This window comes from Paenibacillus sp. MSJ-34 (assembly GCF_018918005.1).
In the GTDB taxonomy this organism is placed as follows: domain Bacteria; phylum Bacillota; class Bacilli; order Paenibacillales; family Paenibacillaceae; genus MSJ-34.
The window spans coordinates 1-115,343 of record NZ_JAHLPR010000010.1; the positions used below are offsets into that span (position 1 = coordinate 1).

At 51.3% G+C, this 115,343-nt stretch carries 116 protein-coding genes (1 of these 116 running past the window's edge); 112 read left to right on the forward strand and 4 right to left on the reverse strand.

Annotation, left to right across the window (positions count from 1 at the left end):
* Positions 1-185 precede the first annotated feature (185 nt).
* From KQI79_RS06790 to KQI79_RS06845, 12 genes are all read left to right on the forward strand, one after another.
* Positions 186-947: an SHOCT domain-containing protein gene (locus tag KQI79_RS06790; RefSeq protein ID WP_216537475.1), complete on the forward strand. Its 762-nt coding sequence runs from the start codon at positions 186-188 to the stop codon at positions 945-947.
* Between the two features lie 77 nt (positions 948-1,024).
* Positions 1,025-1,375, forward strand: coding sequence for a hypothetical protein (locus KQI79_RS06795; RefSeq protein WP_216537476.1), 351 nt, complete (start codon positions 1,025-1,027; stop codon positions 1,373-1,375).
* Between the two features lie 19 nt (positions 1,376-1,394).
* Complete coding sequence (locus KQI79_RS06800) at positions 1,395-2,318, forward strand: hypothetical protein (RefSeq protein WP_216537477.1); 924 nt, start codon at positions 1,395-1,397, stop codon at positions 2,316-2,318.
* Positions 2,319-2,956: 638 nt separating this feature from the next.
* The gene (locus tag KQI79_RS28165) at positions 2,957-3,157 is read left to right on the forward strand and encodes a WCX domain-containing protein (RefSeq protein ID WP_367398146.1); all 201 of its coding nucleotides are present in this window, start codon (positions 2,957-2,959) and stop codon (positions 3,155-3,157) included.
* A 123-nt stretch (positions 3,158-3,280) separates the two neighbouring features.
* Positions 3,281-4,150: a DUF4097 family beta strand repeat-containing protein gene (locus KQI79_RS06810; RefSeq protein WP_216537479.1), complete on the forward strand. Its 870-nt coding sequence runs from the start codon at positions 3,281-3,283 to the stop codon at positions 4,148-4,150.
* Between the two features lie 99 nt (positions 4,151-4,249).
* On the forward strand, positions 4,250-4,612 hold the full coding sequence (locus KQI79_RS06815) for a hypothetical protein (protein WP_216537480.1): 363 nt from the start codon (positions 4,250-4,252) through the stop codon (positions 4,610-4,612).
* Positions 4,613-4,691: 79 nt separating this feature from the next.
* The gene (locus tag KQI79_RS06820) at positions 4,692-5,195 is read left to right on the forward strand and encodes a GNAT family N-acetyltransferase (protein ID WP_216537481.1); all 504 of its coding nucleotides are present in this window, start codon (positions 4,692-4,694) and stop codon (positions 5,193-5,195) included.
* Between the two features lie 258 nt (positions 5,196-5,453).
* A complete protein-coding gene (gene rplS, locus KQI79_RS06825) occupies positions 5,454-5,795 on the forward strand; it encodes a 50S ribosomal protein L19 (RefSeq protein ID WP_216537482.1) in 342 nt (113 codons plus the stop codon).
* Positions 5,796-5,889: 94 nt separating this feature from the next.
* On the forward strand, positions 5,890-6,504 hold the full coding sequence (lepB, locus tag KQI79_RS06830; RefSeq protein ID WP_216537483.1) for a signal peptidase I: 615 nt from the start codon (positions 5,890-5,892) through the stop codon (positions 6,502-6,504).
* Positions 6,505-6,525: 21 nt separating this feature from the next.
* Positions 6,526-7,401 carry a ribosome biogenesis GTPase YlqF gene (ylqF, locus tag KQI79_RS06835; protein WP_216537484.1) on the forward strand — a complete coding sequence of 292 codons (876 nt, stop codon included), beginning with the start codon at positions 6,526-6,528 and terminating at the stop codon, positions 7,399-7,401.
* Between the two features lie 174 nt (positions 7,402-7,575).
* Positions 7,576-8,502: an AEC family transporter gene (locus tag KQI79_RS06840; protein ID WP_216537485.1), complete on the forward strand. Its 927-nt coding sequence runs from the start codon at positions 7,576-7,578 to the stop codon at positions 8,500-8,502.
* A gap of 100 nt (positions 8,503-8,602) precedes the next feature.
* Positions 8,603-9,022, forward strand: a complete 420-nt coding sequence (locus KQI79_RS06845; protein WP_216537486.1) for an Hsp20/alpha crystallin family protein — start codon at positions 8,603-8,605, stop codon at positions 9,020-9,022.
* Positions 9,023-9,058: 36 nt separating this feature from the next.
* On the opposite strand, the gene KQI79_RS06850 is transcribed toward KQI79_RS06845, so the two are convergent.
* Genes KQI79_RS06850 through KQI79_RS06860 form a run of 3 tightly spaced genes read right to left on the reverse strand, consistent with a single transcriptional unit; the run spans position 9,059 to position 11,036 of the window.
* A complete protein-coding gene (locus tag KQI79_RS06850) occupies positions 9,059-9,784 on the reverse strand; it encodes a TIGR03943 family putative permease subunit (RefSeq protein ID WP_216537589.1) in 726 nt (241 codons plus the stop codon).
* Positions 9,697-10,047 carry a DUF1980 domain-containing protein gene (locus tag KQI79_RS28170; protein WP_367398147.1) on the reverse strand — a complete coding sequence of 117 codons (351 nt, stop codon included), beginning with the start codon at positions 10,045-10,047 and terminating at the stop codon, positions 9,697-9,699. Before KQI79_RS28170 ends, KQI79_RS06850 begins: the two co-directional genes overlap by 88 nt.
* Positions 10,029-11,036, reverse strand: coding sequence for a permease (locus KQI79_RS06860; RefSeq protein ID WP_216537590.1), 1,008 nt, complete (start codon positions 11,034-11,036; stop codon positions 10,029-10,031). Before KQI79_RS06860 ends, KQI79_RS28170 begins: the two co-directional genes overlap by 19 nt.
* A gap of 180 nt (positions 11,037-11,216) precedes the next feature.
* Here KQI79_RS06860 and KQI79_RS06865 point away from each other — a divergent pair, with 180 nt between their 5' ends.
* The 5 genes from KQI79_RS06865 to KQI79_RS06885 all read left to right on the forward strand — a co-directional run bounded on the left by KQI79_RS06865 (position 11,217) and on the right by KQI79_RS06885 (position 15,186).
* Complete coding sequence (locus KQI79_RS06865; RefSeq protein ID WP_483311371.1) at positions 11,217-11,852, forward strand: ribonuclease HII; 636 nt, start codon at positions 11,217-11,219, stop codon at positions 11,850-11,852.
* Positions 11,853-12,281: 429 nt separating this feature from the next.
* Positions 12,282-14,144 carry a hypothetical protein gene (locus tag KQI79_RS06870; protein WP_216537489.1) on the forward strand — a complete coding sequence of 621 codons (1,863 nt, stop codon included), beginning with the start codon at positions 12,282-12,284 and terminating at the stop codon, positions 14,142-14,144.
* A complete protein-coding gene (locus tag KQI79_RS06875; protein ID WP_216537490.1) occupies positions 14,141-14,455 on the forward strand; it encodes an EscU/YscU/HrcU family type III secretion system export apparatus switch protein in 315 nt (104 codons plus the stop codon). The genes KQI79_RS06870 and KQI79_RS06875 overlap by 4 nt, the downstream gene beginning before the upstream one ends.
* On the forward strand, positions 14,448-14,807 hold the full coding sequence (locus KQI79_RS06880; RefSeq protein WP_216537491.1) for a YraN family protein: 360 nt from the start codon (positions 14,448-14,450) through the stop codon (positions 14,805-14,807). The genes KQI79_RS06875 and KQI79_RS06880 overlap by 8 nt, the downstream gene beginning before the upstream one ends.
* Positions 14,808-14,925: 118 nt before the next feature.
* Positions 14,926-15,186, forward strand: a complete 261-nt coding sequence (locus KQI79_RS06885) for a YqkE family protein (RefSeq protein ID WP_216537492.1) — start codon at positions 14,926-14,928, stop codon at positions 15,184-15,186.
* A 1,132-nt stretch (positions 15,187-16,318) separates the two neighbouring features.
* Here the strand turns inward: KQI79_RS06885 and KQI79_RS06890 are convergent.
* On the reverse strand, positions 16,319-17,893 hold the full coding sequence (locus tag KQI79_RS06890) for a YifB family Mg chelatase-like AAA ATPase (RefSeq protein ID WP_216537493.1): 1,575 nt from the start codon (positions 17,891-17,893) through the stop codon (positions 16,319-16,321).
* 373 nt (positions 17,894-18,266) lie between these two features.
* Between KQI79_RS06890 and sucC the strand changes: the two genes are divergently transcribed.
* The 95 genes from sucC to KQI79_RS07365 form a co-directional block, all read left to right on the forward strand.
* Entirely contained in the window at positions 18,267-19,427 is a 1,161-nt protein-coding gene (gene sucC, locus KQI79_RS06895; protein WP_216537494.1) for an ADP-forming succinate--CoA ligase subunit beta, read from the forward strand.
* A gap of 57 nt (positions 19,428-19,484) precedes the next feature.
* Complete coding sequence (gene sucD, locus KQI79_RS06900) at positions 19,485-20,420, forward strand: succinate--CoA ligase subunit alpha (RefSeq protein WP_216537495.1); 936 nt, start codon at positions 19,485-19,487, stop codon at positions 20,418-20,420.
* A 228-nt stretch (positions 20,421-20,648) separates the two neighbouring features.
* On the forward strand, positions 20,649-21,746 hold the full coding sequence (gene dprA, locus KQI79_RS06905) for a DNA-processing protein DprA (RefSeq protein WP_216537496.1): 1,098 nt from the start codon (positions 20,649-20,651) through the stop codon (positions 21,744-21,746).
* Positions 21,747-21,784: 38 nt separating this feature from the next.
* Positions 21,785-23,872, forward strand: coding sequence for a type I DNA topoisomerase (gene topA, locus KQI79_RS06910; protein WP_216537497.1), 2,088 nt, complete (start codon positions 21,785-21,787; stop codon positions 23,870-23,872).
* Between the two features lie 131 nt (positions 23,873-24,003).
* Positions 24,004-25,344, forward strand: a complete 1,341-nt coding sequence (trmFO, locus tag KQI79_RS06915) for an FADH(2)-oxidizing methylenetetrahydrofolate--tRNA-(uracil(54)-C(5))-methyltransferase TrmFO (RefSeq protein WP_253297993.1) — start codon at positions 24,004-24,006, stop codon at positions 25,342-25,344.
* 109 nt (positions 25,345-25,453) lie between these two features.
* Complete coding sequence (gene hslV, locus KQI79_RS06920; protein WP_216537499.1) at positions 25,454-25,996, forward strand: ATP-dependent protease subunit HslV; 543 nt, start codon at positions 25,454-25,456, stop codon at positions 25,994-25,996.
* A 14-nt stretch (positions 25,997-26,010) separates the two neighbouring features.
* On the forward strand, positions 26,011-27,414 hold the full coding sequence (gene hslU / locus KQI79_RS06925; protein WP_216537500.1) for an ATP-dependent protease ATPase subunit HslU: 1,404 nt from the start codon (positions 26,011-26,013) through the stop codon (positions 27,412-27,414).
* Between the two features lie 31 nt (positions 27,415-27,445).
* On the forward strand, positions 27,446-28,216 hold the full coding sequence (gene codY / locus KQI79_RS06930) for a GTP-sensing pleiotropic transcriptional regulator CodY (protein ID WP_216537501.1): 771 nt from the start codon (positions 27,446-27,448) through the stop codon (positions 28,214-28,216).
* Positions 28,217-28,454: 238 nt separating this feature from the next.
* Positions 28,455-28,865, forward strand: a complete 411-nt coding sequence (flgB, locus tag KQI79_RS06935) for a flagellar basal body rod protein FlgB (protein WP_216537502.1) — start codon at positions 28,455-28,457, stop codon at positions 28,863-28,865.
* A gap of 2 nt (positions 28,866-28,867) precedes the next feature.
* Complete coding sequence (gene flgC / locus KQI79_RS06940; protein WP_216537503.1) at positions 28,868-29,329, forward strand: flagellar basal body rod protein FlgC; 462 nt, start codon at positions 28,868-28,870, stop codon at positions 29,327-29,329.
* A 41-nt stretch (positions 29,330-29,370) separates the two neighbouring features.
* Positions 29,371-29,676, forward strand: coding sequence for a flagellar hook-basal body complex protein FliE (fliE, locus tag KQI79_RS06945; RefSeq protein WP_216537504.1), 306 nt, complete (start codon positions 29,371-29,373; stop codon positions 29,674-29,676).
* Between the two features lie 55 nt (positions 29,677-29,731).
* A complete protein-coding gene (gene fliF / locus KQI79_RS06950) occupies positions 29,732-31,318 on the forward strand; it encodes a flagellar basal-body MS-ring/collar protein FliF (RefSeq protein ID WP_216537505.1) in 1,587 nt (528 codons plus the stop codon).
* A gap of 5 nt (positions 31,319-31,323) precedes the next feature.
* A complete protein-coding gene (gene fliG, locus KQI79_RS06955) occupies positions 31,324-32,346 on the forward strand; it encodes a flagellar motor switch protein FliG (protein ID WP_216537506.1) in 1,023 nt (340 codons plus the stop codon).
* A complete protein-coding gene (locus tag KQI79_RS06960; protein WP_216537507.1) occupies positions 32,339-33,181 on the forward strand; it encodes a FliH/SctL family protein in 843 nt (280 codons plus the stop codon). Before fliG ends, KQI79_RS06960 begins: the two co-directional genes overlap by 8 nt.
* Positions 33,168-34,490, forward strand: a complete 1,323-nt coding sequence (fliI, locus tag KQI79_RS06965) for a flagellar protein export ATPase FliI (RefSeq protein ID WP_216537508.1) — start codon at positions 33,168-33,170, stop codon at positions 34,488-34,490. Before KQI79_RS06960 ends, fliI begins: the two co-directional genes overlap by 14 nt.
* Before the next feature lie 43 nt (positions 34,491-34,533).
* On the forward strand, positions 34,534-34,977 hold the full coding sequence (gene fliJ, locus KQI79_RS06970) for a flagellar export protein FliJ (protein ID WP_216537591.1): 444 nt from the start codon (positions 34,534-34,536) through the stop codon (positions 34,975-34,977).
* Positions 34,978-35,029: 52 nt separating this feature from the next.
* Positions 35,030-35,941: a MotE family protein gene (locus KQI79_RS06975; protein ID WP_230191767.1), complete on the forward strand. Its 912-nt coding sequence runs from the start codon at positions 35,030-35,032 to the stop codon at positions 35,939-35,941.
* A gap of 37 nt (positions 35,942-35,978) precedes the next feature.
* Positions 35,979-37,370 carry a flagellar hook-length control protein FliK gene (locus KQI79_RS06980; protein WP_216537509.1) on the forward strand — a complete coding sequence of 464 codons (1,392 nt, stop codon included), beginning with the start codon at positions 35,979-35,981 and terminating at the stop codon, positions 37,368-37,370.
* Positions 37,371-37,392: 22 nt separating this feature from the next.
* Positions 37,393-37,929, forward strand: a complete 537-nt coding sequence (locus KQI79_RS06985) for a flagellar hook capping FlgD N-terminal domain-containing protein (protein WP_216537510.1) — start codon at positions 37,393-37,395, stop codon at positions 37,927-37,929.
* Entirely contained in the window at positions 37,926-38,309 is a 384-nt protein-coding gene (locus tag KQI79_RS06990) for a TIGR02530 family flagellar biosynthesis protein (protein WP_216537511.1), read from the forward strand. The genes KQI79_RS06985 and KQI79_RS06990 overlap by 4 nt, the downstream gene beginning before the upstream one ends.
* An 87-nt stretch (positions 38,310-38,396) precedes the next feature.
* Positions 38,397-39,215: a flagellar basal body rod protein FlgG gene (gene flgG / locus KQI79_RS06995; RefSeq protein ID WP_216537512.1), complete on the forward strand. Its 819-nt coding sequence runs from the start codon at positions 38,397-38,399 to the stop codon at positions 39,213-39,215.
* 139 nt (positions 39,216-39,354) lie between these two features.
* Positions 39,355-39,579, forward strand: a complete 225-nt coding sequence (locus tag KQI79_RS07000) for a flagellar FlbD family protein (RefSeq protein WP_216537513.1) — start codon at positions 39,355-39,357, stop codon at positions 39,577-39,579.
* On the forward strand, positions 39,576-40,046 hold the full coding sequence (locus KQI79_RS07005) for a flagellar basal body-associated FliL family protein (RefSeq protein ID WP_216537514.1): 471 nt from the start codon (positions 39,576-39,578) through the stop codon (positions 40,044-40,046). Before KQI79_RS07000 ends, KQI79_RS07005 begins: the two co-directional genes overlap by 4 nt.
* A gap of 40 nt (positions 40,047-40,086) precedes the next feature.
* On the forward strand, positions 40,087-41,085 hold the full coding sequence (gene fliM / locus KQI79_RS07010; RefSeq protein ID WP_216537515.1) for a flagellar motor switch protein FliM: 999 nt from the start codon (positions 40,087-40,089) through the stop codon (positions 41,083-41,085).
* Positions 41,075-42,253: a flagellar motor switch phosphatase FliY gene (fliY, locus tag KQI79_RS07015; RefSeq protein WP_216537516.1), complete on the forward strand. Its 1,179-nt coding sequence runs from the start codon at positions 41,075-41,077 to the stop codon at positions 42,251-42,253. Before fliM ends, fliY begins: the two co-directional genes overlap by 11 nt.
* Before the next feature lie 21 nt (positions 42,254-42,274).
* Positions 42,275-42,640, forward strand: a complete 366-nt coding sequence (locus tag KQI79_RS07020; protein ID WP_216537517.1) for a response regulator — start codon at positions 42,275-42,277, stop codon at positions 42,638-42,640.
* Positions 42,641-42,643: 3 nt separating this feature from the next.
* Positions 42,644-43,204 carry a flagellar biosynthetic protein FliO gene (locus KQI79_RS07025; protein ID WP_216537518.1) on the forward strand — a complete coding sequence of 187 codons (561 nt, stop codon included), beginning with the start codon at positions 42,644-42,646 and terminating at the stop codon, positions 43,202-43,204.
* Positions 43,201-43,953, forward strand: coding sequence for a flagellar type III secretion system pore protein FliP (fliP, locus tag KQI79_RS07030; protein ID WP_216537519.1), 753 nt, complete (start codon positions 43,201-43,203; stop codon positions 43,951-43,953). The genes KQI79_RS07025 and fliP overlap by 4 nt, the downstream gene beginning before the upstream one ends.
* 27 nt (positions 43,954-43,980) lie before the next feature.
* The gene (gene fliQ, locus KQI79_RS07035; RefSeq protein ID WP_216537520.1) at positions 43,981-44,250 is read left to right on the forward strand and encodes a flagellar biosynthesis protein FliQ; all 270 of its coding nucleotides are present in this window, start codon (positions 43,981-43,983) and stop codon (positions 44,248-44,250) included.
* 11 nt (positions 44,251-44,261) lie between these two features.
* Positions 44,262-45,044, forward strand: coding sequence for a flagellar biosynthetic protein FliR (gene fliR, locus KQI79_RS07040; protein WP_216537521.1), 783 nt, complete (start codon positions 44,262-44,264; stop codon positions 45,042-45,044).
* 39 nt (positions 45,045-45,083) lie between these two features.
* Entirely contained in the window at positions 45,084-46,172 is a 1,089-nt protein-coding gene (gene flhB, locus KQI79_RS07045; protein ID WP_216537522.1) for a flagellar biosynthesis protein FlhB, read from the forward strand.
* Between the two features lie 24 nt (positions 46,173-46,196).
* Positions 46,197-48,230 carry a flagellar biosynthesis protein FlhA gene (gene flhA, locus KQI79_RS07050; protein WP_216537523.1) on the forward strand — a complete coding sequence of 678 codons (2,034 nt, stop codon included), beginning with the start codon at positions 46,197-46,199 and terminating at the stop codon, positions 48,228-48,230.
* Positions 48,227-49,525, forward strand: coding sequence for a flagellar biosynthesis GTPase FlhF (flhF, locus tag KQI79_RS07055; protein WP_216537524.1), 1,299 nt, complete (start codon positions 48,227-48,229; stop codon positions 49,523-49,525). Before flhA ends, flhF begins: the two co-directional genes overlap by 4 nt.
* Before the next feature lie 4 nt (positions 49,526-49,529).
* A complete protein-coding gene (locus KQI79_RS07060) occupies positions 49,530-50,408 on the forward strand; it encodes a MinD/ParA family protein (protein ID WP_216537525.1) in 879 nt (292 codons plus the stop codon).
* 7 nt (positions 50,409-50,415) lie between these two features.
* Positions 50,416-51,573 carry a protein-glutamate methylesterase/protein-glutamine glutaminase gene (locus tag KQI79_RS07065; protein ID WP_216537526.1) on the forward strand — a complete coding sequence of 386 codons (1,158 nt, stop codon included), beginning with the start codon at positions 50,416-50,418 and terminating at the stop codon, positions 51,571-51,573.
* Positions 51,574-51,606: 33 nt separating this feature from the next.
* Complete coding sequence (locus KQI79_RS07070; RefSeq protein ID WP_216537527.1) at positions 51,607-53,637, forward strand: chemotaxis protein CheA; 2,031 nt, start codon at positions 51,607-51,609, stop codon at positions 53,635-53,637.
* Between the two features lie 33 nt (positions 53,638-53,670).
* Positions 53,671-54,132 carry a chemotaxis protein CheW gene (locus tag KQI79_RS07075; protein WP_216537528.1) on the forward strand — a complete coding sequence of 154 codons (462 nt, stop codon included), beginning with the start codon at positions 53,671-53,673 and terminating at the stop codon, positions 54,130-54,132.
* Between the two features lie 9 nt (positions 54,133-54,141).
* Positions 54,142-54,756 carry a chemotaxis protein CheC gene (locus KQI79_RS07080; RefSeq protein WP_216537529.1) on the forward strand — a complete coding sequence of 205 codons (615 nt, stop codon included), beginning with the start codon at positions 54,142-54,144 and terminating at the stop codon, positions 54,754-54,756.
* Positions 54,753-55,250, forward strand: a complete 498-nt coding sequence (locus KQI79_RS07085) for a chemotaxis protein CheD (RefSeq protein ID WP_216537530.1) — start codon at positions 54,753-54,755, stop codon at positions 55,248-55,250. Before KQI79_RS07080 ends, KQI79_RS07085 begins: the two co-directional genes overlap by 4 nt.
* Positions 55,251-55,252: 2 nt before the next feature.
* Entirely contained in the window at positions 55,253-55,672 is a 420-nt protein-coding gene (locus KQI79_RS07090; RefSeq protein ID WP_216537531.1) for a hypothetical protein, read from the forward strand.
* Positions 55,673-55,687: 15 nt separating this feature from the next.
* On the forward strand, positions 55,688-56,473 hold the full coding sequence (locus KQI79_RS07095; protein WP_216537532.1) for a FliA/WhiG family RNA polymerase sigma factor: 786 nt from the start codon (positions 55,688-55,690) through the stop codon (positions 56,471-56,473).
* 26 nt (positions 56,474-56,499) lie between these two features.
* Positions 56,500-57,906 (forward strand): flagellar assembly protein A, encoded by a 1,407-nt coding sequence (locus KQI79_RS07100; protein WP_216537533.1) that lies wholly within the window; start codon positions 56,500-56,502, stop codon positions 57,904-57,906.
* Positions 57,907-57,955: 49 nt separating this feature from the next.
* Positions 57,956-58,270: a hypothetical protein gene (locus KQI79_RS07105; RefSeq protein WP_216537534.1), complete on the forward strand. Its 315-nt coding sequence runs from the start codon at positions 57,956-57,958 to the stop codon at positions 58,268-58,270.
* Between the two features lie 81 nt (positions 58,271-58,351).
* Positions 58,352-58,927: a DUF6115 domain-containing protein gene (locus tag KQI79_RS07110; RefSeq protein ID WP_216537535.1), complete on the forward strand. Its 576-nt coding sequence runs from the start codon at positions 58,352-58,354 to the stop codon at positions 58,925-58,927.
* Positions 58,920-59,564: an MltG/YceG/YrrL family protein gene (locus tag KQI79_RS07115; protein WP_216537536.1), complete on the forward strand. Its 645-nt coding sequence runs from the start codon at positions 58,920-58,922 to the stop codon at positions 59,562-59,564. The genes KQI79_RS07110 and KQI79_RS07115 overlap by 8 nt, the downstream gene beginning before the upstream one ends.
* A gap of 219 nt (positions 59,565-59,783) precedes the next feature.
* On the forward strand, positions 59,784-60,482 hold the full coding sequence (gene rpsB, locus KQI79_RS07120; RefSeq protein ID WP_216537537.1) for a 30S ribosomal protein S2: 699 nt from the start codon (positions 59,784-59,786) through the stop codon (positions 60,480-60,482).
* A gap of 98 nt (positions 60,483-60,580) precedes the next feature.
* Complete coding sequence (gene tsf, locus KQI79_RS07125) at positions 60,581-61,231, forward strand: translation elongation factor Ts (protein ID WP_216537538.1); 651 nt, start codon at positions 60,581-60,583, stop codon at positions 61,229-61,231.
* Between the two features lie 166 nt (positions 61,232-61,397).
* Positions 61,398-62,126, forward strand: a complete 729-nt coding sequence (pyrH, locus tag KQI79_RS07130) for a UMP kinase (protein ID WP_216537539.1) — start codon at positions 61,398-61,400, stop codon at positions 62,124-62,126.
* Positions 62,126-62,680: a ribosome recycling factor gene (gene frr, locus KQI79_RS07135; RefSeq protein WP_216537540.1), complete on the forward strand. Its 555-nt coding sequence runs from the start codon at positions 62,126-62,128 to the stop codon at positions 62,678-62,680. Before pyrH ends, frr begins: the two co-directional genes overlap by 1 nt.
* A 66-nt stretch (positions 62,681-62,746) precedes the next feature.
* Positions 62,747-63,505 carry an undecaprenyl pyrophosphate synthase gene (locus KQI79_RS07140; RefSeq protein WP_216537541.1) on the forward strand — a complete coding sequence of 253 codons (759 nt, stop codon included), beginning with the start codon at positions 62,747-62,749 and terminating at the stop codon, positions 63,503-63,505.
* Between the two features lie 20 nt (positions 63,506-63,525).
* Positions 63,526-64,326, forward strand: a complete 801-nt coding sequence (locus KQI79_RS07145) for a phosphatidate cytidylyltransferase (protein WP_216537542.1) — start codon at positions 63,526-63,528, stop codon at positions 64,324-64,326.
* A gap of 16 nt (positions 64,327-64,342) precedes the next feature.
* A complete protein-coding gene (locus tag KQI79_RS07150; protein ID WP_216537543.1) occupies positions 64,343-65,482 on the forward strand; it encodes a 1-deoxy-D-xylulose-5-phosphate reductoisomerase in 1,140 nt (379 codons plus the stop codon).
* A gap of 149 nt (positions 65,483-65,631) precedes the next feature.
* Positions 65,632-66,906, forward strand: a complete 1,275-nt coding sequence (rseP, locus tag KQI79_RS07155) for an RIP metalloprotease RseP (protein ID WP_216537544.1) — start codon at positions 65,632-65,634, stop codon at positions 66,904-66,906.
* Between the two features lie 90 nt (positions 66,907-66,996).
* Positions 66,997-68,445: a proline--tRNA ligase gene (gene proS / locus KQI79_RS07160; RefSeq protein ID WP_216537545.1), complete on the forward strand. Its 1,449-nt coding sequence runs from the start codon at positions 66,997-66,999 to the stop codon at positions 68,443-68,445.
* A gap of 127 nt (positions 68,446-68,572) precedes the next feature.
* Entirely contained in the window at positions 68,573-72,886 is a 4,314-nt protein-coding gene (locus KQI79_RS07165) for a PolC-type DNA polymerase III (RefSeq protein ID WP_216537546.1), read from the forward strand.
* 183 nt (positions 72,887-73,069) lie between these two features.
* Positions 73,070-73,531, forward strand: a complete 462-nt coding sequence (gene rimP, locus KQI79_RS07170; protein WP_216537547.1) for a ribosome maturation factor RimP — start codon at positions 73,070-73,072, stop codon at positions 73,529-73,531.
* Positions 73,532-73,569: 38 nt separating this feature from the next.
* Complete coding sequence (gene nusA, locus KQI79_RS07175) at positions 73,570-74,667, forward strand: transcription termination factor NusA (RefSeq protein WP_216537548.1); 1,098 nt, start codon at positions 73,570-73,572, stop codon at positions 74,665-74,667.
* A gap of 23 nt (positions 74,668-74,690) precedes the next feature.
* On the forward strand, positions 74,691-75,002 hold the full coding sequence (gene rnpM / locus KQI79_RS07180) for an RNase P modulator RnpM (protein WP_216537549.1): 312 nt from the start codon (positions 74,691-74,693) through the stop codon (positions 75,000-75,002).
* Positions 74,999-75,322: a L7Ae/L30e/S12e/Gadd45 family ribosomal protein gene (locus KQI79_RS07185; RefSeq protein ID WP_216537550.1), complete on the forward strand. Its 324-nt coding sequence runs from the start codon at positions 74,999-75,001 to the stop codon at positions 75,320-75,322. Before rnpM ends, KQI79_RS07185 begins: the two co-directional genes overlap by 4 nt.
* Positions 75,315-77,921 (forward strand): translation initiation factor IF-2, encoded by a 2,607-nt coding sequence (infB, locus tag KQI79_RS07190; RefSeq protein ID WP_216537551.1) that lies wholly within the window; start codon positions 75,315-75,317, stop codon positions 77,919-77,921. Before KQI79_RS07185 ends, infB begins: the two co-directional genes overlap by 8 nt.
* A gap of 17 nt (positions 77,922-77,938) precedes the next feature.
* Entirely contained in the window at positions 77,939-78,286 is a 348-nt protein-coding gene (rbfA, locus tag KQI79_RS07195; protein ID WP_216537552.1) for a 30S ribosome-binding factor RbfA, read from the forward strand.
* Between the two features lie 25 nt (positions 78,287-78,311).
* The gene (locus KQI79_RS07200) at positions 78,312-79,289 is read left to right on the forward strand and encodes a DHH family phosphoesterase (RefSeq protein ID WP_216537593.1); all 978 of its coding nucleotides are present in this window, start codon (positions 78,312-78,314) and stop codon (positions 79,287-79,289) included.
* Positions 79,286-80,251, forward strand: a complete 966-nt coding sequence (truB, locus tag KQI79_RS07205; RefSeq protein WP_216537553.1) for a tRNA pseudouridine(55) synthase TruB — start codon at positions 79,286-79,288, stop codon at positions 80,249-80,251. The genes KQI79_RS07200 and truB overlap by 4 nt, the downstream gene beginning before the upstream one ends.
* Before the next feature lie 31 nt (positions 80,252-80,282).
* Positions 80,283-81,236: a bifunctional riboflavin kinase/FAD synthetase gene (locus KQI79_RS07210; RefSeq protein ID WP_216537554.1), complete on the forward strand. Its 954-nt coding sequence runs from the start codon at positions 80,283-80,285 to the stop codon at positions 81,234-81,236.
* Between the two features lie 147 nt (positions 81,237-81,383).
* Positions 81,384-81,653 carry a 30S ribosomal protein S15 gene (gene rpsO, locus KQI79_RS07215; RefSeq protein ID WP_216537555.1) on the forward strand — a complete coding sequence of 90 codons (270 nt, stop codon included), beginning with the start codon at positions 81,384-81,386 and terminating at the stop codon, positions 81,651-81,653.
* A gap of 179 nt (positions 81,654-81,832) precedes the next feature.
* Positions 81,833-83,935 carry a polyribonucleotide nucleotidyltransferase gene (gene pnp, locus KQI79_RS07220; RefSeq protein WP_216537556.1) on the forward strand — a complete coding sequence of 701 codons (2,103 nt, stop codon included), beginning with the start codon at positions 81,833-81,835 and terminating at the stop codon, positions 83,933-83,935.
* A gap of 161 nt (positions 83,936-84,096) precedes the next feature.
* On the forward strand, positions 84,097-85,131 hold the full coding sequence (locus KQI79_RS07225) for a polysaccharide deacetylase family protein (RefSeq protein ID WP_230191786.1): 1,035 nt from the start codon (positions 84,097-84,099) through the stop codon (positions 85,129-85,131).
* Between the two features lie 81 nt (positions 85,132-85,212).
* On the forward strand, positions 85,213-86,460 hold the full coding sequence (locus KQI79_RS07230; RefSeq protein WP_216537557.1) for a M16 family metallopeptidase: 1,248 nt from the start codon (positions 85,213-85,215) through the stop codon (positions 86,458-86,460).
* Positions 86,461-86,510: 50 nt separating this feature from the next.
* Positions 86,511-86,960 carry a dUTP diphosphatase gene (gene dut, locus KQI79_RS07235; protein WP_216537558.1) on the forward strand — a complete coding sequence of 150 codons (450 nt, stop codon included), beginning with the start codon at positions 86,511-86,513 and terminating at the stop codon, positions 86,958-86,960.
* Between the two features lie 169 nt (positions 86,961-87,129).
* Entirely contained in the window at positions 87,130-88,029 is a 900-nt protein-coding gene (dpsA, locus tag KQI79_RS07240) for a dipicolinate synthase subunit DpsA (RefSeq protein ID WP_216537559.1), read from the forward strand.
* Positions 88,026-88,622, forward strand: a complete 597-nt coding sequence (locus KQI79_RS07245) for a dipicolinate synthase subunit B (RefSeq protein WP_216537560.1) — start codon at positions 88,026-88,028, stop codon at positions 88,620-88,622. Before dpsA ends, KQI79_RS07245 begins: the two co-directional genes overlap by 4 nt.
* 23 nt (positions 88,623-88,645) lie before the next feature.
* On the forward strand, positions 88,646-89,683 hold the full coding sequence (locus KQI79_RS07250; RefSeq protein ID WP_216537561.1) for an aspartate-semialdehyde dehydrogenase: 1,038 nt from the start codon (positions 88,646-88,648) through the stop codon (positions 89,681-89,683).
* A gap of 48 nt (positions 89,684-89,731) precedes the next feature.
* A complete protein-coding gene (gene dapG / locus KQI79_RS07255) occupies positions 89,732-90,982 on the forward strand; it encodes an aspartate kinase (protein ID WP_216537562.1) in 1,251 nt (416 codons plus the stop codon).
* 12 nt (positions 90,983-90,994) lie between these two features.
* Positions 90,995-91,870, forward strand: a complete 876-nt coding sequence (gene dapA, locus KQI79_RS07260) for a 4-hydroxy-tetrahydrodipicolinate synthase (RefSeq protein WP_216537563.1) — start codon at positions 90,995-90,997, stop codon at positions 91,868-91,870.
* Positions 91,871-92,073: 203 nt separating this feature from the next.
* Positions 92,074-93,750 carry a ribonuclease J gene (locus KQI79_RS07265; RefSeq protein ID WP_216537564.1) on the forward strand — a complete coding sequence of 559 codons (1,677 nt, stop codon included), beginning with the start codon at positions 92,074-92,076 and terminating at the stop codon, positions 93,748-93,750.
* A 127-nt stretch (positions 93,751-93,877) separates the two neighbouring features.
* The gene (locus KQI79_RS07270; RefSeq protein WP_216537565.1) at positions 93,878-94,642 is read left to right on the forward strand and encodes a ClpP family protease; all 765 of its coding nucleotides are present in this window, start codon (positions 93,878-93,880) and stop codon (positions 94,640-94,642) included.
* A 24-nt stretch (positions 94,643-94,666) separates the two neighbouring features.
* A complete protein-coding gene (locus KQI79_RS07275) occupies positions 94,667-94,903 on the forward strand; it encodes a YlzJ-like family protein (RefSeq protein ID WP_216537566.1) in 237 nt (78 codons plus the stop codon).
* Between the two features lie 101 nt (positions 94,904-95,004).
* Entirely contained in the window at positions 95,005-97,629 is a 2,625-nt protein-coding gene (locus tag KQI79_RS07280; protein ID WP_253297989.1) for an FtsK/SpoIIIE family DNA translocase, read from the forward strand.
* 160 nt (positions 97,630-97,789) lie between these two features.
* A complete protein-coding gene (sleB, locus tag KQI79_RS07285; protein ID WP_253297990.1) occupies positions 97,790-98,590 on the forward strand; it encodes a spore cortex-lytic enzyme in 801 nt (266 codons plus the stop codon).
* A gap of 204 nt (positions 98,591-98,794) precedes the next feature.
* Entirely contained in the window at positions 98,795-100,072 is a 1,278-nt protein-coding gene (yfmF, locus tag KQI79_RS07290) for an EF-P 5-aminopentanol modification-associated protein YfmF (protein WP_216537567.1), read from the forward strand.
* 3 nt (positions 100,073-100,075) lie between these two features.
* Positions 100,076-101,356 (forward strand): EF-P 5-aminopentanol modification-associated protein YfmH, encoded by a 1,281-nt coding sequence (yfmH, locus tag KQI79_RS07295; protein WP_216537568.1) that lies wholly within the window; start codon positions 100,076-100,078, stop codon positions 101,354-101,356.
* A gap of 24 nt (positions 101,357-101,380) precedes the next feature.
* On the forward strand, positions 101,381-102,127 hold the full coding sequence (gene ymfI / locus KQI79_RS07300; RefSeq protein WP_216537569.1) for an elongation factor P 5-aminopentanone reductase: 747 nt from the start codon (positions 101,381-101,383) through the stop codon (positions 102,125-102,127).
* A gap of 95 nt (positions 102,128-102,222) precedes the next feature.
* Positions 102,223-102,471 carry a DUF3243 domain-containing protein gene (locus KQI79_RS07305; RefSeq protein WP_216537570.1) on the forward strand — a complete coding sequence of 83 codons (249 nt, stop codon included), beginning with the start codon at positions 102,223-102,225 and terminating at the stop codon, positions 102,469-102,471.
* A 316-nt stretch (positions 102,472-102,787) separates the two neighbouring features.
* Positions 102,788-103,657, forward strand: coding sequence for a helix-turn-helix domain-containing protein (locus tag KQI79_RS07310; RefSeq protein ID WP_216537571.1), 870 nt, complete (start codon positions 102,788-102,790; stop codon positions 103,655-103,657).
* Positions 103,658-103,700: 43 nt separating this feature from the next.
* A complete protein-coding gene (locus tag KQI79_RS07315; protein WP_216537572.1) occupies positions 103,701-104,192 on the forward strand; it encodes a YajQ family cyclic di-GMP-binding protein in 492 nt (163 codons plus the stop codon).
* A 146-nt stretch (positions 104,193-104,338) separates the two neighbouring features.
* Complete coding sequence (gene rimO / locus KQI79_RS07320; RefSeq protein ID WP_216537573.1) at positions 104,339-105,667, forward strand: 30S ribosomal protein S12 methylthiotransferase RimO; 1,329 nt, start codon at positions 104,339-104,341, stop codon at positions 105,665-105,667.
* Positions 105,664-106,245 (forward strand): CDP-diacylglycerol--glycerol-3-phosphate 3-phosphatidyltransferase, encoded by a 582-nt coding sequence (pgsA, locus tag KQI79_RS07325; RefSeq protein ID WP_216537574.1) that lies wholly within the window; start codon positions 105,664-105,666, stop codon positions 106,243-106,245. The genes rimO and pgsA overlap by 4 nt, the downstream gene beginning before the upstream one ends.
* A gap of 120 nt (positions 106,246-106,365) precedes the next feature.
* Positions 106,366-107,613, forward strand: a complete 1,248-nt coding sequence (locus tag KQI79_RS07330; RefSeq protein ID WP_216537575.1) for a competence/damage-inducible protein A — start codon at positions 106,366-106,368, stop codon at positions 107,611-107,613.
* 599 nt (positions 107,614-108,212) lie between these two features.
* Complete coding sequence (gene recA, locus KQI79_RS07335) at positions 108,213-109,268, forward strand: recombinase RecA (protein WP_216537576.1); 1,056 nt, start codon at positions 108,213-108,215, stop codon at positions 109,266-109,268.
* A 79-nt stretch (positions 109,269-109,347) separates the two neighbouring features.
* On the forward strand, positions 109,348-110,085 hold the full coding sequence (locus KQI79_RS07340) for a regulatory protein RecX (RefSeq protein ID WP_216537577.1): 738 nt from the start codon (positions 109,348-109,350) through the stop codon (positions 110,083-110,085).
* Between the two features lie 358 nt (positions 110,086-110,443).
* Positions 110,444-111,988, forward strand: a complete 1,545-nt coding sequence (gene rny, locus KQI79_RS07345; protein ID WP_216537578.1) for a ribonuclease Y — start codon at positions 110,444-110,446, stop codon at positions 111,986-111,988.
* 90 nt (positions 111,989-112,078) lie between these two features.
* Positions 112,079-112,873 (forward strand): TIGR00282 family metallophosphoesterase, encoded by a 795-nt coding sequence (locus KQI79_RS07350; protein ID WP_216537597.1) that lies wholly within the window; start codon positions 112,079-112,081, stop codon positions 112,871-112,873.
* A gap of 90 nt (positions 112,874-112,963) precedes the next feature.
* Positions 112,964-113,224 carry a stage V sporulation protein S gene (locus tag KQI79_RS07355; RefSeq protein WP_006286829.1) on the forward strand — a complete coding sequence of 87 codons (261 nt, stop codon included), beginning with the start codon at positions 112,964-112,966 and terminating at the stop codon, positions 113,222-113,224.
* A 97-nt stretch (positions 113,225-113,321) separates the two neighbouring features.
* On the forward strand, positions 113,322-114,290 hold the full coding sequence (locus KQI79_RS07360; protein ID WP_216537579.1) for a dipeptidase: 969 nt from the start codon (positions 113,322-113,324) through the stop codon (positions 114,288-114,290).
* A 194-nt stretch (positions 114,291-114,484) separates the two neighbouring features.
* Positions 114,485-115,343 carry the 5' end (the start) of a 2-oxoacid:acceptor oxidoreductase subunit alpha gene (locus tag KQI79_RS07365; protein ID WP_216537580.1) on the forward strand. 875 nt of this gene lie beyond the right edge of the window, so 859 of the gene's 1,734 nt are visible here — the first part of the coding sequence; it begins with the start codon at positions 114,485-114,487; the stop codon falls past the right edge of the window.

A 115,343-nucleotide genomic window follows, 5' to 3' on the forward strand; every position in this document is an offset into this window, starting at 1 on the left:
GTAGACTTCACCTAAAAGGTGCTCCTCTCTTTGGGTGTAGTGTTCTCGACAAACACCATTCTACCAAAGATTTGGGCACTTTTTTATGTTTTCAATGAACGGTACTTTCGAAATTTAGGTTGATACTATTTCTTTTGTTTATTGTTTGGCTCTTTTCAGTATCAACTGCTCTAGGATGGATTTTTTTGATTGGTTTTATAGGGTTTGGTGTTTACATATTATTTAAAGATAACCAAAAAAGAGAACAAGAAAAAGAAAATAAGGTAAAGAAATTCAATGAAAAAATAACAACACTCTGGGATATTGAAGGATTTGATGTGACACAGCGGTTCATCAGTGCAGATTTTGATACTGGATTAGTATTAGATGAACAAACAAATAGACTATGTATTATATATTCGCAGTTTAATGAAATTAAAATACTTAAATATAGAGATATATTGGCGGTTGAAGTTATTGAAGATAATGAATCAGTGAATAAAACTTCAAGATCTAGTCAAATCGGCGGTGCCCTTATCGGCTCAGTAGTTGCAGGTGGAGTCGGAGCAATTATTGGCGGGCTATCAGGTAAATCCATTTCTTCAACAAAAATAAAAAAGTTAGACTTAAAGATAGTTGTTAATGACATTAGCCAACCAGTATATATTCTTAATTTTATGAATTGCATTAGTGAAACAACCGGTGAGGAGTTAAGCGGAGTAAGTAAGGATGACCCGAAATATAAGGATGCCCTCAAAAACGTGACTCATTGGCATAGTTTGATTAGTGTATTAATTAAACGTGCAGATGAAGAAGACAAGGAAAAAGAAAGGCAAGATCGAAATGACATTGAAAATATTTCTAAACCTAACTCTGTTGACGAACTGTTTAAACTATCTCAATTATTAAAAGAAGGTTTTATAACACAAGAAGAGTATGAAAAGCAAAAGGCGAAAATATTAGCTTAAATTTGATACTTATATTATCTCACCGCCAATTTTAGGCGGTTTTTCTTTTTCCAATAATAACAAAGGAGCGAATTTACATGACAAACATCGAACGCCTTAAAATTGAAACCAAAGGTATTAATTATCCAGATGATGAACTTTCTATCTACCTTCAAGAAAATGGACTTCATTCAAATGACGTATATAATCCACAATCTAATTCCAATAAAAAGGCAATCTATGTTACAGCGTTAGCTTTGCTGGAATCCCTTGCCAACCAACCGCAACTATTTAAATCGTACAAATTGGACGATATAACCGTTTATGATTTTGCAGACAATTTACAAAAAAGAATAACCCAGCTTGACCGCAAGCTCAGAATGATGGCTAGCAGTGATGACAATAACGGGAATGGTAACGGTAGTGTGTTTATGTTGTTTGATGCCTAATTTGAAAGGAGAATCATAATTGACATTTAATCTATTAGATATAGACGTTACAGGCGACTATAAGTATCTACTTTCGACACTAGGGCAAGATGTTTTAATTAACGACAACCCCATAAGAGCATTGATTACCAATACAAATCTATCAAAGGGTTACAACGATAAAAAAATCTCTTCCCTCTCTCCTCTCCAACGTGGGGACTTAGTTTTATACGAGGGAAAACAGTTTATGATTATTTCCGAACAAACAGGCGAACGTTACATTAAACATAAGGCGATCATGCGCCTGCTTCCATTAACAATAAAAGTAAACCATAATTGCAATTTTGTTGATGTGCCTTGCTTTATAGATTCCCCTTCATTTGAAGTCTTCGACGGAAAATTTATGTCTATGGCAGCAGGTGAGATAAATGTCCATACACAGGATAATGAGCAGACAAGACAAATTGCCATTAATGATCGATTTATAAAATTTGGGCAAGCATTTAAGGTTACTGGAGTTGATCCCCTGTCTGAGCCGGGGATTATCATACTGACATGCAAAAAAGATCAAATTAACCCTGCTATTGATGATACACAAAATGATTTAGCGGGATTTTTTGCTTGTAATCAGCCAGAACCAGAGCCAGAGCCGAAAGACTTGTATATTGTCATAAAATCAACTTCGGATAAACCTAATGAGATAATTATTGATCGACAAAAAACATATTCTGCAGATGTATTTTTAGAGGATAGTTTAGTTGACGGTGAATCTGTAAGTTGGCAATTGTTCGCGGATGATAAAATAAATCCAACCACTTTAGCGAGTATTATCGAGCAAACAGATAAGCAATGCACAGTTAAAAATAATGGTGTAACAAATGGATACGTGCAATTGAGGGCGGTTTTAGACAGTGATGAGACGGTGGAAAGTTGGATAAGGATTCGAATGCGTCCGTTGTTTTGAGACCACTACCTACAAAAATATTAACAGACTACTTTACATAAATATAGATAACAACTATAATAGTTAATATAAATCTTGTTGGATTGTAGTCTGACAGGTTCGTTTCATAAAAAAGCCGTAAAAACGTTGATATAAAGCCTTTTTTTATTATAGTGCACTCCAAAATGTGTACTTGGGGTGGGTGAGGTCGCAGGTTCAAATCCTGTTACTCCGACCAGATTCATTCATTTTCATGCAATGTTTAAACAAGGTACATATCCCTGCTAGGGAACGGGCCGCACTCTATGAATATAAAAGGGGTTGCGGTTTTTTTATGCTTAAAAGATCATGCAGCCCAGTTGCTGGCGTGTTCTAAACAATTTAAAGCCTTCAAAGCTCGTTAAGTCCTCGCATATTTTTGTTCGAAATTTCATATACAAATCGCGATTTGCGGCCTGATCATGCACTGGCGTTGATTAAAAATCGAATATGAACGGGCGGACGGTTCGCCGCGCCAGTCCCGCGAACGAAACGTTTGAACGGCCGGAAAGTTTCAATCTGGCTCAGTATTGGATTTCCTCTACGGATGCTTTTATCGGAAATTTGCCGACATTCGAAGTGCGGGCGGAAGTTCGTCCGGCGATTTTGCCAAGTTTGAAGTGGACCGACCGATATGTGGAAATTGCGGAAATCGGGGCAAGAGCCGGGAAGACTGGATTCTTGTCGAGCTTTATTTCGAATGGGAGGACGAGGCGAAAGGATTTATATTAGGTTTTGCCGATCAGATCAACGTTATCGAACCGAAGCATCTGCGAATGGAGATAAGGCGGTGGCGGGCATGTACCGGTAAGTTCCGCTAGACTTAAGTCCAGTGCAATTTATTGCATAGGTCCGTTGGATTATCGTATGACATTGATATACTAAGTACAGGATGGATTCGTCTTCGATAATTCAAAAGAACAGCATACGGGGGGACTTATGAAATGATGAGAAAAAACGTTATCATTTGTTCGGCTATATTGGCGGTAAGCCTTATTTTCGCCGGATGTTCGGCAAAGCAGGACGTCGTCGCAAGCAAGCAGGCCGACCAAACGCTGCAAGTGAACAAAGAAATGCAAGTCGATGCCAAATTCCGGAGCGTGAGCGTCAAGAGCGACGTGCCGGCCGTTCGGATCGAGCCGTCTTCCGACCGGTTCGCGCATCTTACGATGCAAAGTTCCGCGCCTAAGGAATTTGCCGAACATTTCAACGTCTATTATAAAGAAACGGGAGATCGGTTGGAGGTGGTCGTCCAAGGGAAAAACAACCGAGATAGTATTCCCGAACTTCTAGACCTGATTAAAGTGTGGAAAGCCGAACTGCATATTCAATTGCCTTCCGATCGATACGAACGGATCGACGTGAATACCGAAATCGGCAAAATCGAATATAGCGGGCTGGGCGCGGAGCAGCTTGCGGTAAAGAGTGAAGTAGGCGCTATCGAGGTTGCCGATGCCGATACCGGACAAGCGGCAATCCATAACTCGGTAGGCTCGATCGCAGTACATAATGTGAACGGCGTTATGGACGTTACGAACCAAACCGGCACCGTTCAGATCGAAGTCAAGAACGTAGAGCATAACATCACCGCAAGCTCGGAGATCGGAGCTGTAACGATTTCGACGGAGCGGCAACCCGAGAATGTCGGCTTGGCTCTCTCCAGCGAAATCGGGAAAATCAACACCAATTTCGCCATGGATTATAAAGAAAACTCGAGAACATCGGTCGTCGGGCAGAAAGGTTCGGGCGGAGCGAAGATCCAGGTTGACACGTCAATCGGGCCGATCGAAGTCAATCATCTGGAAAGCGAATAGAAGCGGGCAAGGACATGAAATAGTAGAACTTTACCTCGTAATATGGTACATTTCTGATATCTATTGCATGGCAAATATTCGCTATCAGGAGGGGTTGGGTTGGGTTTTATAGTGAGGTATAATGATAAAGACGACCATTTTACCCGTAAAGAACAGCGTTTTATCATTCGATCTTCCGCCGAGGAAGAAGCCCGCAAACGCAGGGAAGAGGGACATGCCGACGTCGTCGTCCAAGATGAATCGGAAGGCAGCAATATGATCGGCATCATCGTCCGAATCATTGGAATCGCCGTTATCATCGTCGGAATCGTCATCGGATTCGTGGCGGGACAGCTGAGCTATGAGTTTCAACTGATCGTTTCGTTGTATTGGTGGTGCGGTTCGTTCATTACGGGAATGCTCTTTATCGGCTTTGCGGAAGTGATCAAACTTTTGCACGAGATTAATAGAAAAATAAAGTAAAGCAACGACAGCGGAGGAAAACATCATGAGAAAAAGAACGGTTGCTTCGGCTTCGGCCGTATAATCATTGGTGATGCAGATGGTACACATAAGAGAAGCCGTTATCGAAGATTTGCCGAATTTATTAATGATATACAATCATGCCGTACGTACGTCCGCGGCCACATTCGATTTGGAAGAGTGGACGCTGGAAGAGCGGAGGGAGTGGTTTTCCCATTACGGCGGACCGTATCCGCTTATCGTCGCGGTCGTCGACGGGGTCGTCGTCGGATACAGCAGCTTGTCGCCGTTCCGGCAGAAGGCCGCTTACGCCAAAACGGTGGAAATTTCCGTCTACATCGATCCGAAGTTTTGGGGCCGGGGCATCGGCAAAATATTAATGGAAGAAATTTTGAAACGGGCCAAGGAACTGCAGTATCATATCGTCATTTCCGGCATTACCGCCGGCAACGACGCAAGCGTCAAGCTCCATGAAAAATTCGGGTTCTCATATATCGGCACCTTTCATGAGGTAGGCTGGAAATTCAACAAATGGCAGGATGTCATGTTCTATGAGCCGATCTTGCCCGAATCTTCTTCGTAATCCGATTGCGCCGCGGTCAACGCTCGCATTCCGCATATGATCCGGTCGTTACGGTCTTGAACCGGCTTGACGTCCCGGATTATGATTTTCCGGGTTTGGCTTTGCAAAAACCCTATTTCCATGCTTGTTTTTCAACATTTCTTGTGTTAAAATTTTATCTGTTGTGGTGAATTCGGTGGTCCTCTGCGGACGATGAGGCGGAGCAATTGGCGCTCCCTGAGACGACATGAACACCTGAGTGGAAGGAGGGAGTCCTAGATGAATATCGTTCAAGCGATTACACAAGAACAACTTCGTAAAGATATTCCAAGCTTTCGTCCCGGCGATACTTTGAAAGTATATGTAAAAGTTATCGAGGGTTCGCGCGAGCGTATCCAGCTTTTCGAAGGTGTTGTGATTAAACGTCGTGGCGGCGGAATTAGTGAGACTTTTACGGTTCGTAAAATTTCTTACGGCGTAGGCGTGGAAAGAACATTCCCGCTGCATTCCCCGAAAATCGATAAAATCGAAGTGGCTCGCCGTGGTAAAGTGCGTCGTGCGAAGCTTTATTATCTTCGCAGTCTTCGCGGTAAAGCAGCTAGAATTAAAGAAATCCGTTAATTGGCGACTAGAGGGGCTTGTGATGCAAGCCCCTTTCGCTTTTGTATGAAATATCGGCTTGTAACGCAAGTTATAGGAAGGGGTCAAACAGGCGATGGACCAAGAGCAATCAATCGATCAATCGGAACAAACTTCCAAACCGGATAATAAAGTAAAAAACGAATTGATAGAATGGGCCAAAGCCATCGGGATTGCTGTCGTTTTGGTCGTTGTCATTCGTTGGTTCGTGTTTGCGCCGTTTATTGTGGACGGCCCATCTATGGAGCCCAATTTCGAAACAGGCGAGAGGCTGATCGTAAATAAACTGCTTTACGATTTCCGCATGCCGCAACGGGGCGAGGTCGTCGTGTTCCATGTGCCTGACGAGGGCAGAGATTTCATTAAACGTGTGATCGGCTTGCCGGGCGATACGGTGAAGGTGGAGGGCGACGACGTCTATGTCAACGGTGAAAAAGTAAACGAATACTATATTCAAGATGCAATCGAACAAAGCAATCAGGAAGGACGCTTATACAACTCGTATCTCAATTTCCCGAACGGAGAAGTGCCTGACGGCACGGTGCCGGAAGGCAAAATATTCGTGATGGGGGATAATCGTTCGAACAGTAAAGACAGCCGCTCGATCGGCTATGTGGACATTAAGGAAGTTGTCGGCCGCGCGGATTTGATTTTCTGGCCGATTCAGAAAGTAACGATCGTGAAACATTAATGTCGGGCGAGGTGAACAAAAGTGACGATCCAATGGTTTCCCGGACATATGACGAAAGCGCGGAGGCAAATCCAGGAAAAGCTCAAGCTGATCGATGTCGTCATCGAACTGTTGGACGCCCGTCTTCCGCTGTCCAGCCGCAATCCGATGATCGATGAAATTTTGCAAGGCAAACCGCGCTTGATTGTGCTGAACAAAGCGGATCTGGCGGATCCGGAGGCGACGGACCAATGGATAGCTTATTTCAAAAACGAAGGAATAACCGCCCTTCCGGTTGATGCCTCGAGTGGGACGAAAGTGCAGGAAATTCCGGGACACGCGAAGCGGCTGTTGCAGGATAAAATTGAGAAGCAAATTGCCAAAGGCATCAATCCGAGGGCGATTCGCGCCTTAATCGTTGGCATCCCGAACGTCGGCAAATCGACGCTTATCAACCGACTGGCCGGGAAGAACATCGCTGCGACCGGCGATCGGCCGGGCGTCACGAAAGGACAGCAATGGATTAAAGTCGGCACGGAGATGGAATTGCTCGACACCCCGGGAATATTATGGCCGAAGTTCGACGATCAAACGGTCGGCTATCGTTTGGCCGTTACGGGTGCAATCAGGGAAGAAATATTGAATATCGAAGATATCGCTTTTTTCGCGATCCGGTATATGTCGGAATATTATTGGCCGGCGCTGCAGGAGCGTTTCTCCCTTGCTCAGAAGCCGGAGCATCCGGACGAGCCTGACGAAATCGTGGCGATCATGGAAGCGATCGGCCGCAAGCGCGGCTGTTTGATGGGCGGCGGCCGGGTCGATCTGGAGAAGGCGTCGAGCCTTTTTTTGCGCGAGTTGCGTGCGGGTAAATTAGGGCGCATCTCGCTGGAAGTGCCTTTATCGTTTATGCTGTAAATATGATCCGAAACGTGAAACGCTCCCTAGGATGGGGCGTTTTTTGCTGGCTTTCTTTTGCATGCGTATTGCATTCTGCGGAAGAAAACGGTAGAATCGAGGCTGTTCATTCCCTATGAACGGAAAGCCGCTAGTAGAGTTAATAGAAAAGTCGATAGAAAGAGCAGATGCGAGATGGCGATATTTTTTCATATTTTGTTAACGAACGTGCTGCCGATGAGTGTGATGGTTGCGATTGGAATAGTGCTGCAGCGCGTTTTCTCGTTGGATATCAAAACATTGTCGAAACTGAATTTCTATTTATTTTCCCCGGCCATTATTTTCGATTTATTGTACAGTACGGCGATATCGGCGCAATTGATCGGACAAGTTCTTTTCTTTTTCCTGCTGTTTATGGCGGCGCAATATCTATGCGTGGAATTGGTGATCAGGCTGAAAGGCTACAAGCAAGGGATGAAAGGCGCGATGCGCAACAGCGTCTTGTTCTATAATAGCGCCAATTACGGCATTCCGCTGAATCAGCTTGCTTTCGGAGGCAATCCGTACACGCTCGGGATTCAAGTCATTATTATGATGATGCAGTCGCTCATACCGAACACTTATGGAGTTTATACGGTCAACGCTCACAAGGCGGATACAAGACGGATATTGCGTACGATCGCGTCCATGCCGATCTTGTATGTCATTCCGCTTGCCTTTGCGCTGCGCGGTTTCCATGTTCCGATTCCGCAGTTTCTCTATACGCCGATCGATTATTTATCCAGCGCTTTTATCGGCATGGCGCTAACGACGCTTGGCGCTCAACTGGGCAATATGGAATGGCGTTTGGACCGCAAGCTCGCTGGGGATGTCGGCATCTCTTCCGCCTTACGGCTCGTTGTCGGGCCTTTGCTTGCCGCGTTGATCGTCTGGCTTATGGGATTGGATCGGATGATGGCCGCTGCGCTGATCGTCTCTTCGGCGGTTCCGACGTCGCTCAGCAGCGCGCTTCTGGCCGTCGAATTCGATAACGAAGAACAATTCGCCTCTCAATCGGTGTTTGTTTCGACGATATTGAGCATTGTGACGGTAACGGTCGTTATTTATTTGTTGCAAATGTAAAAGAACGGACCGCTCTTGCAAAAAGTTCTACGGCCGTGAGAACAACGGGGCCGATGGCGAATACGATAATCATAAGACGCTTGAAGAAAGGAAGATCGCCATGGGAAAATTGGTTCGCCGTTCCGGCCGCGATGAATTGACGGATTTCTTGCATCTTAATCGAGAAATGACCGGGGCGTTGCAGCAATTTATGCGAAGATTCGATTCGTTTATCCGCGAATTGCAGCGTTTCTCGCCGCGTTTGCATGTGGAGGAGAACGAAAAGGCGTATTTATTAGAACTGCGGTTGCCCGGGATCGATCCGAAAGACATCGTGATCGAAAGAGACGAGCGGATGCTTACGTTCCGAAACAACCAATCGAATCGGATCGAGCGGAAGAATGCCGGCGCTTACGCCATGTCGTATTCGCAGCAATCTTATCATCATACGTTTCCCCTGCCCCCTGATGCGGATCCCGGCAAATTGGCGAAGCGGAGCGTAGACGGCGCGCTGCAGCTTTATATTCCGAAACGAAAATGACGCCCGGCAAGCCGGGCGCATGCCAATGCCGGACGGTTAAGGTTTGAACAGAAACTGGTAGTCGGGATACACGTACGGGGATGCGAGCGCTGGAATCGGCTCGATCTTCGTCGCTTCCAATTTCACGATATCGTTATCCTCGTATTTCGATTTGCCGATAATGCCCGTTACTTTTACCCAATCGTCGGTTTTATATTTGGGCGCTTCGTCCAATTCGACCATGATGCCGAAGGCGGAAGCGTCGGCCGAGCAGCATTGCACCTCAAACCGGGTTACGGCAAACTGGTTCCGCTTCATCGATTCGTCGCGGTAGACGAAGCCGCTTAACTCCGCTGTTTTTCCTACAAACAAATCTTTGAAAATGTCGATTGCCGTAATCGTCTCAATGAAGCCTTCTTCCGGAACGGATATGATGTCTTGCTTGTACAGCTTCATTCCCAGCTTCGCGAAATCTTCGTAAAATTCGTCGGCGACGAACATTTCCTTCAGCTTCTCGTCCCATGCGGCGCCGTCTGCAAGCGGGGAAGATGACATAGAGTCTTGCACCCCCAGGCCGCTAGTGCCGTTCGGTTTCGCAGGTTCTTCGATCGTTAGCGTTACTTGCTGCCGCATGCGTTCGGAGAGCGAATTCGTTTGGACGATACTTTGCCCGCTTCGCTGCATCTCGCCTTTGCTTAAATTGACCCCCCTCTTGCTCGCCAGCGTACTGTCCAACAGCGCGTCGGGCAGCCCAAAGCCAAGCAGAAGGGGAAATAGAAACAGGGAGTAAGTACTGTCGTTTTCATCGGCGAAGACGGCGGCGGCTCGTTATGCCCACAGCCGCATGATCGATCATGTTGCTCGAATAAGGCTCGAATGCCCGAATATAGCTGGTATGCCGCGATAACGTAGAGGGCCATGGCGGACAGCTTTACATATAGCTGCATACGGGGCGCTATGTAATAAATCAGCGCGTCGTTTCGCACCAGATAGACGATATAAGCCGCGAATCCTCCCCCTTCGGCGATTACTGTAATAATACATATTGAAACAAAACGGAGCCGAGCGGTACGCTGACGATCAACAGGGCGGCGATCAACAGTACGTACTTTTTTTTGAAAACGGACAGAAGCATCAACGTGCCCTTGAAATCGAGCATCGCGCCAAAGACAAGAAACGTCAGGATGGATCCGCCGGTGAACATCGAAGCGAACGAAGAGGCGACGAAAGCGTCCGATGTGGAGCATATCGATAATAGATAAGCGAAGCCCATCATAAAAAATTGCGAGCTCCATTCTCCTTGCCCGATCGCCAGGATGCTTTCTCTCGCCATAAACGTTTGAATGGCCGCGGTTATGAGCGCTCCCAGAATCAAGTACTTGCCCATCTCGAAAAATTCGTCCGAAGCGTGCCGCAGGACGGAGCTTAAGCTGCGGTCATGCTTATGTTCATGGCCGTGATTGCCGCAGGAGGCATGCGCGTGGGAGATTGCTCCGCGGTCAAGCCCGTTCGCCTGCGCCCCGCGGATGGCGAGATCGCTCTTGCGGACGAATTTATGTATGTACAGCCCGATAAATGCGGCGACGACAAAGGCAAGTCCCATGCGGGAGTACGCCATTTCGGGCTGCGAACGGAAAGCCATGAACGTCGAGGCGTATACGATCGGATTGATAATCGGACCCGCCAAGACGAACACCGTGGCCATATAAAGCGGCATGCCTTTGCGCAACAGGCGGCGGACGACGGGAATCATTCCGCACTCGCATATCGGAAAGACGATCCCAAGCAAGCATGCGAACACAATGCCCGGCAGCGGATGTTTGGGGATAAACCGGCTAATCGTCCGTTCGGAAACGAAGATATGCAGCAAAGAGGAGATGAATACGCCTAGCAGCACGAACGGCAAAGCTTCCAGCAAAATGCTGATGAACATTACCTTAAACGATTGCACATGGGCGCTCTCCGCCGCGGGACGGCCGACCGCATCCCAATTCAATACAATAACGGTGAAAAAGGCGGCGATCCATATAAGCATAAACAGTGCGCGATTGCTGATCGTTCGAATAAGCACGGGTACCTCCTGAAATTAGTCTAATACTCTATAATATAGAAATAGAATGGACAACATGTCAACTTATTCGTAAAAATTACGTTTTATTTTTCCAGCGAATTTTTTGTTTTCATCGTTGGCGGAAGGACTTACAATAGTAGAGAGGTGAAAGCAGTGAACGACAACGATATGTTGCAATTCGAACGGCAGTGTCGGGAAGAAGGATATGCGCACATTGCCGGGATCGACGAAGTAGGCAGAGGCTGCCTGTTCGGCGACGTTGTGGCCGCGGCCGTCATTTTGCCGCCCGGCTTGGAGATCGAAGGCATCGACGATTCGAAAAAATTGACAGATAAAAAACGAGAAGCGCTCTACGATATTATTATTGAACGGGCGGCGGCCTTCTCCGTCGCGCGTGTCGACGCGGCGACGATTGACCGCATCAATATTAAACAAGCCGCGCGGTTGGCGATGAAATACGCGGTGCAAGGGCTTGAAGTTGCGCCGGATTACTTGCTGGTGGATGCGGAGAAGATCGATAGCGACATACCGCAAATGCCGATCATTAAAGGCGACGCCCGCTCGCAATCGATCGCTGCCGCTTCCATCGTGGCGAAGGTGACGCGGGACAGGCTTTGCACCGATCAATGGGATGCGATGTATCCGGAATACGGAATCGCCATACATAAAGGCTACGCGACGAAATTTCACCGCGAGCAGTTATTGATTCACGGCCCCAGCCCGCTGCACAGGCAATCCTTTCTGAAAAACTTGTTCGTCGTGCAGCAGGAACTGTTTTAGAAGGATGAGGGCTCGGAGCCCGTGCCGCAAAGGTTTATTTTTGCTGCGCAAAGGCCGATAAATACAGTAAAGCGTTATGCTTCATGCTTAAGGACGCTCCCACTGGATTTCATGAAGTAAAAAAGTATGAAATCGTCGGTTTTTGCCGGTTTGATTGGAATGTATCCATTCAAATGGTTACGATTTCGATCTCAAAGATCATTTCACGCATATTTTGTTGGATGAAATCCAATGGAACGCAGTAAAGCCGGCTTAAATGCGACAAAACAATGGATGAAATCCAATGGTTTTCAATTCGGTGAGACTGTTGGGGAGGGGGATGATTTCGCCTTCACCATTTTAGCAAAGGTTCCCCGCCTTCCATTCCTCATTCCCTTAGGAAAGAAATGTATTGATGTTTTATATTGCAAGTTGCAGGAGTTGATGCAGGTGAATATCGGACAAATGATGCGCGGTTTGCTGGGCGAAACGAAGGCGGCGGAAGGAAAGCAGCTGGAGCTGCGCTCCGGGCAAGTCGTGCGGGGAGTCGTCATGCAAGTGTCGGACGACGGACAGGAAGCGCTGCTGAATATTAACGGCGTTCAGGTCAGAGCGAAGATCGAGGCGCCGCTTACGCCGGGACAAACGACATGGCTGCAAGTTCAGCCGGAATCGATGAACGGGCTGATCGTTATGAAACCGCTGGAACTGTCGCCGTATTTTCCGGTCGCGGAGCATTCGCTCGCGGAATTGTTGAAATCGTTCGGCTTACCGGACCAAAAATGGGCAAGAGACCTTGTACAGCAAATGCAAATGAACGGAATCGCGCTTACGAAACAAAATATCGACGCGCTGAAGCCGATAGCCGCGCAGCAGCCTCAAGGAATCGCGGACGGAGAATGGTTTCAGGCGGCGGCGGTGGCGTTGAAGCGCGGACTGCCGCTAACGCAGGAGACGGTTCGCGCCTTGCATCAGGCGTTGTTCGGCAAGCCGCTGCATCAATTGCTAACGGCGCTGCAGACGGCGCTATCGGAAGCGGCGGCGGCCAGCGGCGGCGGCAGCCGCGATACGGCTGCGCTCCTGCAGCCGGGAGCGAGCGTGCCGCCGCAAGCCGGCGAAGCCGCACCTGCGCCTGCGCCGCGCGGCGGCCAAGCCGCACCGCTCGCCGCAGGCGCAGGTGCGGCCCAGGGCGCGAACGCGCCGGCCGTCACGGCCGCCGGCGCGCGCGCCACGGCAACGCCGCAGTTGCTGGCGCAGGCTGCTGCGGCGTTGCAAGAGCTGGCCGCGGCGCTGCCGCACGCGGCCGAAACGGCGCTCCCCGCACGCGGGGGAGCGCCCGGGGGCGCGGCCGGCATGGCCGCCGCGCCTGATGCTGCTGCGCGCGCAGCGCAGCAGCCGGTATCGCCGCAGCCGCCGGCAGCGGCTGCGGAGCAACAGGCGGCGCCCGCACCGGCGCCGCAAGCTGCGGCGGCGACGAATGCCGCCGCCGCGCAGCCCGATCAGGCTTCGCCATGGATCGGGCGCATGTTGAAGCTGCTCGGCGTCGAGCATGAGCAGCTTGCGTGGAAACAGATCGACGGCTCCGCATCGAAAGCGTCGATTCAGCCGCAGCCGCAGGCGATGTCCCATACGCCTGCCGCCGCGGCAGCGCGCGAGTCCGCCGCTGAGCCGTTCAAGGCGGACGTGCAGACGCAAACGCCTCTTCCGAACATCAATGCTATGCCCACCGCCACAAGCGGCGCCGCCATTCATGATTCGCTGAAGAGCGTGCTGCTGCAACTGGCGCAAGCGGAGGATGCGCCCCCGGCGTTAAGGGAAACGGCGCAGCAAATCGTCCAACAGATTACCGGCCAGCAGTTGCTGATGACAGGCGACCGAGCCGCTCATTTTGCGCATGTCAGCTTGTTCATCCCGTTTCAGGACGCCGATGGCGGGCAAACGGCAACCGTACATATTCAAGCGCGCACAAGCAAGCGCGGCGAACTGGACGCGAATAACTGCCGACTCTGGTTCGATTTGGACATGCATACCCTAGGCAGAACGATCGCCGACGTGCATGTCGTCGACAAAATCGTCAGCCTGAAACTGCATAATGACAACCCGTGGCTCGGACCATTGGTGGAAGAGCATCGGTTGGAAATTGCCCAATCGCTTGAAGGCGCCGGTTACCAGCTGCTCTCGCTCGCAACGGCTCCAGTTCCGCACACTCCGCATGCGGAAGAGGCTCAAGCCGCCGATCCGCCGTTCGTCCTGCAGTCCAAGGCGGCCGCATACAGTCCGCCTTCTTATAAAGGGGTGGATGTCCGCGTATGAACCGGCTCAACCGAACGGGCGAAGAGAAAACGAACTACCGGCGAAAAGCGGTCGCGCTGAAGTACGAACCGGAGAAGGGCGAAGCCCCGACGGTCGTGGCCAAAGGGAGAGGGCTTGTCGCCCAAGCGATTCTGGACAAAGCGAAGGAGAGCGGCGTGCCGATCCAGGAAGACGCCTCGCTCGTCGAAGTTCTCTCCAAAATCGATCTCGATCAACAAATTCCGCCTGAATTATACCAACTCGTTGCGGAGATTCTCACCTTCATTTACCGATCGGACCGGCGGGCGAGAGGGATGACGACGGATGAATAAAAAGGAACTGGGACTTGCCGCGGAAAGATTGGCGGAACAATACTTAACGGAAAAAGGATACCGCATCGTTCGCCGCAATTGGCGTTGCCGCAGCGGCGAGATCGATTTGATCGTTCTGGACGGAAACGCGCTAGTTTTCGTCGAGGTGCGAAGCCGCAGCGGCGTTACGCGCTTCGGAACAGCCGCGGAATCCGTCACCGAACGCAAGCAGAGGCAGGTTCGCGCAACGGCCGAAGTGTATTTGTACCGGGAGCGGCAAACGGAACGAACCGTTCGTTTCGACGTCGTCACCGTATTGTTTCAGCCAGGCGGTTCCGTTAAAGAAATCGTCCATTGGCCGAACGCGTTTTAACTGCAATACAACTGATAAATTTCCGTCGTCCGCATGTCGCCTCTAATTCGAAATGGCGAATCCAATAACCTCTAAGCGCGAAAAACTGCTATAATGTGGGGGAAACGGAGTTGATTTTATGGCCAAAAAAAGAAAACAGGAAGCGGCCGTCAAGCCGCAGGCGGCGGATAAACCGGCCACCCTTAAAGATCTTTTGAGCAGCGAGGTGCTGCATAAGCTGAAGCAGCAGTCGGAAGAACTAAAAGCCGAGCAGCGGATGCAAAAGGAGGCTGAACTGAAAAAAGAGGAGGAAGCGCGCAAAGCCGAGCAGAAACGCCGGGAGAACGATTTTTCCTATTTGCTTGAACATAGCGACACGGACTGGAAGAAATATAAATGACGGAGAGAAGAAGCTGCCAGCCAGGCGGCTTTTTGAATTTCCGGCGCATGCCGAGTTAGGACGTTCTCGAACAGAACGCTTTGTAAGCTGGTTGAAGGATTGTCATGGGGGAAGGATACGATCGTTTTTCCTTTCTTCTGTCGAAATCCCCTTCATTCAGGGACCCAGTTCGGCCAAAGGATCCGGATCCGTTACCGCATATATCCCCAACAGTCAGCCGTCCCTTTTACTACACTAGAGGTCTTCGATACAGATGCCATAGCCATATAAGGCATCGCGAGAGGTGTCCCGCCTGAACGAACGGGATTCCGACAAAAGGCGAAAAAAGAAGAGAAGCCGAATCCCCGAAACGGAGCTTTGAGAGCGTTCTCTTTTATAGGAGAGTCCGGATGTGTCCCGCCTGAACGAACGGGATTTCGACAAAAGGGAAAAAAGAAGAGAAGCCGAATCCCCGTAACGGAGTTTTGAGAGTGTTCTCTCTTATAGGAGAGTCCCGATGTGCCTCGCCTGAACGAACGGGATTCCGACAAAAGGAGGAAAAAGAAGAGAAGCCGAATCCCCGAAACGGAGATTTGACAGTGTTCTCTTCTATAGGAGTCCCGATGTGCCTCGCCTGAACGAACGGGATTCCGACAAAAGGGAAAAAAGAAGAGAAGCCGAATCCCCGAAACGGCAATAGCGTTGCACCGAATGTTTTACTGCGTTTCAAGCCGATGATTGCGATAGGGATGAACAAGGTTAACGGATTTTGGAGGCCTTATTTGATCCAATAACGCAATTTTGGCGGAGTTAGCGGATTTTGAGGGCTCTATTTTTGTCGAAACTTCACAAAACCAAGGATTCTCAGCCGATCGCGACATGTTAACGGTTCGAAAATCCGTTAATACCAAATATTCGACTGGAATTCAAAAAATAAGACCTCGGAAATCCGTTATATTTCCATGGTACCGCATCCCAGCTAGAAGATTTAATGCAACGCTAGTGCCGAAACGGAGATTTGACAGTGTTCTCTTCTATAGGAGTCCCCGATGGGCCTCGCCTGAACGAGAGGGATTCCGACAAAAGGCGAAAAGGAAAGAAGCCGGAACCCCCGAACGTACTCCGGTCGCAATTTTTACCTGCCGCCCGAATCCTATCCGAGCAAGCCCTCCGTGCCCTCGTTCGTGGCGACGCGATCGAGTTGGCGGTATTGAATCGCTTCGGCAATATGGGCGATATCGATGCGTTCGGATTGCTCCAAATCTGCGATCGTGCGGGCAAGCTTCAAAATACGGTCGTGAGCGCGCATGCTGAGCCCCAGCGTATTGTATGTTTGCTTCAGCATATCGTTGGCATCCCGATGGATCGATACAAATTTGCGCAACAAAGCTCCGCTCAATTCGCTGTTCCAATCAATCGGCAAACCGCGGTAACGATCGCGCTGAATTTCATGCGCTTCCAGCACCTTCCGCCGCATTTCCGCGGAGGAGAGCGGGGCTGCTTCGCTTTCAGGCGCTCGTTCGCGCGACACCTCGACTTGCAAATCGATCCGGTCCAGCAGCGGTCCGGAAATGCGGGACCGGTATGCGGCGATTTTGGCGGAACTGCAGGTGCATCGCCGTTCGGGCGTCTCCGCCCCCAGAAATCCGCACGGACACGGATTCATCGACGCCGCCAGCATGAAATGAGCCGGAAACCGAAACACCGCGCGGGCGCGCCCGATCGTCACTTCCCGGTCTTCGATCGGCTGGCGGAGCACTTCAAGCACGTTGCGCGTAAATTCCGGCAGCTCGTCCAAAAATAAAATCCCCTTATGCGCCAGGCTCACTTCGCCGGGCTTCGGAATCGAGCCGCCGCCGATCAAGCCGCCCGCCGAGACGGTGTGATGCGGCGAGCGGAACGGGCGCTGGCGGAGGAGACCTTCGAACGGTCCGGCCAGTTTGCCGGACACGCTGTAAATTTTCGTTACTTCCATCGCTTCTTCGTTGCCGAGCGGAGGCAAAATCGTCGGCAGACGGCGCATCAGCATGGTCTTTCCCGTTCCCGGCGCCCCGATCAGCAGCACGTTATGCAGACCCGCAGCTGCGATCGTGAGCGCTCTTTTCGCTTGGCTTTGTCCGATCACATCCTCATAATCCACCGCATACTCTTGCCCGGAGTCGGACGAATGAGCGGCCGGCGCGGCAAATCGCAACCGCTCCAGCCCCCGTTCCGGTTCGCCGCGCTCCGCCGCATCGCTCAATTCGCGCAAATGCCGAAGCGCGAATACGTTCATCCCTTGGATCATGGAAGCTTCGGCGGCGTTCGCGTGCGGCAGCAGCACATTCGTGTATCCGTTCTGTTTCGCATGATCGACCATTGCGAGCACGCCGGACACGGGGCGGACTTCGCCGCTGAGCGCCAATTCGCCGATAACGAGCAGGCGTTCCGCTTCCCGCAGCGCAAGTTGGCCGCTGGTCGTCAAAATGGCGATGGCAATCGCCAAATCGAAAGCCGAACCTTCCTTGCGCAAATCGGCGGGGGCCAAGTTGACGGTAATTCGGGCAAGCGGAAAAGTAAAGCCGCAATTTTTGACCGCCGCGCGCACCCGTTCCATCGATTCCCGGATCGCCAAATCTCCCAGGCCGATAATGGACGTTTGCGGCAAGCCGTTGCTGATGTCGACCTCTACTTGCACGATGCGCCCTTCGACACCCAGTACGCATGCGCTGATCAGTTTCCCGTACATAAGAAAAAGCACCTCTCTCTCGAAAATAAATAGCCGCCATGGCGGAACGTTTCGAGGATAAAGGTGCTTCCTTATATCCTGTTTTTGAACTTTTTGTTACATTTTCGAACCGATCAATGTATAAATTCACGTTGTCGGCGGCCCGGCTTTGACACCATTTTATTCGGAAAAACAAGCGCTGTCAACATTGTTCAAACCATAAAAACCCAAATGATCGCAAAAACAGATGATAATAATATCAAAAAAATTTGTATTGGGACTTTAAAATGTGAGGAAAGCGTTTTTACAATGTGATACAATTATGTGGGCTTGTATTATCTGCCAAATTGAACGACGGTTTATGATTTGCATATTTTGATAGGAGGATTCCACAATGAATATCCATGAGTATCAAGGAAAAGAAGTCCTGAAACAGTATGGAGTCGCCGTTCCGGAAGGGAAGGTCGCATTTACCGTTGACGAAGCGGTGGAAGCGGCGAAACAGCTCGGCACGCCTGTCGTCGTCGTTAAAGCGCAAATCCATGCGGGGGGACGCGGTAAGGCCGGCGGCGTAAAAGTCGCGAAAGGCTTGGACGAAGTACGGACGTATGCGGAGCAAATTCTCGGCAAAGTATTGGTGACGCATCAGACCGGTCCGGAAGGCAAAGAAGTGAAACGGCTTCTGATCGAGCAAGGCTGCGACATTAAAAAAGAATATTATGTTGGCGTCGTGGTAGACCGCGGAACGGGCCGCGTCGTCATGATGGCTTCGGAAGAGGGCGGCACGGAAATCGAGGAAGTGGCCGCGCATTCCCCTGAGAAAATTTTCAAAGAAGTGATCGATCCGGCCGTCGGCTTGCAAATGTTCCAAGCGCGCAAGCTGGCATATGCGATTCGCATCCCGGACGAACTTGTCAATAAAGCAGTTCAGTTCATGATGGCTTTATATACGGCGTTTGTCGATAAAGACTGCTCCATCGCAGAGATCAATCCGCTTGTTGTGACGGGCGACGGCAATGTCATGGCGCTTGACGCGAAGTTGAACTTCGATTCCAACGCGTTGTACCGCCATAAAGACATTCAGGCGCTGCGCGACTTGGACGAAGAGGACGAGAAGGAAATCGAAGCTTCCAAGTTCGATTTGAGCTACATCGCCCTGGACGGAAATATCGGTTGTATGGTAAATGGCGCCGGTCTGGCGATGGCTACGATGGACATTATTAAATATTACGGCGGCGATCCGGCAAACTTCCTGGACGTAGGAGGCGGCGCGACGACGGAGAAAGTTACCGAGGCGTTCAAAATCATATTGTCCGACGAGAAGGTAAAAGGAATTTTCGTTAACATTTTCGGCGGCATTATGCGCTGCGACGTTATTGCGAACGGCGTTGTCGAAGCGGCGAAACAAGTCGGGCTCGACCGTCCGTTAGTCGTGCGTCTGGAAGGAACGAATGTCGAAATCGGCAAGAAAATTTTGTCGGAATCCGGCTTGAATATCGTTGCCGCCGATTCGATGGCGGACGGAGCGCAAAAAATCGTTGAGCTTGTAAAATAATCGGATTAGTCAAGTAAGTTCAACCTCGATCAGAAAAATTGAAGGATGTGTGAACCAATGAGTATTTTAATCGATAAAAATACGAAAGTGATCACCCAGAACATATTGGGCGCTACCGGTTTGTTCCACGCGAAGGGCGCGCTCGAATACGGAACGCAAATGGTCGGCGGCACGAAGCCGGGCAAAGGCGGAACGAATGTCGATATTACATTGGACAACGGCACGGTCGTTTCCTTGCCGATCTTCAACACGGTCGCCGAAGCGGTGAAGGAAACGGGCGCTACGGCAAGCGTTATTTACGTACCGCCGGCATTCGCGGCCGATGCGATTATGGAAGCCGTCGATGCGGAATTGGATTTGGTCATTTGTATCACCGAAGGCATTCCGGTATTGGATATGGTGAACGTGGCGCGCTACATGGAAGGCAAGAAAACTCGCCTTATCGGACCGAACTGCCCGGGCGTCATTACGCCGGGACAATGCAAAATCGGCATTATGCCGGGGTATATCCATACGCCGGGCCGCGTCGGCGTCGTATCCCGCAGCGGAACGTTGACGTACGAAGCGGTGCATCAGCTGACAACCCGCGGCATCGGCCAATCTTCGGCCGTCGGCATCGGCGGAGACCCGGTCAAAGGATCGGAGTTCATCGATATTTTGCAGCTGTTTAACGAGGATCCGGATACGGAAGCTGTCATTATGATCGGCGAAATCGGCGGAACCGCGGAAGAAGAAGCGGCGGAATGGATCCAAGCGAATATGAAAAAGCCGGTTGTAGGCTTTATCGGCGGGGTGACGGCGCCTCCGGGCAAACGAATGGGCCATGCGGGCGCGATCATTTCCGGCGGCAAAGGTACGGCGGCCGAGAAAATCGCGAAGCTGGAATCTTGCGGCATTAAAGTGGCTCCGACACCTTCCGAAATGGGCTCTACACTCGTTAGCGTCCTGGAAGAACGCGGACTGCTTGACAAATGCATCACCGTTAAACAATAATCTTCTTAGAGGTTATTCAAAAAGCCTCTTTTATGAACATATATTATAATGAAGCGGGATTTTCCCGTCTTCGTTTCCATAACGTTGCATCATCGTAAAGGTAAGCAACCTTTCATTTCCTCCGCCGGAGATGAAAGGTTGTTTTTTTATCTTAAAATGTGAAATCCTTTTCAAGATGGACTTGCATTCTTAATAAGAGTAACGCAAAATAAGAGAGGAGTTTTTCAAATGGACGATCGTCTCGTATTATTCGGATTGCATGAAATGGAAGGGATCGGCTGGGATACGATAAAACATATCGTGAATCGGCCTCAAGGCATGCAGACGTTGTTTGGCGCGAGCCGGCAAGATCTGGAGCGCTTCAGCGTAAGAACGGACCGGGCGGACTTCATTGTGCGGCAATTGACGCCTTCCTGGATCGAATCGCGGATGGAGCAATACGATCGGAAGGGGATCGGATTTGTTACGATTTGGGACGAGGAGTACCCGCCTTTGCTCAGAGAGACCCCGGCCCCGCCATGGGTGCTGTATTACAGAGGGGAAATCGGCCTGTCGCAGCGGCAGCCGCTTATCGCGATGGTCGGCACGCGCGTTCCCACCGCCTACGGCAAAAATGTTGCGCTTTCTTTCGCTTCCGATCTGGCTAAGGCCGGAGTAGTCGTCGTTAGCGGCATGGCGCGCGGCATCGATACGCGCTGCCACGAGGGAGCGTTGAGCGCCCAAGGGAAAACGATAGCGGTGCTAGGTTCGGGCATCGACGTCGTTTATCCGCGCGAGAATCGTTCGCTGTATGAACAAATATGCCGGGACGGATTGGTTCTCTCCGAATATCCCATGCAAACGCAGGCGCGGCCAGGATTATTTCCCAGACGCAACCGGATCATCGCCGGGCTGACGCTTGGCACGGTCGTCGTCGAGGCGGATGAGGACAGCGGGTCGCTCATTACGGCCGGGTACGCCGTGAACATGAACCGCGACGTATTTGCCATACCGGGCCCGATCCGCTCGCCGAAGAGTCAAGGCACGCTTAATTTGCTCAAGAAAGGCGAAGCCAAACTTACGACTGTTATGGAGGATATACTCGAAGAGTACGAATCATGGTTCGGTTTGCTGCGGCATACATACAATATTAAATCTTCGGCATCTCAGCAACGGACGCCCGAAGAAGACGAAATTTACCGTCTGATCGCGGAGAAACCGGTCACGTTTAACGAATTGCTCGCCAAAAGCAAATGCGAATTTGGACATTTGCATTCAGTTCTGTTATCTTTAACAATAAAAAAACAGATTGAACAACTTCCAGGTTCTACGTATATAATCATTTAAAATACAGTTTAGGAACGAACGGAGAGGAGGATGAACCTATGGCGGATTCACTCGTCATTGTGGAATCACCCGCGAAAGCGAAAACGATCGGCAAATATTTAGGCAGCAAATATATCGTGAAAGCGTCAATGGGTCATGTCCGCGATTTGCCGAAAAGCCAGATCGGCGTAGAAGTCGAAAACGATTTTAATCCGAAATATATTACAATCCGCGGCAAGGGTTCGGTCTTGAAAGAATTGAAAGACGCGAGCAAAAAAGTAAAAAAGGTTTATCTCGCAGCCGACCCGGATCGCGAAGGAGAAGCGATCGCATGGCATTTGGCGCATGTGCTCGATTTGAACGAATCGGACAACTGCCGCGTCGTCTTTAACGAAATAACGAAGCAAGCGGTCAAGGACGCCTTCAAGTCGCCGCGCAAAATTAATATGGATCTTGTCAAAGCGCAGCAAGCCCGCCGCATTCTGGATCGTCTCGTCGGCTACAAAATCAGTCCCCTGCTCTGGAAAAAGGTGAAAAAGGGTTTATCGGCGGGACGGGTGCAATCGGTTGCCGTGAAGATCATACTTGACCGCGAACATGAGATCGACGCTTTCGTGCCGGAAGAATATTGGTCGATCACTGCGCTGCTCTCGATCGGCAAATCCGAATTCGAAGCCAAATTCCATACGCTCGACGGCGAGAAGAAGGAGCTGAAGAGCGAGTCCGACGTGCAGCAGGTGCTTGCCGCGATCGATAAACAAACCTTTACGGTCGGCGAGGTGAAAGAACGGGAACGGCAGCGCCATCCTTCGCCGCCGTTTATTACCAGCTCGCTGCAGCAGGAAGCGGCCCGCAAGTTGAATTTCCGCGCCGCTAAAACGATGTCGGTCGCGCAGCAATTATATGAGGGCGTCGACCTGGGCAAAGAGGGCACCGTCGGTTTAATCACGTATATGCGTACCGATTCGACGCGGATCGCCGCGACGGCGCAAGAAGAAGCGAAACAATATATCGTCGATAAGTTCGGAGCGGAGTACGCGCCCGAAACGCCAAGGCAATACTCCAAGAAAGGCGCGAACGCGCAAGATGCGCATGAAGCGATACGTCCGACGTCCGTACTGCGCGTGCCGGATGAGATTAAAGAGTACATGAGCAGAGACCAGTACCGCTTGTATAAGCTCATTTGGGAACGGTTCGTCGCCAGTCAAATGGCTTCCGCTTTGCTTGATACGCTCACGGTGGATATTGCCGCCGGACGCGCCGGATTTCGCGCGGTCGGTTCGAAAGTCCGTTTCAAAGGGTTTATGAAAGTCTATATCGAGGGCAACGACGACGGCACGACCGATGACGATAAGCTGCTCCCGCCGCTTGCGAAGGGCGATAAGGTCGCTTCCAAACAAATCGAACCGAAGCAGCATTTCACGCAGCCGCCGCCGCGCTATACGGAAGCGCGCCTCGTCCGAACGCTGGAGGAACTCGGGATCGGGCGTCCAAGCACCTATGCGCCGACGCTGGAGACGATTCAAAAGCGCGGGTACGTTGCGGTGGAAGACAAAAAATTCGTCCCGACCGAATTGGGGGAACTGGTCATTCAACAAATGGAGCAGTTTTTCCCGGAAATATTGGACGTCGAGTTTACGGCGCATATGGAAGAAGACTTGGATCACGTGGAAGAAGGCGAAGGCGATTGGGTCAAGGTGCTGAGCCAATTTTACGATTCGTTTGAGAAGCGTCTCGAAGTGGCGGAAGAAGAGATGAAGGAAATTGAAATCGAGGATGAAGTATCGGACGAAATATGCGAGAAATGCGGCAGGCATTTTGTATATAAAATGGGGCGCTTCGGCAAATTTCTCGCTTGCTCTGGCTTCCCGGACTGCCGGAATACGAAGCCGATCGTCAAAGATACGGGAGTCACTTGCCCGACATGCCATACCGGTGTCGTCGTCGAACGGCGAAGCAAGAAAGGGCGGATTTTCTACGGCTGCTCCCGCTATCCGGAATGCGATTTCGTCTCGTGGGATAAGCCGGTGGCGAAACCGTGCCCGAACTGCGGCGGCTTAATGGTAGAGAAACGAAGCAAGCAAGGAACGAAGCATCAATGCACGCAATGCGGCCATTCCGAGGAGTTGGCGGAAGACCAGCAATAGAATGCTACCGAACCGGTTTTCCTGCGTACTACTATAGAAGCGGCTTATCGTCCGCAGCGCGGATGGCCAAAGCCGCGAAAGCAATCAAGCTTCGCTAAACTTTAGGGGGGGGGACTACGGTGACAGACAACATGAAAGTAACGGTAATCGGGGCGGGCCTCGCCGGCAGCGAAGCCGCTTGGCAAATCGCTTCCTACGGCGTCCCCGTCGTATTATATGAAATGCGTCCCGTCCGGCAAACGCCCGCTCATCATACGGATAAATTCGCCGAGCTCGTATGCAGCAACAGTTTGCGGGCCAACGGCTTGACGAATGCGGTCGGCGTGTTGAAAGAAGAGATGCGCATATTGAATTCGCTCATCTTGAACAGCGCCGACCGGAACGCCGTTCCGGCGGGGGGCGCGCTTGCCGTCGACCGGGACGGTTTTTCCGAGGATGTGACGCGGACGCTCAGGGAGCATCCGCTCATCGAAGTTCGCAACGAGGAACTGACGGAATTGCCGCAGGAAGGCGTCGTCGTCGTGGCGACGGGCCCGCTCACTTCGCCCGCCCTGTCGGAACAGATCAAGCAGCTGATGGGCGAGGAATATTTTTATTTTTACGATGCGGCGGCGCCGATCGTCGAGAAAGATTCAATCGATATGAACAAAGTGTATTTGGCCTCCCGTTACGACAAAGGGGAAGCGGCTTATTTAAACTGCCCGATGAACGAGGAAGAGTTCAACGCGTTTTATGAAGCGCTCATAACGGCGGAAACGGCGGCTCTGAAGGAATTTGAAAAAGAAATTTACTTCGAAGGATGCATGCCGATCGAAGTAATGATGCAGCGCGGGAAACAGACGGCTTTATTCGGTCCGATGAAACCGGTCGGCCTCGTCAACCCGCATACGGGAGAGCTTCCTTACGCGGTCGTGCAGCTGCGCCAAGATAACGCGGCGGGCACATTATACAATATGGTAGGCTTTCAGACCCATTTGAAATGGGGAGAGCAGAAGCGGGTATTCTCCATGATCCCGGGGCTTGAAAATGCGGAATTCGTTCGTTACGGCGTTATGCATCGCAACACCTTTATCAATTCGCCCAAACTGATGCGTCCGACGTACCAATTCCGCGGCCGCGACACGCTTTTCTTTGCCGGACAAATGACCGGAGTCGAAGGATACGTCGAATCGGCGGCGTCCGGTTTAATCGCAGGTTTGAACGCCGCCCGTCTCGCGAAAGGGCAAGCGTGCTTGACCCTGCCTCAAGAAACGGCGTTAGGCAGCATGGCCGAATATATTACGACGACGGATTTCCGGAATTTTCAACCGATGAATGCCAATTTCGGTTTGTTCCCGCCGCTTGGCGAGCGGATCCGCAACAAAAAGGAAAAAAACGAGAAAATAGCACATCGTGCGCTGGAAACGTTGCGTCATTTCGCGACGCGGCATGCATTAAACTATAACAGCGCCGTTTCGGTGGAACAAGGATGACGACCCGAGCGTGCGGATGGAAGAAGCAGCTTTTTTGCGGCTGTTTTTTTCATTTGCCGATTCGGGAATGATTGAGGATTGAGAACGTTATACGTTAGGGGGAGTTAGGATGGAAACGACGTTTCACGCAACGACGATATGCGCGGTGCGCCATAACGGCAAAGGAGCGATCGCGGGCGACGGCCAGGTGACGTTCGGCAATGCGATGGTGATGAAACAGCATGCCAAGAAAGTCCGCAGATTGTACCGCGGGCAAGTCGTGGCCGGTTTCGCGGGCTCCGTTGCGGATGCCATTACTTTATTCGAGAAATTCGAAGCGAAATTGGAAGAACATCACGGCAATTTGCAAAGAGCGGCTGTCGAATTGGCCAAAGATTGGCGTTCGGACCGGGTGCTGCGCAAGCTGGAGGCGATGATGATCGTTATGGATCAGACGGGAATGCTGCTCTTGTCCGGCAACGGCGAAGTGATCGAGCCCGACGACGGCGTCATCGCGATCGGTTCGGGCGGTCCTTACGCCCTATCCGCCGCCCGCGCTTTGAAACGGCATTCGGCCGGAATGGAAGCGAAGGAGATGGCGGAAGCTTCGCTGCAAATCGCGTCCGAAATATGCGTATATACGAACGGCAATATCATCGTCGAAGAAGTATAACGGAGGGATGAACATTGAGAAACCAGACGTTAACGCCTCGTCAAATTGTATCGGAATTGGATAAGTACATTATCGGGCAAAAGACGGCCAAAAAATCGGTGGCGGTCGCATTGCGCAACCGCTACCGCCGCAGTTTGCTGGATGAGTCGATGCGAGAGGAAATTGTGCCGAAGAACATCTTGATGATCGGACCGACCGGGGTAGGCAAAACGGAAATTGCACGCCGTTTGGCGAAGCTCGTCGGCGCCCCGTTCGTGAAAGTGGAAGCGACGAAATTTACGGAGGTCGGTTACGTCGGTCGCGATGTGGAATCGATGGTGCGCGACTTGATCGAAACGTCGATCCGTATGGTCAAGCTGGAAAGAACGGAAAAAGTGAAAGATAAAGCTGAGGAACTCGCCAACGAGCGGATCGTTCACATTTTGGTTCCTTCCGGGACCAAAAACAAAAATCAACGCAACCCGTTCGAGATGCTGTTCGGCAACAATGCCAATGCGCAACAGCCTCAAGAAGAGCAGGAGAACGATCCGAGTGTGGCCGAACGCCGCCGCCAAGTCCGATTCAACTTGCTTGCGGGCAAACTGGAGGACGACGCGATCGAGATCGACGTCGAAGATACGGCGCCTACGATGTTCGATATGCTGGCCGGACAAGGCAACGACCAGATGGGCATGAACATGCAGGAAATGCTGGGCAGCTTGATGCCGAAACGGACCAAAAAACGCAAACTGGCGATCAGGGAAGCGAGAAAAGTGCTTACCCAGGAGGAAGCCAATAAATTGATCGATATGGACGATTGCATCCAAGAATCGATCCAACGGGCCGAGCAGTCCGGAATCATTTTTATCGACGAAATCGATAAAATCGCGAGCAATTCGCGGAGCGGCTCCGGTCCCGACGTATCGCGCGAAGGGGTCCAACGCGATATTTTGCCGATCGTGGAAGGTTCGACCATCATGACCAAATATGGGCCGGTCAAAACGGACTATATTTTGTTCATCGCCGCCGGAGCGTTTCATATCGCCAAGCCGTCGGATTTAATTCCCGAATTGCAGGGTCGTTTTCCGATCCGGGTGGAGCTGAACAGCTTGAGCATGGACGATTTCGTTTCGATCCTGACGGAACCGGAAAATGCGTTGACCAAACAATATGTCGAATTGCTCAAAACCGAAGATATCGAAATCGAATTCTCCGCGGAAGCGATTCGCGAAATCGCCAATATTGCCGCCACGGTCAATCAAAATACCGAAAATATCGGAGCGCGCAGACTGCATACGATTCTTGAAAAATTGTTGGAGGATCTATCGTTCGAAGCGCCTGAATTGACGTTGTCGCATATGGTGATCACTCCGGAATATGTAAGGGAGAAGCTGGGCAATATTGCGCAAAACCGCGATTTAAGCCAATATATTTTATAAAGTAATTATCGATGCAGGGAGGCAAAGCAAAATGACATTGCTTTCCAAAACGCGCAGTTTAAACAGGCTGCTTCAGCAGGCGGCGGGCAAAGCCGTCAATTTTCAGGAAATGGCGGATGTATTGCGCGATACGATCGGCGCGGACGTATTCGTCGTCAGCCGTAGAGGCAAAGTGCTTGGCTTCGCTTTGACGGATGCCGCGAATCGGGATATGCTGCCGCATTCCGAGCCGGATCGGCTATATTTTGGAGAAGAGCATAATCATTTGCTTCTGCATATCCGGGAAACGGCGTCCAATTCGGATGCGGAACGGCTTTACCATACCGCCGCCGCACAGATCGCGGAGGCGGTCGGCCGCCGGATCGCGGCCGTCGTGCCGATTATCGGCGGCGGAGAGCGGATCGGAACGCTCGTTTTGTCGCGCGGGGAGAAGCCGTTTGCCGACGACGATTTCATTTTGGCGGAATACGGCTCGACCATTGTCGCCATGGAAATTTTGCGGATGCGGGCCGAAGAAAAGGAAACGGAAATTCGCAGCAAAACGGCGGTTCTCGTCGCCGTCAACTCGCTTTCTTTCAGCGAGCTTGAGGCGGTGGAGCAAATTTTCGAAGAAATGGGCGGCAACGAAGGATTGCTGGTCGCATCGAAAATCGCCGACAAAGCGGGAATCACTCGCTCGGTCGTTGTCAACGCGTTGCGCAAGCTTGAAAGCGCCGGCGTCGTTGAGACGCGTTCGCTGGGGATGAAAGGAACGTACATCAAAATATTAAACGAGCAATTGCCGCAACGATTCAAAAAATAATGAAAGTGATTGAAAATAATGAAAAGCATTCGACAAGTCCTACCTTTTGTCAAAAGATAGGGCTTTTTGCTTATTGTGAAAATGTGCAAACTATTTAAATATTAGTTTAGGACTTAATTCGTGCAAGAAACCGATAATTCGGGATGTTTTTTTGTGATTATGTCGAATAAAGAAGGAATTACAGAACTATTGTTGAATTAACAAAGTATTAAATTACCTCATGGAAGGTGGGAGATTTGTGAAATTGCTAGACGGTGCGAGCTTTAACCGGCTGCTAGGCGCGATCGACGCCGCAACGCTTCGCCATCAAGTAACCGCCAACAATATCGCCAATGAAGATACGCCCTATTTTAAAAGGTCTGAAGTCGCGTTCGAAACGTTGCTGCAAAATCAATTGAACGGCCAAATGCCTAGCTTGGAAGGGCGAAGAACGGACCCGCGTCATATTCCGATAGGAACAGCGGCATCCGTACCGCAGGCGCAAATTCATACGGAGCAACTGACGAACATGAATAATAATATGAACAATGTCGATATTGATCGAGAAATGTCGTTGCTTGCGGAAAACCAGTTGCGGTACAATACGATGATCCAACAAGTGAATCATGAAATTCGAATGATGCGAACTGCAATCGAAGGGAGAAGATAAAGTTGAAAATTAGCAACAGTTTCCAAATAAGTTCTTCTGCATTATCGGCCCAAAGATTACGCATGGATGTCATCTCGTCCAACATCGCCAATGCGGAAACGACCCGAGCGCAACTCGTGAATGGTAAATTCGTACCGTACAGACGCAAGATGGTTGTTATGGAGCCTTACCAAAACAACTTCGACCAAATGCTGCAATCCAAAATCGGAGGAGCGGCGGGAGAGCCGAATGCCGGCAGAGGCGTTAAGATTACGAAAATTGAAGAAGACCGGAGTCAGTTCAGGCAAGTATACAACCCGACGCATCCGGATGCGGACGAGAACGGCTATGTGCTGATGCCGAACGTCGATATGTTGAAGGAAATGGTAGACATGATCATGGCGACACGTTCGTATGAGGCGAACGTTACGGCATTGAACGCGTCGAAAGGGATGATTATGAAAGCTTTGGAGATCGGCAGATAGTCCAAACTGTCTCATCTTAATACCGTTTGGAGGGGTACATAATGATACATAACGTGATGTTTAATTCGATCGGAAGCCAGCAGAAGACGGTTGGAGCGGCGCAAGCGGACCGAACTCCTGCGCAAGCGACGAAACAATTCGGCGAATATTTGAAAAACGCAATCGATCAAGTGGAAGCCCAAGAACAAACGGTTCATGCCATGAACGACAAATTTCTGCTTGGGGAAGTGAATGTCGACGAACTCTTGATTACGTCCGAACAAGCGTTGCTCAGCCTTCAGCTAACGTCGCAAATCCGGAATAAAGTGATCGAGGCCTACCAGGAAATCATGCGAATTCAGTTGTAATCGAACTACTTTATCTCAAAGATTTACATAGCAAAGTTCGGGTGGGGTGACACTGTTGAATGAAAAAATCGGCCAATTTCGGGAAAGGGCCACTCAATACTGGAATCACTTCGGTAAAACGCAAAAAATCGCACTTTTATCCATTTTAGGCATTGTCCTTATCGTTATCGTTTTACTTACATATCAATTTACAAAAACCGAATACGAAGTCGCCTTTCAAGACTTGAACGCGGTGGATGCGGCGGCGATTATGAGCCAGCTGGACGCAAACAACATCAGCTATAAGCTGGGGGCGGACGGCAAATCGATCTCCGTGCCGAGCGCGCAAGCCGCGAAAGTGCGGGTCGATATCGGTTCCCAAGGGATCATTCAAAACGGTTCCCTCGGATTCGGAGCCTTTAGTGAAAGCTCCACCTTCGGAACGACGGACCGCGAATTCGACGTGAAGTACAACAACGCGTTGAATGGCGAGATACAGCAGCTCTTGAATCGAATGCAAGGCGTCAGCGATTCGAAAGTCGTCGTGACGTTGCCGAAAGAAAGCGTATTTGCCGGCTTGGAAGAAAATGAAAAAGCATTGGCGTCGGTATCGCTCAAATTCAAGCCGGGCTACCGGCCGAATCAAGAAGCCGTCGATTCCTATTTCAATTTGGTGAAGACGGCGGTTCCAAAGCTGGCGCTCGAAGATATTACGATTACGAGCGAAGAAGGCGAATTGATCTCATCCGTGCAAGGCGGGATGAGAGGCACGTTGTCGAGCGCAATCGAAGAACAAATGAAACTTCGCAAAAAATTCGAAAACGACATCCGCAACAGCGTCAAGCAATTTCTGGGCCGCTGGGTATCCCCGGACAAAATTGACGTCTTGGTAGCGGCGAGCATTAATTTCGATAAAAAGAATTCGGAGGAACGATTAGTCGAACCGGTAAATACCGTCGATACGAAAGGGATTGAAATTAGCGTACAGCAAATTCAAAAATCATTTAACGGCACGAACGGGCAAGCCGGCGGAATTGCCGGAATGGGACAACAGGAAGTTCCCGGTTATCCCGGCGCCGACAATAGCGGGACGACGAACTCGGAGGAAAACTCCAGTACGATTAATTACGAAGTGAATCGGATTACGAATCAAATCGTGTCAAGTCCCTATACGGTCAAAGATTTATCGATCAATGTCGCATTCGAGCCGCCCGGCGGCAATCCCGCCAACCTGGATGAAAGCACGAAGCTGGCCATTGAGACGGTTCTCGTCAATTATGTACGCGCATCGCTTGCAGATTCCGGTGTTACATATACAGACGAGGAATTGGCCAAAAAAGTTTCGGTCGTCGCGCAAAATTTTGGCGGAGCTGCCGAAACGACGGGAACAGGCGGAATCGCAACCGGATGGTGGATCGGAGGAGGCGTTCTGGCGCTCGCATTATTGGCGGGAACAGCCGTCCTGATTAGCCGACGGCGCAAGCGGCAGGAGATGGAAGAAGAGGAAATTCCGCTGCCCGCAAAAGTCGAGTTTCCTTCGATTGACCTTGAGAATACGACAAACGAAAGCCAAGTCCGCAAACAATTGGAGACGCTCGCAAAGAAAAAGCCGGACGAGTTCGTCAATTTGCTACGCACCTGGCTCGTTGAAGAAACGAGGTGAATCATATGGCCAAATTGCAGTCTCAACAACAAAGTTTGACCGGCAGACAAAAAGCGGCGATCTTATTAATTACGTTAGGTCCCGAAGTGTCCTCGCAAATTTTTAAACATTTGCGCGAAGACGAAATCGAGCAATTGACATTGGAAATTGCCAACGTTCGCAGAGTGGACAGCGCCGAAAAAGAAACGATACTATCCGAGTTTCATCAAATCTGCATGGCGCAGGAATATATATCGCAGGGCGGCATTACGTATGCCAAAGAAATTTTGGAGAAGGCGCTCGGCTCGCAAAAGGCGATGGAGGTCATCAATCGCTTGACGGCGACATTGCAGGTTCGTCCATTCGATTTTGCGCGCAAAGCCGATCCGGCGCAAATTTTGAACTTCTTGCAGAACGAAAATGCGCAAACCATCGCGCTCGTGTTGTCGTACTTGCAGTTCGAACAGGCGGCGGTCATCCTGTCGTCCTTGCCGCAGGACAAGCAGGCGGAAGTGGCGCGGCGCATCGCGATTATGGACAGCACTTCCCCGGAAGTGATCAGCCAGGTCGAGCGCGTGCTCGAGCAGAAGCTGTCTTCGACGGTGACGCAAGACTATACGAATGCCGGCGGCATTGAATCGATCGTTCAAATCTTGAACGGCGTCGACCGCGGTACGGAACGAACCATTCTGGATTCTCTCGAAATCCAGGATCCGGAGCTCGCCGAAGAAATCAAGAAACGGATGTTTGTATTCGAAGATATCGTCAATGTGGATAACCGTTCGATTCAACGCATTATTCGCGATATCGAAAATTCCGATCTGCAGCTCGCTTTGAAGGTGGCCAGCGAAGAAGTGCGCGACGTCATTTTCCGCAATATGTCGAAACGGATGGCCGAAACGTTCAAGGAAGAGATGGAATATATGGGACCCGTTCGATTGCGTGACGTGGAAGAAGCGCAAACGCGCATCGTAGCGACGATCCGCAGGTTGGAGGAAGCAGGTGAGGTCATCATCGCCCGCGGCGGAGGAGATGATATCATTGTCTAATTTGCTTAAATCTTTTCAATATATTTCGGTAGAAGATTTGAAACTATTAGAACGAGTTCATCAAACCGCATCCGCGGAGCCGGAAGAGCATTCGGACGGCCATGAAGAAGAAGGAATTTTGTCTGAAAATGACGAACATGAATTGACGCGGAGACAAATATTGGAGGAAGCGGCGAGCGTGGCGGACGAAAGGTTGCGGGAAGCGGCCGAAGAGGCGGAACGCATCGTCGCGGCCGCGAAAGCCGAAGCCGAGGCATGGTGGGAGCAGCGCAGGCAGGAAGACGAACAATGGATGGAAATGCATAAGCTGGAAGGGTTCGAACAAGGGTATCAGGACGGATTGCGGCAAGCCGAAGCGGCCATGAAGGAAAAGGCCGAGCAAATGATCGCCGAAGCTGGATCGATTCTCGAACAGGCCTACCGCGCCAAGGAGCAAATCATTCAAGACGCGGAACCGTTTCTGGTCGATCTAAGCGCCGCGATCGCCGAGAAAATCGTCGACAAGCAGTTGTCGATCGAACCGGAATATGCGATCGAACTGATCAAAAAAACTCTTTCCCGCAAAAGGGAACAAGGCGTGATCACGTTATGCGTTTCGCCCGCCCATTTTGCGTTTGTGCAAGCGGCGAGGGACGAACTAGCGCTTGCGATCGATTCGCAAGCGGAGCTGCAAATATTGCCGGATTCGTCGGTCAAAGACCGCGGCTGCGTGATTCGCTCCGCTTACGGCAGCATCGACGCAACGATCGATACGCAATTGACGGAAATCAAGAAAGAACTTTATCAAATCGCCTTGCATGATGAGGAGCGGATGTCCGGCCATGAAAATGCTTAAGGCGGATCGTTACATAGAACATTTGAAGCATCTGGATCCGATTCGCGTCAACGGAAAAGTGACGCAAGTCATCGGACTTACGGTCGAATCGGAAGGGCCGGATGCCAGCATAGGAGATTTATGCTATATCTATCCTACGAAATCTTCGGCCCCGCTTAAAGCGGAAGTCGTCGGATTTCGGGACAACAAAGTCATTCTTATGCCGCTTGGAGAGCTGCACTCGATCGGCCCGGGCTGCGATGTCGTCGGAACGGGCAAGCCGCTGTCGGTCCAAGTCGGTTCGGAACTCCTTGGCAAAGTGTTGGACGGCCTTGGGCAACCGCTCGACGGATCGTTCATTCCGAGCCGGATGACGCATTATTCGACGTTCAACGTTCCTTCGAACCCGTTGTTGCGGCCTCGGGTCGCCGAACCGCTCGGAACCGGCGTACGGGCGATCGACGGCCTGCTTACGATGGGGAAAGGACAAAGGGTAGGCATTTTCGCGGGATCCGGCGTCGGAAAAAGTACGCTTCTTGGCATGGTCGCTCGCAATACGTCGGCTGACGTCAATGTCATTGCGTTAATCGGAGAACGCGGAAGAGAAGTGCTCGATTTCATCGAAAGCGATCTTGGGCCTGAAGGACTAGAAAGATCGGTCGTCGTTGTGGCGACATCCGATCAGCCTGCGCTCATACGGATCAAAGGGGCGCTAATCGCAACGACGATCGCCGAATATTTTCGGGACCGCGGATTAAACGTCATGTTGATGATGGACTCGGTTACGCGCTATGCGATGGCGATGCGCGAAGTAGGACTTGCGATCGGCGAACCGCCGGCTACGAGAGGATATACGCCGTCCGTCTTCGCCAGTTTGCCGAAGCTGTTGGAGCGGGCCGGAACGGGACCGAAAGGCTCGATCACCGCGTTTTATACCGTGCTCGTCGACGGGGACGACATGAACGAGCCGATTGCCGACGCGGTGCGCGGCATATTGGACGGCCATATCGTACTGAACCGGGGCATTGCGAACAAAGGGCATTTTCCGGCGATCGACGTCATGGCGAGCGTAAGCCGCGTCATGAAAGACATCGTTTCCCGGGAACAAACCGAGGCTGCCGAGAATATAAAGCGGCTGATGGCCGTTTATAAAAGTTCGGAAGATTTGATCAATATCGGCGCTTATCAACGAGGTTCGAACGCCGAGATCGACCTGTCGCTCCAGTACATACAGGCAATATGGGATTTTACGAAACAGAGGATAGACGAGAAGACGACCTTGGAGGAAACGCAGGCGCGGCTTATCGCCGAGTTCCACAACATCGGGTAGCGCGCGCATCGGATCGCAGTTATTAAGGAGTTGATCCTATTTGATAAAGTTTCATTATCCTTTCCAAAAAATATTGGATTTGAAAGGAAACGAGAAGACGCAAGCGGAATGGATGTTGTCGGCGGCCGTAGGAGCGCTGGAGGCGGAAGAGCAAGGATTGCGCCGGTTGGAAGCGGAGAAAAGCCGGACGCTGGAGGCGGTGCAGCGGCTTTCCGCGGAAAGCTCGTCGGTTGTGAAGCTGCAGGAAATGCAGGAGTACTTAAGTCATTTGAACCTGTGCATCGAGAAAAAGATCAAGGAGGTTCAATCCGCTCGTACGAATGTATCCAAGAAGCAGCAGCATTTAACGGAAAAAATGTTGGACGAAAAGGTATGGCTCAAGGCGAAGGAAAGAGCGCAAGAGCAATTTCGCGGCCAAATGCTTCGCGTCGAGCAGCATGAACTGGATGAAATCGCAACCGTCCGCTTTTCATTGACGAACCGATGACGTATGCGGAAGAAGAAGCGTCGCCCCAGCGCTTTTGGAAGGAGGAATCAGATTGGCGGAGGCAGATGTAGAGAAAAGTTCCTTCGGCGGGTTTGAACGGTTTTTGTTTTTTATAACGCCGATTATATTTACGATCGTATTGCTTGTCGTACTATTGACCTTGTTTAATTACCCTTTGCGCCATAACCTGCTGGAGTTTGCCAGCAAAATACCGATCGTGAATCAATGGGTTCCCGCTCCGGCGCAAGAAGCAGATCCGAAAGGAACGGAAGAATCCGAGATGCAAACCGCGGCGACGGAAGCGACGGTAAGGGAATTGAAGCAGCTTTTGGCCGCCAAAAACGCAGAACTGGAACAGGCGATCGCGGCAACCGCGACCAAAGAATCGGAAGCAGCGGAATTGCAAACGAAAATAGACGCATTGGAAAAACAGTTCGACCAGAAGAAGCAAACGGACGAACAATACGTTGAGCAGATCAATGCTCTCGCAGGCATGTACGCGAAAATTTCGCCGAGCAAAGCTGCGCCGATATTGGAAAATTTGACGATGGACGAGCTGGTTCTCGTGCTGCATGCCATGCGGACGGACGATCGCGTGAGAGTGCTCGAGAAAATGAATCCGAAGGTGGCTGCGGATGCCTCCATTCGTTTGAAAGATGTCGAACCGGCGGAAAATATGGCGATTGCCGCGCTGCAATCCCGCATTTCCCGGCTCGAAGCGGAGGCGAAAAAGCCTAGCAATACGCTGGACAGCGATCAATTGAGCAAAACGTTTATGGCGATGACGCCGAAAAGCGCGGCGACGTTGGTGCTCGATACGGCGAAGATTAGCCAAGACAAAGCGCTTTCGATTTTGAAGTCGGTTGACGACGCGACCCGTTCCCGCATCTTGGGAGCGATGTCCGAAGGAGATTCCTCGGATGAAGCCGCTAAATTGTTGGCAAAGCTGCTCCCAGCCAAGTAAACGGGGAAGGCGGATGACACGAAAGGAGGTGAAAACGATGAATGTGATGATTTCTAACGTATTATCGGGCAGTTCCGCGAGCGCCGTGACAGGCAAAGGCGGAGCGTCTTCGCCTAGTCAAGCCGCGGATCCGTTCGGTCAAATGCTCGTGCATGTCCTCGGCGGCAACATCGCCTCCGGCGATCAAGCGAGCGCGGCGAATCCGTTGAACGGAGCGGTCGGCTCGTTATTCTCTCTGACGGGCGGAAACGGCGAAGAGGACATGCAATGGCTCATTGCGCTAATCCTCGGCATGCTGCAGCAAACCGACGGCAAAGTGGAGCAGGATAAGGAATTGCTTCAACAATTGCAGCAATGGTTGGCTCAGGCGAACGAAGTATTGGCGGCAATGCTCGCGGCAGGCGGCCAGAACATCGCGGAAGCAGAGACGAGCGGAGGGGCAATCGAGCTCGACTTGGCAAGCCATCCTGAAACGTTGCGCTTTGCCGTACAGGACGCTCTCGTGCAATTGGCGGCCATAGCGCAGTCCGGGCAGCATACGGCAAGGCAAACCGCGGCGGAATCGAACGCTCCGGCAGCCGCAACGCAAGCGCAGCCGCATCAAGCGATATTGACGGCGGCAAGCGGCGAACAAGCGGCGCAATTGATCAAATCGCTGCAAACGCTGTTGAAAGCAGCTGGGATCGATGGCGCGGATCACTCGGCGTTTGTACGCCATATGATGGCGGCGAACACGGCTGCTTCGGGCCAAACGGCTCAACCGCTGCAAATGAATATGAGCTCTGCGGCTCAGCAGTCGCAAATCGCGGCGAACCAGGCTGCAGCAGGCGAAACGTTGCGCGCGGACGTCCAGACCGTTCGTCCTTCCGGCGAATCGGCGGATACGGGCGGACAAACCGTAACGGCGGGCCAGTTGTCGCTCCGTACGGGCGATCATGTGCAAGTGAAAGCGCCGGAGGCGGTCAACGCGAACAATGTGCCGCAAGATATGACCCGGTTTATCGTCAAGCAGATGAGCTTCGCCAAACTGCACGGCATGTCCGAAGCGAAAATATCGCTGTATCCGGAGCATTTAGGACAGGTGGACGTGAAAATTACGCTTCAGAACGGGCAGTTGGTCGCTTCGTTCGTAACGGAACGGGCGGCGGCAAGAGAGCTGCTTGAGAACCAGATGGTACAATTGCGAGCTGCGCTCCAGGCGCAAGGATTGCAAGTGGAGAAGTTGGAAGTAACGCATAACGAGAACTTGTCTTCCCAATTGTTCCAGGAACAACGGCAGCAACACCGCGAGCAGCAAGCTTCCGAACAGCAGAACAAGAAGCGCGGAGCGAACGTAGAAGAAATCGAGTCCGGCTTCCGATTCGATATGGATGAACAAGCGGAGGCGGACAGAATTGGAGACGAAAGCTCGTTTACGGCCAGCGCCTAGATTGCGAAGGAGGTGATCGCGTTTGGCAAGCGACATCATTTCAACGAAAAATGTTTGGCCGAATTACAGCCCTGAAAATGTGGCGGCGGCAAGCAAGAAAGAACATAAGCAAACGCTGGGGAAAGACGATTTTTTCAAAATTTTGATTACCCAGCTGCAAAATCAAGACCCGACGCAACCGCTGCAAGACCGGGAATTTATCGCCCAAATGGCCCAGTTCACTTCCGTTGAGCAGCTCATGAATATTTCGAAACAACTCGGCGTGATGCAGCAGTCGCTTGGAGCGTCTTCGGGACTGATCGGCAAAGTGGTCAGTTGGACGGTGCCAGGCGATCCTCCGGAGACGAAAAGCGGCGTCGTCGAATCGATCGTCATTAAAGAAGGTGTGCAATACGCCCAAGTAGGCGAGGAGCAAATCGAGCTGGACAAGATCGAGAAAATCGAAAACGACACCGGGATGATCGATGACGGCGAGAATGGCAACGATTCGGATGTTTCCGAACCTGACAACGCCGATGAGGAAGACGCATTGGATGGAACCGGAGAGGATGCGCTATGACGGATCGCTTGACGATAGGACAGTTATATCCGGGGAAAGTGCCTCCGGCGGCGGTGCGGAACAAGGCGTTAGCGCCGGCGTATCCACCGAACGGTCCAAGCTTTCAGCGGCTGCTCGAGAATGAGCTTGTCCGGTTTAGCCAGCATGCGGAGATGAGACTCGCCCAGCGCGGAATCGAGCTTCAGCCCGATCATTTGACGAAAATCGGATCGGCGATCGACAAAGCCGCATCCAAAGGGGCGAACGATTCGCTGATCATTATGAGCGACATGGCTTTTATCGTCAATGTGAAAAACCGGACGGTCGTGACGGCGATGGACAGCGCATCGATGCAGGACAATGTGTTTACGCAAATTGACAGCGCAATTGTAGTTTCATAAGGGCCGGACCGAAAAGGGAGCCCGGCGGTCGCGGATCGACGGATGCGATCGCAAACTGCAATCATTACGTTAAGGAGGAGTATCACCATGTTAAGATCAATGTATTCCGGCGTTTCAGGCATGCGCGGTTTCCAAACGAAGCTTGACGTCATCGGCAACAATATCGCCAACGTGAATACGGCGGGCTTCAAAGCGGGACGCGTCATGTTCAAAGACATTATGAGCCAAACGGTCGCCGGCGTCACGGCGCCGAATGACGGCCGCGGCGGGGTGAATCCGCAGCAAGTCGGTCTCGGCGTAGCGGTCGCGGCGATCGATACGATCCATTTAGGCGGCAGCGCGATGACGACGAACAGCCCGCTCGACTTGCGGATCGACGGCGACGGTTTCTTCATCGTCAAGATGGGCGAGGATCAGGGAGTGCCCTACTTGACCCGCGCCGGCAATTTTACGGTGGACGCGGATCGCAATCTGGTGAATGCGGATGGTTTGAACGTCTGCGATACCGGCGGTACGCCGATTGTCATTGACGGAGATGCGGTCAGCTTCTCGATCGGTCAGGACGGTTACATTATGTTGACAACGGCCGACGGCGAGATCGAACAAGGGCCGCAGATCGGAATTGCCAAGGTTGTTAACCCGGCCGGTCTGGAGAAAATCGGCGGCAATTTGTACCGGATGACGGCCAACGCGAACCCGGGCGGCGCGCTGGGTGAATTTTTCGGGGGCAACGATGCGGAGAACGGAACCGGCGCCATTATTACCGGGCAGCTTGAAATGTCGAACGTCGACCTGACGAACGAATTTACGGAAATGATCGTGGCGCAGCGCGGATTCCAGGCGAACTCCAGAATTATTACGACTTCGGACGAAGTGCTTCAAGAAGTTGTGAACTTGAAACGATAATGCCCCAAATGTTGGACGTTGATTGACGGAATATGAAATAGCAGGAAATGGCATCGATTTGTTGTACGTTTGTTTACAACAGCCGGTTCGTCCCGGAAGAGCTCCGTCTCTTCCGGGGGAATCGCGAAGGAGGATATCTATGATTTCCGTGACGCGTTTGAACGGTTCTCAAGTGTGGGTCAACGCTTTGTTAATCGAGAGCATCGAGGAAACGCCGGATACATACATAACGTTAGTTACAGGCAAAAAAATGATCGTGTTGGAAAAGGCCGACGAAGTGATTCGACTGATGAAGGAATACGTTAGCAGTGTCGGCGTGCTCGGCGCGACCATCAAGTTCCAATCGACGGAGGGGTCATCATGAAGAAGATGTTGCCATGGCTCATTACCATATTACTGGCCATCACCTTGATCATACTTGCGGCTTTTTTGTTATATAGGACGTTTATCGCCGACACCGATAAAACGCCGGTGCAAAACGCCGTAGAGCAAGTGGAGGCAAAGAAATTGTCGGCGAACGAAATCGTGGAAGTGACATCGCAAATTAGTGAAATTAAAACGAATTTGGGGGATCCGGATTATATCGTAATGATCAGCTTCGCGTTTCAACTGGACAAGAAAAAAACGAAGGAAAATTTCGACAAAATTAAGGACATCAATATTAAGCCGATTATTATTAAAACGTTGGCGGACATGAAGCCTGAGGAGTTGACAGGCGCAAACGGCAAAGACCAATTAAGCGCCAAGCTTGTCAATTTGATCAACAAGACGCTGCCGGACGGCAAGCTGGTTAAAATCGACGTGACGGACTTCATTATGTCGAGCATCTAGCCGGTGCGCCGCAAGCGATGACGCTAAGGGGGTGAAACGATTGGTTGATGTTTTATCACAGAATGAGATCGATGCTTTACTTGCAGCTCTTTCTTCCGGCGAAATGGATGCGGAAGAATTGAAAAAAGAAGAATCGCAGAAAAAAATCCGTTCTTACGATTTTAAAAGAGCCGTCCGTTTCTCCAAAGATCATATTCGCAGTTTAACGCGGATTCATGAAAACTTTGCCCGTTATTTGACGACCTATTTTTCTGCGCAGCTTCGAACGTTTGTGCAAATCAACGTCGTTCAGGTGGAGCAGCTGCCTTACGACGAGTTTATTCGGTCCATCCCGAAAATGACGATATTGAACATTTTTGAGGCGGAGCCGCTCGAAGGAAGAATGGTGCTCGAAGTTCATCCCAACGTCGCTTATGCCATGTTGGATCGCTTATTGGGAGGCATCGGCACGGCGCCGTCCAAAATTACCGCATTGACGGAAATCGAGACGATCGTCATGGAGCGAATTTTCAGCAGAGCGTTCGAAAGCTTGCAGGAAGCGTGGAAAACGGTGATCGATATTACTCCGCGTCTCGAGGCGCTGGAAACGAACCCGCAATTTATGCAAATCGTATCGCCGAACGAGACGATCGCGCTCATCTCGCTTAGCACCAAAATCGGCGATACGACGGGGATGATTAACCTTTGCATTCCGCATGTGGTCATCGAGCCGATTATGCCGCGTTTATCGGTGCATCATTGGTTCGTATCGCAAAAAAAATCGCGGGCGCCGGAAGAAGTGGAGACGCTGCGCTTGCGCGTCAACAAAGCCAAACTGCCGCTCGTTGCGGAGCTTGGAAACTCGCAAATTACGATTCAGGAATTTTTATCTTTATCGGTAGGGGATGTAATTACGTTAAATAAGAAAGTAGAAGAAGGATTGTCGGTGAAAGTTGGCGAAAAATTAAAGTTTATCGGCAGTCCGGGCGTCGTAAAAGATCGAATGGCAGTCCAGATTGACGAAATTGTCAATGAAGGAGTTGAAGAACATGACGAGTAAAGATTATTTGTCGCAAGAAGAAATAGACGCTCTGTTAAACCAGTCGGCCGCAGGCTCCGCGGAATCTGCGGAAACATCGATCGGCGACTATTTGACTCATATCGAGCAAGACGCATTGGGCGAAATCGGAAACATTACATTCGGCAGCGCGGCTACCGCCTTATCGACGCTATTAGGCAAGAAGGTGGATATTACGACACCGCAAGTGTCGATGATTTCCCGTGAAGATTTCGACAGCGAGTTTCCGCGTCCGCATGTAGCGGTGCATGTGACGTATGTGGATGGATTCGAAGGCATCAACTCGCTCGTGATCCGGACGAAGGACGCGCAGGTCATCGCCAACTTAATGCTGGGCGGGGACGGTGTCGTCACCGAAGAAGAGGAATTGACGGAAATACATATTAGCGCCGTGCAAGAAGCGATGAATCAGATGATGGGATCTTCGGCTACTTCAATGTCAACGATCTTTAATCGCTTGGTCAATATTTCTCCGCCGGGCATCGATATTTTGAATATTGAAAGCGGCCGGGGGCTTACGAAATTGCCGGAAGACGACATTATGGTGAAGGTATCGTTCCGGCTGACGATCGGCGACCTGATCGATTCGACGATTATGCAGCTGTTGCCCGTGCCGTTTGCCAAAGAGTTGGTGCGCACCTTGATGGGCGGCGTGGAAGAAAGCGAGCCGGCGCCGGTTCCGGTCGAGGCGCCGTCTGTGCCGCAGCAAACGCCTCAAGCGAACGTTCCGCAGGCGCCGGCGCAAACGTATGCGAACGCGGTCGATCCGACCTACGCCAGCGCATATCAAGCTCCGCCGCAACCGGCTTCGTACGGAGCCGCGGCCAATCGCAACGTCCAGCAGGTGAAATTCGGCAACCTCCAATCGGGGCCTTATACGCAGGCGGACGAGACGAATCTAAATTTATTATTAGACATCCCGCTCAAGGTCACTGTAGAATTAGGAAGGACCCAGAAGCAGATTAAGGAAATATTGGAACTGTCCCAAGGTTCCATTATCGAGCTGGACAAATTGGCCGGCGAACCAGTCGATATACTCGTGAACAACAAATTGATCGCGAAAGGCGAAGTTGTGGTTATCGATGAAAACTTTGGTGTTCGTGTTACGGATATCGTGAGCCAATGGGATCGAATTCAAAAACTACAATAGTTCTAGGGAGGATTTTTACAAATGTCAAACCGTATTTTAATCGTAGATGACGCAGCTTTCATGAGAATGATGATCCGTGACATTTTGACCAAGAACGGGTATGAAGTCGTGGCGGAAGCGCAGGACGGATCCCAAGCGATCGAGAAATTCAAGGAGCATAAGCCCGATCTCGTTACGATGGATATTACGATGCCGGAAATGGACGGTATTACCGCTCTGAAAGAAATTAAAAAGACGGACCCTTCGGCCAAAGTCATCATGTGTTCCGCGATGGGGCAGCAAGCGATGGTTATCGATGCGATCCAAGCCGGGGCGAAAGATTTTATCGTGAAACCGTTCCAGGCGGACCGCGTAATCGAAGCGATTAAGAAAACGCTAGGTTCATAGAAAATGATTTCCCTGCTTTCGGTCGAACCAGAAATTCCGGGCCGATCTTACGACCCGATGAGCGCGGTATTAAACGTCGTATGGGTCATCGTCGCCATGATTATCGTCATTGCCTTGATCGTCGTTGTCGCCAAATTTTTAGGGCAAAAAAATCGGACCTGGCTGAAAAATCGATCCATACGCACATTAGGCGCCATAGGACTTGCGCAGAATAAATCGCTGCAAGTGCTTGAAATCGGAAATACGATTTACGTGATCGGCGTCGGGGACGATGTCCGGCTTGTGGACAAAGTTTCGGATCCGGATGAGGTGGCGGCGATCGTCGCCGCGTTCGAGTCGGAACTGGCGAACCGTACCGAATTCGGACCGCTTATAAACGGCATCCGGAGCAAATTCCGCAAACGGGAAGCGAAGACGGAACAATACGATCAAGAACAGGAAATGTCCTCCGTTTCCTTTCACGAAGTGTTTCAAACGAAGCTCAATCGAATGCCGAACCGCAAACAAAAAGTAGAGGAACTGCTGCAGGACGAAAATAATGCAGATCGGTTGATGGATAAATGAAAAGAAAAGTCGTTATAGCGATCATTCTGTTACAACTCTTTGCTTTATTGACGGTAGTACAAGCGTATGCGGAGCCGATTCCGAACATTAATATTCAAATCGGAGAATCGGATGGGCAACCGGGAACGAGCGCGTTATCGCTATTGTTAATCATCACCGTGCTCAGCGTCGCTCCGGCGATTTTGCTCCTGATGACAAGCTTTACCAGAATCGTCATCGTACTCGGCTTCGTCCGAACGTCATTAGGAACGCAGCAGATGCCGCCCAATCAAGTATTGATCGGGCTTGCGCTGTTCATGACGCTGTTCGTCATGTCGCCTACCATTTCCGATGTGAATCAGGTTGCGCTCCAGCCGTACCTGAAAGGGGAAATCAATCAGACGGCGGCGCTCGAGAAGGCTTCCGTTCCGTTGAAGAAATTTATGATCTCGCATACGCGCGAGAAAGATTTGCTCTTATTCATGAAATATACGAAAACGGAGAAACCGCAAAGTTTCGAAGATTTGCCGATTACCGTACTGGTGCCGGCTTATGCGATCAGCGAATTGAAGACGGCGTTGCAAATGGGATTTATGATATTCGTGCCGTTTCTCGTCATTGACATGGTAGTCGCCAGCGTTCTCATGTCGATGGGGATGATGATGCTTCCGCCGGTCATGATTTCGCTTCCGTTCAAAATATTGTTGTTTATTTTGGTGGACGGTTGGTATCTTGTCGTGCAATCGCTATTGGCCAGCTTTAATACGTGAAGATGAAACGGTTAGGAGTGACTGCATATGACCACGGAATTTATCATCGGATTGGCAGGTCAGGCGGTCTACACCGTATTGAAAGTGTCCGCGCCATTGCTTATTATGGCGTTGGCCGTCGGTCTGACCGTGAGCATACTGCAAGCGACGACGCAAATCCAGGAACAAACGCTCGCGTTCGTTCCGAAAATTATCGCCGTATTTGTCGCTTTGCTTCTTTTCGGCCCGTGGATCTTAACGACCATGGTCGACTTTACATACAGCATCTTGAATAATTTACATCAATATATCGGATAGGCTGTGAGCAGATGGAAGTCATAATGCAAGCCTTCCCTGTCTTTTTGCTTATTTTTTGTCGAATCACATCGTTTTTTGTTGTCGCCCCTGTCTTTTCGACGCGAAACGTCCCGGCGCCGTTCAAAATCGGACTTTCTTTTTTCGTCGCGTTGATTATTTTCTTGACATACGGCATAACGAAAAGCGTACCGACCGATACCTTTTACATCGTTTCGATCTTGCGCGAGATTATTGTCGGCCTGTTAATGGGATTTACGGCCTACGTCTTTTTTTCCGCGATTCATACGGCAGGCGGATTCATCGATATGCAAATCGGGTTCGGGATTGCGAACGTCATCGACCCGGTTTCGGGTTTGAACTCGCCGATTATGGGCGGTTTTAAATATTTGGTGGCCACGCTGCTGTTCTTAACGATGAACGGCCATCATTATTTATTGAATGCGCTCATTCGCAGTTATGAAGTGGTGCCTTTGACGAATGAATTGTTTGGGCGGATTGCGGAAGGACGCATTTCGGAGTTTTTGGTGCTTACTTTCGCTCACGCTTTCGTGCTCGCGTTTCAACTCGCGGCTCCGCTTGTCGTCGCGTTGTTTCTGACGGACGTCGGACTCGGTTTTCTGGCGCGGACGGCGCCTCAATTCAATGTGTTCGTCATCGGGATCCCGTTGAAAATTATTGTCGGTTTGTTGATGCTGTTCTTTGTCATGTCCGGACTGGCGGTCATTTTCCAACAATTGTTCGCCCGCATGTTCGAATCGCTCGATCAATTGCTCTATTTAATGAACGCGATTTGAGTTTTGTTTTGAATTCCAGTTCAAAAAGGGGGGGCATTCGTGCAATTGCGCTATAGCCTTGACCTTCAGCTTTTTTCACAAGAGAAGACGGAAAAAGCGACGCCAAAAAAACGCAAGGAGGCGCGGCAAAAAGGTCAAGTTGCAAAAAGTGCGGAAATACCCGGTTCTGCCATTCTATTGGGAGCGTTTTTATGCTTGCTCATGTTCAGCGGTTTTTTTAAGGACCATCTGCTCCGGTTGTTTCGCGAACCGCTGGCGAACCGGTTGAATGAAACGATTACCGAGCAAAATGTGATGACGTTATTCGCCGATTTCACCTTGCAAATGCTCATTTTTCTTGCGCCTATTTTCGTCATGGCTATCGTCGTCGCGATCTTGGCCAATTATATGCAGATCGGCTTTTTGCTCACGGGCGAGCCGCTGAAAATGAAATTGAGCAAGCTTGATCCGATCAAAGGTTTCAAAAATATTTTCTCGATGCGCTCCGTCGTCGAATTTTTCAAGTCAATGCTGAAATTGGCGGTGATCGGGCTTCTCGTCTATACGTCGCTTTGGGGCGAACGGGAACATTTGCTCATGCTGTCCCATCTGTCGGTGGAGCAAATCTTTCAATTCGCGGCGAAATTAACATTGTCGCTCGGCTTGAAAATCGCGGCTTTGCTGCTGGTGCTCGCCTTTTTCGACTATATGTACCAGCGTTATTCGCATGAGAAGAGCTTGCGAATGTCCAAGCAGGACATTAAAGACGAGTTCAAGAAGATGGAGGGCGATCCGCTGATCAAAGGAAAGATTCGCGAACGCCAGCGCCGTATGGCGCTGCGGCGAATGATGCAGGATGTTCCGAAAGCGGATGTCATCATTACGAACCCGACTCACTTTGCCGTCGCTCTAAAGTACGATTCGGGCGAAATGGAAGCTCCGCAAATTATTGCGAAAGGCCAGGATTATGTGGCGCTGAAAATTAAAGAAATCGCCAAAGAGCATGGAATCGTGACGATGGAAAATAAACCTTTGGCCAGAGCGCTGTTCGAACGGACGGAAATCGGAGATTCCATTCCGGCGGATTTGTTCCAGGCGGTAGCCGAAGTTCTGGCCTATGTGTACAAGCTCAAAGGAAAATCGAAATAAAGCAGGGGATTGGAGGTGGCAAACTTGAAGGCTAAAGATTTAACCGTTCTTCTCGGAATCATCGGTATCGTTCTTATGATGGTTTTGCCGATCCCGACTTGGCTTTTGGATATTTTATTGATTATTAACATATCGCTTGCACTCATGGTTTTGCTAATCGCCATGAATACGAAAGAAGCGCTGCAGTTCTCCATTTTTCCGGCGCTGCTGCTGATTACGACACTGTTTCGGCTGGCGCTTAACATTTCGACGACAAAGCTTATCTTGGGCCAGGCCAATGCGGGACATGTCGTAGCCACCTTCGGCGGTTGGGTAGCGCAGGGAGAACCGGCTGTCGGATTTATCGTCTTTCTCATTCTGGTCGTCGTACAGTTTATCGTCATTACGAAAGGTTCGGAACGCGTCGCCGAGGTTGCCGCCCGCTTTACGCTCGACGCGATGCCCGGGAAGCAGATGAGCATCGACGCCGATTTGAACGCAGGCCTGATCAACGAACAGCAAGCGCGGGAACGCCGGGCCAAAATCGAGAAGGAAGCCGACTTTTACGGTGCGATGGACGGGGCGAGCAAGTTCGTCAAGGGGGATGCGATCGCATCCATCATCATCTTGCTCATTAACTTGATCGGCGGTTTTATTATCGGGATTGCCATTCACGGAATGCAGTTCGGAGAAGCGCTCGGCACTTACTCCATCTTAACGATCGGCGACGGGCTGGTCAGCCAAATTCCTGCGCTGCTCATCTCGACGGCGGCCGGTCTCATCGTGACGAGAGCCGCTTCCGACGGCAATTTGGCCGACGATTTAAGCGGACAAGTATTTACATATCCGAAATTGATATATATTGTGGCAGGCACGATTACGGTACTAGGACTTTTTACCCCTATCGGCATCATGGCTACCTTGCCGTTTGCGGCGCTGCTGCTGTTTGCCGCGAGAAGAATGCAGAAGACGCTTGCCAAACGGCAAATCGAAGAGGAACAGCAAGAAGAAGAGCAGCAAATCGAAGAGGTGCGCAGTCCGGAAAGCGTCATAAGCTTGCTTCAGGTCGATCCGATCGAATTCGAATTCGGCTATGGGTTAATTCCGCTTGCCGATACGCAGCAGGGCGGGGATTTGCTTGACCGGATCATTATGATCCGGCGGCAATGCGCCCTGGAATTGGGACTTGTCGTACCTGTAATCCGAATTCGCGACAATATTCAACTTAAACCGAACGAATACGTCATCAAAATTAAAGGAAATACGGTAGCCCGCGGTGAATTATTACTTAATCACTATTTGGCTATGAGTCCCGGGTATGAGGACGATTCGATCAACGGCATCGAAACGACGGAACCCGCATTCGGCTTGCCCGCTTTGTGGATTGACGAAGCGACGAAGGAACGCGCGGAACTGGCGGGTTATACGGTCGTCGATCCGCCGTCCGTCGTTGCGACGCATTTGACGGAAATCATCAAGAAACATGCGCATGAATTGATCGGACGCCAGGAGACAAAGGCGCTGGTGGAGAACGTCAAGGAAACGTATCCCGCGCTCGTCGACGATCTCATTCCGTCCGTGCTGACGATCGGGGAAGTTCAGAAGGTGCTCGCCAAGCTGTTGCGCGAGAAAATTTCGATCCGCGACTTAGTGACCATTTTCGAAACGTTGGCGGACTACGGCACCTATTCGAAAGACCCGGACGTTCTGACCGAATATGTGCGGCAAGCGCTGTCGAGGCAAATTACGCAGCAATATACGTCGCAAGGAGAAACGTTGCGGGTCATTACCGTCGGACCTTCGCTGGAGAAAAAAATTGCGGAAAGCGTCCATACCTCCGATCAAGGAAGCTATTTGGCGCTCGATCCTTCGGCAACGCAGCAAATTTTCCAGAAGCTGACCGAACAAGTGCAGCGTCTCCTCCAATCCGGCCAGCAGCCGATCATTTTGACGTCGCCGACGATCCGGATGTATTTGCGGCAAGTGATCGAACGGACGATGCAGGATGTGCCTGTCATTTCGTACAGCGAGCTTGAGCCTAACGTAGAAATACAAAGTGTCGGGGTGGTGAACTTATGAGGGTCAAACGATATATCGTAGAGACGATGCCGACGGCGATGAAGCAAATTCGGGAAGAACTCGGGCATGACGCGGTCATTCTGAGCACGAAAGATATGTACATCGGCGGTTTTCTCGGCATGTTCCGCAAAAAAAGAATCGAAGTGATCGCAGCCGTGGACAAAACGGCAACCGCAGGCGGCGGCAAATCGTCCCTGCCCCGGCAGGCGGCACCCCCCGCGCCTGCGGCTCAGTTTGCGGCCGCCGTCGCGGCGCTGCAAAAAGAAGAAACGGCGGCCGCATCCCCTTCTTCGGCGGAAGCGCAGCCGCGGCCGCACCGGGTTGCGGCTGTTGCACAATTGACGGAAGAGCGGCATGCGCCAATTGAACTCCGGGAATCCAATCCGGAGATTTCGGCGTTGCCCGGCCCTTCGAACGGCTCGACGCGCGACGAGCTCCTGCTGCAAGAGATCAGGCAGATGAAGGAAACGCTGTCCCGTTTGACCCGGCAATCTTCGTTGGGATCGCAGCTGCCGGAGCCGCTGCAGCAACTCGAACGATTATTGGCAGAGCATGAAGTCGATCCGGAATTGACGGCGCAATGGATCGAGTCGCTTCACGAAGAAGCGGAGGAGCGGGGGTTGGACATCGACGAAGCGTTCGTCCGGGACGGCATAAGGCGCTACCTGAGTAATATCGTCGGTCCGGCGCTTACCGGCGGCATCGCGCCAGAAACGCGTATCGTGTATGTGGCGGGCCCGACCGGCGTCGGCAAAACGACGACCATCGCCAAGCTTGCGGCGGAGCAGCTGTTCCGAAACAACCGGAAAGTCGGCTTGATTACTTCGGATACGTACCGGATCGCCGCGGTGGAACAGCTGCGCACTTATGCGACGATTTTGAACATACCGCTCGAAGTTGTCAACTCGCCCAAAGATTTTATGCGGGCCATGGGCAATTTGGAAGCCTGCGATCTCATCCTGATGGATACGGCAGGCAGAAACTTCCGCAACGAAATGCTCGTTTCCGAACTGAACAGTTTGTTTAGGCCGTTGGACCATAGCGAGATGTATTTAGTCCTAAGCCTTACTTCGAAGTATCGGGACATGAAGACGATCGTAGACCATTTTACGAAGTTTAAGCTAGACAAGGTCATTTTTACGAAAATGGACGAAACGAAATGTTATGGGCCGATTTTGAATTTTGTTCATGATTACGACGTCAAGCTTTCCTATGTGACGAACGGCCAAAATGTGCCGGAAGATATCGAAATCCTTCAAGAAGAAGCGCTGATAAATCTCATCTTAGGAGAATAGGCCCATGTTTGATCAAGCACAAGCTTTAAGAAATCTTGTCCGCAACCGGGAAAGCCTGCGTCAAGGCGAGAGACGGACGAAAATCGTTACGATAACGAGCGGAAAAGGCGGGGTCGGCAAGTCGAATTTCACGTTGAACTTCGCTTTGTCGCTGCAATCGCTGGGCCAGAAGGCATTAGTATTCGATGCGGATATCGGAATGGCCAATATCGACGTATTAATGGGCGTGCAAGCAAGATATCATTTATACCATTTATTGAAACGGGAAAAGACGATTTGGGAGATTATACATACCGGACCGAAGGAATTGCAATTTATCGCGGGGGGATCCGGATTTCAGGATTTGCTGTCCCTGCCGGAAGAAGATTTGAATTATTTTACGGAACAAGTCGATCAGTTGACCGGCTCCGTCGATTACATATTGTTCGATACCGGAGCGGGCCTCAGCAAGGAAACGTTGAAATTTATCGTAGCGGCCGACGAAACGATCGTCGTGACGACGCCGGAGCCGACTTCGATAACCGACGCATACGCATTGATCAAAGTAGTGCACCGCATGCGCCCGGACGTCTCATTTCAACTTGTTGTCAATCGAGTGGCCGACGTATCCGAAGGCCGGCAAACGGCGGATAAAATCAAATTGGTGGCAGAGCAATTTCTCGAATTGGATATACCGACGCTCGGCTATATATCCGACGATTCGAACGTATCCAAGGCGGTGAAGAAGCAGGTGCCGTTTACGATCGCTTTTCCGAACAGCATCGCTTCCAAGGAAATTGCGCAAATGTCGACCAGATTTATAACAGGTCAACGTTATACCGAACCCGTCCCAGGCGGTGTCAAAGGTTTTTTCAACAAGATGTTACGACTTCAAAGGAAGTGATGCCGATATGCGTACCACAAAAGTATTGGTAGTAGACGACTCCGCTTTTATGCGTAAATATATATCCGATTTAATTAACGCAGACCCGGCTTTAACCGTTGTCGGAACTGCGAAAAACGGGGAGGACGGGGTCGAACAAGTCAAACGGATTCAGCCGGATGTCGTGACGATGGATATCGAGATGCCGGTCATGAACGGGCTGCAGGCGCTGGAGAAAATAATGAGCGAATGCCCCGTTCCCGTCATAATGCTGTCCAGCTTGACGGATCAAGGCACAAAAGAAACGATTATGGCTTTGGAATACGGAGCGTTCGACTTTATCAAAAAACCTTCCGGCTCGATCTCGTTCGACATCCATAAAGTCGGCGGATTGCTTAGGGAAAAGTTGAAAGCGGCGGCCGTTTCGAGAACGGTCCGAACGAAGCCCAAGGCGGGGCCGCCGCCCGGTTTGCCGCCGGTTCAAGCGCAGTCCGCTCCTATTACCGCAGCGAAACCGCGGGAGAAGATGAGACCGCGCGCGTTCGAACCGCAAGCGGAAGAAATCGCCCATGCCCCTTCCGCGCCGTTCGTTAGCCGCAACAAGTCGGCATTTCAAAGTTTGGTGGCGGTCGGAACGTCTACCGGAGGGCCGCGAGCATTGAAGGAATTGCTGTCCGTATTGCCGGAACACTTTCCGGCTCCGATCGTCATTGTGCAGCATATGCCTGCCAATTTCACCAAATCGCTCGCCGCCCGGCTCGACTCGTTGTGCAGAATTCGCGTGGTCGAAGCCGCAAACGGGCAGACGCTGGAAGCGGGTACGGCTTATATCGCGCCCGGCGGATTCCACATGACGGTTGCAAAGGATCGGAACGGCGCCTATCAAGCGCTTCTGAACCGTTCCGAGCTGCGCGGCGGCCATCGGCCTTCCGTCGACACGCTGTTCGAATCGTTGCTGCCATGGAAGGAACTGCGCCGCCACATCGTTCTATTGACAGGCATGGGCAGCGACGGGGCCAAATCGATGAAGGCGTTATACGATGACGGGGTCAAATCGACTTTCGCCGAGAGCGAGGAGACGTGCGTCGTCTATGGAATGCCGCGTTCGGCAATCGAGTTGAATTGCGTATCTTATACTTTGCCTTTGCAAGACATAGCTCCACAGTTGCTTCATGTTGTCAAATAGCGGAATGGATTTCATTGAGGAGGTGCTTGGATCATGGAAATGAATCAATATTTATCCATGTTTATTGACGAATCGACGGAACACTTGCAATCATTGAACGAAAATATGCTGCAATTGGAAAACAGCCCCGAGGACCTGGGCATCGTGCAAATTATTTTTCGCTCGGCCCACACGTTAAAAGGAATGTCTGCCACGATGGGCTTTGAAGATTTAGCGTCTTTGACCCATCAAATGGAGAACGTATTGGATTTGGTCCGCAACGGCCAATTGAAAATGAACAGCCATATTTTCGATACGTTATTTAAAAGTCTGGACGCATTGGAATCGATGGTACAGGATATTACGCAAGGCGGGGAAGGGAAGGCGGACGTCTCCCATATCGTTGCCCAATTACGTGCGATAGAAAGCGGTGATTTCGAAGATTCCGCGGCAAGCTCAAACTCCGGAAACCACAATGCCTCGCCGGAAGGCGTTCAATTGGACCAATACCAGTTCTCGGTGCTGGACCAGTCGATCGCGGCGGGGAACACCGTTTTTTACATCGAAGTGACCGTACGGGAAGATTGCGTGCTGAAAGGCGCGCGCGCCTATATGGTGTTCGACTGCTTGGAACGCAACGGGGAAGTCGTGAAATCGAATCCTTCCGTGCAAGATTTGGAGCAGGAAAAATTCGATCGAAGCTTCTCGGTATACTTTATCTCCCAAGTGGGGCAAGAGCAGTTGCAGCAATCGATTTCACAAATTTCCGAAATCGAGCAAGTACATATCGTCTCTGTCGATCATGAGACATTGAATCATTTGAACCGGCAGCAAGAGCAGAAGGCGGAACTCGCAAGCGCGAAACGGGAGGCGGCGGCGACCAGCGTCAAGGCTTCGGAAAGCGCGCCTGCCAGAACAGCGGGAACGGCTGCGGCGACGCGCACCATTCGCGTCGACATCGAACGCCTGGACGTCCTGATGAATTTATTCAGCGAATTGCTGATCGACCGCGTTCGCTTGGAGCAATTGGCAAGCGAAATCAAACGGACGGATTTGACGGAGACGGTCGAACATATGACCCGCGTCAGCGGCGATTTGCAAAATATTGTGCTGAAGCTGCGCATGGTACCGGTCGATACGGTATTTAACCGCTTTCCGCGCATGGTTCGCGATCTGGCCAAATCGCTGGACAAAAAAGTCGATCTGGTCATTACGGGAGCGGATACGGAACTCGACCGTACCGTTATCGAAGAGATCGGCGATCCGCTCGTTCATTTGCTGCGCAATTCGATCGATCATGGCGTCGAAGCGATCTCAGGCCGGCTGGCGGCCGGGAAGCCGGAAACGGGCACGATCCAATTGCGGGCGTTCCATAGCGGCAATCACGTCTTTATCGAAATCGAGGATGACGGTCAAGGCATTAACCGCGACAAAGTGTTGCAAACGGCGTTGAAAAACGGAGTCATCGGCGCCGACGAGGCGAAATCGATGACCGACGAGCAAGTATACAACCTGCTGTTCGCTTCCGGTTTCAGCACGGCCGATAAAGTGTCGGATATATCCGGCCGAGGCGTAGGACTTGACGTCGTGAAATCGAAGATCGCCTCGCTCGGAGGGAATGTGTCGATCGAATCGACGCCGGGACAAGGCTCCAAATTTTCCGTCCAGCTTCCGCTTACGCTTTCGATTATTTCGGCCATGCTGGTCGGACTCGGATCCGAGAAATATGCGATACCGCTCTCGTCGATCGTCGAGACGATGGTGATCGATCATAAACAAATTCGCACCGTTCACGGCAATCAAATGATCGATTACCGTCAATCGATCATCCCGGTCATTTCGCTGGCTCAAGTATTCGACTGTCCGGACTCGGCCGTCGATAGCGAGGAAGAATCCGAGGTGATCGTCATTAGAAAAGGAGACCGATTGGCAGCGTTTATGGTGGACGAGTTTATCGGCCAAAGCGAAATTGTCATCAAAACGATGGGGAAATATTTAACGAATATATATGGCATTTCCGGCGCGACGATATTGGGCGACGGACAAGTGGCGCTCATCATCGACCCGAACGCGCTGGTGAAATAAATAGCACACAAAACTTTGAGGAGGGTTCATGGTATGGGAGAAGAAATGAAAGTGATCGTGTTCGCGTTAGGAAATGAAGAATATGGCATCGAAGTCGATCAAGTTCGCACGATCGAGCGAATGCTGCCGATTACCCGCGTACCGAAAACATACGCTTTTGTGAAAGGTGTCATTAATTTGCGCGGCGTCGTCGTGCCGATCATCGATTTGCGGGGACGGTTCGGACTGCCGGAGACGGAATATACGGAACATACCCGTATCGTGATCGTCGCGGTCGCGGATATGGAAGTCGGCTTTATCGTCGATGCCGCTAGCGACGTCATCGACTTGAACAGCGATCAAATCGAGTCTCCTCCGGAAGTCGTCGGCGGCATTAAAGCGAAATATTTGCGCGGTGTCGCCAAAATTGGCGAGGACCGGTTGCTCATTATGCTCAATTTGCCGGAAGTGCTGAACAAGAGCGAAATTATCCAACTGGAAAGTTTAGAGGAGTAACGCGTGGGAATGTTCAAGCATATGGCGGAGCTTAACTTCGATGTGCTGAAGGAGGTCGGCAACATCGGGGCCGGTCATGCGGCTACCGCTTTGTCGCGCTTGCTGAATAAGCCGATCGACATGGCCGTTCCGTCCGTTCGACTTCTTTCGTTCGACGAGATTGCGGAACAGGTAGGAGGAGCGGAACAGGTTGTCATCGCCATATTTTTACGCGTCGAGGGCGAAGCGCCCGGAAACCTCTTTTTTATTATGAAGCCTAATGCCGCCAAAAAATTGCTTCGCAATTTGGCGGGCATCGAAGTGGAATCGGAACATTTTTATTCGGAGATGGAACAGTCGGCACTCTGTGAAATAGGCAATATTTTGGCGGGATCCTACTTGACCTCGTTAGCCGATTTTACCCGGTTGTCCATGTTCCCGACCGTACCTGCGCTTGCCATCGATATGGCGGGAGCGATTCTAAGCTACGGCTTGCTGCAATTCGGTCAGATGGGCGACGACGCCCTGCTGATCGATACGACGTTTCTGGAAGGGGAAGAGGAAGTCGAAGGCCAATTTTTTCTTATCCCGGATCCCGAGTCCTTCGCCAAAATATTCGGAGCATTGGGAGTGCCGTACGAATGATCGATGACCGGCTGTTAGTGAAGGTGGGAATGGCCGATCTCAACCTTGTGAAGGGTTCCGGCATCATTCGAACGACCGGGCTCGGTTCATGCGTCGGGCTCACGTTATACGATCCGGCAGCTTACATTGCCGGGATGGCGCATATTATGCTTCCGTCCTCCGATACGGCGCGCGAAGGGAAGATGAACGTCGCGAAGTATGCCGATACGGCCATCCCCGAATTGCTGCGCTTGATGGAGCGGGCCGGCGCGGTTCGTTCGCGGCTTGCGGCGAAAATGGCGGGCGGCGCGCAAATGTTCGCTTTTCAATCGATGAGCGAAACGATGCGCATCGGCCCGAGAAATGCGGAGACGTGCAAGAGCGTATTGCAGCAGCTTGCGATTCCGCTTCTGGCGGAGGATACCGGAGGCAATTACGGCAGGACGATCGAGATGGATTGCGAAACCGGAATATTACATATACGGAGTGTACAATTTGGCGAGAAGGAAATATGACTATGACAAAAACAATTCGATGGAATGCAGTTTTCGGGGCGGTCGGTTTCTTTATCACGTTTTTGATTTCCCTGAATAGCAATCTGTTTATGACCAGTTTCATTCGCGGCATTTATGCTTTTGTAATATGGTTTGCGCTTGCTTTTGTCGTACGTTTTGCTTTACAGCTTCTGGCGAGCGGAGGGAATGCGGAGAGCGCGGCAAAGCATGCCCTTGCCGCCGAAGACGACCGGAGGGGGGCGCAGTTGGATGTAGTCACGCCGGACGAGACGGAGGATTTGCATCGATTGCTGAAACAACAGCCGGACGAGCAAGCGGGAGAAGCCGAATTTACGCCGTTGCAACCGCCCAAGCTTGTGAAAAAAGCCGAAGAAAACCCCGAACAGATCGTTCGGGCAATCCGTCACCTGACAGAAGAATAAGGAGGGTGAAGCGATATGATCGAGCAAAAAAATCCGCACTTAACCAACTTCGATCTGTGGGAAAAGTGGAAACTGGACGGAGATATCGAAGCGAAGAGAAGGTTGATCGAGCAATATTTGCCCATCGTCGAATTTGTCACCAATCGATTAGCGATTGGGCTTCCCAAAAATGTGTCCAAAGACGATTTGGCAAGCAACGGGGTTATGGGATTGATCGATGCGATTGAGAAGTTCGATTATATGCGGGGTTTGCAATTTGAAACGTACGCTTCGTGGCGCGTGCGCGGCGCCATATTGGACGGGCTGCGGCAAGGCGATTGGGTGCCGCGCTCGGTGCGCGAAAAAGCGAAAAAAATTGAGGACGCTTATCAAAAACTGGAGCAGCAATATTTGCGTTCCGTAACGGATCAGGAAATGAGCGAATATTTGCAAATCTCGGAGAAAGAGTTCCAAACGATGCTGCAAGAAGTTGCGGTGATGAGCATTTGTTCCTTGGAAGATCCGATTCGCGAGGAAGAATCCGAAACCCGGCTGTCTTTATTAGTGGATGAGAAGGCGAAAAATCCGGAATATACGGTAAACGAGTTTTATTTGAAAGAATCGTTAGTGAAAGGGATCGAAAGACTGACGGAAAAAGAACGGACAGTAATCTCGCTATTTTATTACGATGATTTATCGCTCAGCGAAATTGCCGAAGTGATGTCGCTCTCGCCTTCGCGTATTTCCCAACTGCATTCCAAAGCGATATTACGATTGAGAGGCGCGCTCGAAAAAAGCAGGACGCAGCTTCTGCAAAACTAATAGTTTGGAAAGGAGGGGATGATATTATGACACAGCGGTTCGATCCGGAGCAATATTTGGACGTATCCATAACGGACGATAAGATGGAAGCGCATCTGTTTTTCAAAAAAATTGCGGAGGATTTCGAATGTTCGGCCGAGCAATTGAAATCTTTCTGTAAAAGTCATAATATCGTGTACGGCGTGAAATACGAGGAGTTGAATCGTATCGCCAGCAACCCGAAAGCATTTTTCGCAGGAAAAACGTTGATCGCGATGGGGAAACATCCAACGGACGGCAAGGACGGACGAATCCAGACGAACGTTAATTTCGACGACAGCGACAAGAGGCCGAAAGAACTGGCGGACGGTTCGGTCGATTATAAAGACGTTATCCAGTTGAACAACGCCCGCAAAGGGCAATTGATCGCGCAGCGAATTCCGCCCACCGACGGAATTCCGGGCATGACGGTTACCGGCGAAGAAGTTCCGGGCAAGAAAGGCAAAGACGTACGCTTCAAGGTCGGGAAAAATGTCGTCGTCGATCCGGAGCAGCGGGCGATGTATGCGGCGATCGACGGCCTTGTCACCCAAACCGATAAGGATAAAATCAACGTCTTTCCGGTATATGAAGTAAACGGCGACGTCGATTACAATACCGGCAATATCGATTTTGTCGGAACGGTTGTCGTGCGAGGCAATGTTCTGACCGGATTCCGCATTAAAGCGTCCGGCGACATCCGGGTGGTCGGCGGCGTCGAAGGCGCCGAGCTGGAAGCGGAAGGTTCGATCGAAATTACGAGCGGCATTATTGCGGGCAACAAAGGGTATGTTCGGGCCGGGCAAAATGTGAAGAGCTCTTTTATTCAGGACGGGAACGTATTCGCCGGAAACGATGTCATCGTATCGCAAAGCATTATGCATTCGAATATCCGCGCGGGCAAAAGCGTCGTCTGCACCGGCACGAAAGGGCTGATCGTCGGAGGCATGCTGCAAGCCGGCGAGCGCGTGACCGCGAGAACGATCGGCAATTCGATGTCGACCGCTACCGTCATCGAAGTCGGCGTGCTGCCCGATCTGCGCAACGAGCTGACGGAGCTTCGCAGCAAGCTGCGGGCGAGCGCGGATAATATGGACAAAACGGATAAAGCTCTGGCCATGCTGGATCAATTGGCGGCGGCGGGACAATTGTCGCCGGATCGGCTTGCGATGCGCATCAAGCTGAACGCGACGAAGAAACAGGCGCTGCAGGAGCAGGACGAAATGCGGGAGAGAATTCTAGAGCTCGAAAAGATGTTGGAAGAGACGCACACGGCGAAAGTGGAAGTAACCAAAACGATATACGGCGGAGCCAAAATCGTGATCGGCCGCTATACCCGTTTCATTAAAGATCCGACGGATCATGTATCCTTTCGTTTGAGCGAAGGGGAAGTCACGATGATTCCTTACGTATAATCGCATGTATTGCTAGGGCAAAAGATTACATGTTGCTGAGGTGATCGTAATGAGTTTGAAAGCGGTCGAAATGCAAATCGCCATACCGCGAACGAACGACGCCGGTATCATGCAGGCCCAGTCTCAACATAAGGCGGTGGCGGATCAAGCGCAACTGGCGGGCCAAGCCGAGAAAACGACGGAAGAGATGCGGCAAAAGAACGCGAAGGTCGATGAAACGGCCCATCTGCCGATACGCGACGGCGAACGCCGGCAGAACGCTTACTACCGCCGAACCAAACGCAAGCAGGAGGACGACGGCGGCGGGCAACAGGACGAACCCAAGCATCCGTACAAAGGACATCATATCGACTTGTCGTTGTAAACAACTGGATTTTAGCAGTTAGAACGCGGCGAACTGCTTTGGGAACGCGGCTATTCTTTAACAATATGGTAGGTGATCGAAGTGGGATTTCAGCCATGGATTTATCTTGTCATCCTCGGGGCGATTGCCATCGTATATGCGCTCATGCTGCCGAAGCCGCAATCGAAAACGGCGAATCACGAGGAAGTCGTCCAAGAAATCGAAGGGACGCTGGATCATTTTATGCAGGAAATCGCGGCCGAGAATGAACAGCTCGTCCAATTAGTCGGCCAAATGAAACAAGATTTCATCGTAAAGCAAACGATTTTGCAAGAGAAAAACGAGCGGTTGGAACAGCGATTGGAGCAGTTGGAGCTTCGCTGCAGCCAGTTGGAAGCGTTGAGGGAGCAAACGGCTTCCCAGCAAGCCGTTATGCAGGCGGAGGCGCTCCGGACCGCCGAGCCGCAGCCTGAAGCGACCGGAGAGGCGGAGAGCGCGTCTTCCGCCGATCAAGCGCAGGAAGCGGAAGAGCAATCGATTAAATCCCGATACGCGGAATTGTTTGCTTTGCACGAGCAAGGGAAATCGATTGATCATATATCGAAACGAACGGGAATGAACCGCGGGGAAATCGGGCTCATATTGCAGCTTGCCAAACAGGAGGAGCGCCGTGTTTAGAAATCGCACTTTTTTATTCGGACTCGGCACGGGGGTTATCGTCGCAGCCGTCGCTTTGCAGGTTATGCTGATCGGGAAGGCGCAGACGGATGCCGCGGTCCGGCCCGCGCTTACGAAAGAACAATTGGAGTTGGAAGCGTCAAAGCTCGGCTTGAAAGTGTATGCGGCGGAAGAAGTACTATATACCGAACAGGAACTGGAGCGGAAACTGCAAGAGAGGTCGCAGCTTGAGCCGCCAAAAGAGGGCGATGCGGGCGCGGTTCAGGATGCGAAGCCGCAAGTTTCCGACGCCGAAGGGCAAGCCCAATCCGACGGAGCGCAGCGCGCCGAAGCCGGGGATTTGAACGGAAACACCGCGGAGGCTGCGGACGGTACGCCGCCGAAAACGGTTAAACAGGAGATACCGAAGAAACCGGCCAAGGAAGCGAAAAACGTCAAAGTAACGATCAAGCCCGGCATGTCGCTGCGCATGGTAGCCGCCGCTTTGGAGAAGGCGGGAGTCGTGAAAGACGCGGATACGTTTATCGATTACGGCGTGCAAGCGGAAATCAATTCCATCATTCAGCCGGGAACGTATGAATTCGGGCCGAATACGGACATGGATGCAATTGCCGGCAAAATTACGAAAAAGAAATAAAACAGATCGCGAACGTTGCCATCAAAATCGGAAGCGGCCCGATGAGAGATACTCATCAATATGGTTGCATCCGATTTTTAATTATGGTATATTAACTGATGGTGTTAAAAACACACGCCGGTTAATTTTGCCAAGGGTGCTTTTCGGAAAACGGAAAGTTTTGGTCGAAAGATGAGATCGGCGGAGGATCAAGAAAACCAATAAGGAGGTGTGCAAGATATGGCAGTCATTTCCATGAAACAGCTATTGGAAGCTGGGGTGCACTTCGGTCATCAGACTCGTCGCTGGAACCCGAAAATGGATCGTTATATCTTCACAGAAAGAAACGGTATTTATATCATCGATTTGCAAAAAACGGTGAAAAAAGTTGAGGAAGCTTATAATTTCGTGAAATCGATCGCTGAAGAAGGCGGCACGATGCTGTTCGTCGGCACGAAGAAGCAAGCTCAAGATTCGGTGAAAGAAGAAGCCGAACGTTGCGGCATGTTCTACATCAACCAACGTTGGTTGGGCGGTACGCTGACGAATTTTCAAACGATTCAAAAACGGATCGACCGTTTGAAAGAACTCGAGAGATGGGAAGAAGACGGCACGTTTGAAGTTCTTCCGAAGAAAGAAGTTATCTTGCTTCGCAAAGAAAAAGCCCGTCTCGAAAAATTCCTCGGCGGAATCAAAAACATGAAAGGCTTGCCTAGCGCTCTGTTCGTTATCGACCCGCGCAAAGAGCGCATCGCCGTTGCGGAAGCGCGCAAACTCGGCATCCCGATCGTAGGTATCGTCGATACGAACTGCGATCCGGACGAAATCGATTATGTCATTCCGGGTAACGATGACGCGATTCGTGCGGTGAAATTGCTGACAGGCAAAATTGCCGATGCGGTAATCGAAGCCAATCAAGGCGAGCAAATGTCAGTTTAATTGAACGCAATTAAATGAAAAGGGTGGTTGGTAGGTGTGGAACCTCCCGCCGCCCTTTTTTTGAAACGAAAAACCAATTTCTGTGGAGGGAATATATTATGGCAGTTACTGCTAGCATGGTAAAAGAATTGCGCGAAAAAACAGGAGCGGGAATGTTGGATTGCAAAAAGGCGCTTGAGGAAGCGAACGGCGACTTGACGAAAGCGGCTGAAGTGCTGCGCGAAAAAGGTTTGGCCGCTGCGGCGAACAAAGCGGGCCGCATTGCGACGGAAGGCGTTGTAGAATCGTACATTCATGCAGGCGGACGGATCGGCGTGCTGGTCGAAATCAACTGCGAAACAGACTTTGTTGCGAAAACGGATCAATTTAAGGAATTCGCGCGCGATATCGCGATGCATATCGCTGCAACCAACCCTCGTTACGTGCGCCGCGAAGAAGTTCCGGCCGATGAAATCGAGAAGGAAAAAGAAATCTTGAAATCGCAAGCGCTGAATGAAGGCAAACCTGAGAAAATTGTCGAGAAAATGGTGGAAGGACGCATCGGCAAATTTTTCGAAGAGCATTGCTTAATGGAACAAGCCTTCGTTAAAGATCCGGACAAATCGATCGAAACGTTGCTGAAAGAAAAAATTAGCGCGATCGGAGAAAATATTTCGATCCGTCGTTTCGCTCGCTACGAGCTTGGCGAAGGTCTTGAGAAGAAGCAAGAAAACTTCGCGGAAGAAGTTATGGCGCAAGCGAATCTGTAAACTTTCGTAAAGAAGGCTTATATTATATAATGGGATTGACGATAGAACGATAAAAGGCGGAACACTATGTGTTCCTTCTTTTTTAAGGTTTGGAACGGATTACGGATGGAATGAACATCGAAAGGTATACCGCCCAAAGAAACATCCGAAACTGGAGGGTAATCATTTGGAACAGCCTGTTTATAAACGAGTGGTGTTAAAAGTAAGCGGTGAATCGCTTTCCGGTCAAACCGGCTATGGAATCGAAGCGGACATGATCAATTCGATCGCCGAGCAGGTGAAGGAAGTTGTCGAACTTGGCGTCGAAGTCGCAATCGTATGCGGCGGCGGCAACATATGGAGAGGCATCTCCGGCAGCGCGAAAGGGATCGACCGTGCAACCGCCGACTACATGGGGATGCTCGCCACGGTGATGAACTCCTTAGCTCTTCAAGACGCGCTGGAGCAGATCGGCGTACCGACGCGGGTGCAGACTTCGATCGCGATGCAGCAAATTGCGGAACCGTACATACGGCGCCGCGCCATCCGTCATCTGGAGAAAGGGCGCGTCGTTATATTCGCGGCGGGAACGGGCAATCCGTTCTTCTCGACCGATACGACGGCGGCATTAAGAGCGGCGGAAATCGAGGCTGAAGTCATTCTGATGGCCAAAAATAAAGTCGACGGCGTATATTCCGCCGATCCGTTTAAAGACGCCAATGCGGAAAAATTCGAGCAATTAACGTATCTGGAAGTGCTCAACCGCAATTTGGGCGTTATGGATTCGACCGCATCGTCGCTATGTATGGATAACAATATTCCGCTAATCGTATTTGCAATTACGGAAAAAGGAAACATCAAACGTGTTGTGCTTGGCGATAAAATCGGAACGATGGTAAAAGGGAGTGTTGATTAGTGCCACAAGGAGTTAAGAAAAATGCCGAAGAACGTATGGAGAAAGCGATCGGAGCCTTAAAGCGCGATTTGGCGACACTGCGCGCCGGACGCGCGTCCGCAGCATTGCTCGACCGGATTCAGGCGGAATACTATGGAGCGATGACGCCGATCAATCAATTGGCGAACATTAATACGCCTGATTCCCGCACTTTGATTATTCAGCCATGGGATAAGTCGTCGCTGGCGGACATCGAGCGCGCAATTTTGAAATCCGATCTTGGCTTGACGCCGGCTAACGACGGAAGTCAAATTCGTCTTGCGATTCCTCCGCTTACGGAAGAACGGCGGATTGAGTTGGTCAAGTCGACGAAAAAATTCGGCGAAGAAGCGAAAGTGGCGATTCGGAACATTCGCCGCGACGCGAACGACGAGATCAAAAAAATGGAGAAAACGGACATTTCCGAGGACGAATCGCGCAGACATCAGGACGAGATTCAGAAAACGACGGATAAATTTATCGCTGAAGTCGATAAAATATTATCGGCGAAAGAAAAAGAAATTATGGAAGTATAACATTTTTCGCCCCTCCAAAACGGTGGGGTTTGTTGTCTTTTCATCACCGGGGTTGGGGGAAACGCGATGATCGAACGATTCCAAAAATGGATGCGAAACAAAGGAGTACCGACACTGTTTGACGATAACATTCCGCGGCATATCGCCGTCATTATGGACGGCAACGGACGGTGGGCCAACCGAAAAGGGCTGCCGCGCTTTGCGGGACACCATTCCGGAATGAAGGCGGTCAAACGGATTACGATCGCCGCGGACGCGATTGGCGTGAAATATTTGACAATGTATGCATTCTCGACCGAAAATTGGAAGAGGCCGAAGGAAGAAGTGGATTTTCTGATGAAGCTGCCCCAGGAGTTTTTGGCGATCGAACTGCAAGAATTGATCGACAAAAACGTCCAAGTCCGAATGATGGGGTATAAGGAAGATCTGCCCGAACATACGCTGCGCGCCATCGAGGAAGCGGAGAGTAAGACGAAGAACAATACCGGTCTTGTGCTCAACTTCGCGTTGAATTACGGAAGCCGCAGGGAACTTGCCGAGACGGTGAAAGAAATCGCGAAGCGGGTCGAATCCGGAGAACTATCGGCGGAACAGATTACAGAAGAGCAGATCGAGCGGCAGTTGCTGTCTTCGCATTTGCCCGATCCGGACTTGCTGATTCGCACGAGCGGCGAACTGCGGTTAAGCAATTTTATGTTATGGCAGCTTGCCTACAGCGAACTATGGTTTACGGACGTATATTGGCCGGAATTTACCGAAGCGCATCTGTATGAAGCGATTGCCGAATATCAACGAAGAACTAGGAGATACGGCGGACTATCATAGCTCGATAGGGGATGTCTATATTGAAACAACGGGTCATTACCGGATTCATTGCCGGTACTGGATTCATTCTATGCTGCATATTGGGCGAACCTTGGTATAACGGACTAATGATCTTATTATCCCTAGTCGGTTATTATGAATTTATTCGTATGAACGGCTTGAAGCCATGGAATATCACCCCATTGCTCGGCTTTCTCGGCGTGTTGTATTTCGTGTTTCCTTGGAGTAAATTTCCGCTGTCGGACATCAATCCTTCGATGTTCATCTGGCTGATGCTCTTTTTATTTTTGACGGCTACTGTTATTACGAAAAACAAGATCGATATCGATAAAGCGGCGAACATGCTGCTTGGCGTCCTTTATATCGGCATCGGTTTTCAATATATGATCGAAACCCGCTCGGCGCCGGACGGCAACGGCTTATTCTGGTCTCTGCTGCTGTTCGCGGCGATCTGGTCATCCGATGCGGGAGCTTATTTTACCGGCAAATTATTCGGCAAGACGAAATTGTGGCCTGATATCAGCCCGAACAAAACGGTTGAAGGGGCGATCGGGGGCATTATTGTCGCCGCGGCCGTTTCCGCTTTATTCGTTTTGTTCGCTCCGGAATTGTTGTCGATAGGTCGAGCGATATGGATCGGCCTCGCCGCCTCGGTCATCGGACAAATCGGCGATTTGATCCAGTCCGCATACAAGCGGGTGAGAGGCGTGAAAGATACCGGTTCCATTCTGCCGGGACATGGCGGCATATTGGATCGCGTCGACAGCTGGCTGATCGTGTTTCCGTTTATCCATTTGTTGTCATTGTTGCCATATCAATAGTAGAGAAGGTGCGTTCATGAAGAAAATAACCGTTTTAGGCTCGACAGGATCGATCGGTACGCAAACGTTGGACGTCATTAAGCATCACCCTGAACAATTCCAAATCGAAGCTTTGGCAGCAGGCACGAATGCTGCTTTATTTATAGAACAAATACATACGTTCCGTCCGAAGAAGGTTTCGATTGCGACCAAAGAGCTCGCGGAACGATTGAAAACGCAAATTCCTGACGGAATCGAAGTGTTATACGGGGAAGAAGGATTGAATGAAGTAGCGGCGAATACGGATGCGGATTTCGTCGTGTCGGCGCTGCTCGGCAGCGTCGGCTTATCGTCGACGCTTGCCGCGATTTCCGCGGGCAAAGATATCGGCCTGGCGAATAAGGAGTCGCTCGTTACGGCAGGTCATTTGGTAACCGAAGCCGTGAAGAAGCGCGGCGTGCGAATGCTGCCGATCGACAGCGAGCATTCGGCGATATTTCAATGCTTGAACGGCGAATCGCCGGAGGAGATCCGCAAAATTACAGTGACCGCTTCCGGAGGCTCGTTCCGCGACCGGACCAGAGAGCAGCTCCAGGGAGTTACCGTCGAAGAAGCGCTGAAACATCCGAACTGGTCGATGGGCGCCAAAATTACAATCGATTCGGCGACGATGATGAACAAAGGGTTTGAAGTCATCGAAGCGCATTGGTTTTTCGGGTTGCCTTACGAACGAATCGACGTTTTGCTTCATCCTGAAAGCGTGGTGCATTCTTTCGTCGAGTTTATCGACCGCAGCGTCATTGCGCAAATGGGGAATCCTGACATGAGAGTTCCGATTCAATACGCGCTCACCTACCCGCAGCGGCTGCAAACCCCGACCGAACCGCTCGATTTGGCGCAAATCGGAAAGCTTCATTTCGGCGAGATGGATTATGATCGCTTCCCTTGTTTAAGAATGGCTTACGAATGTGGTACAATAGGAGGCACGGCGCCAACCGTATTGAATGCGGCCAATGAAGTGGCTGTCGCCCGCTTTTTACGGGGAGAAATCGAATTTTTGCAAATTGAAAACGTGTTGGAGGCGGCTTTGGAATGGCACCGTGTGCTGCAAGCGCCCGATTTGGACGAGATCGCGGAAGCGGATCGCGCTGCGCGCGAATTCGCGGCCCGGTATTGAACGCTTCGAATGCGATAACGATTCTCCGATGAAATTGCGGGAGAAGGATTCTTATGTTCGGCATCGGAGAATAATATGAAGTGTAGGAAACGATTGGACATGGCATCGTTTCGCTTCGAAAAGGCAGATAAAGGGGGTTTGCGTAACCTGTGGAAATGGTTCAAGTCATCTTTTTGACCGTGCTTGTGTTTTTTGTCATCGTTACGGTACATGAATGGGGACATTTTTATTTTGCGAAACGCGCCGGCATTCTTGTGCGGGAGTTTGCGATCGGCTTTGGTCCAAAGCTGTTTTCTTATACGAAGAATGAAACCCGTTATACGCTCAGATTGCTGCCGATCGGCGGTTATGTGCGAATGGCGGGCGAAGACCCGGAAATCGTGCAAATCCAACCCGGACAAACGATTGCCGTACGGCTGGCCGATGAAGCGGTAACGTATTTGTATCTCGATCAATTGGACAGCCGTAAAAATGTGATCCGCGGCGAAGTCGAAGAAATCGATATCGAAAACGAATTGTTCGTGAAGCTGAATGTGGACGGCGACGTCCAGCGCTATGCGGTTCATCCGCAAGCGATGATGGTGACAAAAGGCCAGGAAACGCAAATTGCGCCGAAAAACCGCCAATTCGGAAGCAAAACGGTCGGGCAAAGGGCAATGTCTATTTTCGCCGGGCCGATGATGAACTTTATTCTTGCTTTTGTGCTATTCGGCGTCTATATTCAAATGATGGGCATTCCCGTGGAAAACCCGACCTATGTGAAAGTCGGCGAGATTACAGCAGGCATGCCGGCTTCCAAAGTGGATTTGAAGCCCGGCGATATCATTGAAACGGTGAATGGGATAAGCATTGGAGCCGATTCTGAGAAAATGATCGCGCTCATTCTGGATTCGGCCGACAAACCGATGAAATGGACCGTGCTTCGCGGCGATCGCCGATTCGAAATCGAGATCACGCCCGTTCGCGTCGAAGGCGCGGAAGGGGGCAAAGTCGGGATTGTGCCGGAATTGCCGACCCGCACTGCATCGATCGGCGAAACGCTGCGATATTCGGGCAAAGCGATGGTAAGCTCGACGAAAACGATTTTCGAAGGATTCCGGAAACTTATTTTTGGCGAATTCAAGCTTGACGATTTGGGAGGCCCGGTTCGCACCTTCGAAATGACCGGCCAAATCGCGAAACAGGGCATCGAGAAATTAACGTTCTGGGCTGCGATATTAAGCTTGTATCTGGGGATATTCAATCTGTTGCCGATTCCGGCGCTCGACGGCAGCCGCCTTGTTTTTCTGGGCTTTGAAGCCGTGCGGGGGCGGCCGGTGGATCCGAACCGCGAAAGCATCGTGCATTTTATCGGCTTCGCCATGTTGATGCTGCTCATGCTGGCGGTGACATACAACGATATTTTGCGTTTGGTGAAAGGATAATCGGCATCGTTTGTCGAATTTACTCAAACAGGGGACTTTGGGAACAACCTCGTACCGAGGTTTATCGTTATGGGAGGCAGTTGGAATCGTATGTCAAAAGAGAAGCAATTCGTTACAGAAATTACGCCGCAGCACGAAGATTTTTCGCGTTGGTACATCGATGTCATCAAAAAGGCGGATTTAATGGATTATTCGCCCGTACGCGGATGCATCGTATTCCGTCCGGACGGGTTTGAAATTTGGGAACATATTCAAGGCGAGTTGGACAGACGTTTCAAAGAAACGGGCCATCGCAACGCCTATTTCCCGATTTTTATTCCGGAAAGCTTTTTCCAGAAGGAAAAAGAGCATGTGGAAGGCTTTAACCCGGAATTGCCGTGGGTAACGGAAGCGGGCGGCGAGAAATTGGAGGAACGCCTGGCGATTCGTCCGACGTCGGAGACGATGATCGGCCATATGTACGCCAAATGGATTCAATCGTACCGCGATTTGCCGGTGCTCATCAATCAATGGGCCAATGTCGTGCGCTGGGAAAAACGGACGCTTCCGTTCCTGCGGACAAGCGAATTTCTATGGCAGGAAGGCCATACGGCGCATGAAACGGAAGAAGAAGCGCGCCAAGAAACGATGCAAATGTTGGAAATTTACCGCGATTTTGTAGAAAATTTTTTGGCGATCCCGGTCATTTCCGGCCAGAAGACGCCTTCCGAGAAATTCGCCGGCGCGGTCGACACTTATTCGATCGAGGCGATGATGAAAGACGGGCGGGCCGTGCAAGCGGGCACTTCCCATTACATGGGCACGAACTTCGCGGTTGCCTTCGACATTCAATATTTAAGCCGGGACAATAATCTCGAGTATGTCCATACGACGTCCTGGGGCGTCAGCACGCGCCTCATCGGTTCGCTCATTATGGTGCACGGCGACGACCGCGGTCTTGCGCTCCCGCCGAAAGTGGCGCCGACGCAAGTGATCATGATTCCGATCGGGCCGCCGAAAGCGCGCGAGCAAGTGCTTGCCAGAACGGACGAGCTGTACGCGGAATTGAAAGCTGCGGGAATTCGCGTTCGCGTGGACGACCGGGCGGACGTAAGCCCGGGATGGAAATTTAACGAATATGAAATGCGCGGCGTTCCGCTCCGTCTGGAGCTCGGGCCTCGCGATTTGGACAACGGCGTGGCGGTGCTCGTGTCCCGGATTTCCGGCGAGAAGCGCGTCGTGCCGCAAGATAATCTGGTCGCGGAAGTGCAAAGTATGTTGGACCAAATTCACCGGGAAATGTACGAGCGCGCCAAACAGTTCCGCGACGACAATTTCTTGTCCGTCGATTCGTTAGATGAGATGAAGACGCTGATGGAAAATAAGCGCGGATTCGTGCTCGCCGGCTGGTGCGGTTCGGCCGCCTGCGAAAAGCAAGTGAAAGAAGAGACGGGGGCGACGAGCCGCAACATTCCGTTCGAACCCGCCGAACGAAAGGCAAGCTGCCTCGTATGCGGCGATGCGGCGCAGCATACGGTTGTTTTTGCCCGTGCATATTAGAAGAGGCGGATAACGCAATTTTTCCGGAAAGCTTCTCACGAAGAAAACTCGATGACGAATCGATTGATTCTTTTGCGGAAGCTTTTCGTTTTTTTTCGCAGCATGTGGGGAAACGGGGGGAGATGTTATGAGCAATATCGGGGATAAGAGGAAGCGGTTCGAAATTTTGATGCAGCAAGCGCAAATTCCGGCGCAGATGATCGAGGCTTGTTTTACGGACGGGCACATCGAGCGCGTCGAATGCAGCGAAACGAACCGGGAATGGACGATATACATAAGCAAGGAGACGGTCGTTCCGGCGGAAGCGTATCGCGCCTTTTGCCTGCAAATTCAAGAGCGCCTTGCTCATATCGCGAAGATTAAGCTGATTTTCCAATATTCGGAGCATGTGCCGGTTGCCGACGTGGTTCAAACTTACTGGGGCTTGTTTATCGAATGGGTGCAGCGGGAAATCGCTTCGGTCAACGGATGGATGGCTCGCGCGAAGCTGGAAGTGGATGGACGAGCGGTCGTCGTTACGATGCTCGATTCCACAACGCTGGAGTTGGCCCGCAAAAAACAGATCGATACGGCGATCGTTCGTTTTTTCGAAACTTATTTTCAAACTTCGCTGCACGTCAAGCTGCAGGCAGGGCAGTTCGATCAAGAGGCTTACGAACAGTTCCAGCAGAAAATCGTCGAAGAAGAGCGCGAAGTGGTGCAGCAGATCGTGACGAGCATCGAAGCGGAGACCGAAACGATCTCGAGCGATGAGGAACTGACGCTGAAGATCGGGTACGACATTAAGGATCAGCCTGTTTCGCTGCAGGATATTCAAGAAGAAGAAAGCAAAATCACGGTGCAAGGATCCGTATTCGGTTTGGATATGCGCGAATTGCGAAACGGCAGTCATTTATATATGTTTAATGTGACCGATTTTACCGATTCGATCCAGATGAAAATGTTCGTCAAAAACAAAGACGACATGAAAGCGCTCAGCCTGCTGTCGAACGGGAAATGGATCAAGGCGCGCGGCCGCGTGGAAATGGATCGGTTCAATCCGCAGCCGGAGCTTGTCATGATCCCTTCGGATTTGCATGAGATTAAAGCGCCCCCCGAACGGCAAGACAAGGCGGAGCAGAAACGGGTCGAATTCCATTTGCATACGACGATGAGCACGATGGACGCGGTAACTCCGATCGACGCCTATATTAAAACGGCGGCCAAGTGGGGACATAAAGCGATCGCGGTGACCGATCACGGCGGCGTGCAATGTTACCCGGAAGCGGATAAGGCGGCGAGAAAAAACGGCATCAAAATGATATACGGCGTCGAGGCCAATGTCGTCAATGACGGCGTGGCCGTCGTGATGAACCCGCAGCCGATCGAACTGAAAACGGCCACTTATATCGTATTCGATATTGAGACGACTGGATTGTCCGTCGTCAACAATAAAATTATCGAGATCGCCGGCGTTAAAATGAGCGAAGGCAAGGAAATCGACCGGTTCGCGAAATTTGTCAATCCGCATGAACGGATTCCGTACAATATTCAGCAATTGACAAATATTACGGACGAGATGGTCAAGGACGCGCCGGAGCTCGAACCGGTCATGCGGGAATTCGTCGAATTTGTCGGCGATTCGGTGCTTGTCGCCCATAACGCGCGCTTCGATATCGGCTTTATTCAAGCGGCATGCAAGCAGATCGGATTGCCGGAGCTGACGAACCCGGTGCTCGATACGCTCGAACTGGCGCGACTGCTTCATCCCTCGATGAAAAACCACCGCTTGAATACGCTCGCGGACAAATATAAAGTTTCGCTCGAGAATCATCACCGCGCCATCGACGATTCGATCGCATTGGGCGGCGTGATGTTCGGCCTGCTGCAGGATGCGGCGCAAATGCGGAATATTACGATGCTTGACCGGCTGAACGATTATGTCGGCAGCGATCTATCCAATGCGAGACCGTTCCATTGCAACATTTACGCTTTGAATGCGACCGGGAAGAAAAATTTATTCAAGTTGATTTCTATGTCTCATACCGAATATTTCAAACGGGTGCCATGCATTCCGAAAAGCAAACTCTCGGAAATGCGCGAAGGCCTGTTGATCGTCTCCGGCTGCGAAAAAGGGGAGATGTTCGAAACGGTTCTCAATAAATCGCCGGAAGAAGCCGAGCAAGTGGCGGAATTTTACGACGTGCTGGAAATACAGCCTTTATGCATGTATGCCCATTTGGCGGATAAAGGGCTTGTCGGCAGCATGGCCGATATCGAGAACGCTTTGAAGCGCATTTGCGACATCGGCGCCAAACAGAACAAACCGGTCATTGCGACGGGAAATGTGCATTATTTGCATCCGCGCGATAAATTGTTCCGGGATATTACGATACACGGCATTACCGGCTTTAGCCCGCTTAAGGACATTCGGAAACCGGACGCCCATTTTCGTACGACGGATGAGATGCTCCGCGAATTTTCGTTCCTCGGCGAGGATAAGGCATATGAAGTCGTCGTAATGAATACGAATGAACTGGCTGAACGCTTCGAAGAAATTGAAATGTTTCCGAAAAAACTGTTCACCCCGAATATCGAGGGGGCGGATGATGAAATCCGCAATACATGCTACGACACCGCGAGGCGGATTTACGGCGAGCCGTTGCCGGACGTGGTCGTACAGCGATTGGAGAAGGAGCTCGTTCCGATTATCAAATACGGTTTCTCGGCGAACTACCTCATTTCCGAACGGCTCGTCAAAAAATCGAATCAGGACGGATATTTGGTCGGCTCCCGGGGTTCGGTCGGGTCGTCCGTCGTCGCGACGTTTCTCGGCATCTCCGAGGTAAATCCGCTGCCTGCGCATTATCTATGCAAAAATCCGGCCTGCAAGCATAGCGAATGGTTTCTCGACGGCAGCGTGCCGAGCGGATTCGACTTGCCGGACAAGCCTTGCCCGAAATGCGGCGAGATGTTGAAGGGCGAAGGCCAGGATATTCCGTTTGAGACGTTCCTCGGTTTTAAAGGCGACAAAGTTCCCGATATCGACTTGAACTTTTCCGGGGAATATCAGCCGCACGCGCATAATTATACGAAAGTGCTGTTCGGGGAGAAGAACGTATTTCGCGCCGGAACGATCGGCACCGTCGCCGAGAAGACGGCGTTCGGTTTTACGAAAAAATATGAAGAAGACCATCACAAGAAATGGCGCAACGCCGAGCTTGCCCGGCTCGCAAGCGGCTGTACGGGCGTGAAGCGCAGCACGGGCCAGCATCCCGGCGGCATCGTCGTCGTGCCGGACTATATCGAAGTGGAAGATATTACGCCGGTGCAATACCCGGCCGACGATACGAGCGCGGAATGGAAGACGACTCATTTCGATTATCACGCGTTCGACGCCAATTTGCTCAAGCTCGACATTCTCGGGCACGACGATCCGACGATGATGCGGATGCTGCAAGATTTGACGGGCGTAGATCCGACGACGATTCCGATGAACGATCCGAAAGTGATGAGCATGTTCAATTCGACGGAAGCGCTTGGAGTGACGCCGGAGCAAATCCGTTCTCCCGTCGCGACGTTCGGCGTGCCGGAGATGGGCACGAAGTTCGTGCGGCAAATGCTGGAGGAATCGCAGCCGTCTTCGTTTGCCGACTTGCTGCAAATATCCGGCTTGTCGCACGGAACGGGCGTATGGCTCGGCAACGCGCAAGAATTGATTAAGAACGGGACATGCAACATCAAGACCGTAATCGGCTGCCGCGACGATATTATGCTCTATTTGATCTATAAGGCGGGAATGGATGCCTCTCTTGCGTTTACCATTACGGAAAGCGTACGGAAAGGGAAAGGACTGACGCCGGAATGGATCGAAGAGATGAAACGTTGCAAGGTGCCGCAATGGTATATCGATTCTTGCTTGAAAATCCAGTACATGTTCCCGAAGGCGCACGCGGCCGCTTATGTTATATCCGCCGTCCGGACCGCTTACTTCAAGCTTTATTATCCGATCGCTTATTATGCGACTTATTTTTCCGTACGGGCGGAAGATTTCGATATCGAGCTTTGCTGCCAAGGGTATGACGCGATTAACCGCAAAATCGATGAAATCGAGCAAAAAGGGTTTCAGGCGACGACGAAAGAAAAAAATATGATTTCCATTCTTGAAATGGCGCTCGAAATGACAGCGCGCGGTTTTTCGTTCAAAGGAATCGACCTGTATCGCTCGGATGCGACCCGGTTTGTCATCGACGGCGATTCGCTCATTCCGCCGTTCTCGGCGATTCAAGGGATCGGGGAGAACGCGGCGCGCAATATCGCCGCATCCCGCGAAGGCGGCGAATTCCTGTCGATCGAAGATTTCCAGGCGAAATCGAAAGCGAGCAAAACCATCGTGGAGACGCTGACGCAAATGGGCTGTTTCCGCGGTTTGCCGGAAAGCAATCAGCTCTCGTTGTTCTAATGCCTTCCTTGCCGTGCGAGCGAGAGCAACCCATTTTGCCATGCAAGAACCTCTACTTGTCAAGAAAGCCAACCTATGGTATAATTTTTAACATTGATCGAGATAAAACACTAGTGACGAAGAGTGGGGAAACCCACTCTTTACTCGTTGGTATACAGATAAAACTTTTAGGAGGGTAATCGCTTGAGCGCACCGAAGATTAAATCGGTAGTAGAAGAAATGGTTCAACCGTTTTTGGACGAAAACGGATTTGAGTTGGTTGATGTCGAATATGTAAAGGAAGGAAGCAGTTGGTTTTTGCGCGTATTTGTCGATAAGGAAGGCGGCATCGATATCGAAGACTGCGGCCGGATCAGCGAGTATTTAAGCGCAAAGCTGGATGAGCAGGACCCGATTCCCGACGCGTATTTCCTCGAGGTTTCTTCGCCTGGCGCGGAACGTCCGCTCAAAAAAGCGGAAGACGTCCGCAAGGCGGTCGGAAAAAACGTATTTGTCACTACATACGAGCCGATCGGCGGGGCCAAAGAATTCGAAGGAGAACTGCTTTCGTTTGACGGGGAGCAGCTCGTCGTCGATACCGGCAACGCGCCTGTCGCCATTCCGTATGCGAAAGTGGCCAGCGCCAGATTGGCTATTTTATTTTAACCATTAGCGGACCGAATGAAAGGGGGAGCCAATCCATCATGAGCATGGATTTCATTGAAGCATTGAATGAGATTGAAAAGGAGAAGGGAATCAGCAAAGATATTTTGCTCGAAGCGATTGAAGCGGCGCTGATTTCAAGTTACAAACGAAACTTTAATACGGCGCAAAACGTGCGCGTGGATATGAATCGCTATAACGGCGTCATCAAAGTATTCGCGCGCAAAACGGTCGTCGAAGAAGTTCTGGATCCGCGCCTGGAAATTTCCTTGGAAGCCGCGCGCGAGATCAACCCGAACTTTCAGTTGGACGACATCGCGGAGATCGAAGTCACGCCGCGCGATTTCGGACGTATTGCGGCGCAAACGGCGAAACAGGTCGTCACGCAGCGGATACGCGAAGCGGAACGCGGACTGATCTACAACGCTTTCATCGAGAAAGAGGAAGATATCGTCACAGGCATCGTGCAGCGTCAGGATTTGCGCAACATATACGTCGATCTGGGCAAAATCGAGGCGCTGCTTCCGCTGAACGAATTAATGCCGAACGAAAAGTTCAAACAAGGCGACCGCATCAAAGCATATATTACAAAGGTGGAAAATACGACCAAAGGACCGCAAATTTTGCTGTCCCGAACTCATCCCGGATTGTTGAAGAGGTTATTCGAGCTGGAAGTGCCTGAAATTTTCGACGGCGTCGTTGAAATTCGTTCGGTTGCCAGAGAGGCGGGATTCCGTTCGAAAATTGCGGTGTACTCCCGCAATCCCGAAGTGGATCCGGTCGGTTCCTGCGTCGGGCCGAAAGGGATGCGCGTTCAGACGATCGTGAACGAACTCAAGGGCGAGAAAATCGATATCGTTTGCTGGTCGGAATCGGTAGAAGAGTATGTCGCGAATGCGCTCAGCCCTTCCAAAGTGCTGGAGGTGCAAGTATTCGAACAGGACAAAATGGCGCGCGTTATCGTGCCGGATTACCAGCTCTCGCTCGCGATCGGCATTAAAGGACAAAATGCGCGTCTCGCCGCCAAATTGACCGGCTGGAAAATCGACATCAAGAGCGAAACGCAAGCGGAGCAAGAGTACGGCAGACCGAAAACGCCGACGGAAGAAATGCCGCAAGATTCCGCTTCGTTCGAATAAACCGGGAAAGGCGGGGGAAGGCAATGAGACCGAGAAAGATACCGCTGCGCAAATGCGTTGCATGCCAGCAGATGATGGCGAAAAAGGAATTGATCCGGGTTGTCAAGACGCCGCAGGACGAAGTGCTGATCGATCTTACCGGGAAAAAGGCGGGCCGCGGCGCTTACTTGTGCGGCAAGCTGTCTTGCTTTAAACTGGCCCACAAAAACAGGGCGCTCGATCGCGCGCTTAAGCATCAGGTGCAACCGGAAATTTACACGCAGCTCGAGCAGGACTTTATCCGCGTGGAAGATGAATTTATCGCGGGCAAGGAGCGGGCGGAACAGGATACATGACCAAATTATTATCTTATCTAGGACTTGCAATGCGGGCAGGCAAGCTGGTAACAGGGGATGAAATCGTTCATAAGGCGCTTCGTTCCGGCGATCTGGAATTGGTGATCGTTGCGGGCGACGCTTCTGAAAATACGAAGAAGAAATTTCGTGACAAATGCCATACGTATCGGGTTCCGCTCTTGATCGGCCTGGATCGCTTCGCGATCGGCGCAAGCATCGGGAAAGCGGACCGTGTCGTTGTCGGCGTGTCGGATTCGGGTTTTGCCCGAATGATGCGCGAGCAATTGGCGATTATGTCGGAGGTGGAGTATATTGAGTAAACAAGACAACAAAGATAATAAAGATAAGTTGAGGGTTTATGAATACGCGAAGTCGCTCAATATGAGCAGCAAAGAGATCATTACGATCCTGAAGCGGTTGAATATTCCGGTCAACAATCATATGAGCGTGATGGAGAACGATGCCGTAGCGAGGGTGGAGCAATTTTTCCGCGACATTAAGGCGAACGCGGCGGCCAAACGCGCGGCGCAAGAAAGCGGGGCTCAGACCGCCCAAGTATCCGCGGCGGCCAAACCGGGCGCGGCTTCTTCGAATGCGGCCGGTACGGCTGCGGCAGCGAAGCCGAATCATCAACCCCAGCAAGAGAAGCAAGCTTCGGCGAGAAAAGAAGGCGGAGCGGGCCAAGGACAAGGAAGATCGCAACAGCACAGCCGCGACGGGCACCGGGAGCAACAACAAAATCGACAACGTGAAAAGCAGGTAGGTATGAATACACAACGGACACAGGAACAGCGGAAACAACAAGGAAATGCAGGACAAGGGCAAGGAAGACAACAAGGCCAAAACAACGGAAATCAGGGCAATAACCAACATGGCGGCAATCAGCGTCAAGGCAGACCGGCATTCCAGCAGCAGCAAAGCCGTCCCGAATCGGGCAGACCGCAAGGCGGACAGCAGCCGAACCGCAATCAACCGAAGGTTCAAGGGAACGATAGCCACGATTCGACACCGGCATTCAACAAATCGAAGAAGACGAAATTGAATCCAAGACGGTTTGACGATAATAAAGTAAGCAATTATAAAGGAAATCAGAACAACAAGGGCGGCCGCAACAAATTCGGCAAAGGCCAGCATCAAGCGCAAGAAAAACGCGAAAAAATCGACAATACGCCGAAAAAGATTATCGTGCGCGGCACGATGACGGTAGGCGAAACGGCGAAGTTGCTGCATAAGGACGCCTCGGAAGTGATCAAAAAACTCATGTTCCTCGGCGTCATGGCGACGATTAACCAAGAGCTTGATCTGGATACGATCCAACTGCTCGCTTCCGATTTCAATGTCGAAGTGGAATTGAAAATTCCGGTCGAGGAAGACCGGTTTGAAACGATTGAAGAAAACGACGACGAAGCGGATCTGATTGAACGTCCTCCGGTCGTCACGATTATGGGACATGTCGATCACGGGAAAACGACGCTGCTCGACGCCATCCGCTCTACGAACGTAAGCAGCAGCGAAGCCGGCGGCATTACGCAGCATATCGGCGCGTATCAGGTGGAAATTAACAAGAAGAAAATTACATTCCTCGATACGCCGGGCCACGAAGCGTTTACGACGATGCGAGCCCGCGGAGCGCAAGTTACCGATATTACGATTATCGTCGTCGCCGCAGACGACGGTGTGATGCCGCAAACGGTAGAGGCGATCAGCCATGCCAAAGCGGCGAACGTACCGATTATCGTGGCGGTGAACAAAATCGACAAGCCGACTGCGAATCCGGACAAAGTGAAGCAGGAATTGACGGAATACGAACTGGTGCCGGAAGAGTGGGGCGGAGACACGATCTTTGTCAACGTATCCGCGAAGCAGCGGATGGGACTGGAAAGCTTGCTCGAAATGATTCTGCTCGTAGCCGAAGTGAACGAATTCAAGGCTAACCCGAACAAGCGCGCGCGCGGTACCGTGATCGAAGCGGAGTTGGACAAAGGCCGCGGACCGGTGGCCCGCATTCTCGTTCAGCACGGTACGCTGAAAGTCGGCGACGCATTCGTGGCGGGCAACTGCTTCGGCCGCGTTCGTGCGATGGTGAACGATAAAGGCAGACGCCTGAAGGAAGCGGGACCGTCCACACCGATTGAAATTACCGGATTGACGGAAGTTCCGCAAGCCGGCGATCCGTTCATGGCGTTCGAGGACGAGCGGAAAGCGCGGTCTATCGCGGAAAAACGCGCGATCACGCAGCGCCAGAGCGAATTGAACGTCAGTACGCGCGTCACGCTTGACGATTTATTCAAGCATATTAAAGAAGGCGAGATTAAAGACTTGAACGTCATCATTAAAGGGGACGTGCAAGGTTCTGTCGAGGCGCTGAAAGGTTCGCTCGAGAAAATCGAAGTGGAAGGCGTCCGCGTGAAAATCATTCATAGCGGTGCGGGTGCGATTACCGAATCCGATGTCATTTTGGCCGCCGCTTCCAATGCGATCGTGATCGGCTTCAACGTCCGTCCGGAACCGCAGGCGAAAATTACGGCCGAGCAGGAGAAGGTGGATGTGCGGCTGCATCGCGTCATCTATAACGTCATCGAAGAGATCGAACAGGCGATGAAAGGGATGCTCGATCCGGTTTATAGAGAGAGCGTTATCGGACATGCGGAAGTGCGGAATACGTTTAAAATTAGCAAAATCGGTACGATTGCGGGCTGCATGGTAACGTCCGGCAAAATTACCCGCAATGCGGAAGCTCGTTTGATCCGCGACGGCATCGTCATTTTTGAAGGAAAAATCGATTCGCTTAAACGTTTTAAAGATGACGCGAAAGAAGTGGCGCAAGGCTACGAATGCGGCATCACATTAGAACGGTTCAACGATGTGAAAGAAGGAGACATTGTTGAAGCCTTTGTCATGGAAACGGTAGAGCGGTAATAAAGAGGTGAATGACCATGGCTAAAATTCGGGTCGGACGGGTCGGCGAACAGCTCAAAAAGGAGCTTAGCGGACTGATTCAAACCGAATTGAAAGATCCCCGCGTCGGCTTCGTGACGGTGACGGGGGTTGAAGTAACGAATGATTTGTCGCAAGCGAAAGTATATTTAAGCGTGCTCGGAGACGAACAGCAAAAAGAGGATACGCTTAAGGCGTTAATGAAAGCAAACGGTTTTTTGCGGTCCGAACTGGGCAAACGAATCCGGCTTCGCCATACGCCGGAGCTCGTATTTAAGTTCGATACGTCGATCGAATACGGCAGCCGAATCGAGAAGCTGTTGGACGAAATTAAACATGAGGAATGAAACGCCGATGAACGATCCGATTAGCTTGGAGCATTATGAGCGGCAGTTAGAAGAAGCGCGTCAATTTATCGCGGCCCGCGACGACTTTCTGGTGGTGTCCCACGTTCAACCGGACGGCGACGCCGCCAGTTCGACCGTAGCGGTCGGATGGCTGCTCGCGCAGCTCGGCAAAACGTTTTGCATGATTAACGAAGGTTCCGTTCCGCAAAGATTGAGTTATCTATGGTCGTACGACCGGATCGTCAATTATGCGGAACAGCCGCCCCGGCGTCAATTTCAAAACGTCATTTGCGTCGATTGCGCCGATTTCGCGCGCGTCGGCAAAGTCGGCCAGTTGTTTGCCGAAGGCGCGGATGTGCTTAATATTGATCACCACCCGACGAATGACAGCTACGGGTCGGTCAATCTCATTAAAGCCGATGCCGCGGCGACGGCGGAAATTTTGTTCGATTTGCTGAAGCGGTTCGAAATCGAGTGGAGCCTCGATATTGCGGAAGCCATTTACACCGGCTTATTAACGGATACGGGAGGATTCCGCTACTCCAATACGACGCCAAAAGTGATGGCCGCGGCCTCCGAACTGCTGCAGTATGGGGTCAAAGGACATCAACTCGCCGATCATTTGCTCGAACAGTTGACGATGCCGCATGTTTTGCTGCTGACAAAGGCGTTGTCCCGCTTGTCGTTTGCCGCGAATAACAAAATCGGGTGGATATACGTTACGCCGGAAGATATGCGGGAAACCGGCGCGGTGAACGACGATCTGGAAGGTCTCGTCAACTATCCGCGCAACATTGAAGGCGTCGAGGTCGGCATCTTGTTCAAGCAAATCGACAACGAGGCGGTTAAGGTCAGCATGCGTTCCGGACCTGGGGCCAACGTTGCGGAAATTGCGCATTCTCTTGGCGGAGGCGGTCATGTCAGAGCGGCCGGCTGCAAAGTATACGGCGCTTTGGACGATGTGATCAAACAAGTGATTGAGCGGGTGAAGCAAGCTTTATGAGTGAAACAGATTTTCAATCCCCAAATCATAGAATATTACAAAGCTTTCAGGCAGACGGAATATTGCCCGTATGGAAACCGGCCGGTTGGACTTCGCACGATGTCGTCGCCAAAGCGCGTCGCCTGCTGCGCATGAAGCGGATTGGGCATACCGGCACGTTGGATCCTATGGTTACGGGAGTGCTCCCGCTATGTCTCGGCAGAGCGACGCGATTAGTGGAATATTTGCAGGAACTGCCGAAGGAATATGAGGCGGTAATGCGTTTAGGCATCGCGACGGATACGGAAGATATGTCGGGGCAAACGATCGAACGGCAGGAGCGCGTCGATGTCACGGAAGAGCAGGTCCGGGCGGCGCTCGCCCTGTTTGTCGGGACGATCGAGCAAGTGCCTCCGATGTACTCCGCCGTCAAAGTCGACGGCAAACGGCTTTACGAATTGGCGAGAGAAGGACGGGAAGTGGAGCGCAACCCGCGGAATGTGACAATACATGCGTTGGAACTGCTGCGTTGCGAGTTGAACGGTCCGGAGCCGGAAATCCATTTCCGCGTCGTCTGTTCCAAAGGGACTTATATCCGTACATTATGCGTCGATATCGGGAAAGCGCTCGGCCTGCCGGCAACGATGGCTTCGCTAGTTCGAACGATGTCCGCTCATATTCGATCCGAGTCATGTTTGACGTTGGAACAGATCGAATCCGCCGTAGAGGCGGGGAAACTGCACGAATTGTTGATTCCGATGGACCGCGCCGTCCGCCATTTGCCGGCGCATACGGTCGCCGCCGAGAAGGCCGAGCAAGCGTTGCAAGGTCAAAAGTTATCCGTAAGGGCGGTATCGCCAGCGGTGGAAGCGCTTGGCCTCATCCGTTTATATTCGCCCGACGGGCAATTTTTCGGCATTTACGAACGGGAAGAACATAAAGGTTATATTCGGCCGGTGAAAGTATTTCTTCCGCATCTCTAACTTGGATGAAAGGAATTGCAGGTGACATAATGTGAAAAAAATAACAATATCATATCCGTTAACTTCAGATGAAATCAAACAATGGGGTCATCCCCAAGCGATGGCGATCGGTTTCTTTGACGGCGTTCACCTTGGCCATCAAAACTTGATTCGTCGTGCCGTGGACTATGCGCAAAAAGCGGGAATACCGGCGACGGTCATGACCTTTCATCCTCATCCGAAGGAAGTGCTGGGCAAACCGCCGACCCGGGCCCAATACGTTACGCCGCTTGACGACAAAATTGAAAAAATGGTGCGCTTAGGCGTGGATCGGGTCTATGTCGTCCGGTTCGACGAAGCGTTCGCCGGCGTATCGGCCGAATCGTTCGTGCACAATATGCTCTTCGCATTGCAGGTCGAGCATACGGTCGTCGGCTTCGATTTTACTTTCGGACATCAAGCCGCCGGCGATGTCGACGCATTGCGCCGGCTCGGGGAAGGACGGATGACCGTCGACGTTGTCCCATCATTCCCGCTTGACGACAAAAAAATTAGCAGTTCTTCGATTCGCGCGTTTTTGCAGGAAGGCAAAATTCACGAAGTCAACCGGTTGCTCGGCTGCAGCTATCGAATGACCGGAACGGTTGTGCCGGGGGAGCAGCGGGGCAGAAAGCTCGGATTTCCGACGGCCAATCTCGATTTGACGGCCCCTTACATCGTGCCGCGCAACGGCATTTACGCCGTACGGGTGCAACGGCTCGAGACATGGTATAACGGCGTGATGAGCATCGGTCTTAAGCCGACATTCCATGACAGTATGGCCGTTCCCGCCGTCGAAGTGCATATTTTCGATTTCGACGAAATGATATACGGCGAACAGCTCCGCGTCGAAGTGGTGGAATATATTCGCTCCGAGCGGCGTTTCCCGTCCGTGGACGCCCTGATTGCGGAAATTGCGCGGGATTCGGAGAAATCGAAAATCATTTTGCGGCATTGGCAAAAATAAGGTCGATTATGATTTTACTTTTCCTTTGGCAAGTGGTATAGTATATAATGTTGCGGCAAGGCGAGCAACGATTAACCTTGGCTTGGTCAGCCGCTCTCACCGGCGCTGACGAGGCTAACGGCGATTATAATAAAGGAGGTGAATAGGATGGCACTTACACAAGAGCGTAAAACCCAATTGATCGAAGAGCACAAAACTCATGCGTCCGATACCGGAAGCCCTGAGGTGCAAATTGCTATCCTAACGGAAAACATCGTTAACTTGACAAACCATTTGCGCACGCACAAGAAAGACCATCATTCGCGTCGCGGCCTTTTGAAAATGGTCGGCCAACGCCGCAAGCTTTTGGCTTATTTGAAAAATAAAGATGTTAACCGTTACAGCGCTTTAATCGAAAAGCTCGGATTGCGTAGATAATGTAACGTACAAAAGCAGCCTGGTTGTTGCCGCATAGCTTCGCTGAAGCTACGCGGATGCAGCCGGGTTGCTTTTTATGCAGGCGTTGCCGGACGGATTCGCATGCTTGTTTTCAATAAAAGCAGGAAATAATGATACATATGCAGAAATGATAAAGGTGTTACTTGAGGAGGGATTCAATGGAAAAGCATATTGAAATGCAGCTTGGCGGAAGACCGCTGCGACTTGAGACGGGCCGTTTGGCGAAGCAAGCCAACGCGGCGGTTACCGTACGCTATGGCGAAACGGTTGTATTGTGTACGGTGACGGCTTCGTCCGAACCGAAAGATTTGGATTTTTTCCCATTGACGGTTAATTATGAAGAACGGTTATACTCTGTGGGCAAAATTCCGGGAGGATTCATTAAACGCGAAGGCAGACCGAGCGAAAAGGCGATATTGGCGAGCCGTTTGACGGACCGCCCGATTCGGCCCCTCTTTCCCGAAGGTTTCCGGAACGATGTGCAAATCGTTAATTTAGTCATGAGCGTAGACCAGGATTGCACGCCTGAAATCGCCGCGATGATCGGCACTTCGGCTGCGCTCAGCATCTCCGACGTACCGTTCAACGGTCCGATCGGCGGGGTGGCCGTCGGCCGAGTCGACGGTAAATTCGTCATCAATCCGACGGTGACGGAAGAGGAACAAAGCGACATGTACCTGGTCGTGGCGGGGACGAAAGACGCCATCATGATGGTCGAGGCCGAAGCGAATGAAGTGCCGGAAGAAACGATGCTGGAAGCGATCATGTTCGGGCACGAGGAAATTAAAAAGATCGTAGCCGTACAAGAACAGTTTGTGGAAATGGCCGGCAAACCGAAAATGGAAGTCGTTCTGCACGCGGTCGACGAGAACGTAAATCGGGATGTCCGGGCATTCGCGCAGGAGCGGCTGGTTGAAGCGGTGAAAATCGCCGAAAAGCATGCCCGCCAAGAAGCGATCGATGCGATCAACGATGAAGCGACGGCTCATTTTGAGCAGCAGTACATAGACACGCCTGAACTGATGAAAGATGTGAAGGAAGTTTTGTACGACATCGTGAAAGAAGAAGTCCGCCGCTTGATCACGCACGATAAGGTTAGACCGGACGGGCGCCGTTTGGACGAAATCCGCCCGATCGAATGCGATATCAGCTTGCTGCCGCGAACGCACGGTTCCGGACTGTTTACGCGCGGGCAAACGCAAGCTTTGAGCGTATGTACGCTCGGCGCATTAGGCGATGTGCAAATTTTGGACGGACTCGATTTGGAAGAATCGAAACGCTTTATGCATCATTACAATTTCCCGCCGTTCAGCGTCGGCGAAGCGAGACCGCTGCGCGCTCCGGGCCGCCGCGAAATCGGGCACGGCGCATTGGGCGAACGGGCGCTGATGAAAGTCATTCCGTCCGAAGCGGAATTCCCGTATACGATCCGGCTCGTATCCGAAGTGCTGGAATCGAACGGCTCCACGTCGCAAGCGAGCATTTGCGCAAGCACGCTTGCCATGATGGATGCCGGCGTGCCGATTAAAGCGCCGGTAGCGGGCATTGCGATGGGGCTGATCAAAGACGGCGAGCATGTATCGATCTTGACCGATATTCAGGGGATGGAAGACCATCTCGGCGATATGGACTTCAAAGTGGCCGGTACTTCCGAAGGCGTTACGGCGATTCAAATGGATATCAAAATTGACGGCATCGACCGCCAAATTTTAGCCGATGCCTTGCGTCAAGCGAAAGAAGGACGTATCTTCATCTTGTCGAAAATGCTGGAACGGATTCAGAAGCCGAAGCCGAATTTGTCTCCGTATGCGCCTAAAATCGTTACGATGCAAATCAATCCGGATAAAATCCGCGACGTCATCGGAGCGGGCGGAAAGATCATCAATAAAATTATTGAAGAAACCGGCGTAAAAATCGATATCGAACAAGACGGACGCGTATACATCGCCTCGGCAAACGAAGAGATGAACGAGAAGGCGCGCTCGATTATCGAAGGAATCGTTCGAGAAGTCGTCGTTGGCGAAATTTACGTCGGCACGGTGAAGCGTATCGAGAAATTCGGAGCATTCGTTGAAATATTGCCGGGCAAAGAAGGGCTCGTCCATATTTCCCAGCTTTCCACCGAACGGGTCGGCAAAGTCGAAGACGTCGTCGCCATCGGCGACAGCGTCACGGTGAAAGTGACGGAAATCGATCAGCAAGGACGCATCAATTTATCGCGCAAAGCGGTACTGACGGCGCAAGTGCCCGCGCAATCCTAAGCGGGGGTATCATAAGCGGGAGAAACAGAACCATTCTGTTTCTTTTTTTTCGCATTAGAATCAGCATAATCCTGTCCGACCGGACATATGAATAGGACAAAACTATGCGTGCTTGCAAGGCTGGTTTTCGTCCTATTCTCGTTCAGGAAGGAGTATTTCGGATGGCTGGAAAGAAACTGGTCATGATATTCGGCTGTATGATCGGGTTGCTCGTGCTGGCGCGAGTGAGCGGAATAAGCCTGTTTATTCATCAAAATAAAGATCGGGCTTACATTCAAAATGCGTTCGAAATGTTTCGCGATGCGGAGGCCACCGAAAAAGATCCCGTTATGCGGCGGATCGAAGAGGAAGCGGCCAAACGGAGAATCGAACCGGTCGATGCGATTGTCGACCGCGTGTGGAAGCTGATTCCGGGTTATAACGGGATCGAAGTCGATATCGATAAAACGTATCAATTGACGAGATCGAAGAACGGCGAAGGGGAAATCCGCTTTGTCTATCGGGCAATTCCGCCGAAGATCAAGACCGATTCTTTACTCCCCAATCCGATATACAAAGGAAATCCGAACAAACCGATGGTTTCGCTCATGGTCAACGTGGCATGGGGCAATGAGTATATCGAACCGATACTGCGGATTATGGATGACGAAAACGTGAAAGCTACGTTCTTTTTCGACGGCTCATGGTTGAAGAAAAACATCGATACCGCCAAAATGATTCAAGAACGCGGACATGAGTTGGAAAACCACGCTTATTCCCATAAAGATATGAGCAAATTAAGCCGCGAGCAGGCCGTTCAAGAGATTGTCAAAACGAAAAAACTGCTCGAAGAGGAGTTAAACGTCCAAAATCGTTGGTTTGCGCCGCCTTCCGGAGATTTTGACATGGAAACGGTGCAAATCGCTCACGAGTTAGGGTTAAAGACGGTGCTATGGACGCTCGATACGGTAGATTGGAACAATCCGAGCCCGGAATCGGTCGTCCAAAAAATTAGCAGGCATGTCGAACCGGGATCGCTAATATTGATGCATCCCACAAAATCGTCCAGCCAGGCGCTGCTCGGCATGATTCGCGAAATTAAGCGGAAAGGTTATTCGCTTGGCACGGTGAGCCAGACGTTATCAGAGGAAAGAACGCCCCCGGATACGTTGCCGCCTAACTTGTTCCCGATGGTCAGTTCGCCGAATGCGGGTTGAGACGGCCTTGTTTTTTTGATAGGATTAGATTGCATTGTTTAGCGCATGCGAAGCTTCACAAAATGATTAGGAGGGCCTTCCGTGATCAAAACACAACTTAAAAACGGTTTGCGCGTCGTGCTCGAGAAAATTCCGACTTGCCGTTCCGTCTCGTTCGGCATATGGGTCAAAACCGGTTCGCGCAACGAGCAAGCGTCGAATAACGGAATATCCCATTTTATCGAACATATGCTTTTCAAAGGCTCGGAGCGTTATTCGGCTCAAGACATCGCGGAATCGTTCGATGCGATCGGAGGCTACGTCAACGCCTTTACATCGAAAGAATATACTTGCTATTATGCGAAAGTGTTGGATGAACATTTGCCGATCGCGATGGATGTGCTTGCCGACATGTTCTTCACGTCCCGCTTCGATCAAGACGACTTGGAGAAAGAGAAAAACGTCATTATCGAAGAGATCGCCATGTATGAGGATACGCCCGACGATACGGTGCATGACGATGTTTCCCGCGCCGCGTACGGCGAACATCCGTTGGCGTATTCCATTCTCGGCACGGAGGAACGGCTGCAGGCGATGAGCGCTTCCGATCTGCGCCGGTACATGGGCGAGCATTACACCGTTGCCGATACGGTCATTAGCATTGCCGGCAATATCGACGACGGCGTGATCGATTTGCTGGAGAAGCATTTCGGCCATTTTCAATCCGAAGGAAACAAACATTCGCTGAAGGCGCCGGTCTTTCAGGGAGAAGTATTGTTCCGCGAGAAGAAGACGGAACAAAATCATATTTGCATTTCTTTCCCAGGGTGCTCGATATCCGACCCGCGCTTGTATGCGATGATCTTGTTAAACAATGTTGTCGGCGGCGGCATGAGCTCCCGCCTGTTTCAAGAAATTCGCGAAAAAAGAGGATTGGCGTATTCGGTCTTCTCCTATCATAGTTCCTACGCGGACAGCGGCTTGTTTACGGTATATGCCGGGACGGCTCCGAAACAATCGAAAGAAGTTCTCGATCTGACGATCGAGGTGATGGAGAACTTGAAGGCCAAAGGGTTGACGGAATCGGAGCTGCATAAAGGGAAAGAACAGCTTAAAGGCAGTCTTATTCTAAGTTTGGAGAGCACATCCAGCCGCATGAACCGGCTCGGCAAAAACGAGCTGATGCTGTGCAGGCATTACACGCTTGACGAAGTGATCGCACGCATTGAAGCGGTGTCGATGGAAGACGTCGATTTTTTGCTGAATCGCATGTTCGAATCTCCGTTCGCGCTGGCGATGGTGGGTGGAAGCGACCAGGCGATCGGCGGTTTGAAACGAACGATAAATTAATGTTATCTATGCCGCACTAATATTCGAATCTATTGATGGAGGAATGGATCATGTCCTATACCGTTCAACTCAAACGTTTACCAGGCAACGAAGATGTTCAGTTGCCGCAGAGAATGTCCGAGCTTGCCGCCGGATTCGATCTGTACGCCGCCGTTTCCGAGCCGGTAACCTTGCGGCCGGGCGAGCGCGCGTTGATTCCAACCGGCTTTGCGATCGCCATGCCGCCGGAGCTGGAGGCGCAAATCCGGCCTCGCAGCGGGCTCGCTTACAAGCATGGGATTACATGCTTGAATTCGCCGGGAACGATCGACGCGGATTACCGCGGGGAAGTGAAAGTGCTCTTGGCAAATTTGGGACAAGAGCCGTTCGCCGTTACGCGCAACGAGCGTATCGCGCAAATGGTGTTTCAAGTCGTGCCGCAAGTTAAGCTCGAGCAAGTCGAAGAACTGACCGAAACGGCGCGCGGCGCCGGCGGATTCGGCCATACCGGGACGAAATGATATATTCTTTATTCCATAAACGGCTTTTATCGTTCTAGACGAGCGATAAGAGCCGTTTTTTGTTGGGGGATAACCAGTTTTGCGCACCCCTTCATAGGCGCAGGCATAATATGATTTATACGTCATGACTTATGACGTCAGCATGACCCGAAAGGAGTGATAGATCCTGATGCTTACAGGAGTCCATGTCGTTTTTTTGGGAGGAGACGCCAGACAGCTTGAAATTATTCGCAAAATGACGGAACTCGACGCGACCGTTACGATCGTGGGATTCGATCAACTGCAAAATCCGCTGCAGGGGGCCTACCGGTCGGACTTGAAAAACGAGCTGTTGGAAAAAGCGGATGCGCTCATTATGCCGGCTGTCGGCACGGACGACGAAGGGGCGATCAGCGCCATCTTCGCCTCGAGCGAACTGAAACTGACCGACGAACATATCGCCGTCCTCCCGAAACATTGCAAAATCTATACGGGAATGGCGAAGCCTTATTTGCGCAAGTTGAGCTTGAAACATAAGATCGATCTGGTTGAATTGTTCGACAGGGACGACGTTGCGATCTACAACTCGATTCCGACGGCCGAAGGAGCCTTGATGATGGCGATCCAGAACACGGACATTACGATTCACGGATCGAAGTCCATGGTGCTTGGCATGGGAAGAACCGGACTGACGATGGCGAGAACGCTGCAAGCTTTAGGGGCCAAAGTGAAGGTGGGCGTACGGCGCGAAGAACATTTCGCACGGGCGACGGAACACTGTTTTGAGCCGTTTTATATAAAAGATTTATCGTCTCATGTGAGCGATATTGACTTGCTTTTTAATACGATTCCGACTATGATAGTCACAGCACAAATAATAGCGAATATCCCGAATCGGGCGGTTATTATCGACCTGGCTTCAAGTCCCGGAGGAACCGATTTCCGGTTCGCGGATAAGCGGGGAATCAAAGCTTTGCTCGCTCCCGGTTTACCTGGCATCGTCGCTCCCAAAACAGCTGGACGCATCATGGCGGATTGTTTAAGTCAGTTGATTTTGGCGGATACGCGCGAACGGGGGAATCGGGTATGAAATGGGAAGGCAAAACGGTCGGTTACGCATTGAGCGGATCGCATTGCACCTTTGCGGAAGTGATGCCGCAAATTCAAAAATTTGTGGACAGCGGAGCGAAAGTGATCCCGATCGTCACGAATACGATTATGACGACGGACACGCGATTCGGCACGTCGGAAAGTTGGCAAAAACAGTTGAAAGAAATTACGGGGAATGATATTATTTCTTCAATCGTTGAAGCGGAACCGCTCGGACCGTCCAAGTTGTTGGACGTTATGGTTATCGCGCCTTGCACGGGCAATACGACCAGCAAATTGGCGAACGCCATGACGGATAGCGCCGTTCTGATGGCGGCGAAAGCGCAAATGCGGAATCAGCGCCCGCTCGTATTGGCCATCTCTACCAATGACGGGTTAGGATTGAACGCGGCCAATATCGCCAAATTGCTTATTACGAAACATATTTATTTCGTGCCTTTCGGCCAAGACGCTCCGCATAACAAGCCGAACTCGCTTGTGGCGAGAATGGATTTGATTCACGATACTTGCGCGGCCGCATTGGAGGGCAAGCAATTGCAGCCGATGCTGATCGAAAGGTTTCAATATACGTAATTTATAGAGGGGAGAAACGCCAGATGTCTAATCAGAAATTGTATAACGTTGCCGTTGTCGGGGCAACAGGTGCCGTAGGAGAACAAATACTAGGATTGCTAGAGAAGAGAAACTTCCCGATCAATGAACTGAAGTGCTTGTCGTCCGCCCGTTCGGCGGGCAAAAAGATCGTCTTTAAAGGCCGGGAGATTACGATAGAGGAAGCGAAGCCCGAAAGTTTCAAAGGGATCGATATCGCTTTGTTCAGCGCGGGCGGAGACGTCAGCAAAGCTTTGGCGCCGCATGCCGTCGAACATGGCGCCGTTTGTATCGACAACACGAACGCTTACCGGATGGACCCGAATACGCCGCTTGTCGTTCCTGAAGTGAACCTTGAGGCTGCGGACGGACATCAAGGGATTATCGCGAACCCGAACTGTTCGACGATTCAAATGGTAGCGGCGTTAAAGCCGCTTTACGACCGCTTTGGCATCTCGAAAATTATCGTTTCCACTTATCAGGCCGTTTCCGGCGCGGGCAGCAGCGCTATTGACGAAATGCTGCGCCAATCGAAAGAAGTGTTGGCGGGCAACGAAGTAGAACCGCAAATATTGCCGGTCGGTTCCTTGCCGGTCAAACATCAAATCGCCTTCAACGCGATTCCGCAAATCGATAAATTCCAAGACAACGGCTATACGTTGGAAGAGATGAAAATGGTGCGGGAAACGAAAAAAATTCTCGCCGACGAATCGATCGACGTTACGGCGACTTGCGTTCGGATTCCGGTCGTATACGGTCATTCGGAATCGGTATACGTCGAATTGAAGAACGATTACGAATTGGAGGACGTCAGATCGTTGCTTGCGAACGCTCCCGGCATCACGGTAGTTGACGATCCGGCCAGCCAGCAATATCCGCTCGCTACCGAAGCGGCGGGCAAACCAGACGTATTCGTCGGCCGCCTGCGCCGCGATTTGGGCGAAGCGCGCGGATTAAACATGTGGATCGTATCCGACAACTTGCTCAAAGGCGCAGCTTGGAACGCAGTGCAAATTGCCGAATATATTGCTAATGGGAAATAATCGGTAAATCCTGAAATCGGTTTTGGCATAAACCTGGGGGGAAATGCAATGCGCATCTTGGTTCAAAAGTTCGGAGGCACTTCCTTATCTACGCCCCAAGCCCGAGAGCATGTCGTTCAACATATTCGCCGCGAGCTTTCTAACGGGTACCAACTCGTCATCGTTGTCTCGGCCATGGGCAGAAAAGGAGATCCGTACGCGACCGATACATTGCTCGAGTGGATCGGTCAAAACGGCAACCGCCTGCCCGCTCGCGAGCAAGATTTATTGCTTTGCTGCGGTGAAGTCATTGCCGCAGCAACGCTATGCAGCATACTTAACGAGCAACTTATTCCGGCCGTTGTTCTCACGGGAGCGCAGGCCGGCTTCATTACGAACGACCAATACGGAGATGCGCGCATCGTGGAGGTTCGCCCGACTCGCGTATTGGAATATTTGCAAGAGAACAAAATCGTTATCGTCACGGGATTTCAAGGCCAGACGGAGAACGGCGATATAACGACGCTCGGCCGCGGCGGAAGCGATACGTCCGCGACGGCGTTAGGAGCGGCGCTGCAGGCTGAAACGGTCGATATTTATACGGACGTCAACGGCATTTTGACGGCGGATCCGCGAATCGTCGAAGACGCCAAGCCGCTGTCCGTCGTCAGTTATGTCGAAATTTGCAATATGGCGCATCACGGCGCCAAAGTGATACATCCGCGCGCGGTGGAAATTGCGATGCAAGCCCAAATTCCGGTGCGGGTCCGTTCGACGTTTTCCGAAGACGAAGGGACGCTCGTCACCCGACTGGAGGGAGTGACGGATCGCAAATTCGGCATCGTCGATCGTTATGTGACTGGGATTGCGTATGTAAACAATGTGACGCAAATTACGGTTGACGCACATGAAGGCGCGGAAGATTTGCAGCTTCGCGTCTTTAAAGCGATGGCGCAGCACCAAATTAGCGTCGATTTTATTAATGTTACCCCTTCCGGGGCGGTTTATACCGTATTCGACAACGATGCGGAACGCGCGGTTACGATTTTGGAACGTTTGGGATACCGTCCGAAGGTATTGTTCGGTTGCGCGAAAGTTTCCGTCATCGGCGGCGGCATGAACGGAGTGCCAGGCATTATGGCGAGAATTGTCGAGGCCTTAACGGAACGGGAAATACAAATTTTGCAATCGGCCGATTCGAATACGACGATTTGGGTTTTGGTCCGTCAGTATGATATGATCGAGGCGCTGCGCGCCCTTCACGCGAAATTCGAGCTTCACAAGGAAGTGTACGACACGAACGCCGTCATACGCCAATAGGGGGGATTTTTAATGGATTTCGGAAGAGTCATTACGGCAATGGTTACCCCGTTTGACGACCAATTGCAGATCGATTGGGAACGAACGGGCCAATTAATCGATTATTTGATCGAAGAACAATGCAGCGACAGTTTGGTCGTCTGCGGCACAACCGGCGAATCGCCGACGCTTACCGACGAAGAGAAGCTGGCGATGTTCCGGTTTGCGGTCAATCATGTTAACGGCCGCTGCAAAGTCATTGCCGGTACAGGCAGCAACAATACCGCGCATTCGATCCATTTGACGAAAGAGGCGGAGAAATTAGGAGTCGACGCCATTCTGGCAGTCGTGCCTTATTATAATAAACCGAATCAAGAAGGTTTATATCGGCATTTCAAAGCGATTGCGGAATCGACGACATTGCCGGTGATGCTCTACAACGTTCCCGGCAGAACCGTCGCCAATTTAGCCGCGCAAACGACATTGCGCCTGGCGGAAATCGACAATATCGTCGCCATTAAAGAATGTGCCTCCGCCGACCAGATGACGGAGATTTTATCGGCATGTCCGAATAACTTTACATTGTATTCCGGGGACGACTCGGCGACGCTGCAAACGCTCGCACTCGGCGGGCACGGCATCGTCAGCGTGGCCAGCCATGTGATCGGCCGCAAAATGAAAGCGATGGTTGAAGCATATGTCAACGGGGATGTACAACAAGCAAGCGTATTGCATCGGGAATGCTATCCCGTGTTCAAAGGATTGTTTGAATGCCCCCATCCGGTTCCGAATCCGGTGGCCGTCAAATACGCACTAGGGTTGCGCGGCATACCGGTTGGCGGGGTGAGGCTGCCGCTCGTCGAGCCGTCGGAATCCGAAGCGGCTTTTATTCGAAATTTGATGCAATAACGGATTCTTGTTTTTGCGTATACGACCGGTGCTACTTGTAAGGCATCGGTTTTTTTGTTTCGGGCAACGATAAGTTTACGGAGGGCGACTTGTGTTTTCGTAAATTAATCATGTATAATGGGTTAAAGTGACTGGGTGCGGTATAATTTAGTAAAAAACAATATAAGAGCGACGTCCATAATATTTAGGAGGGTTAGATCCACTTGTCGAAGAAAAACAACAATGATAAATTGACGATTTTTGCTCTTGGCGGCGTCGGTGAAATCGGGAAAAACATGTACGTCATTCAATATGCAAACGATATTGTCGTGGTCGATTCCGGATTGAAATTTCCGGAAGAAGATATGCTTGGCATTGATATCGTTATCCCTGATATTACGTATTTGACCGAGAATCGCGATAAAGTAAGAGGAATATTGTTAACGCACGGCCATGAGGACCATATCGGCGGATTGCCTTATGTGCTGAAACATTTGAACGTACCGGTATACGGTACCAAATTAACGCTCGGACTAGTCGAGAGCAAATTAAGAGAAAACAACCTGCTTGGAGAAACGAAACGCATACTGATCAACGCAGACTCTGAGGTTCAACTCGGAACGATTCGCGCAACTTTCTTCAAAACGAATCACAGCATACCGGATTCGGTAGGCATTTGTTTGGAAACGCCGGAAGGTGTCGTCGTACATACGGGCGACTTTAAGTTTGATCATACCCCAGTCAATGATCAATATGCGGATTTGCAGCGTATGGCGGAAATCGGGAAGAAAGGGGTGCTCGCCCTTCTGTCGGACAGCACCAACGCGGAGCGTCCGGGATTTACGCCTTCCGAAAGCAGCGTAGGCGAGAATCTGGTAGACATTTTCCGCAGAGCCGAGCAAAGAGTCGTTGTCGCTACATTCGCGTCGAATATTCACCGGATTCAACAAGTGATCGACGCCGCGGAGGCAACAAGACGCAAACTGACGGTCATTGGACGCAGTATGGTCAATGTCGTTACCATCGCTTCGGAATTAGGTTATTTGCATATTCCGGACGGAATGCTGATCGAGCCGGAGGAAGTCAACAAAATGTCGGCCGACCGCGTCGTCATTCTATCGACGGGCAGCCAAGGCGAACCGATGTCCGCGTTAACGCGCATGGCTCGTTCGACGCATCGCAAAGTCGACATTTTGCCTGGCGATACCGTCATTATCGCGGCAACGCCGATTCCCGGAAATGAAAAGTATGTCGGCCGCACGGTGGACGAATTGTTCCGCCTCGGCGCCAATGTCATCTACGGCGGATCGATTACCGGCGTTCATGTGTCGGGTCACGGAAGCCAGGAAGAATTGAAATTGATGCTTAACTTGATGCGCCCGAAATATTTCATTCCGATTCACGGAGAATACCGGATGCTTCATCATCACGCTATGCTGGGCGAAGCCGTCGGGATCGACCGCGACAATATTTTTATGATCGATATCGGCGATATCGTTGAAATCCAAGGCGGCGCGGCTCGCAAATCCGGCAAAGTGCCTTCGGGCAATATTCTGATCGACGGACTTGGAGTAGGCGATGTAGGCAATATCGTGCTTCGCGACCGTAAATTATTGTCTCAAGACGGCATTCTGGTCGTTGTCGTCACACTCAGCAAGCAAGACGGCACGATCATGTCGGGGCCGGATATTATATCGCGCGGTTTCGTATACGTACGCGAGTCCGAAGGCTTGTTGGACGAAGCGAACCGGATCGTTACAAGCACGCTTCACAAATTGATGAGTGAAAACGTTAACGAATGGGCATCGCTCAAAACGAACGTGAAAGATGCCCTAGGCCGTTTCCTATACGAGCAAACGCGGCGCAGACCGATGATTCTTCCGATTATTATGGAAGTATAGATGAAGCCGCATAAGCTGTCCTTAAGGTCCGATAACGGGCCGGGGACGGCTTTTTTTTCGTATAAAAACGGCTGACTAATCCATACTATGACGGAGTTGAAAGTATACGAAAAGCGGAGGAATCGACATGCCATTTCCATATCAAGCGGAAGATTTTTTGCTGTACAATCAGGCGGAACAGCCGGCGCCGGGCGAAGGCGGGGACAAAAAAGCGCCTCCCGCGGTTCAAACGGTGCAAGAGCTTGGACAAACGACGGTTCCGGTTAGCGAGACGAACATCTTCTGCATGTCTATCATCGGGCAAATAGAAGGCCATCTGGTTTTGCCGCCGCAAAATAAAACGACGAAATACGAACATGTCATTCCACAGCTTGTAGCCGCGGAACAAAATAAAGCGATCGAAGGCATCTTGATCGTATTGAATACGGTCGGCGGCGATGTCGAGGCGGGACTTGCGATCGCGGAAATGATATCGTCGCTCTCCAAACCGACCGCAACCGTCGTGCTGGGAGGCGGACATAGCATAGGCGTACCGATCGCGGTATCGTCCGATTATTCTTTGATCGCCGAAACGGCTACAATGACGATTCATCCGATTCGGCTAACCGGACTTGTCATCGGCGTGCCGCAAACGTTCGAATATTTGGATAAAATGCAGGAGCGAGTCGTCAGATTCGTCACATCGCATTCGAATATAAGCGAGGAGAAATTCAAAGAGCTGATGTTCAAGACCGGAGAGCTGACGCGCGATATCGGAACGTCCGTCGTCGGGCCTGACGCCGTCAAATACGGCTTGATCGATGCGATCGGCGGCATCGGCGACGCCTTGCGCGTATTGAATCAAATGATCGACCGCAAACGGAGCGGGCAGCCGGCGGGACTCACGCAATAACGAAACGAAAATCGAGGTGCTTTCATGACATTATATACGACGATGCCGCTGGAAGTAGTGCTTGACGGCATCAACCAGGAACGGGAAGCGGATCTTGAAGTCGAGATTAACGGAATATTGATGCAGGTGGCGCCGGTTGACGCTTCGTCCGCGCGGATCGTTCGCCTGTTGCGCTGTTCGTTGAACGATTATTTGGATCCGGCTTACGCGCCGGGCCAAATCATCCATTATAAGCCTGCGCTCATGACAGAACGAAAATAACCGCTCATGCTTAACGAATTCCGGGCGGCGGCGCGCATCGGGAACTACGGATAGGAACATCCCCGGTTCTGTGTTATAATAGAGCATTGGGGGGTGATCGTTTGGCGCGGAAAAAAAGAAGAAAGTCCTCTTTCAGCACCAGTCTGAAGTACGAAATATACGGGATCATATGGATCACCTTATCCGTCATTGCGATGTCGGGCGAGGCGACGGTCGGTCGTTCGCTCTCCAAATTGTTCGGAGCGCTGCTCGGGAAGTTTTATTTCGTCATTCCGCTGATCGGCATTTACGTCGGCTTGTACGTCATGATCAAACGAAAATGGCCGAAAGGATGGTCTGCCCGCAAATCCGGCTTGGTCATCATCGTTGTCGCTTTGACGCTAATGAGCACCATCTGGACGATCGATCAAAAATTGATGCCAACGGTTGAAGTAACGGCGGGTAGAATTGTGCAGCAAATACATAACGATATTAAATTGGAATTATTTACGAATGCTTCACCCGAAAATTATTCAATCACGCAGAAGCAAATTAGCGGAGGCTACACGGGAGCGGTAGTGTATTCCGTTTTATACTTTTTATTCGGCGCGGCCATCTCCAAATTGGTCATGATCGTATTGCTGGGCATCGGCTTTATGTTGACGACGAATTTGTCTTATGTAGAGCTGCTGCGCTTCGTGCGAAGCCGTATAGCCCGCTTCCGCGATCTGCTGCGGAAGAAACTGAACGCGAGCGAACAAATGAAACGTTCCGGACGCGCGGCCGGCAGCGCCGCGATCGATAAAGCGCCGCTCATTCCGCTCGATGAAGACGACGAAGAGACGGGCGATTTGGAAGACGAGACGGAAGCGGCTGCGCCGAAACGCCGCAAGGTGCCGGTGTTCTTCCAATTGTTCGGCGCCAAAGACGAGCGGGCGAAAAAGGACGCAAGCCCCGCGAACGAGGACGAAGACGATTACGGACAAGATGTGCTGGTTGGTTCGCGGGATTATGCGGCCCGTTTGGACGAGCCTGAAGAGGAAGCCGATTCGACGCTGATCATTCGCGACTTTCAGCAGATCCAATCGGCCGAACAAAGCGGCGAAGAGGCCGAAGAAGAGTTGTTGCATGCAACCCGAGACGCGTCCGCGCTTGACGCGGTAAGTTACCAGGAGGAGGAGGCCGGCAATGAGACGGAATCTCCTCCGTTTGAGGCCGATGCGGAGAACGCCAATTTAGACGGCGAAGCCGTTCCTTTCGGCGCGGAAGAAGACGGGCATGAGACGCAAGGGACGGATGCGCCGCAGGCCGCACCGCCGTCCAAGCCATACCAACTCCCTTCGTTCCGCTTGTTATCGAAGCCGCAAGGAAGCGGGAAAGCGGGGGAAGGCCCCGATTTCATGCAAACGGCACGCAAGCTGGAAGCGACGCTGGAAAGCTTCGGCGTCCGCGCCAAAGTGCTTGAAGTCGTACGCGGCCCGGCGGTGACCCGATACGAAATTCAGCCGGATATCGGCGTGAAGGTAAGCCGGATCGTCAGTTTGACCGACGATATCGCGCTCGCGCTTGCGGCGAAAGATATTCGCATGGAGGCGCCGATTCCGGGCAAATCGGCTATCGGCATCGAAGTGCCGAATACCGAAGTGTCGATCGTCACGATGCGGGAAGTGATGGAGACGCCGACGTTCCAAGAGTCGACCTCCAAGCTGTCCATCGCTTTCGGGCGCGATATTTCGGGACAGACGATCGTAGGCAATTTGGCCCGGATGCCTCACTTGCTCGTAGCCGGCGCGACGGGATCCGGCAAATCGGTCTGCATCAACGGGATCATTACAAGCATTCTGTACAAAGCCAAACCCGATGAGGTCAAGTTTCTGATGATCGACCCGAAGATGGTCGAGCTTAACGTATACAACGGCATACCGCATCTGTTGGCGCCTGTCGTGACCGATCCGCGGCGAGCTTCGCTAGCCTTGAAAAAAATTGTCGTGGAGATGGAAAAACGGTACGAACTGTTCTCGAAATCGGGCACAAGAAATATTGAAGGATACAACAAGCTGATGGCAGACAATCCGGCAGCCGTATTGCCGTTTATCGTCGTCATTGTGGACGAGCTTGCCGACTTGATGATGGTTGCGGCGAACGATGTCGAGGATGCGATTACCCGGCTTGCGCAAATGGCACGTGCGGCGGGCATTCATTTGATTATCGCAACGCAGCGCCCTTCCGTCGATGTCATTACGGGAGTGATCAAAGCCAACATTCCTTCCCGGATCGCGTTCGGCGTTTCTTCGCAGGTCGATTCCCGCACCATTCTCGACATGGGCGGCGCGGAGAAGCTGCTCGGGCGCGGGGATATGCTCTTCTTGCCGATGGGCTCTTCCAAGCCGATCCGCGTTCAAGGAGCGTTCCTGTCCGATCAGGAAGTCGAATCGGTCGTTCATTTCGTACGCGAACAAGAGCAAGCCGAATACAATGAGGATTTGGTTCCGGAAATCGACGACAGCGCGCAACAATCGGAAGAAGCGGTGGACGAGCTGTTCGATCAGGCGGTGCAAATCGTACTAGAAGCGAAGCAAGCCTCCGTCTCCCTGTTGCAGCGGCGCATGCGCATCGGGTATACGCGCGCGGCGCGCCTCATCGATTCGATGGAAGCGCGCGGCGTCGTCGGTCCTTATGAAGGCAGCAAGCCGCGCGAAGTGTTGATTACGCCGGATCAATTCCAGCAAAGCCGCGTCGGTTCCTAATGAGAATAAGGGTTTTTCCCGCAGTTACATGCCGGGAGGAACCCTTATTTTTCTTGAACCGGAAACTTTCATGATCCCTTTCGCATAATTACATCCTTCTCATCCCATAATAAGCTTACCATTGCTGCAAAACTAACAGAAGAAAGGTAGAGCGAAGGCGATGAGAAAAACAGTCATCAACAAGCGTTTAATATGGATTACGTTAAGTATCGTACTCGTTTTGTTCGGTACATACCATTTGAAAACGTCGATGTCCAGCAAACAGACATTTGGGGACGCGGTGCTGACGGTCGGATTTTCGGGCAAAGACGTATATGAGCTGCAGGGCAGATTGAAATTTCTCGGCTTCTATCACGGCAAAGTGGATGGATATTTTGGAGAAAAGACGTTAGGCTCGGTCAAATGGTTTCAGTCCGAGTTCGGATTGAAGGTGGACGGTTTTGTGGGCGGGAAAACGAAATTGAAACTTTGGGAAGCTACAAAGCATTGGAGGCCTACCGCCGAGGAAACCGGCCAAGCGCCGGCGGAAGAGGCCGCTCCGAGCCCGGGAGCCGGCGTGGAACCGGATACGTCGGAAGAATGGACGTCGAACAACAATCGCGGATATTCCGAGAACGATCTGAAACTGATGGCTAACGCCGTTTACGGCGAATCGCGCGGCGAGCCGTTCGAAGGACAAGTGGCGGTGGCCGCCGTCATCTTGAACCGCGTGAAATCTCCGAGTTTTCCGAATTCGGTTTCCGGCGTCATTTTCCAGCCGGGCGCATTTACCGCCGTAGACGACGGCCAAATCTGGCTGACGCCAAATGAAAATGCGCGCAAAGCGGTGGAACAAGCGATCAACGGTTGGGATCCGACCGGCGGATGCTTATATTATTTCAATCCGGTGACGGCGACGTCCAAATGGATATGGTCTAGACCGCAGGTGAAAACGATCGGCAAACATATCTTCTGCATGTAATGCGCGCGTAATGACCGGCGTCTTTCGCTTGCATGAACGAATACCGTCGTATAAAGAAGTAACCTTGGAATGTCCCGAGGTTGCTTCTTCACTTTGGATTGGTATAGAATGGGTAAGAATCGAATAAATTGACTTCACACGGGGGAAAATCGGGCAATACGGCCGGCCTCCGAATAAACGATGCGAACGGAAGGAGATTTGTTATTGAGTACTTCAACGTTTGAACAAGGAAAAGTAAATCAAATGCGCATTCACGTCCTTCCTACGAAACGATTTAAAACATATGCAATCTCGTTATATATTGGATTTCCTTTGTCGGAGCGCCATGTGACATCGGTCGCGCTTACTCCGTTTGTACTGCGGCGCGGCACCGCGGCGTATCCGGAAACGATTCGCTTTCGCGAGAGGCTCGACGAATTGTACGGCACAGGGTTCGGGTTCGACGTATATAAGCGCGGCGATTATCAAATCGTACAATTCCGCATGGATGTCATTAACGACCGATTCGTACATACGAAAGAATCGCTGCTAGCCGAGTCCTTCTCGTTTCTGGGCGAGGCGATTACGAAGCCTGCATTGGAAAACGGCGTTTTCCGCGCCAAATACGTCGACGGGGAGAAAGAAACGCTTCGCAAACGGCTGGAAGCGATCGTGAACGATAAAATCCGCTATGCCGCCGAACGATGTATCGAAGAAATGTGCAAGAACGAACCGTACCGGCTGCATCCGCTTGGCAACCGCGCCGACATTGCGCCGATTACGGCGGAGTCCTTGCATGCGTCCTATACGCAATGGCTTCAGTCGGCTTGTATGGATTTGTACGTTGTAGGCGATACGTCGCTGCAGGAAGTGGAATCATTGGTCGAACGGCATTTCGGGCTTCGGCGCGATCAAGACGCAACCTATGCGATGCGCCCGGGCAATATCGAAGTTCGGGACGTGAATACGGTTGTCGAACGGATGGAAGTGGGGCAAGGAAAGTTGAACATGGGCTTGCGCACTTCCGTCACTTACGGCGACGACGATTATGCGGCGGCCTTGATGTATAACGGCATTTTGGGAGGATACCCTCATTCGAAGCTGTTTGCCAACGTACGTGAGAAAGCGAGTCTCGCTTATTACGCCTCCTCCCGTTATGACGGCCATAAAGGCATATGCGCGATCCAGTCCGGCATTGAAATCGGAAATTATGAAAGGGCCGTCCAAATCATACGCGAGCAGCTCGCCAGCATGCAAGCGGGCCAAATCAGCGAATTGGAGCTGTCGCAGACGAAAGCGATGATCGCCAATACGTTGCGCGAAATCGGCGATTCGGCATTCGAGACGATCGCCTATTATTTCAACCGGGAATTGTCCGGCAAGGAACGGACAACGGCGCAATTGCTGGAGCAGGTGGAGCGCGTGACGGCGGAAGATATTCAGCGCGTGGCGCAAACGTTTCAATTAGATACGATTTATTTTCTACGCGACAAGGGGGAATAAAGGATGGAAACGATCCATCATCCTAGACTGCAGGAAACGTTGTATTACGAGCGGATGCCGAACGGACTTGACGTTTACGTCCTCCCCAAAGAAGGATTCCAGAAAACGTATGCGACTTTTTCCACAAGGTACGGCTCGATCGACAATCACTTCCGGGTCGGTTCCGGAGAGCCGATCGAAGTTCCCGACGGGATCGCCCACTTTTTGGAGCATAAAATGTTTGAAGAGCCGACGGGAGACATTTTCGCGACATTTGCGGCGCAAGGGGCGTCCGCCAACGCGTTTACGAGCTTTGACCGTACCGTCTATTTATTTTCCGCGACCGAGCAAATTCCCGCCAATCTGGAAACGTTGATCAATTTTGTTCAGCATCCGTATTTTACCGATGAAAATGTGGAAAAGGAAAAAGGGATTATCGGACAGGAAATTAAAATGTATCAGGATAATCCGGACTGGCGGGTTTATTTCGGTTTGATCGAAGCGATGTACCGGACGCATCCCGTACATATCGATATCGCCGGCACGGTCGAATCGATCGGAACGATTACGAAGGAAACCTTGTATACGTGTTACCGCACGTTTTATCATCCGTCCAACATGCTGCTGTTCGTCGTAGGCGGCGTCCGCGCGGAAGAAGTGTTCGAGTTGGTTCGACGCAATCAAGCGGGCAAAACCTACGAACCGCAGGGCGAAATCGAACGCATTTTTCCGGCGGAGCCGAATGAGGTTCGGCAGGCGCGGAAAGTGGCCAAATTGCCAGTCTCGCTGCCGAAGTGCATGTTCGGGCTGAAAGAACCGCATGTTCGCCGCAGCGGCGAACAACTGCTCCGGCATGAATTGACGACGAAGCTGATGCTCGACATGCTCTTTGCTTCCAGTTCGCCGTTATATCAGCAGCTATACGACGAAGACTTGATATCCGACGGGTTCGGCTTCGAATTTAACAGCAGTCCGCACTACGCATTTTCGGTCGTCGGCGGAGAGACGCGCGATCCCGATCAATTGCTTGCGCGCGTTCGCGATCAAGTCGATCAAGTCGTTCAGACCGGATTCGAAGCGCAACATTTCGAACGGACCCGCAACAAAAAAATGGGCGCGTACTTGCGCATGCTCAATTCGCCGGAAGCGGTCGCGAGCGAATTTACAAATTATAAGTTCCGCAACAGCGATTTGTTTGCTATACTTCCAGTATATGAGTCGATCGGACTTGCCGATGTGAATGCGCGCTTGCGCGAACATTTCGACTGGGAGCAGCTTGCCGTTTCCATCGTCGAAAGTCCGTAATCATGAGTCGAGAGTGAGAGGGTCATGAAATCGTTTGGGGAAACGACCGTTTTAATTACGGGGGCGAGCCGGGGAATAGGCGCAGCCATTGCCGAGCGCTTCGCGTCGGTAGGAATGAACGTGGTCATTCATTATTTGCATTCGCATGAATCCGCGAACGAGGTGGCCCGCAAATGCATGAGCTACGGCAGCAAAGTGTTGACGGTAACGGCCGACTTGCGTTCGAAGGAGCAGATTATGCGGATGCGCGAGAAGCTGGAGCATCACGGATTTATGCCAGACATCCTCGTCAACAACGCAGGCATCGCGCATTACGGCTTGCTGTCCGACGTGTCGGAAGAAGAGTGGGACGACGTGATGGCCGTCAACTTGAAAGGGATGTTCTTATGCACGCAAACGTTCATGCAGCGGATGATATCCCAGAAATACGGCCGCATCATTAACGTTTCCTCGATTTGGGGACTGTCGGGAGCGTCCTGCGAAGTCGTGTACTCCACGACCAAAGGCGGATTAAACGCCTTTACGAAAGCGCTGGCGAAAGAGTTGGCGCCTTCGGGAGTAACGGTCAACGCGGTAGCGCCCGGAGCCGTCGATACGGTTATGTTAAACCATTTGAACAGCGAGGAAAAAACCGGCCTGGAGCGGGAAATTCCGGCGGGTCGCCTGGCGCAGCCCGAGGAAATCGCATCGCTTGTCTATTTTATCGCATTGCCGGAATCCGGGTATATAACCGGGCAAATTATAAGCCCGAACGGAGGCTGGCTGACATAATTATCGATCCGTTATTTTCCTTTCGTACGTATAAAAGACAAAGTTTCGGAGCATATTACGACTGTTGAGCACAATAATGTAGGAGGTTTATCAACATGTCGGTTCTGGAAAATTTCGATACGTGGAAAAATTTTTTGGGAGAACGGGTCAAACAAGCGAGAAATATGGGCATGAACGAGGAAACGATCTCGAAATTAGCTTACGAAATCGGCGATTTTCTGGAAGAGAAGATCGAGCCGGAGAACGGGCCCGAACGGACGCTCAAAGCGCTTTGGGACGTAGGCTCCGAGGAAGAGCGCAAGACGATTGCCCGTTTAATGATCAAGCTGGTTGAAAAAGCTTAACATCCGATTTAAGCTGTAAATAGGACATTTGAAGGAAAGCTCTCGCGCTTGGGAGCTTTCTTCTGATGTTTTTACTCACATTGAACTTGTCTTTGATTTTATTTTTTTATATGATTATGTGTAAGATTCAATAGCTCAAATGTAATATTTTATTACATATTTCGTGAATGTGCAGGAATTTTAGCTGAAATTGTTGAAATAAGTCGATAGGTCTTAACGCCTAATTCATGCAATAATAGAATGAAAGAAATGCATTTGCAGTTGAACGGCGATCGTTGAACGTGATAAATACAAGATTATATGCGGAGGTGATGGTGTGTCGAATCTAGGTCAACTGCTGAAAAAAGCCCGGGTCGAAAAAGGGATGACTTTAGATGACGTGCAAGAATTGACGAAAATTCGCAAACGGTACTTGGAAGCCATTGAGGATGGTGACTACAAAGTTTTGCCGGGGCCTTTTTATGTCCGCGCCTTCGTGAAAACGTATGCGGAAACGGTCGGATTAAACGCGGACGAACTGCTTGAATTATACCGTGGCGATATGCCGGAATCACAGACGGATACGATCGAACCTATTATTCAGAGCCGCCGCAGAACGCGGTCGACAGGCCGGACGGGGAAATGGGTTTCTTCGATTTTAATGTGGTCCTTTCTTATCCTCATCGTCATTGTCGTCTATTTGTTTTATATTAAAGGCGCCGAGCCGAAGGACGATCAAGTAGCCGACGGAACGAAGATAACCGACGATATGCAGCAGCCGCAACCGCCTTCCGAAGGCGGAACGACGCCGGATGAGGAGGCAACGCCTCCTGCGGATGAAACGGAGGTCACCCCTCCTGAGCCGGCCCCGCCGGAGATCGTGTCGAAAGGAAGATCCGGCAAAGCGTACTGGTATGCGGTAAAAACGCCGGAGCCTTCGGTAAAGGTGGAAATTTCGGCTTCCGGCGGAGACAGTTGGATTACGGTATATAAGAAGAAATACGACGGCGAGAAGTTATATAACGAGACGTTGAAAGACGGCGTAACGGAGACGTTCGATCTGGTCGACGGATTGTATATTAGCGTAACGAGACCGGATTTCGCCGAAGTAAAAGTAGGCGGAATCCCTCTGGAAGACGGAGATAGCGCCGTCCGCCGGCGTTTCTTGCTGCATTTGGAATCGACGGCCGATTCCGCTGCGGAATAATGAATACCATTCAATAATCGCAATGATGAAAGGACGTGACCTTATGGCTTCCGAAAGCTCATTCGATATCGTGTCGAAAATGGATTTGCAGGAAATGAACAACGCCATAAATCAAACGGAGAAAGAGATCGGCAACCGGTTTGATTTTAAGGGCACCAAAAGCAGCTTGAATCTGGAGAAAGACGAGCTCGTTATTATTTCGGACGATGAATTGAAGTTGAAAAACGTGATCGATATTTTGCAATCCAAAATGGTCAAACGCGGGCTGGCGCTCAAAAACCTGGAATACGGGAAAGTCGAACCGGCTGCGTCGGGCACCGTCAGACAACGGATTAAATTGAAGCAAGGGATCGATCAAGACAATGCCAAAAAAATTAATATTTTGATTCGAGATTCGAAATTAAAAGTAAAAAGCCAAATTCAAGGGGATCAGATCCGGGTGACCGGCAAGAGCAAGGACGATTTGCAAAACGTTATTCAAATGCTGCGCAAAGCGGATCTCTCCCTTGAATTGCAATTTGTAAATTTTAAATAACGAAGATGGCGGAAAAACCTTGAATCGTGTGTTTCCTATCATACGACTAAGGTTTTTCAACGTTTTGACACTAAAAACGGCATGTATTATACTTTATTAGATAGATATGCACATCGCTTTGGAGGCAGGAACGGGGGACGTCAGGCGTGACAGAAAAAATAAAAATCGTTACATTGGGCTGTGAGAAAAACTTAGTTGATTCCGAAATCATGTCCGGATTAATCCATGAGCGGGGATACTCGCTTGTCGATAATAAAGAGGAAGCGACGGTTATCATTGTTAATACGTGCGGTTTTATCGATGCGGCCAAGGAAGAATCCGTCAATACGATTCTTGACTTGGCTGAGTTGAAGCAAACGGGAAATTTAAAGGCGCTGGTCGTTTCCGGCTGTTTGACGCAACGGTATAAGGAAGCGCTGTTGGAGGAAATGCCCGAGATCGACGGCATTGTCGGCACGGGGGATTTCCATAACATTAACGATATCGTGGACGAGGCGCTGCGCGGGAAGAAACCGGTGCGTGTGGGGAATCCGGTCTTTAATTACGAGCAAATACTGCCTCGCAAAGTATCGACGCCTCGGTATACGACCTATGTGAAAATAGCGGAAGGCTGCGATAACAACTGCACGTTCTGCAGCATTCCGATTATGCGCGGCAAATTCCGCAGCCGCTCGATCGAGTCGATCGTCGCCGAAGTGGAGCAGTTGGCGCAGCAAGGAGTGAAAGAAGTTAGCTTGATCGCGCAAGATTCGACCAATTACGGTACGGACTTGTACGATCAGTTTATGTTGCCGACGCTGCTGAACCGTGTCAGCGAAGTGCCGGGCATCGAATGGGTTCGTCTGCATTACGCTTATCCCGGTTTTTTCACCGACGAATTGATCGATGTGATGGCTTCCAATCCGAAAATTTGCAAATATATCGATATGCCGCTGCAGCATAGCGAGGACACGATTCTGAAACGGATGCGCAGACCGGGCAGACAGCGCGACGCGCGGGAATTGATTGCGAAAATCCGCGCCAAAATTCCGAACGTTGCGCTGCGGACGTCCATTATTGTCGGTTTTCCGGGTGAAACGGAAGAAGACTTTACCAATTTAAGCGCCTTTATTCGCGAAATGAAATTTGACAGACTCGGCGTGTTTACATATTCGTTTGAAGAAGGTACGCCGGCGACGCGCTTGCCGGATCAAGTGCCGGACGATGTGAAGGAATGGCGCGCGAATACGCTTATGGAAATCCAGCGCGAGGTATCGAAGCATCATAGCGCCAAACATATCGGCCAAGTATTGGATGTGCTTGTGGAGCGCTACGACGGACGCAACGACGTATATATCGGACGGTCGCAATACGACGCGCCGGAAATCGACGGAGAGGTGTTTATTTCCAATTGCAAGGCCAACATCGGAGAAATCGCCAAAGTACGTATTACCCATGCGTTTGAGTTCGACTTGTCCGGGGAGGGTGTATCGTGAATCTGGCCAATAAAATTACGCTGGCCCGTATCTTTTTAGTACCGATTATGATGTTTTTTTTGCTGGTGAATTTCGATTTTTTTCCGGCAATCAACATTGAATCCTTCCATATCACGTACAACCAGATCATTGCGGCGTTAATTTTCATTGTGGCCGCAAGCACGGACGGGTTGGACGGGTATATCGCGCGCAAGGGGAAGATGGTTACGAATTTGGGCAAGCTGCTCGATCCGCTCGCCGACAAACTGCTCATCGCCGCAGTGCTCATATCGCTCGTTGAAATGGGCAAATGCGACGCATGGATCGCGATCGTGATCATTAGCCGCGAATTTGCGATCACCGGCCTGCGCCAGGTGGCGCTGCTCGAAGGCAAAGTCGTTGCGGCCAGCAAATGGGGCAAATGGAAAACCGGGGTGCAGATTACGGCGATTATCGCCATGCTGCTCAACAATTTTCCGTTTACGTTTATCGGTTTCCGTTTCGACTTGGTGGCGATTTGGGCCGCGGCGATTATCACGGTATATTCCGGGATCGATTATTTCGTGAAAAATAAAAATGTGATCAATTACTCTCAATGAGATGAGCGACATTGGCTGCTTTATTCGGATTTTCGTCCTTTCGGGGATAGGATCTGAATGAGGCGGCTCTTTTTTGCCATGATGGAGCGTCAAAAACGATATTTGAAGGGGGAAACGGCCATGAAAGCCGAAATTGTTGCGGTAGGAACCGAACTGCTGCTCGGACAAATCGTCAATACGAACGCGCAATTTTTATCGCGGGAACTGGCGGCGCTAGGAATCGACGTATATTACCAGACGGTGGTGGGCGATAATCTGCAGAGGCTGCGGCAGGCGATTGAAATTGCGCGGGAGCGTGCCGATCTCGTATTGTTTACCGGGGGGATCGGCCCAACGCAAGACGATTTGACCAAGGATGCGCTGGCTTCATATTTGGGGCGAACGCTGCATATTCACGCCCCTTCGATGGACAAAATCGAGCGGATGTTCCTCTCGCGCGGCGCGAATATGGTGGAAAGCAACCGCAGGCAGGCGCTCATGATCGACGGCAGCGATCCGCTGCCCAACGAAACCGGTCTCGCCGTCGGCAATGCGCTGATCCATGACGGAACGGCTTATATGCTGCTGCCGGGACCGCCGAAGGAAATGAAGCCGATGTTTGAGCATGAGGGCAAGCGCTGGCTGCAACAACGGTTGTTGACGAATGAAATGCCGTTGTTCTCGCGCATGCTGAAATTTGCCGGCATCGGCGAATCGTCCTTGGAAGCGAAGCTGATCGATTTGATCGAAGGGCAGTCGGATACGACGATCGCCCCGTACGCCCAGGAAGGCGAAGTGACGATACGTCTGTCGACGAAAGCCCGGACCGTAGAGGAGGCATCGGCGAAGCTGGACGTATTGGAGACGGAAATTCGCGGGCGGCTGGGAGCGCATCTGTATGCCGCCGAGAACGTCGCGATCGAGCAAGTGATCGTCGAGCGCATGAGCGCCAAAGACTGGACGCTGTCGGCGGCGGAAAGCTGCACCGGCGGATTGCTGTCCGAGATGATTACGGCTATACCGGGAAGCTCGCGCATGTTTGCCGGCGGCATCGTTTGCTATTCCAATGCGCTGAAGGAGCAGCTTCTGAACGTGCCGCATGCGATGCTCGAAGGCGAGACGGCGCCGGGAGCGGTGAGCGCCGAAACGGCGCAAACGATGGCCGAGCAGATGCGGACGATTGCGGATACCGATCTCGCCGTTGCCATTACGGGCGTCGCCGGCCCCGGCGCTTCCGAGCGGAAACCGGTCGGTCTCGTCTACATCGCTATCGCGCAGAAGGGGGAGCCGACGCAAGTCGAGAAGCTGCAGCTTTCCGGCGGGCGCGAAATGATCCGGCTGCGCACGGTGAAGACGGTGCTGTACCATCTGTGGCGCCGGTTGAATTGAAGCTGCTTATCGGGTTCGCGCTATGTGTTAGCTTAGCGCACCTCGTTGGATTTTATCCAATAGATTGCGATCTGTTGAAGGGGAAACGAGTCGGCTGCTGGAATTAATCCAATATTTTCGGAGGAAATCGGCAATATTTCACGTTTTGCTTTGAAATGGCTGGATGTTTTCCAATAGAGATGGATAAGAAACGGGATATGGCCTTGTTCTATTGCATAAAATCCAATGGGGTTTGTTAGCGGCAACGCTTTGAAATGGGAATGTCGGTTAAGAAGAAGCATGCTTGCGGTATCTGGTTCGTTCCTAGTGTCATGTACTGCGGCAAGAACTGTGTTATTCAGCAGTGCGATCACGCCACTTTGGCGAAACGGCGGCCTGCATAAGCGCTATACTGGCTATTGCCATATCGGGCCGGTTAAAGTATAATATAGACAAGTTAACGGAAGAACCGTAGCGAGGACCCATCCTTTGCTGCGGTTTTTTTGCGGCCAATGAACGCGCATGTCGAGAAAAAAACGAATGTATGTTCGAAAAAATACTTGGCAAAGGGTGAAAAACAAGGTATCATAAAACTATAAATCAAGAAGGAAGTGAGTTCATTGTCAGATCGTCGCGCTGCACTTGAAATGGCATTACGTAATATCGAGAAACAATTCGGAAAAGGCTCGATCATGAAGCTGGGCGAATCCACACATATGCAGGTTGAAATCGTGCCGAGCGGATCGCTCGCGCTGGATATCGCGCTAGGAATCGGCGGATTGCCGCGGGGACGGATCGTCGAAGTGTACGGACCGGAATCGTCCGGTAAAACGACCGTCGCGCTGCATGCGATCGCCGAAGTGCAAAAGATCGGCGGACAAGCCGCCTTTATCGATGCGGAGCACGCGCTCGACCCGTTATACGCCAGCAAACTCGGCGTCAACATCGACGAATTGCTGCTATCCCAACCGGATACGGGAGAGCAAGCTTTGGAAATTGCGGAGGCGTTAGTGCGCAGCGGGGCGGTTGACATTATCGTCATCGACTCGGTTGCGGCATTGGTGCCGAAAGCGGAAATCGAAGGAGAGATGGGCGATTCGCATGTCGGATTGCAGGCAAGGCTCATGTCGCAGGCGCTGCGCAAGCTGTCCGGCGCGATCAGCAAATCGAAGACGATCGCGATCTTCATTAACCAACTTCGCGAGAAGGTAGGCGTCATGTTCGGCAATCCGGAGACGACGCCGGGCGGACGAGCTTTGAAATTTTATTCGACGGTTCGTTTGGACGTCAGACGCGTCGAGACGATCAAGCAAGGCAACGACATGGTCGGCAACCGTACCCGCATTAAGGTCGTCAAGAATAAAGTCGCGCCGCCGTTCAAACAGGCGGATATCGATATTATGTACGGCGAAGGGATATCCAAGGAAGGCAGCATTATCGATATCGGAACGGAGATGGATATCGTCAACAAGAGCGGCGCATGGTATTCGTACGAGAACGAGCGGCTTGGGCAAGGCCGGGAGAATGCGAAGCAATTTCTGAAAGATCATCCGGAAATCGCGCTCGTCATCGAGAACAAAATCCGCGAAGCGAGCAATTTGGCGGCCGCTGCCGTGTCAAGCGCGCCGGCTTCGTTGGATGACGAAGAGGAAGAATTTGAATTGGAAGCGGAATAACCATTGCGGAAAAGCCTTTACATGCGAATAAAGCGGTAAAGGTTTTTCTTTTTTAGGCGGTCTATAGGAGGGAGAACGATTGGAACAAAACGAACGGCCAGAGGCCGCATCGACCGGACCGGACCGGGAAAGAACGATTACGGCGGTGGAACGGGACGCAAAGCAATCCCGCCGTTATATTATATATGCGGACGGAGAGCCTATACTCAACGTGCATGAAGATATTATGGTCAAGTACAGGCTGTTAAAAGGCGCCGTATTGTTCGAGGAAGACATTCGCGCCATCGTGCGCGCCGACGAATTGCAGCAGGCATATGTGCAGGCGCTCCGTTACCTGGAGCGGAAACCTCGGACGAGCAAAGAGATTGCGGTCAGGCTGACGCAAAAAGGGTTTGAAGCAGAGTTGATCGAGCAAGTCATCCGCCGCTTGGAGGACGAACGTTTCGTGGACGATGCGCTCTATGCCGAGCAATGGACGAAGCAGCGCGTTTACGGGCATAAGAAAGGGCGGATTTGGGTAAAACATGAATTGCAGCAGAAGGGCGTTTCCAAGGAAGAAATCGCGCAAGCGATCGAACAACTCGAGCCGGAGCGCGAGTTGGAGAGCGCCATTCAGGCCGGGCTGAAGAAATGGCGCCAAACGAAAGGGAGCGTGAAGGAACGCAAGCAGAAAACGGCTGCGTATTTACTGCGCCGCGGTTATCCCGGAGAACTGGCGTATCGCGCGATACGGACGATTGCCTGGCAGGAGCCGGCCGATCCGGAGGGCGTTGTCGGGGATGAAGGGGACGACGATGATATCCCGTTTGGCGATTAAATTATTTAATAATTAACGACATGAAATAAATGAATCCCGAATTCGTCCGCGGTCGAAGAGAACGATTGCACGCCCGGGCGATAAACTGATTCAATTGCTTGACAATTTCTTTTTATAAATAATACAATGAGAATGTATAATTTTAATCAGGGTCAGTTTTTCCTTCCAAAAAATTGATTCCATTTGATTTATTTCGCCAATCATTGACTTGCTTGATCTCACCTTTGTGGGATTCGCGCGAGAAGCGCTGACAGCGCGATCTAGTGTGCATCTTAAACGATGAATATGTAAGTGAAACGGATGAAAACCGAAAATAGCCCAAGCAATGCCTTGGAGAATCAACGAGGAGGTGAACAAGATGGAAAACATCTGGATCTCGATCGTTCTCGTTGTAGCCGCATTAATCTTTGGGTTTGGGATTGGTTATTTTATTCGCAAGTCTCTTGCTGAAGCTAAAATTTCTAGTGCAGAACACGCCGCCGCGCAAATCGTGGAAAACTCCAAGAAAGAAGCGGAAGCACTGAAGAAAGAAACGGTCCTGGAAGCAAAAGACGAAGTTCATAAGCTACGGGCCGAAGCTGAAAAAGACATTCGTGAGCGTCGAAATGAAATTCAACGTCAAGAAAGACGATTGTTGCAAAAAGAGGAATCGCTGGATAAAAAAATAGAATCGCTGGAACGTAAAGAAGAACAAGTGGCGAACAAGGAGAAGCGTATCGAGGAAACGCAAGAACAGATAGATTTGCTCTATAAAAATCAAATTGCCGAGTTGGAGCGCATATCCAATTTATCGATGGAAGACGCGCGTACGATCATATTAACGAACGTCGAGCAGGAAGTCAGACACGAAACGGCACAGATGATTAAAGAAATCGAGCAGCAAGCGAAGGAAGAAGCGGACAAAAAGTCGCGCGAAATCATTACGCTTGCGATCCAACGTTGTGCGGCGGATCATGTGGCGGAAACGACCGTCTCGGTCGTTACGCTGCCGAACGAGGAAATGAAAGGCCGCATTATCGGACGCGAAGGACGCAACATCCGCGCGCTCGAAACGTTGACCGGCATCGATTTAATTATCGACGATACGCCGGAAGCGGTTATTTTATCCGGCTTCGACCCGATTCGTCGGGAAATTGCGCGCACATCGCTCGAGAAATTGGTAGCGGACGGAAGAATTCATCCCGCCCGTATCGAGGAAATGGTCGAGAAGTCGCGTAAAGAAGTGGACGAACGCATTCGTGAATACGGAGAACAGGCGACGTTCGAGGTTGGCGTGCATGGTCTGCATCCCGATTTGATTAAAATTCTCGGCCGATTGAAATTTCGGACGAGCTATGGTCAGAATGTTCTTAAGCACTCCATGGAGGTCGCGTATCTTGCAGGGTTGATGGCCGGAGAACTTGGCGAAGATGTTACATTGGCGAGACGTGCCGGGCTTTTGCACGACATCGGTAAAGCGCTGGATCATGAAGTGGAAGGGTCTCATGTCGAAATCGGCGTAGAGTTAGCGAAGAAATATAAGGAACATCCGGTCGTTATTAACAGTATCGCTTCCCATCATGGGGACTGCGAAGCGACTTCCGTCATTGCGATGCTCGTCGGCGCGGCGGACGCCTTATCGGCAGCCAGACCGGGAGCGCGCAGAGAAACGCTGGAAACGTATATTAAACGTCTGGAGAAGTTGGAGGAAATTTCCGAATCTTTCGAAGGCGTCGAGAAATCGTATGCAATTCAAGCGGGGCGCGAAGTGCGCGTCATGGTACAGCCCGATAAGATCGACGATACCGAAGCGTTCCGTCTGGCTCGCGATATTACGAAAACGATCGAGAACGAGCTGGATTATCCGGGACATATTAAAGTCACGGTTATCCGCGAAACGCGCGCGGTTGAATACGCTAAATAATGAACACAATGAAAAGTGGCTCCCGTTTTCGGGCCACTTTTCACTTGTATAGCAACGGTTTTGGAAGCGAGTTGTAAGGAGGAGAATCCCATTAAGATTTTATTCATCGGAGATATCGTCGGCAATATAGGAAGAAAAGCGTTGAAGCAGACGCTGCCGATGCTGAAGGAAAAGCACCAGCCGCACTTCATTATCGCAAACGGCGAAAATGCGGCCGGAGGTAAAGGGTTGACGGCCGCGGTCGCGAAAGAGTTTTTCGAACAAGGAGTTCATGGGCTGACGATGGGCAATCACACCTGGGCGAATAAAGAAATATTCGATTTTATCGACGACGAGCCGCGCATCGTAAGACCCGCCAATTTCCCGCCCGGCACGCCGGGGCAAGGAGTTACGGTCGTGAAAGGGAACGGGGCGGAACTGCTTCTCGTCAATTTGCAAGGCAGAACGTTCATGTCGTCGATCGATTGCCCGTTTCGCAAAGCAGATGACATATTGAATCAATACGGCAAAAAACATAAATTTATATTTGTCGATTTCCATGCGGAAGCGACTTCCGAGAAAATTGCCATGGGATGGCATTTGGACGGTCGGGTCTCGGTCGTCGTCGGAACGCATACGCATGTTCAGACGAACGACGAGACGATATTGCCCGAGCAAACGGCTTATATAACCGATGTAGGCATGGTCGGCCCGAAAGAAGGGGTGCTCGGAACCGATCGGGAAGCCGTACTGCGGAAGTTCAAAACGCAACTTCCCGTCCGCTTTAGCGTCGCGGAAGGAAAATGGCATTTCCACGCCGTTATCGTGGAATTGGACGATCATACGGGCAAGGCGAAGCGTATTGACAAAATACGGATCGTTGAGGACGAATGGATCATGAGCTAATATATAAGCGAAAAAGAAGGAATTTTTTTGCCTCTCTCGAATATGTTTTAATAGTGGAATCAATCCATCATTCCCGAGGAGGTTCTTTTCATGGAAGTATTAAAAGTTTCAGCAAAATCCAATCCAAACTCCGTTGCCGGTGCGCTGGCAGGTGTGTTACGCGAACGTGGAGCCGCTGAATTGCAAGCGATCGGCGCCGGCGCATTGAATCAAGCGATTAAAGCAGTAGCGATTGCCAGAGGATTCGTAGCGCCGAGTGGAGTTGATTTGATTTGCATTCCTGCTTTTACGGATATTGTGATTGATGGGGAAGATCGTACCGCTATTAAATTAATCGTAGAACCTAGATAATGATTCATGGATTGATATCCGCCTGTTTACCGCGTCATGACGATGTGTAGACAGGTTTTTTTGCGTGGACAATAAGAAATGGGACGAGGTGTGACGGATGGATAAAGGCGTCATCGATTTTCACTGCGACGTACTGAGCAAAATGCTGTTCGATCCGGCGATCCGCTTTGAAGAAGATGAGAAGCTGGATGTATCGCTGGCCAAACTGATACAGGGCGGCGTCGGAGCGCAATGCTTTGCTGTCTATTTATCGGAGCGGCTCGGCCCGCCGCGGTTCGATGATATACTCCGCAGCATCGATCTGTTTCGCCGCCGAATTGTCGCTAACCCGGCCATGAAATGGATCCGTTCGCAAGAGGATTGGATCGAATGGGAACAAGAGGCCTCTAGCGGCAATAAGCGTATCGGGGCGCTGCTCTCGCTTGAGGGGGCGGACGGGCTCGAGGCGGATCTGACGAAGCTGCGAATATGCAGCTATTTAGGCGTGCGCTTCCTCGGGATTACATGGAACTACGCCAACTGGGCCGCGGACGGAGTGCAGGAAGCGCGCAAGGGCGGATTCACGGCAAAAGGGAGACGGCTAGTTCAGGAATGCAACCGTTTAGGCATGCTGATGGACGTATCGCATTTGACGGAACGCGGTTTTTGGCAACTGGCCGAATGGGCGGAAAAACCGTTCATCGCTTCGCATTCCAACGCCTATGCCGTATGCCCTCATCCCCGCAATTTGCGTGACGAGCAAATTAAGCATATCATTGGGATGGACGGAAGAATCGGCATTACGTTCGTTCCCTCCTTCGTTGCCGCGGGCAAGCGGGCGGCCGTCGACGATATTTTGCGTCATATCGACCATGTGTGCGCGCTCGGCGGCGAACGTCATATCATGTTCGGCTCTGACTTTGACGGTATCGAGGAATGGGTGGAAGGATTGGAACATGCTGGCCAATACGCACAATTAAGAGATTCACTCTCGCGGCATTACCGTCAGGAACTGGTCGAACGGTTTTTGCACGGCAATGCTTCCGCATATCTGAAAGCGTATCTACCAAGCCGGAACGAAGATTGAAAGATTCGATCTCAAGTTGATATCAATTCAATCGAAAAGTGCTATCTTTATTTCCAGAGAAAACGCTTGCTTTTTCCATCCCTTAGTCATAAAATTTATTTGACTCACTGAAAAGATTTTTTTAATGTATAATCTTATCATTTTTTGACGCTTTTCAACATGACGTTAGTCACATTTAAAGGAGATGGGCAATCTTGGTTAATCAATTGTCATGGAAGATCGGGGGACAACAAGGGGAAGGCGTAGAAAGTACGGACCGTATTTTCTCCACCGCGTTAAACCGTCTAGGTTATTATCTTTACGGATACCGTCATTTCTCTTCCCGGATTAAAGGCGGACATACGAACAATAAAATCAGAATCAGCACGAAACCGATTCGTGCCATTTCGGACGATTTGGATATATTGGTCGCATTCGACCAAGAGAGCATCGATTTGAACGCGCATGAATTGCGCAGCGGCGGCGTTGTCGTTGCCGATGCCAAATTCGGACCGACGCTTCCGGAAGGGATCGACGCCAAGTTGTTCGCGGTTCCGATTACGGCGATCGCCGATGAGCTTGGAACGTCGTTGATGAAAAACATGGTCGCGTCCGGCGCATCCTGGGCGTTGCTCGGATTGCCGCTAGACGTTTTCAATAAAGCCGTATCCGAAGAATTCGGACGGAAAGGCGCAGCTGTCGTTGAAAAAAATATCGAAGCGGTAAAGCGGGGCGCAGAGTACGTATTGGAACTTGCTGGCGGTCCGCTGGAAGACTTGCGTTTGGAAGAAGCCGACGGCAGGCAGAAATTGTTTATGATCGGAAACGACGCGATCGGCCTCGGCGCGCTTGCCGCAGGCTGTCGATTTATGTCCGCGTATCCGATTACGCCGGCTTCGGAAATTATGGAATATTTAATTAAGCAATTGCCGAAATTCGGCGGTACGGTCATCCAAACGGAAGACGAAATCGCGGCGGTTACGATGGCGATCGGAGCCAACTACGGCGGAGCCAGAACGATGACGGCTTCGGCAGGACCCGGACTTTCGCTGATGATGGAAGCGATCGGCCTGG

Excerpts from the sequence above, each read along its gene's own strand:
- KQI79_RS07330 (WP_216537575.1), top strand. The coding sequence starts at position 106,366 with ATGAAAGCCGAAATTGTTGCGGTAGGAACCGAACTGCTGCTCGGACAA.
- ymfI (WP_216537569.1), top strand. The coding sequence starts at position 101,381 with ATGAAATCGTTTGGGGAAACGACCGTTTTAATTACGGGGGCGAGCCGG.
- KQI79_RS07000 (WP_216537513.1), top strand. The coding sequence starts at position 39,355 with ATGATTTCCGTGACGCGTTTGAACGGTTCTCAAGTGTGGGTCAACGCT.
- fliQ (WP_216537520.1), top strand. The coding sequence starts at position 43,981 with ATGACCACGGAATTTATCATCGGATTGGCAGGTCAGGCGGTCTACACC.
- codY (WP_216537501.1), top strand. The coding sequence starts at position 27,446 with ATGACATTGCTTTCCAAAACGCGCAGTTTAAACAGGCTGCTTCAGCAG.
- fliE (WP_216537504.1), top strand. The coding sequence starts at position 29,371 with ATGATACATAACGTGATGTTTAATTCGATCGGAAGCCAGCAGAAGACG.
- KQI79_RS07105 (WP_216537534.1), top strand. The coding sequence starts at position 57,956 with ATGAGTTTGAAAGCGGTCGAAATGCAAATCGCCATACCGCGAACGAAC.
- fliI (WP_216537508.1), top strand. The coding sequence starts at position 33,168 with ATGAAAATGCTTAAGGCGGATCGTTACATAGAACATTTGAAGCATCTG.
- KQI79_RS07250 (WP_216537561.1), top strand. The coding sequence starts at position 88,646 with ATGTCTAATCAGAAATTGTATAACGTTGCCGTTGTCGGGGCAACAGGT.
- lepB (WP_216537483.1), top strand. The coding sequence starts at position 5,890 with ATGGACCAAGAGCAATCAATCGATCAATCGGAACAAACTTCCAAACCG.
- rnpM (WP_216537549.1), top strand. The coding sequence starts at position 74,691 with ATGAGACCGAGAAAGATACCGCTGCGCAAATGCGTTGCATGCCAGCAG.
- KQI79_RS07275 (WP_216537566.1), top strand. The coding sequence starts at position 94,667 with ATGACATTATATACGACGATGCCGCTGGAAGTAGTGCTTGACGGCATC.
- fliY (WP_216537516.1), top strand. The coding sequence starts at position 41,075 with ATGACGAGTAAAGATTATTTGTCGCAAGAAGAAATAGACGCTCTGTTA.
- KQI79_RS07360 (WP_216537579.1), top strand. The coding sequence starts at position 113,322 with ATGGATAAAGGCGTCATCGATTTTCACTGCGACGTACTGAGCAAAATG.
- rplS (WP_216537482.1), top strand. The coding sequence starts at position 5,454 with ATGAATATCGTTCAAGCGATTACACAAGAACAACTTCGTAAAGATATT.
- KQI79_RS06875 (WP_216537490.1), top strand. The coding sequence starts at position 14,141 with ATGAACCGGCTCAACCGAACGGGCGAAGAGAAAACGAACTACCGGCGA.
- tsf (WP_216537538.1), top strand. The coding sequence starts at position 60,581 with ATGGCAGTTACTGCTAGCATGGTAAAAGAATTGCGCGAAAAAACAGGA.
- sleB (WP_253297990.1), top strand. The coding sequence starts at position 97,790 with ATGAGAAAAACAGTCATCAACAAGCGTTTAATATGGATTACGTTAAGT.
- KQI79_RS07005 (WP_216537514.1), top strand. The coding sequence starts at position 39,576 with ATGAAGAAGATGTTGCCATGGCTCATTACCATATTACTGGCCATCACC.
- yfmH (WP_216537568.1), top strand. The coding sequence starts at position 100,076 with ATGGAAACGATCCATCATCCTAGACTGCAGGAAACGTTGTATTACGAG.
- flhF (WP_216537524.1), top strand. The coding sequence starts at position 48,227 with ATGAGGGTCAAACGATATATCGTAGAGACGATGCCGACGGCGATGAAG.
- dut (WP_216537558.1), top strand. The coding sequence starts at position 86,511 with ATGTCCTATACCGTTCAACTCAAACGTTTACCAGGCAACGAAGATGTT.
- trmFO (WP_253297993.1), top strand. The coding sequence starts at position 24,004 with ATGAAAGTAACGGTAATCGGGGCGGGCCTCGCCGGCAGCGAAGCCGCT.
- KQI79_RS07165 (WP_216537546.1), top strand. The coding sequence starts at position 68,573 with ATGAGCAATATCGGGGATAAGAGGAAGCGGTTCGAAATTTTGATGCAG.
- KQI79_RS07185 (WP_216537550.1), top strand. The coding sequence starts at position 74,999 with ATGACCAAATTATTATCTTATCTAGGACTTGCAATGCGGGCAGGCAAG.
- KQI79_RS07245 (WP_216537560.1), top strand. The coding sequence starts at position 88,026 with ATGAAATGGGAAGGCAAAACGGTCGGTTACGCATTGAGCGGATCGCAT.
- KQI79_RS07315 (WP_216537572.1), top strand. The coding sequence starts at position 103,701 with ATGGCTTCCGAAAGCTCATTCGATATCGTGTCGAAAATGGATTTGCAG.
- topA (WP_216537497.1), top strand. The coding sequence starts at position 21,785 with ATGGCGGATTCACTCGTCATTGTGGAATCACCCGCGAAAGCGAAAACG.
- KQI79_RS06885 (WP_216537492.1), top strand. The coding sequence starts at position 14,926 with ATGGCCAAAAAAAGAAAACAGGAAGCGGCCGTCAAGCCGCAGGCGGCG.
- dprA (WP_216537496.1), top strand. The coding sequence starts at position 20,649 with ATGGACGATCGTCTCGTATTATTCGGATTGCATGAAATGGAAGGGATC.
- rpsB (WP_216537537.1), top strand. The coding sequence starts at position 59,784 with ATGGCAGTCATTTCCATGAAACAGCTATTGGAAGCTGGGGTGCACTTC.
- KQI79_RS07100 (WP_216537533.1), top strand. The coding sequence starts at position 56,500 with ATGACACAGCGGTTCGATCCGGAGCAATATTTGGACGTATCCATAACG.
- KQI79_RS07085 (WP_216537530.1), top strand. The coding sequence starts at position 54,753 with ATGATCGATGACCGGCTGTTAGTGAAGGTGGGAATGGCCGATCTCAAC.
- KQI79_RS06840 (WP_216537485.1), top strand. The coding sequence starts at position 7,576 with ATGGCGATATTTTTTCATATTTTGTTAACGAACGTGCTGCCGATGAGT.
- dapA (WP_216537563.1), top strand. The coding sequence starts at position 90,995 with ATGGATTTCGGAAGAGTCATTACGGCAATGGTTACCCCGTTTGACGAC.
- KQI79_RS06980 (WP_216537509.1), top strand. The coding sequence starts at position 35,979 with ATGAATGTGATGATTTCTAACGTATTATCGGGCAGTTCCGCGAGCGCC.
- fliR (WP_216537521.1), top strand. The coding sequence starts at position 44,262 with ATGGAAGTCATAATGCAAGCCTTCCCTGTCTTTTTGCTTATTTTTTGT.
- KQI79_RS06810 (WP_216537479.1), top strand. The coding sequence starts at position 3,281 with ATGATGAGAAAAAACGTTATCATTTGTTCGGCTATATTGGCGGTAAGC.
- proS (WP_216537545.1), top strand. The coding sequence starts at position 66,997 with ATGTCAAAAGAGAAGCAATTCGTTACAGAAATTACGCCGCAGCACGAA.
- truB (WP_216537553.1), top strand. The coding sequence starts at position 79,286 with ATGAGTGAAACAGATTTTCAATCCCCAAATCATAGAATATTACAAAGC.
- KQI79_RS06845 (WP_216537486.1), top strand. The coding sequence starts at position 8,603 with ATGGGAAAATTGGTTCGCCGTTCCGGCCGCGATGAATTGACGGATTTC.
- KQI79_RS07065 (WP_216537526.1), top strand. The coding sequence starts at position 50,416 with ATGCGTACCACAAAAGTATTGGTAGTAGACGACTCCGCTTTTATGCGT.
- KQI79_RS07095 (WP_216537532.1), top strand. The coding sequence starts at position 55,688 with ATGATCGAGCAAAAAAATCCGCACTTAACCAACTTCGATCTGTGGGAA.
- KQI79_RS07140 (WP_216537541.1), top strand. The coding sequence starts at position 62,747 with ATGATCGAACGATTCCAAAAATGGATGCGAAACAAAGGAGTACCGACA.
- dpsA (WP_216537559.1), top strand. The coding sequence starts at position 87,130 with ATGCTTACAGGAGTCCATGTCGTTTTTTTGGGAGGAGACGCCAGACAG.
- fliP (WP_216537519.1), top strand. The coding sequence starts at position 43,201 with ATGAAAAGAAAAGTCGTTATAGCGATCATTCTGTTACAACTCTTTGCT.
- pnp (WP_216537556.1), top strand. The coding sequence starts at position 81,833 with ATGGAAAAGCATATTGAAATGCAGCTTGGCGGAAGACCGCTGCGACTT.
- KQI79_RS06820 (WP_216537481.1), top strand. The coding sequence starts at position 4,692 with ATGGTACACATAAGAGAAGCCGTTATCGAAGATTTGCCGAATTTATTA.
- KQI79_RS06795 (WP_216537476.1), top strand. The coding sequence starts at position 1,025 with ATGACAAACATCGAACGCCTTAAAATTGAAACCAAAGGTATTAATTAT.
- rbfA (WP_216537552.1), top strand. The coding sequence starts at position 77,939 with ATGGCTAAAATTCGGGTCGGACGGGTCGGCGAACAGCTCAAAAAGGAG.
- KQI79_RS07080 (WP_216537529.1), top strand. The coding sequence starts at position 54,142 with ATGTTCAAGCATATGGCGGAGCTTAACTTCGATGTGCTGAAGGAGGTC.
- dapG (WP_216537562.1), top strand. The coding sequence starts at position 89,732 with ATGCGCATCTTGGTTCAAAAGTTCGGAGGCACTTCCTTATCTACGCCC.
- sucD (WP_216537495.1), top strand. The coding sequence starts at position 19,485 with ATGAGTATTTTAATCGATAAAAATACGAAAGTGATCACCCAGAACATA.
- KQI79_RS06880 (WP_216537491.1), top strand. The coding sequence starts at position 14,448 with ATGAATAAAAAGGAACTGGGACTTGCCGCGGAAAGATTGGCGGAACAA.
- KQI79_RS07150 (WP_216537543.1), top strand. The coding sequence starts at position 64,343 with ATGAAGAAAATAACCGTTTTAGGCTCGACAGGATCGATCGGTACGCAA.
- KQI79_RS06890 (WP_216537493.1), bottom strand. The coding sequence starts at position 17,893 with ATGTACGGGAAACTGATCAGCGCATGCGTACTGGGTGTCGAAGGGCGC.
- KQI79_RS06990 (WP_216537511.1), top strand. The coding sequence starts at position 37,926 with ATGACGGATCGCTTGACGATAGGACAGTTATATCCGGGGAAAGTGCCT.
- KQI79_RS07070 (WP_216537527.1), top strand. The coding sequence starts at position 51,607 with ATGGAAATGAATCAATATTTATCCATGTTTATTGACGAATCGACGGAA.
- hslV (WP_216537499.1), top strand. The coding sequence starts at position 25,454 with ATGGAAACGACGTTTCACGCAACGACGATATGCGCGGTGCGCCATAAC.
- KQI79_RS06860 (WP_216537590.1), bottom strand. The coding sequence starts at position 11,036 with ATGCTTATATGGATCGCCGCCTTTTTCACCGTTATTGTATTGAATTGG.
- KQI79_RS07225 (WP_230191786.1), top strand. The coding sequence starts at position 84,097 with ATGGCTGGAAAGAAACTGGTCATGATATTCGGCTGTATGATCGGGTTG.
- KQI79_RS07090 (WP_216537531.1), top strand. The coding sequence starts at position 55,253 with ATGACAAAAACAATTCGATGGAATGCAGTTTTCGGGGCGGTCGGTTTC.
- KQI79_RS07020 (WP_216537517.1), top strand. The coding sequence starts at position 42,275 with ATGTCAAACCGTATTTTAATCGTAGATGACGCAGCTTTCATGAGAATG.
- KQI79_RS07060 (WP_216537525.1), top strand. The coding sequence starts at position 49,530 with ATGTTTGATCAAGCACAAGCTTTAAGAAATCTTGTCCGCAACCGGGAA.
- KQI79_RS07270 (WP_216537565.1), top strand. The coding sequence starts at position 93,878 with ATGCCATTTCCATATCAAGCGGAAGATTTTTTGCTGTACAATCAGGCG.
- KQI79_RS07305 (WP_216537570.1), top strand. The coding sequence starts at position 102,223 with ATGTCGGTTCTGGAAAATTTCGATACGTGGAAAAATTTTTTGGGAGAA.
- KQI79_RS07075 (WP_216537528.1), top strand. The coding sequence starts at position 53,671 with ATGGGAGAAGAAATGAAAGTGATCGTGTTCGCGTTAGGAAATGAAGAA.
- rny (WP_216537578.1), top strand. The coding sequence starts at position 110,444 with ATGGAAAACATCTGGATCTCGATCGTTCTCGTTGTAGCCGCATTAATC.
- KQI79_RS07355 (WP_006286829.1), top strand. The coding sequence starts at position 112,964 with ATGGAAGTATTAAAAGTTTCAGCAAAATCCAATCCAAACTCCGTTGCC.
- rpsO (WP_216537555.1), top strand. The coding sequence starts at position 81,384 with ATGGCACTTACACAAGAGCGTAAAACCCAATTGATCGAAGAGCACAAA.
- KQI79_RS07025 (WP_216537518.1), top strand. The coding sequence starts at position 42,644 with ATGATTTCCCTGCTTTCGGTCGAACCAGAAATTCCGGGCCGATCTTAC.
- flgG (WP_216537512.1), top strand. The coding sequence starts at position 38,397 with ATGTTAAGATCAATGTATTCCGGCGTTTCAGGCATGCGCGGTTTCCAA.
- fliG (WP_216537506.1), top strand. The coding sequence starts at position 31,324 with ATGGCCAAATTGCAGTCTCAACAACAAAGTTTGACCGGCAGACAAAAA.
- nusA (WP_216537548.1), top strand. The coding sequence starts at position 73,570 with ATGAGCATGGATTTCATTGAAGCATTGAATGAGATTGAAAAGGAGAAG.
- sucC (WP_216537494.1), top strand. The coding sequence starts at position 18,267 with ATGAATATCCATGAGTATCAAGGAAAAGAAGTCCTGAAACAGTATGGA.